The following is a 115,343-nucleotide window of genomic DNA, read 5'->3' as shown; positions in this document are numbered from 1 at the left end:
TGCCGCCGTGGTCCTCGGCCCCGGCCTCGGCAACGTCGAGGTCGCCGGGGCACTGCTCCGCCGAGTGGTCCCCGATCTCGACTGCACGCTCGTCCTCGACGCTCTCGCCCTGGCGTACCTGACCGCGAACCCGGACGGCGTCGCCCACCTCGAGGGTCGCTGTGTTCTCACCCCGAACACCCGGGAACTGGCGAGGACTCTCGACGTCCCCGAGTCCGACGTCGAGGCCGACACCCCCCGGTGCGTCACAGACCTCGCCCGGCGCACCCGGGCAGTGGTGGTCTCCGGGGCGGCCACCTCGTGGATCGCGTCACCAGAGGGCGGTCTCTGGCGTGACGAATCGGGCACCCCCGGGCTCGGGGTGTCCGGCTCGGGTGACGTCAAGGCCGGAGTCATCACCGGGCTGCTCGCTCGTGGGGCGGATCCCGCTCAGGCCGCCGCGTGGGCCACCTTCGCCCACGGTAGGGCCGGTGAACGGCTCGCGGTGCGGGTCGGTCCCACCGGATTTCTGGCCAGAGAGCTGTTGTCGGAGATCCCCCACGTCATGGCTGAGCTCTCCTCCTGAGCATCCGTCCACCGTCGCGCACCGGTCGCGGGCGCGACCGGCTGCGCCCCGGCGCCGGGACTGGCAGGCTCGGGTCATGAGTTCCACCGACAAGTCCCGTGCCGACGAGCCCCGTGCCGAGAAGATCCGTTCCGCCATCGATGACGCCACCGTCCCGGATCCCGGCACCCTGCACCGTGCCCGCATGATCGTCGTGGACAAGCTCGGAGAGTGGGACAGCCTGGGAGTCGACGAGATCGTCGAGTCGGTGTGTGAGGCCTACGAGGCCCCCTCCGGTGAACCGCTGCGGCTCGCGGACATGGACCCCTCCGGCCCCGCCACCGACACCCCCGCCATGCGGCACCTGCGATATGCGAGGGCGGCGCGCACCGCGCTCATCGATCTGGAACGGGAGGGGACGATCGTCGCGGTGGCCGAGCACCCCGGCGACTCCGAGGCCGACACACTGACGGGCGAGCAGACCGCGGACGACGCGATCCCCGGCGCCGAGGAGGTCACCGCCACCACGGAGACCACCGGTCCCGCCGGCCGGGAGTCGGGCGCCGACGAGCTGGTCCTCAGTACCGGGCCGCAACCGCGGGGTCGGCGGTTCGCCCTGGCCGCCGGCTGAGCCCCGCGATAAGAGCCGGTTCAGGGCAGCGGCACGGTCTTGGCGGGGTCAGATCAGAGCGACGTCGTGGACTCCGGGTGGTCGGTCTCCCTGAGCGGCTTCTGCGCGCCCCCGGAGAGGGTGGACTCGCCCAGCCTGGCCTCGCGGTAGCGGTCGGCCTGTGCCTGGGTGATGGTCTCGCGGGCACCGTCCTTGGCGTAACAGACCGGCACCCACGCGCCCTGGGAGTCGAGACGCGCCACGATTCGCTGACGCAGCCGGAACGGCTGGATGGAATCCGACCAGGCGACCAGCAGGTCCAGGTCGGTCCCGCGGGCGTCGGGGAGCGAATCGGTGGCGCAGAAGTGCTGCACGCTGCGCCACACGGCGAACTGGGCCCCGGTCACCGAGAGCGGATCCACGGTCGCCGGCCGTGAGGACCGTGCCGAACGGCTCCGGGTCGGCGGGCCGGGGGCCGGGCGCGGGGGCGGCGGCGAGGTGTTCTCCCCCGACTCCACGCGCCGGCGGGCCTCCGCCATCCGCTGCTGCCGGCGTTCCGCCGGCGTGCTCTTCTCGCTCGTGTCCCAGAAGCCCGTCATGACAACGAACTTTACGCGGGTCCCGGCGGTCGCCACCGCACCAGAACGGCCGGGTGGGGCGGACCTCACATATCCAGACCGACGTCCAGTACCGCCACGGAGTGGGTGAGTCCGCCGACGGCGAGGAAGTCGACACCGCAACGCGCGTAGTCGGCGGCGACGTCCAGACCCAGACCGCCGCTCGATTCCAGCCGGGTCCGGGGTGAGATCGCGTTGCGACGCTGGACCGCCATCTGCGTCTGCCAGACGGGGAAGTTGTCCAGCAGGACCAGGTCCACCCCCGAGGCGAGCATCTGGTCGAGCTGCTCCAGGGAATCCACCTCGACCTCGCAGGGCAGGTCCGGGAACCGCTCGCGGACGGCCGCCAGGGCGGGCAGGATCCCACCGGCGGCCACCACGTGGTTGTCCTTGACCAGGACGGCGTCCCCGAGGCCGAGCCTGTGGTTGACCCCACCACCGCACCGCACCGCGTACTTCTGCAGCAGCCGCATACCGGGCAGGGTCTTGCGGGTGTCGCGGACGGCGCATCCGGTGCCCTCGAGCCGGTCGACCCAGGCACGGGTCGCGGTCGCCACCCCGGAGAGGTGGCACACGAGGTTGAGAATGGTCCGTTCGGCGGTCAGCAGACCGCGGGTCGGCGCACTGATCTCGGCCACCACGTCGCCGGCCGACACGCGGTCCCCGTCCCGGGCTTGGAGCGTCACCGAGAAGTCGGCGCCGCCTCCGACGGAGCCGTCACTATGAGGCCCGAGCACCTCGGTGAGGACCAGTTCGATCAGCGGCAACCCCGCCACCACCCCGTCGGACCGGGTCACCAGACGGGCCGTGGCCCGGGCATCCGCGGGAACGGTGGCCAGCGAGGTGGCATCCGGGCCGTACCGGAGGTCCTCCTCGAGGGCGCGCCGGATCGCCAGGAGAGCATCGGCCCGGGTATCGGGGTCGAACAGGTCGTCGTCGTCGCCACCGGAGGCCTGCGAGGTCGCGCCGGCGGCTACCCCGCCCTCTCCCCCGCCGGTCACTCCCCGGATCCCGGATTGCCGATCGCGATCATCCGCTCCACCGACCCCCGCGCGGCCTCGGCCGTGGCGGGGTCGACGTGGACCTCGTCCGCGCCCTCGACGAGCGCGCGCAGCAGCGCGGCCGGGGTGATCATCTTCATGTAGGGGCAGCTCGCCTGCTCGTTGACCGGCAGGAAATCGATCTCCGGGGCGGCCTTGCGCAACTGGTGGATCATCCCGATCTCGGTGGCCACCAGGACCTCGCGGGAACCCGAGGCGCGGGCAGCGTCGACCATCCCGCCCGTGGACAGGATCTTGACCTGATCGGCCGGGACCGCGCCCTCGGTGGCCAGGTGCAGCGCGCTCGTCGCGCAACCGCACTCGGGGTGGACGAAGAGCTCGGCGCCCGGGTGCGCCCGGGACTTGGTGGTGAGCTGGTCGCCGTTGATCGCGGCGTGGACGTGACACTCTCCGGCCCACACGAGAACGTTGTCGCGGCCCGTCTTACGCCGCACGTGCGCGCCGAGGAACTGATCGGGCAGGAACAGGACTTCCCGATCCGGGTCGATCGACTCGACCACGTCGACGGCGTTGGAGCTGGTGCAGCAGATGTCGGTGAGCGCCTTGACCGCGGCGGTGGTGTTGACGTAGGAGACCACCACGGCGTCGGGGTGCTCGGCCTTCCACTCCGCCAGCTGCTCGGCGGTGATGGAGTCGGCCAGCGAGCAACCCGCGGCCTCGTCGGGGATGAGGACCGTCTTGTCCGGCGAGAGGATCTTGGCGGTCTCCGCCATGAAGTGGACCCCGCAGAAGACGATGGTCGACTGTTCGGCCTCCGCGGCGATCCGCGACAGGGCCAGAGAATCCCCGACGTGGTGCGCGATGTCCTGGATGGCGGGGACCTCGTAGTTGTGCGCGAGGATCACCGCGTCGCGCTCGGCGGCGAGACGGCGGATCTCCGACGCCCACCGGGCGTCGGGCTCGACGCCGGTGTACACCGCGCCGTCGTGACGGATCCTGACGGCCAGCGGCGACTCCAGCCTGCCGACGGTGCTCTCCGGCCGCGGTGCGACCGTGGTGCCGTGTCCTGTGGCAGTACTCATCGCTGCCCCCTCCCGGGTCGGTTCTGCAGACCGGTACGTCACCGGCCTTGTTTTCGACTTACAATCGAAAACATGCCCAAGTGTAACACCGGTCACGAGGTGCTCGTCGTCGTGGGTCAGGTCCGCCGGATCGCGCACCCCCCCTCCCACGCCCTGCACGTGTTGCTGTGGCAACACACGCTGGGCCCGGCGGCCGGTCGGTGGGCGCTGCCCGGCGGCGAGGTCGGCGACGACGAGGACCTGGCCACCTCCGCCACCCGCCAGCTCGCGGAGAAGGTGGACGTGCGCTCGCTCAGCCACCTGGAATCCGTGGCGGAGTTCTCCGACCCCTCGCGGATTCCCGGTCGGCGGGTCTTCGCCTCAGGATTCCTCGGTGTCCTGCCCAGTGACGCCGACCCGGACATCCCCGACGACACCGCGTGGTTCCGGGTGGACGATCTTCCCGACACCGTCTTCGATCACGCGGAGATCGTCGCCCGCGCCCGGGCCCGCCTCGCCGCCAAGCTCTCCTACTCCACTCTGGGTTTCGCGCTCGCTCCGGAGGAGTTCACCCTCTCCACCCTGGCCCAGCACTACGCCGCCGCCCTCGGCCACCCGGTCGATCCCACGAACCTCCAGAGGATCCTCACCAGGCGGGGCGAGTTGGTGCGCTGCGGACGAAGCGCGCCGCCGGGCCCCTCGGGCGGTCGGCCCGCCGCCCTGTACCGATTCGCCGAGCGCAGACTGCGGATCACCGACCAGTTCGCGACTCTCCGGCCGCCGGTCGAGGTCCTCACCGGGGCTCGCGGATGAGACTCAGTCCGGGCGGTTCGGGGACACCGACTCCGGGGGCACCCCGTCCAGGGACACCGACTCCGGGCGCACCCGGTCCAGACCGTCCACGTCCTCCACGCCGTCCCGCAACTCCGAGGAGTGGCTGACGTGGGCCAGCGCCGCCACGGTGAACGCGGCGATCATCGCGCCGAAGGCCAGCCACCCCGCGCCGGGCGGAAACCAGTCCCACGACGGCCCCGTGGTCCCGTAGATCATGCGGTCGAAGAACAGTGCCCCCGCCGTGGGCGGCTGTGCCACCACCGTTCCGTACGGGGCGTTCTCCGCGGTCGGGGCCAGGAGCGCGGCCACCGGTGAGGCCGCGGCCGCGGTGACCGAGCACGTCAGCCCGGGCAGCAGCACGAGGACGGGGACGCCCCCTGGGCGACGCAACCCCGGGTGGCGGTGCCACAGGGACAGGACCGCGCACACCACCGCAGCCCCCAACAGGACGATGAGCATCAGGAGTTGACTTCCGCCGTCGGCTCCGGACTCCGGGAGCCGCAGTCCCCTCCCCCCGCCGACCGAGAGCAACTCCGAGCGGGGGCGGCCACGACCCACACCAGCAGCGCGACGACGGCCGGTCCGACGACTCCCGCGAGGGTCCCCACGGCGCGCCACGGCGGTGAGCTCAGCATGCGCCGGACTGTACCAACGCGGGCGGGGTGAACCGTCTGTGGTGTAATCGGACCCGGTTCCACCATGCTCTGACGCGGCGCCACCACGCTTTTCGGTGTGCGCGCTCGCAGGGCCGGGGCGCCAGCACAGCCCGGACGACTCGTCAGGAAGTATCCGCCAGTGGCCACCAGCACTCCGAACCCGCCGGCTCGCCGCCGGCGCGGGAAGATGGCCTACCGGCACGACATCGACGGTCTCCGCGGCCTGGCCATCGCACTGGTCGTGGTGTTCCACATCTGGATGGGGCGCGTCTCCGGCGGCGTCGATGTGTTCCTCACCCTGTCCGGGTTCTTCTTCCTGGGATCGCTCCTGCGCGGCGCCGGCCTCCCGGGTACGCCCCTCAATCCACTTCCCCACCTGAAGCGTCTGGTCCGGCGCCTGTATCCGGCGCTCGTGGTCACCGTGGCGGCGACCGTGGTGGGGACCATCCTCATCAAACCCCCCACCCAGTGGTCGGCGATCTTCGAGCAGACCATCGCCTCGCTGTTCTACTACCAGAACTGGGAACTCGCGCTCACCTCCCAGGACTACGCGGCGGCCGACGCGACCATCTCGCCGCTGCAGCACCTGTGGTCGATGTCGGTCCAGGGCCAGTTCTACCTGGTGGCCCTGGCCGTAGTCCTGGGTCTGACCGCGGTGTGGCGGCTCGTCGTGAAGCGCGGGACGCCCACGCTAATGTTGCTCGGAGTGGTGCTTGCGGGCACCGTCGCCTCGGTCTGGTGGTCCGCGTACGGGCAGACGGTCAACCAGCCCTGGAACTACTACGACACCGGTGCCCGGATGTGGGAGCTGCTCGTCGGCGGTCTGGTGGCCATCGTGTTGGCCGGGGTGGTCCTCCCGTGGCCGCTCCGCATGCTCACCACGGCCGCCGGCCTGTTCATGGTCGTGAGCACGGGCTTCTTCTTCGACGGTGCCGCCTACTTCCCCGGCCCCCTGGCCTGGTATCCGATCGGTGGCGCGCTGCTGATCATCCTCGGCGGCAACCTCCCCGACGGTGAGCGTGCGACGCCGCGCAGGGACCCGGTCACCTGGCTGCTGTCCGGGCGGGTGTTCCGCCGGCTGGGCGACATCTCGTACTCCCTGTACCTCTGGCACTGGCCGATACTCATCCTCTGGCTGTCCTACGACCGCCAGGCCGAGATCACGCTGGTGTCGGGGCTGGTGATCACCGCCGCCTCGGTGGTGTTGGCCCTGCTGACCGAGAAGTACGTCGAGCGACCCCTGCGGATGGCCAGCCGGGCGCGGAGCCGGACCACGCCCGCGGCCCAGAAGCGCGACTCGCTCCGCAAGGGGTCCGGTCGCTCCGAGCGGGAGCAGCGGCGCTTCGTCCGGGCCACCGCCCTCGTCGTGGTGTCCGCCGTGGCCAGCCTCGGCGTCGTCGGGTGGTGGACGGCCACCTCGGCCTCCCGCTCGGCGGTGCCGTACGTCGATTCACTCACCGACCCGGACCACCCCGGGGCCCGTGCGTTCTTCGACGGCGTCCCGGTCCCCGAGAACGTCGGTTACGTCCCCTCCTTGCTGCAGGTGGGCAACGACCTGCCCATGAGCACCCTCGACGGCTGCATCTCCAACTTCGAGTCCTCGGAAGTCGAGATGTGCGTGTACGGCGACGTGACCGCACCCCGCACCATCGCGCTGGTCGGCGGCTCGCATGCCGAACACTGGATCAGCGGCCTCGACGAGGTCGGCCGCCACTACGGCTTCCGGGTGGTGACGCTGCTCAAGATGGGGTGTCCGTTGACCCTCGACGCATCGGTCTCCGACAGCGACGAGTTGCTGTACGAGAGCTGCGCCGAATGGACTCCCGCCGCGCTGGCCGCCCTCGTCGGCCTGGCACCGGACTTCGTGTTCACCACCGCCACCCGGCCGGTGGGGGTCGTGGGCCCGGATGTCACGCCACGCCAGTACGTCGACCTGTGGCGGGCACTCGACCAGCAGGGCATCGGCGTGATCGCCATCCGCGACACCCCGTGGCTCAATCAGGGGCGTGGCCCGATCCGGGCCGGGGACTGCCTGGGAGACGGCGGCACCCCCGAGGAGTGCGGAATGCCCCGGGAGCGGTCCGTCGCGCCCATCAACCCGGCGGCGCTCGCCGGGGCCGGGATCGACTCGGTCCGACTCATCGACCTGACCGACGGTCTGTGCGATGCGGGGAACTGCCCCGTCGTGGTGGGCAACGTCATCGTCTACCACGACTCCCACCATCTCTCGGGGTCCTGGGTACGGTCCGCGTCGGGCGAGCTCGCCCGGCAGATGGGGCCCGCGACCGGCTGGTGGTGAGCGTCGGGGGCCCGGTACACCGGCTCGAGTCCCGATAACCACTACTGTTGGGCCTTGTGACCAACGACGACACGCAGCAGTCCGCCCCAGAGCTCATTCGTGCCTGGCCTGGTAGCGCCTTCCCCCTCGGCGCCACGTACGACGGGACCGGAACCAACTTCTCTCTGTTCTCCGAGGTGGCCGAGCGTGTCGATCTCTGCCTGATCGACAGGGACGGTCGTGAGACCTGCGTCGAACTGACCGAGGTCGACGGCCACATCTGGCACTGCTACCTCTTCGGCGTCACCCCGGGTCAGCGCTACGGCTTCCGCGTCCACGGACCGTACGAGCCGGAGCACGGGTTGCGGTGCGACCCCTCGAAACTGCTGTTGGACCCGTACGGCAAGGCCTTCGACGGCGAGTTCGACGGCCACCCGAGCCTGCACAGCTACGACCTGGACGATCCGACCAGGCGCAACACCGAGAACTCCCTCGGCCACACCATGACCACCGTCGTGATCAACCCCTACTTCGACTGGGGTAACGACCGCGCTCCCCGGCACGAATACCACAACACGGTGATCTACGAGGCCCACGTCAAGGGCATGACCGCCACCCACCCGGACATCCCTGCCGAGATGCGCGGAACCTATGCCGGCATGACCCACCCCGCGATCATCGACTACCTCACCGACCTCGGGGTCACGGCGATCGAGCTGATGCCGGTCCATCAGTTCATGCAGGATCAGCGGCTCATCGACATGGGGCTCCGCAACTACTGGGGGTACAACAGCTTCGGGTTCCTGGCCCCGCACAACGAGTACGCGTTCGCCGAGAAGCCCGGAGACGCGGTGAGCGAGTTCAAGGCGATGGTCAAGGCGTTCCACGACGCCAACATCGAGGTGATCCTCGACGTGGTCTACAACCACACCGCCGAGGGCAACCACATGGGGCCCACGATCGGGTTCCGCGGTATCGACAACCAGGCCTACTACCGGCTCGTCGAGGGCGACGAGCAGCACTACATGGACTACACCGGTACCGGTAACACGCTCAACGTCCGGCACCCCCACTCCCTGCAGCTGATCATGGATTCGCTGCGGTACTGGGTCCTGGACATGCATGTCGACGGTTTCCGGTTCGACCTCGCCTCCGCCCTGGCCAGAGGGCTGCACGACGTGGACCGGCTGTCGTCGTTCTTCGATCTGGTCCAACAGGACCCGGTGGTCAGTCAGGTCAAGCTCATCGCGGAACCGTGGGACGTGGGCGAGGGCGGCTACCAGGTGGGCAACTTCCCGCCACTGTGGACCGAGTGGAACGGCCAGTTCCGCGACACCGTCCGCGACTTCTGGCGCGGAGAGCCCGCCACTCTCGGAGAGTTCGCCTCCCGACTGACCGGCTCCTCGGACCTGTACGAGAACACCGGCCGCCGCCCCACCGCGTCGATCAACTTCGTCACCGCCCACGACGGCTTCACCCTCAACGACCTCGTCTCCTACAACGAGAAGCACAACGACGCCAACGGCGAGGACGGCAACGACGGCGAGAGCCACAACCGCTCCTGGAACTGCGGGGTCGAGGGCCCCACCGACGACCCGGACGTCCTGAGTCTTCGGCACAGGCAGCGACGCAACATGCTGACCACCCTCATCCTGTCGCAGGGAACGCCGATGATCGCGCACGGGGACGAGATCGCCCGCACGCAGGGCGGCAACAACAACGTCTACTGCCAGGACAACGAGATCGCCTGGATGAACTGGGAGCTCGACGAGGAGAAGGAGACCCTCCTCGAGTTCACCCGCACCCTCGTCCGACTGCGGAAGGACCATCCCGTCTTCCGTCGGCGGAGGTTCTTCGGCACAGTGCTGCGGGACGATGAGGACCCCCAGGACATCGGCTGGTTCAGTCCCGACGGCTCGGAGATGACCCACAAGGACTGGGATTCCGGCTTCGGCAAATCCCTGGCCGTCTATCTCAACGGCGAGGGCATCCACGAACCCGACGAGCGCGGCCAGCGCATCGTGGACGACTCGTTCCTGTTGCTGTTCAACGCCCACCACGAGCCCATCGAGTTCTCGTTGCTGGGGCCCGAGTACGCGCAGTCCTGGGAGGTCGTCCTGGACACGGCGGACCACCTCGAGGAGCGCAGCGGCGAGTTGGGCTCGGACGAGACGATCACGGTGGCCGATCGCGGCACGATCGTCCTGCGCAAGGTCTCCTGATCGTGGCCCACGAGGACCGGGCCGGGGCCGGAGCGCTGAGCAGGGGGGCCGCCCTGGCCAGCACCTACCGTCTCCAACTGCGGACGCCCGCCTCCGATCCGAATGGCCGGGGATTCGTCCTGGCCGACGTCGAAGACCTGGTCCCCTACCTCGCCGATCTCGGCGTGGGCTCTGTGTACCTGTCGCCGATACTCGAGGCCACCCCGGGATCGACCCACGGGTACGACGTGGTGGACCCGACCAGGGTGGCGGCGGAACTCGGCGGCATCGACGCCCTGCGGTCGCTCCGGGCCACCTGCCGGGAGCACGGCCTGGGCGTGGTGGTGGACATCGTCCCCAATCACCTGGGCGTCGACCGGCCGACGGCCAACAGATGGTGGTGGGATGCGCTGCGCCGCGGCCCCGAATCGCCGTACTTCTCGTACTTCGACTTCGACACCGAGCCCGCCAACGGAGCGGATGGCCGGATAGCGATCCCGGTGTTGGGGTCACCGGAGGACGTCGGCGAGCTCGTCGTCGTCACCCCCACCGACACCGACACCTCCGACTCGGACGCGGCGGAAGCCGAGCTGCGCTTCTACGACCATCGCTTCCCCGTCGCCCCCGGCACCGGGGGCGGGACCGCACAGGAGGTACACGACCGGCAGCACTACCGACTGGTGCACTGGCGGGAGCCGCTCCTGGGCTACCGGCGGTTCTTCACCGTGACCGGGCTGGCCGGGCTGCGCCAGGAGGACCCCGCGGTCTTCGACGCCACCCACGCCGAGGTGCGCCGCTGGTGCGAGGAGGACCTGGTCGACGGCATCCGGGTCGACCATCCTGACGGGCTCGCCGACCCGGTGGGGTACGCGCGGCGTCTCCGCGGGCTGGCCGGCGAGGACCGGTGGCTGCTGGTGGAGAAGATTCTCGCCCCCGCCGAAGTGCTCGACCCCGCGATGCCCGTCGACGGGACGACCGGTTACGACGCCCTCCGCCTGATCGACCAGATACTGGTGGATCCCGGCGGTCAGGCGCGGTTGACGGAGCAGGCCGCCCGGTACTGCGGTGGCCCCGGTGACGAGGAGCAGGTCCACGAGCAGTCCGCCCGTCTCAAGCGGCAGATCGTCCTCGAGGACCTCGCCCCCGAGCTGGGACGGCTGACCCGGGCGGTGCGGCGTGACGCCGCTGTCGGCCGGGACGCGAGCGAGGTGACGAGTGGCGACGACGACGAGGAGGCGCAGCTCCGCGAGACGCTGGTCTCGGTGATCGCGCACACGCCCGTCTACCGCGCCGACTACCCGGTCCTGCGAGGGACCCTCCCCGGGATCCTGGAGGGCCTTCACCGCGATCGCCCCGAGCTGGGCCCGGCCCTGGGGCTCGTCGCCGGGGCCCTGGCCCGGGCCGCGGAGGCCTCGGTCCGGTTGGCGCAGGTGACCGGAGCGGCCACCGCCAAGGCCGAGGAGGACCGGCTGTTCTACCGACTCGGACGGCTGGTCTCCCTCAACGAGGTCGGCGGCTCGCCAGGCCGGATGGGTCTGCCGGTCGACGCGTTCCATCTGGCGATGGCCGAGCGTGCCCGCGCGACCCCGCTGGCCATGACGGCGCTGAGCACCCATGACACCAAGCGCGGAGAGGACGTCCGCGCCCGGATCTCGGTGCTCTCGCAGCTGCCGGATGAATGGGCGCACCTGGTCTCCGAGGTCTTCCGGAGCTTCCCCCTCCCGCCGAGGACGCAGGGTACTTCCTCCTCCAGGTGATCGTGGGGGTGTGGCCGGCCGGCGACGACCTGGATGGTCACGAGCTCCCCGATGACCTGCGGCCCCGCCTACACGACTACGCCGAGAAGGCCTTACGTGAGGCGGCCGTGCACACCACCTGGACCAGTCAGGACGGCGATTTCGAGTCCGCCGCCCACGGGTGGATCGACACACTGCTCGACTCGGGTGGGGCGCTGCTCACCCCGTTCGTCGAGCGGATCGCCCCCGCGGGACGGGACAACTCGCTGATCGCCAAGACGACACAGCTGCTGTCGCCCGGTGTTCCCGACGTCTACCAGGGCACGGAGGTGTGGGAGGACTCGCTCGTCGACCCGGATAACCGCCGGTTCGTGGACTATGAGCCCCTACGGTCCGGCGCGGTGGCCCGCGGCGGGCACCCCAAGTTCGCGCTGGTGCGTGAGGTGCTGCGGTTCCGGCGCTCGCACCCGGCGAGCATGGCTACCGGCCCGCACCTCGCGTTGCCGGTACAGGGCCCCTCCTCCGGGGACGTGGTGGCGTTCGCCAGGATCGTTGACGGGCACGCGGCGATCGGCATGATCGCCAGACGGCGGACCGCGGTGCTCGGGGCCGACGACTTCCGCGGCACCGAGGTCGTGCTCCCGGCGGGCACCTGGGTGGTGCGCCCGGGCGGCCCGGTGATCTCGAGCCGGGTGGACGTCGGCGACCTACTGGTCGGGTCACCGGTCGTGCTGCTCGTCCGCGAAGACGACTGACCACGCAGGGGTCTACCCACGGCCCTGGAGGCGGTCGGTCTACCCACGGCCCTGGAGGCGGTCGGTCTCGCGACGCTCTCGCTTGGTCGGTCGCCCCGTTCCCCTGTCGCGCCGCGGCTGTGACGCCAGCACCTCTCTCGGCGGCGGCGGGGGCGAGTGGTCGATATAGCAGGTCGCGGCGACCGGCGCGCCCACCCTCTTGTTGACCGTCCGCACGACCTCGAGGACGCGGATCCGGCCGAGCGTCCCCGTCACCTGGACACGATCCCCGGGCACGACCGCCTTCGACGGCTGCACCGCCTCGCCGTTGACCTTGACGTGCCCGCCCCGGCAGGCGGCCGCCGCCTTCGTCCGCGACGGGAAGAGCCGCACCGACCACGTCCACGCGTCCACCCGCACTGCCATACGAGGAGGATAGCGATACAGCGGCGGCCAGCGGTTCGCACCCGGTCCGCCCCTCGGACCGCGATCCACCCTCGTAGCTCGGGGGGCGACTCGTGAGTGGATGGGCGGATCATCCACAGCGGTGAGGTGTGGCGTCAGGGGAGGTCGGCTACCGGGTTCATCCTCATGCTGCCGCCGCGAGCAGCACGCGCCGGATCCGTTCGGCCAGCAACCACGGCCTCTCCAGATCTGCCCACCGCCAGTGGATGACCCGATATCCGAGGGCGACGAGCTCGGCGTCGCGATCCTTCTCCCGCGCGAGTCGACGTCTCACCTCCCTGAGATCGTGTCCGTCGAAGTACTTCCCGAACCCATCGCACTCGCCGATCACCCCGTGTTCGCGCCAGAAGAAGTCGACGCGGGCGACACGATTTCCGTGTGTGTCGATGATGTCCTCCTGGGTCACCGGCGTCGGCAGGCAGTGATCGGAGAAGGTCAACCTGCTCAGTGTCTCGGCAACGCTCTCGCTCCGACCGTCCATCAGCGTCATCGCCACCCGAGCCTTCTTGAGCCCGCTTCTGCCCGCCGCCCGGTCCAGGGCGACGTGCAGTGACTCCGCAGTGGCCAACTCGCCGTAGACAGCTGCATCGGCCACCGCGACACTTGTATCCCGCCCACAGGCTCTTCCGATGTCGACCACCGTCCGATCTGGCGAAGTGACCTGAAGTCCGCCGACGGTCACGATCTCGTCTGCCTCGACCGGAGACACGTCGTGTCTCGTCAGCCTCGTGTTGCGCGATCGCTGGGCGTGGCCGTAGCGGGACACCGACACCTGCCGAAGCGGCAGTCCCCATGAGGGGAGCCCCAGCACAAGTGCAGCAGACCAGTGGGTGAACACCGGCGCCACAAGACATCTGTCCGCCGCGAGGACCATGAGGAGGTGTCGATCGTCCCGGCTGAGTTCTCGGGCGGCCGCGTCGACGTAGAACCCCGGTCTCAGACGGATCATCGCGCCGGTGGACACCGCTCTGCTGAGAGCCTGGGCGCTGGCACCCCGAGCTATCAGGTCGTGGGTGGTCAAGAGGCGTGAACGCAGTTCTTCGATTCCGGTCATGCATTGATGCTGTGCCACGGTTCTGCGTCGACCCGTCGAATCCGGTAGGCGCCCGATGACGGTGTGGACGGACACAGCGGGCTGGAATCGCCGCCGTTCGCCCCTTTCTGTGCGCTCACCACCAGGTTTCGCCTGCGGGACGGGGCGCCGCCTCGGAGCAATGGACGATCACGTGCCGCACGACCCCGTGGTTACACGATGCACCCCGAGCGTTGCATTCTGCCCCCGGAACTACGGGGGCGAATCACACCCAGAGGGGCGGATCGCGGCGAGGGGCGGCGTGAGGGCGGCGTAGGAGCGGCGAGGGGCGGCGTGAGGGCGGCGTGAGGGCGGCGTGAGGGCGGCGTGAGGGCGCGGCGGGCGGTGGCGGGCGCGGGTCGCGAGGTGCCCCGTGCGAGACTGGCATCACAGTTCCGCGCCATCACCTGGAGGGTCCATGACCGACGCCGCCGACACGCTCGAGCAGATCCTCGACGACCGCTACAGCTGCCGAGGGTTCACGTCCCAGCCCGTCCCCGACGAGACGATCGACCGGATCCTGCAGATGGCCCAGCGCACGGCCTCGTGGTGCAACTCCCAGGCATGGCAGGTCGACCTGGTGAGCGGGTCGGCGACCTCCGGGTTCGCCGCGCACCTCACCGAGTACGTGCTGAACAACGGCATGCGATCGGATCTGCCGGCACCTGAGCGCTACGACGGCGTGTACGGCGAGCGCCGGCGGGAGAGCGGGTACGGCCTCTACACCGCGCTGGGCATCGAGCGCTCCGACAAGGAGGCGCGCCTGACGCAGATGTTGGAGAACTACCGGTTCTTCGGCGCCCCACACGTCGCGGTGATCACCTCGGACGCGGGCCTGGGCACCTATGGCGCGGTGGACTGTGGGGGCTACGTGGCGACGTTCCTGGCGGCGGCGTCCTCACTCGGCGTGGCCACGTGCGCCCAGGCCGCCCTCGCGCTGTACTCCGACGGGGTCCGCGAGTACCTGAGAATCAGCGACGACCGGATGATCGTGTGCGGCATCTCCTTCGGGTACGCCGACCCGGAGCACCCGGCGAACATCTTCCGGGCCGGCCGCGCGGACCTCACCGACGTGGTCCGCCGCCACGGCTGAGCGGGTTCCGGGCGGGCCCGGTGGTCCGCCGCCACGGGTGAGCGGGGCCGGTGGTCCGCCGCCACGGCTGACCAGGTTCCGGGCGGACCCGGTCCGTCAGTAGAGTTCGCGGTTCTTGGGCTTGCCCGAGATGGCCTGGCGCACCTGGTTCCCCTTGTAGATCGCGACTATCCCCGCGAGTATCGCCACCACGGTGAAGAACGAACTGGCGAACAACGCGATCGGCAACGCCACCACGGTCACGCCCAGCGCGATCGCCGTGGTGCGGGCATCCTTGCGCACCTGCTGCTTCTGGGCCTCGATCGAGTTCGGTTGGTAGGGCTGCATGCTCATGATGTCAGGATTCCACATCTCGCAGCCGCGCCGCGTTCTCGGTGGTCGCCACCCCGGCGGGCTCCCATTCGACGCCACCGGACGTCCGGGTAGCCAGGATCGGACCCAGCACCTCGAGGTCACCGGCCACCGTCAGTTCGACCCGCCCGCCGTAGTCCACGCCGAGCACCTGCGCCCCCGCTGCGCGAACGGCTCCCTCGAGGCCCCCCGCCAGTGAGTGGTCGACCTCGGCCCGCCACGCGGGGGTTCGTGTCACCTCCACGATCCGACCCGCCCGCCACGCCTCGTCGACCGCGGACGACACCGCGGAGCCGTACGCCCGGACCAGCCCGCCCGTACCGAGTCGCGTTCCGCCGAACCACCGCACGACCACCGCCCCGACCCCTGTCACCCGACTTCCGCGGAGTACCTCCAACATGGGGGTGCCGGCGGTTCCGGAGGGCTCGCCGTCGTCGTTCGAGCGCTCGATCCGGCTGGACCCGGGGACGTCCACCAGGAACGCGCTGCAGTGATGGCGCGCGTCCGGGTGGGCACGACGGAGGTCGGAGATCAGGTCACGGGCGGCGGCCTCGTCGTCACACCTCCTCAACACCGCGAGAAACCTCGAGCGCCTCTCCTCGTACGTGCCCGTGACGTCCGGGCCGGCGGACAGCCTGAGCACACGAGTCGCGGAGTCGGTCATCGGACCAGTATCGCCGCGCCGCCCCCGCTCGCCCACATTCCCTACCCTGGGGGTGTGACCTCCGCGAGCAGTGACACCTTCTCCGTCTGGGCGCCGACAGCCGAAGCCGTCGGTCTGGTCCTGGACTCCGCCGACGCCGATCCTTTTCCCATGACCCGCGCCGCCGACGGCTGGTGGTCCTCGACCGTCGTGCGGGAGCAGGGCAGGGACTACGGGTTCGTGGTGACGGGCGACGACGGCCAGACGAGCGATCCGCGTCCCGACCCGCGGTCGCCGCGCCAGCCGCACGGCGTGCACGGACTCTCACGGGTGCACCGGGTGGACGCCACCCGCTGGTCGGACGCGCACTGGACCGGTCGCCAACTGGCGGGGTCGGTCCTGTACGAGATGCACGTGGGCACCTTCTCCCCCGTCGGCACTCTGACCAGCGCGATAGATCACCTCGACGACCTGGTGGAGCTGGGCGTCGACATGGTCGAGGTGATGCCCGTGGGTGCGTTCAACGGGGAGTACGGCTGGGGTTACGACGGGGTGGCGTGGTTCGCCGTGCACGAGCCGTACGGCGGCCCGGACGCGTTCCAGCAGTTCGTGGACGCCTGCCACGCCCGCGGGCTCGGCGTCTGCCTGGACGTGGTCTACAACCACCTGGGCCCGTCCGGGAACTACCTCCCGGAGTTCGGCCCGTACCTGTCCGCGGCCGACGGACCGTGGGGGTCGGGGCTCAATCTCGACGGACCGCACTCGGGCGAGGTGCGTCGGTACATCATCGACAACGCCCTGCGCTGGTTCGACGAGTTCCACGTGGACGCCCTGCGGTTGGACGCGGTCCACGCCCTGCACGACGGCTCGGCCGTGCACCTGCTCGAGCAGTTGGCGGTGGAGGTGGAGTCCCTCTCCGCCCACCTCGGACGACCGTTGTCCCTGATCGCGGAGTCGGACCAGAACGACCCGCGGCTGGTCACCGCGCGCGAGGGCGGCGGGCTGGGCCTCACCGGGCAGTGGGACGACGACGTGCACCACGCCGTCCACGCCGCGGTCTCCGGGGAACGCCAGGGCTACTACGCGGATTTCGGCTCCCTCGAGGCGTTACGTCAGGTGCTCACCGGGGCCTTCCTGCACGCGGGGACATGGTCGGCGTTCCGGGGCCGGGTCCACGGCCGCCCGCTGGACGTCGAACGGGTGCCGGGCAGCCGCTTCGTCGCCTACACCCTGACCCACGACCAGGTGGGCAACCGCGCCGCGGGCGACCGGCCGTCGGTGAACCTCACCCCGGCCCAGCAGCTGGCCAAGGCCGCGATCATCCTGTGCTCCCCCTTCACCCCGATGTTGTTCCAGGGCGAGGAGTGGGGCGCCCGGACCCCGTTCTGCTTCTTCACCTCGCACCCCGAACCCGACCTCGCCGAGGCCGTGCGCCGGGGACGGACCCGCGAGTTCGCCGAGATGGGATGGGACCCGGCCACCGTGGCCGACCCCCAGGACCCGGAGACGTTCCGGCGGTCGGTGCTGGACCGGTCCGAGCAGTCCGAGGACCAGCACGCCGGGATCCTGCGCGGGTACCGTGCGCTCATCGCGCTACGGCGGGCCGAACCCGAGCTCAGCGATCCGTGGCTCGGTGCGGTGCGCGTGCGGTGCGGGGTCGAAGCCGACGACGGCCGCTGGTTGATCGTCCACCGCGGCTCTCTGGCGTTGGTGGTGAACCTCGGAACCGAACCGAGCAGGGTCCCGGTCACCGGCGACGAGGTGCTCACTTCGGGAGCGGTGGTCGACCATGACTCGGTCTTCTGTCAGGCCTTCGGATTCGCGGTGGTGCGCACCCACACGGTGACGGGGTAGACCGGGCTCAAGTCAGGTACTCGTACGCCGCGGTTCCGGGCTCGAGCCGCTCGCAGTCGATACGCGAGGCGTCCATGCGTTCGAGCAGTGAATGCAGACCGGTGGCCGAGCCGAGTTCGATGCCCACGAGGGCGGCCCCGTACTCGCGGTTGTTCCTCTTGAGGTATTCGAACTGCGTGATGTCGTCCTCCGGCCCCAGCACCTCGTCGAGGAACCGACGCAGCTGACCGGGTTCCTGGGGGAACTTGACCAGGAAGTAGTGCTTGAGGCCCTGGTGGACCAACGACCGTTCGATGATCTCGCTGTACCGCGAGACGTCGTTGTTGCCTCCCGAGATGATGCAGACGACCGTCGCACCCTCCTCGATGTCGAGCTGGTCCAGCGCGGTGACCGCCAACGCGCCGGCGGGCTCGGCGATGATCCCCTCGTTCTGGTACAGCTCCAGCATCGCGGTGCACACCGCGCCCTCGTCCACCGTGAGGACCTGGATCCGCTCGGTCATCGAGGAGATCACCCCGAACGGGAAATCGCCGAGCCGGGCCACCGACGCGCCGTCGACGAAGGTGTCGACGGTGTCCAGGGTCACCGGTTCCCCCGCTTCCAGGGCCCTGGTCAGCGACGGGGCCCCCGCGGGTTCCACCGCGATGACCTTGCAGTCAGGGGCGTACTCCGCCAGGTAGGTCGCGAGCCCGCCCACCAGTCCGCCACCGCCGACGGGCACGACCACCGCGTCGGGGACGCTGTCGAGTTGCGCCAGTATCTCCGCCGCGATGGTCCCCTGGCCGGCCATGGTGTCCGGATGGTCGAACGGCGGGACCATCGTCGCGCCCGTCCGCTCGGCGTCCGCGCGGGCGGCGGCCTGAGCCGCGTCGAAATTGACGCCGGTGACCACCAGCTCCACCCAGTTGCGTCCGTGGGCGAGGATCCGGTCGCGCTTTTGTTTGGGGGTGTTGGTGGGAACGTAGATGCGGCCGTTGATCCCCAGGCTCCGGCAGGCGAAGGCGACGCCCTGGGCGTGGTTACCCGCACTCGCGGTCACCACTCCGGCGCTTCGCTCGTCACCGGTCAGCTGCGACATCAGGTTGTACGCACCACGGATCTTGTACGACCGGACCGCCTGCTGGTCCTCGCGCTTGAGCAGGATCGTCGCACCGGTCTGCTCACTCAACCGCTCGCTCTGGTGCAGCTCGCTGGCGAGGATCACATCGCCGATGCGGCGGGCAGCGGTGTCGATGTCGTCGGGGGTCACGACCTGGGTCGCGGCGGAGTCGGTCACGGTCACGACGACCAGTGTCCCACCGCGCGGTCTGTCACCGCCAACTGGTCATCCGGTGAGGCAGCCCGGCCCGAGGAGCGCCTTGAGATCCCCCATGAGCGAAGACGATGTCTCGACCCGCAGATGGTCGTCCAACCGCAACACCGTGGACGACGTCCCGTTGACCAACCGCAGGTGGACGTCCGAGGGACCGGGGTGCCGCCCGAGGACCTGCTTGAGGGCGGTGACCGTCTCGATGGTGCACATCTTCGTGGGCAACGTCAGCGCCAGCGGGGCGCCGTTGCCACCCACGACCAGGTCCGGCACCTCGAGGGTGTCGCCGAACACCGAGACCCGGTCCTCGCGGATGTTGATGCGAGCCTTGACCAGGACGACAGCGTCCTCGGCGATGTCGAGGGCGGCGAGGCGATAGGTCTTGGGGAAGAAGAGCACCTCGACGCTGCCGTTGAAGTCCTCGATCGTCACGATCGCCCACGGTTCGCCGTTCTTGTTGACCCGCCGGTCCACGCCGGAGATGATCCCGCCGATCGTCACCGCGGTGCCGTGCGGGAGCTCGCCCTCGTGGATGGTGGCGATAGACGTGTCGGTCTTGGCGGCGAGCGCGGACTCCAGCCCGTCGAGCGGGTGGCCCGAGACGTATAGTCCCAGCATCTCCCGCTCGAGCGCCAGCTTCTGCTTGATGTCCCACTCCTCGTCGGGGACCCGGACCGCGAAGACGTCACTGAACGCCGAGGCTCCCCCGGCGTCCTCCGCATCCCCGCCGCCGAACAGGTCGAACTGACCCACCGCCTCGGCCTTCTTGGTGGACATCACCGACTCGACCGCGTCGGCGTGGACCAGGAACAAGCCCTTGCGCGGGTGTCCCAGGGAGTCGAACGCTCCGGCCTTGATCAGCGATTCGGTGACCTTCTTGGTGCACGCGGTCTGGTCGATCTTCGCCAGGTAGTCGGAGAAGTCGGTGAACTCCCCCTTCTCCTTGCGCGCGGACACGACGGAGTCCACCACGTGCGTACCGACATTGCGGACCGCACCCATCCCGAAGCGGATGTCCTCGCCCACCGAGACGAAGTTGGTGAGCGACTCGTTGACCGACGGCGGCAGCACCCGGATCCCCATCTGCCGGCAGTTGGACAGGTACAGCGCGGCCTTGTCCTTGTCGTCGCCCACGGAGGTGAGCAGGGCGGCCATGTACTCCGCCGGGTAATTGGCCTTGAGGTAACCGGTCCAGAACGACACCAGCCCGTAGCCGGCCGCGTGGGACTTGTTGAATGCGTAGGAGGCGAACGGCTCGATGGTGCCCCAGAGCGCGTCCACGGCCTCCTTGGAGAACCCGCGCTCACCCATGCCGCCGGAGAACTTCTCGTACTCGGCCGCGAGGACCTCTGCCTTCTTCTTACCCATGGCCTTGCGGAACCCGTCGGCCTCACCGGCCGTGTAGCCCGCGAGTTCGCGGGAGATCGCCATGATCTGCTCCTGGTACACGATCAACCCGTGGGTCTCGCCCAGGATCTCCTTGAGCGGCTCCTCCAGCTCCGGGTGGATCGGGGTGAGCTCCTGTTTGCCGTTCTTGCGGTCGGCGTAGTTCCAGTGCGTGCCCATCCCCATCGGCCCGGGTCGGTACAGGGCGAGAGCGGCCACGATGTCGTTGAAGCCGGTGGGCTTCATCCGCTTGAGGAGCTCGCGCATGCCACCGGAGTCCAGCTGGAACACCCCCAGCGTGTCGCCGCTGGCCAGCAGGTCGTAGGTCGCCTGATCGTCGGTGCTGAGCGTGTCGAGGTCGATCTCCTCGCCGCGGTTGGACTTGATGTTCTCCAGGCAGTCGCCGATCACAGTGAGGTTGCGCAGGCCCAAGAAATCCATCTTGAGCAGGCCGATGTCCTCGCACGAGGGGTAGTCCCAGCCGGTGATGAGGGCGCCGTCCTGGGCACGCTTCCACATGGGGATCACGTCGAGCAGCGGCTCGGAGGACATGATCACCGCACACGCGTGGACGCCCGCCTGGCGGACCATGCCCTCCAGCCCGCGGGCGGTGTCGTAGATCCGCTTGACGTCCGGGTCCGTCTCGATGAGCTGGCGGACCTCCGAGGCCTCGCCGTAGCGCTCGTGCGTGGGGTCGGTGATGCCCGACAGGGGGATGTCCTTGGCCATGATCGCCGGCGGCAGGGCCTTGGTGATCCGGTCGGCGATCGCGTAGCCGGGCTGGCCGAAGTTCACGCGGGCGGCGTCCTTGATGGCGGCCTTGGTCTTGATGGTGCCGAACGTAATGACCTGGGCGATCTTGTCCGAACCCCATTTCTCGCTGGCATAGCGGATCATCTCGCCGCGGCGGCGGTCGTCGAAGTCGATATCGATATCCGGCGCGGACGGGCGCTCCGGGTTGAGGAATCTCTCGAACAGCAGGCCGTGCTCGATCGGGTCGATGTTGGTGATCTTGAGTGCGTAGGCCACGAGCGCACCCGCCGCGGAGCCCCGGCCCGGACCGACCTTGATCCCGATGGAACGGGCGTACTCGATGAGGTCACCGACCACGAGGAAGTACCCGGGGTACCCCTTGCCCTTGATCACCTCGAGTTCGAACTGCGCGCGGTCCAGGTACTCCTGCGGTACCCCCGCGGGAAAGCGCCACTCCAGACCCTTGTGGACCTCACGGGCCAGCCACGTGTCCTCCGTCTCGCCCTCGGGCACCGGGAACTTGGGCATCCGGTCCCTCGGGGCCCAGATCTCGTCGTACGGCTGGACGCGTTCGGCGATCCACAGCGTGTTGTCGCACCCACCGGGGACCTCGGGATCCCACTGGGCCCGCATCTCGTCGGCGGACTTGAGGAAGTACCCGTCGCCGTCGAACTTGAAACGGTTCTCGTCGGCGAGGGTCTTGCCCGTCTGCACGCACAGCATCGCCTCGTGGGCGTGGGCCTGTTCGCGGGTGACATAGTGGCAGTCGTTGGTCACCAGCGGCGGCATACCCAGGTCCCTGCCCAGCGCGACCAGGTCCTCCCGGACCCGTCGCTCGATGTCGATTCCGTGGTCCATGAGCTCCAGGAAGAAGTTGTCCTTCCCGAAGATCGACTGCCACTTCTCGGCCGCCTCGTAGGCCTCCTTGCGCTGACCCAGGCGCAGGCGGGTCTGGATCTCTCCGGAGGGGCATCCGGAGGTGGCGATGATCCCCTCGGAGTGCTCGGCGAGGATCTCGGCGTCCATGCGGGCCCACTTACCCAGTTGTCCCTCGTACGAGGCCAGGGAGGACAGCAGGAACAGATTGCGCAGACCGGTGGCGTTCTCCGCGAGCATGGTCATGTGGGTGTAGGCGCCCGACCCCGCGACGTCGTCACCCTTCTGGTGCTTCTCGCCCCACAGCACACGCTTCTTGTTGAACCTGGACTCGGGGGCGACGTACGCCTCGATGCCGATGATCGGTGTGATCCCGGTCTTGACGGCCTGCTTGTAGAAGTCCGAGGAGCCGTACATGTTCCCGTGGTCGGTCATTCCCACCGCCGGCATCCCCAGCCTGGAGGCCTCGGCGAACAACGGGGTGATCTGCGCCATCCCGTCGAGCATCGAGAACTCGGTGTGATTGTGCAGATGCACGAACTGGGATCCGCCCACGCAGCATTCCTCCTACGGCTTGTCCGGCCCAGTGTAGGTCGCCGCTCCGACACGACCCGAAACCCCAGCACGCGCCGAGCGTGGCGACCGCCCCGCCAGCGTGAACACGATCACCGCGGTCCAGATCAGCGCGAAACCGGCCCACTGGACCGCGTCCAGCCGCTCGCCCACCACGAGCAGTCCCCAGGCCATCTGCAGGATCGGGATGATGTACTGCAGCATTCCCACGGTGGCCAGGGGGATGCGCTGGGCGGCCGTCGCGAACAGGAGCAGGGGCACCACGGTCACCACTCCGCTGGCGGCGAGCAGCGCCGAGTGCCCCACCCCGTGCCCGGTGAACGTGCCCGCGCCGGTCACACCCAGCCACACCAGCACGGACAGGGCGAGGGGGGCGATGACCAGCACCTCCCCGGTCATCCCGACCACCGGGTCCGCACGGAGCTTCTTCTTGACGACCCCGTAGAAGCCGAAACTCGTCGCGAGCAGAAGCGAGAGGTACGGGACGTGTCCGTATCCCGCGGTGAGAACGCCCACCGCGACCACGGCGAGGGCCACCGCGCCCACCTGTGGCCGGTTCAGCCGCTCGCGGAAGATCAGGACCCCGAGCAGGACGCTCACCAGGGGGTTGATCGTGTACCCGAGCGCGGCCTCGGTGACCCGTTCGGAGTTGACCGTGTAGACGTAGACCCCCCAGTTCACGGTGATGAACCCGGCGGCCCCGGCGATCCGCGCCCACGAGAGACGGTCGAGGGACCACAGCTGCCGCCATCGCCGGGTGACGGAGAGCACCAGCGCCATGATCACCAGCGACCACACGACGCGGTGGCCCACGATCTCGACCGCACCCGCGGGTTCGAGCAACGGGAAGAACGCGGGGAAGAACCCCCACAGGGTGTAGGCACAGGCACCGGCGAGCATCCCGATCGCCACGGACCGGTCGGTGGGGTCCCGCTTCCCGATCACCACGCCACGGTCACGCATCCGTGCCATCCCGGCTCCCTGACGTTCACGCCGACGGGACGGGCGCGTCGTCCGGCAGCGGGAGCGCGGCGTCCACCTGCTGTGGTTGGAGGGGCCGGACGGCGAACCGCTGCCACACCGCGTCGGCCGGCAGCGCCTCGACGGCCCGCACCCACGGCCGGCCCGCCGCCTCCCTCAGCTGCGCCGGGGTACCCCGGGCGAGCAGACCGATGATCGCCGGCTCCCCCGATCGGATCCGCGCGGCGGTGAGCGCGGCGGTCGCGGCCGCGCGGTCGGCGTCGGGCGGGGCCTGCCCCCCGGGTCCGGTGGGGACCTCGCCACCCGACCGGTGCACCACCTCCGCGAGGCCTCGGTCCAGCACCGGCTCACGGCCCGACTCCCCTGCTGCCGGCTCGGCCAACGTCACCCCGGTCACGGGCATCGCCACGCCGTCGACCGGCACCTGGACATAGAGTCCGGAGACCCTGGGCAGGCCCCGGACCACGGCGGCCGCCTCCGCGGCGGACCACGGCCGGGCGGCGGTCACGAGTGCCCAGCGGGGGGCGTCCGCTCCGGTGGCGGGGTCCTCGCCGTCGTCACCCGGCTCGCCGTCGTCGACCAGGGAGCCCGCGGCACGCGCCAGGTAGTCGTCGACCAGTTCGCCGTTCTCGGGTCCCAGCGCATCGCTCATCACCCCGGGATTGCGCGGCAACTCGGTGCGCAGCGCGGTGAGGACGGCGACCAGCGCCAGGACGATCACCACGCCCACGCCCACGCTCGAAAGAGCCCTCAGCGCGACCGACCGGGGCGTGGAGCGGTCGGCTGCCGGGGCAGGGCCGGTCACGCGGCGCGGAGGGCGTCCAGCGCGTGCTGGAGATCGTCAGGGTACGGGCTGGTGAAGTCCACGCGTTCACCCGTGCCGGGGTGATCGAACCCGAGCCCCACCGCGTGCAGCCACTGCCGTTCCAGCCCCAACCGCCTCGCCAGCACCGGGTCCGCGCCGTAGGTGAGGTCGCCCGCGCACGGGTGGTGGAGGGCCGAGAAGTGGACGCGGATCTGATGGGTTCGACCGGTCTCGAGCTTGACCTCGACGAGCGTTGCCGCCTGGTGCGCCTCGAGCGTGTCGTAATGCGTGATGGAGTGCTTGCCGTCCGAGGTGACCGCGAACCGCCAGTCGTTGGACGTGTGGCGGCCGATGGGCGCGTCGATCGTCCCGGACAGCGGATCGGGGTGGCCCTGGACGAGCGCGTGGTAGGTCTTGTCCACGGTGCGGTCGCGGAACGCCCGTTTGAGCAGCGTGTACGCCCGCTCGGAGGCCGCCACCACCATCAGTCCGGACGTGCCCACGTCGAGTCGGTGGACGATCCCCTTGCGCTCCGGCGGCCCCGAGGTGGAGATGCGGTATCCGGCGGCCGCCAGCCCACCGATCACGGTGGGGCCGGTCCAGCCCACCGAGGCGTGCGCCGCCACGCCGACGGGTTTGTCGACGACGACGAGGTCGGCATCCGAGTAGACGACGGCCATCCCCTCGACCGGCTCTGCGACCACCGCGGGCTCGGCCCGCGGATCGGGCATCTCGACCTCGATCCACGACATCCCGGTGAGCTTGTCCGACTTCCCCACCGCCCGGCCGTCGACCAACACCTTGCCCTGCCCGGCGAGATCGGCGACCGCGGTCCGGGACAGCCCGAGGAGGCGGGAGACACCGGCGTCCACCCTCATCCCGTCGAGACCGTCCGGGACGGGGAATGTGCGCAGCTCACCCATCCGCCCCGCCCTTCTCCACTGGCCCCCGCGAGCCGTCGAACTCCACTCCCTTGACCACGGCGACGGCCACCACGATCACACCGATGACCAGACTCGAATCGGCGACGTTGAACACCGGCCACCACCCCACCGAGACGAAGTCCACCACGTGGCCCTCCAGGAAGCCGGGGGCCCGGACGTACCGGTCCACGAGGTTGCCCGCGGCGCCACCCAGGATCAACCCGAGCCCCCACGCCCACCACCTCGAGTGGACCCGCCGCGAGAACCACAGCAGTCCCACCACGACCACGGTGGCCACGATGCTCAGCACGACTGTCGACCCCGTGCCCATCGAGAAGGCCGCGCCGGGGTTGCGGAGCAGGAGGAGCCGCACGGAATCACCGACGATCCGGATCGGGTCCTGCCCCTCGAGACCCCACACCGCCAGCGCCTTGGTCACCTGATCCACCGCCACGATCACCGCCGCGATCATCAGCATGGCGACCGGCCCCGCCCTGAAGTATCGGGCACCGGTCCCACCGGGCGTCGTCCCCGCCGCATCGGACCGCGTCCCGTTGGTCTCCGTCATGCGCTCCAGTATCCCTGATCCCCCGGCGGGGCCGCCGGGCCCGGTGGGCGGACCCTCTAGGCTCGGGGGTCGTGAACCTCCGAACGCCCTCCGCCTCCGGCCGTCCCCGACCCGTGCGGGCCGGTCAGCGACTGCTCGTCGCCGCACTGGCCACCGCGCTCGTGGCCTCCAGCGCCGCGTGCGCGGACGAGGGCGACCCCCCCGGGGACGACGCCGTCGCCGCTCAGGAGGATCGGGCTCTGGAGCCCGCGGTGGAGGTCGACCCCGGACCCGCCCCCACGGTCGAGCTCCTCGACGAGGGCTCGGGGGAGCTGCGGGTGATGGCCTACTCCCCGTCCCGAGACGCCGTGACCGTCGCCATCACCAGATCCGCGTCGGCTCGCACGACCGTCCCGGGCGCGGAGCCGAGGCTCGACGAGACCCCCGAGCAGACGCTGACCGTCGAGGGCCTGTCGGAGCCGGACGTGGACGGCGCCCAGCGGGCCACCGTCACGGCCCGCGATTTCACCTCCGTGGACGAGCTCCGTTCCGCCCAGTTCGCCACCGCACCCGGGTTCGCGGTCACCTGGACCCGCAGTGCCGACGGCATCGTGCGCGGCCTGACGTTGGAGGCGCCGGCCACCGCGACGGATGCCGCACGGGCGGGGGTCGAGATCACGGCGAACGCCGTGTCCGACGCGACCGTCGCGTGGCCGACCGAGGCGATCGGGGTGGGGGCCCGGTGGACCGTCACCCGGAGCGTCGACGACGCGGTGGCGCCGGAGCGGTCCGTCACGTACGAGCTGGCCGCCCTCGACGGCGACGTGGCCACCGTGACGATGGAGCTGGACGCCCCCGAGGCCGCCGCGACCCTGGACGCACCGGCCCCGGATGGCGGCCCGGGCGTCACGCTGGAGGTCGAGGCGTACGAGGTGACGGGCTCGGGTGAACTCACCGTGGACCTCCGCGCGCCACTGCCCGTCGACGGGACCACAGAGTCCTCGACGCGGGCCGTGTACGTGGACCCGGGTTCGGGCCGACGCACGACCTACGTCGAGGACTCGGTGCTGCGGTTCCGCACCGCCGGGTGAGGACCGGCGAGGGGCGGGACCCGGAGGGCTCCTCTGGAGATCAGGCGACCTGGCAGGTCGCCGGCGGCTCGAGCCCCGCGTTGGTGATGAGCGCACAGGCGAAGGACTGCTGCAGCTGCCACTGACCGCCCTGCTGGATGAACTGGGCCTGGACGTTGATGTCCTCCTGGCCGGGCTGGATGATCACCGCGTTGGCGATGAGCGTGCCGGGGATGTCGCCCTCGGCGGCGCCGGTGATGATCACGTCGGCGCCCTGCTCGGCCTTCAGCGCGGCGATCTGATCGAAGAGCTCCGGCGCCTCGGCCCCGCCCTCGACCAGGTCGACCTTCTCCTCCACCGGCACCGCCGGGTCGGAGGCCCGGGCGAGCAGCTGGGTCAGCTCTTCGGCGGTGGGCACGGGGGCGGCCGTCTGCTCGGTCGCCGTGGGGGCCGGAGCCGTCTCGCGCCCTCCGTCGTCATCCCCGCCGCATGCGGCGAGCCCGCCCAGGGCGAAGGCGGAGAGGGAGACTGCGGCGATGGTCCGTCGAAGACTCACGCTTGGTCCTTTCGTCGTGATGTGCAACTGTCGGGCCGTTCAGCAGCCCAACGGATACCGACGCTCCATTGTTCCACCGTCCACGGCCCGGGTGGTTGACGACGGGCCCGGAGCCCACCACTGTGGACCGGGTGACCAGCGTCCAGACCAGCACCGATACCCCCCACGTCGTGATCTGCACCACCGGCGGGACGATCACCGCCTCCACGGTGCCGGGAGGGGCGGTGATGGCGGGCGACTCGGCCGCGGCGACGCAGGCCATGCTCGACGGGCTGCGCTCGGCGCTGCCGGCTTCGATCCGGGTGAGCGCGCGGGCCGTGCTGGACGCCGACTCGTCGACGTTCGGCCCCGCGGAGTGGGACGACCTCGTCGACGCGGTCGCGGACGTCCTCGCCGATCCGGAGGTGGCCGGGGTCGTGGTGGCCCACGGGACGGACACGCTGGAGGAGACGGTCATGGCGCTGGACCTCCACCACAGCGACCCCCGGCCGGTGGCGGTCACCGGTGCCCAGCTGCCCGCGGATCACCCCGAGTCCGACGGGCCCGCGAACCTCCTCGACGCGGTGCTGCTCGCGGCCGACCCGGTCTCACGTGGTCTCGGCGTCCTCGTGGTGCTGGGACGGGCGATCCTCCAGGCCCGAGGGGTCCGCAAGTGGCACACCACAGAGCCCGTCGCCTTTGCCCGCAACGCCCCGGACCAGCCGGTCGAGGGTCTGCCGCCGGAGCTCGAGCGACCCACCCTGCCCGGCCGGGCCCGGTTCTCCGGGACCCGGGTGGACGTGGTGTCCTGCCCGCCCGGCTCGGACGCCGTGGCGCTGCGGGCCTGCGTGGACGCCGGGGCCCGCGGGCTGGTCCTCGAGGGGACCGGGTCCGGCAACCTGCCCCCACTTGTGGCCGAGGCCGTCGCGGACCTGTCCGTGGAGCGCCCGGACATCGTGGTGGCGACCTCGACCCGTGTTCCGAGAGGCGAGGCGACGCCCACGTACTCGGGCCCCGGCGGCGGGGCGGATCTCGCGAGGCGAGGCGTTCTGAGCTGCGGTTACCTGCGCTCCTCCCAGGCGCGGGTCCTGCTCACCGCGCTGCTCGCGCGCGCCGACGCCGCCGAGGTCCGCTCACAGTGGTCCCGGTACCACCTCTACAGCTGAGGTGCAGACGCTTCGGCCCGCGCGTCACCACCCCAGGGAGTCCAGCGGGTCGGCGAGCTCCAGGTCGGGATCGTCCTCGGCGAAGGTCCGCATCCGACCGGGGCCGGTGACCGCCGTCTCGAACCGTACCGACACCCGACCGTGGCCGGAGCCCTGGACCCAGCCGTGCCCGAACGCGGGATGGCGGACGTCCGAACCGGTGCGGAACCTCTCCTGCAGTCCCTGACGCCACGCGCCGATCGCCGGTGGGGCGGGGAGCGGGTCGTCCACGGCCTCCGCACCCGGGCCCGGGGCCTCGTCATCGGTCGTGACCGTGGTGCCGACCCCGATGATGTCGGGGAGCTCGTCGAGGTCGACGTGCCCGGGGCCCTGCCGCGTCCCGGGCAGGAACTCCTGCTCGAACAGCGCGTCCTGGTGGATCTCGGTCAGTCCCGACAGGCCCACGCCCAGCAGCCGGATCGCGCCGAAGTCCACGGGGTCGGGGGCCAGGGACCGCGCGACGGCGATGATCGTCTCCAGCGAGGTCGTGCCCACCGGCAACGTGAACGACCGCGTCATCGAGGTGAAGTCCGCGCGCTTGATCTTGACCGTCACGGTCCGGGCCGCCCGCCCGTCGCCCAGCAGCCGCCGGTGTGCGCCCTCCGCCGCTCTGCGCACCGCCGCCGCCACCTGCCCGGCGGTGGTGAGATCGGCCGCGAACGTGCTCTCGGCGCTGATCTGTTTGGCCTCGGCCCGTTCGTGAACGGGCCTGTCGTCATATCCCCGTGCGATCCGGGCGATCGCCGGCCCCACGGTCCTGCCGAGCGCGTGGACCACGTCGTCGTCGTCCATCGCGGCCAGATCGCCGATGGTGGAGATCCCGAATTGCGAGAGTCTCTCCCCCGCCACCGGCCCCACGCCCCACAGACTCCGCACCGGGAGCGGATACAGCACGTCCGAATGATCGCGTCGGGGCACCACCGCGATCCCGTCGGGCTTGGCGAGCTCGGAGGCGATCTTGGCGTACTGCTTCCCCGCCCCCGCCCCCACCGAGGCCGGCAGTCCGGTGGCCTCGCGTATCGCCGCTCGTAGGTCCTCCGCCCACCGCCGGGTCCGCTCGACGTCGGCACCACGGAGCTCGGGGGGTTCGAGGAAGGCCTCGTCCACCGAGACCTTCTCGACCACCGGAGCGTGCGCGGAGAAGACCTCGAACACCCGGCGGCTCAACGCGCGGTACACCGCCATCCGGGGGAACACGAAGACGGCCGAGGGGCCCACGAGCCGCCTGGCCTGGTGCGAGGGCATGGCGGAACGCGCGCCGCGGGCGCGCGCCTCGTAGGAGCACCCCGCCACCACTCCGCGACCCCCCACGCCTCCCACGAGCACCGGCCGACCGCGCAGCGTCGGCCGCGTGAGCTGCTCGCAGGAGGCGAAGAAGGCGTCCATGTCCACGTGCAGGACCCAGCGGTCCTGCCCGTCAGCCACGCCGGTTCCCGTCTCGGCTCAGGACCGGTCCGTGTCAGACCCGGGCCAGGGTCATCCTGACACCGTCACCGAGCTCCTCGGCCTCGCCGTCCGCCGGGTCGAGCGCGTCGAGGACCTCGAAGTCCGTGGCCAGGACCTCGTCGGCGATCAGGCGGGCGTGACGGTCGGCCCACTCGCGACGGTCCGCCGGGACCTCCAGGCGTACCCGGATGCGGTCGGAGATGTCGAAACCGGCGGCGCGCCGGGCCTCCTGGATCTCGCGGATCCGGTCCTTGGCCCAGCCCTCGGCCTCCAGCTCCTCCGTGACGGTCAGATCCAACACCACCAGACCGGCCCCGCCCGCGAGCGCCGCCGTGGACTCCGGATCCGCGGCCACGAGGCGGTGCTCGTACTCGCCCTCCTGCAGCTCGACGCCACCGGCCACCACCACGCCGTCGACCTCGGACCAGTCGCCCGTCTTGGCGGCCTTGATGCACGCCTGCACCTGCTTGCCCAGCCGCGGCCCCGCCGCCCGCGCGTTGACCGCCAGCTCCATCCGCCCGTGGGCGGCCACGTCGCTGGTCAGGCGCACCTCTCGTACGTTCACCTCGTCGGCGATGATGCCGGTGAACGGCTCAAGCCGCTCGGCGTCGGGCATCGCCACGGTGAGCACGTTCAAGGGCAGGCGCACGCGCAGGTGCTTTGCCTTCCGGATCGAGGACACCGTGGAACACACGTCGCGGACGGCCTCCATCGCCTCGACCAGCCCGGCGTCGTGCGGGAGCTCGTCATCGGCCGGCCAGTCCGCCAGGTGAACGGACTCCCGTCCGGTCAGCCCGGTCCACACGACCTCCGTCATGAGGGGCAGGAGCGGCGCGGCGAGCCGCATGGTCGTCTCGAGGACCGTGTAGAGCGTGTCGAAGGCGTCGCGCGAATCCTGGCCCGACGCCTCCCCTGCCCAGAACCGCGACCGGGACCGGCGCACGTACCAGTTGGTCAGCGCGTCGGCGAACTGGCGCAGCTCGTCGCACGCGGCGGCGATGTCCGTGCTGTCCAGGGCCCGGGTCATCGCATCCCGGGTCGTGGCCAGCCGCGACAGGATGTACCGGTCCAGCACGTGGGGTGAATCCGTCCGCCAGGTGGCGCGCTCGGCGGCGTACAGCTGCAGGAAGCTGTAGGAGTTCCACAGCGGGAGCATGGCCTGGCGCACGCCCTCCCGGATGCCCTGTTCGGTCACCACGAGATTGCCGCCACGGAGGATGGGGGAACTCATGAGGAACCAGCGCATGGCATCGGAGCCGTCGCGGGCGAACACCTCGTTGACGTCCGGGTAGTTGCCCTTGGACTTGCTCATCTTGAGGCCGTCGTTGCCCAGCACGATGCCGTGCGCGGCGACGTGCGTGAACGCGGGCCGGTCGAAGAGAGCCGTGGCCAGGACGTGCAGGGTGTAGAACCAGCCCCGGGTCTGGCCGTTGTACTCCACGATGAAGTCGCCCGGGTTGTGGGTCTCGAACCACTCCTTGTTCTCGAAGGGATAGTGGACCTGGGCGAACGGCATGGACCCGGACTCGAACCAGCAGTCGAACACGTCGGCCACACGCCGCATGGTGGACCTGCCGGTCGGGTCGTCGGGGTTGGGCCGGGTCAGCTCGTCGATGTACGGACGGTGCAGATCAGTGGGCCGCACGCCGAAGTCGGCCTCGAGCTCGTCGAGAGACCCGTAGACGTCCACGCGCGGGTAGGCGGGGTCATCGGACTCCCAGACGGGGATCGGCGCGCCCCAGTACCGGTTCCGGTTGATGTTCCAGTCCCGCGCGCCCTCGAGCCACGTGCCGAACTGCCCGTCGCGCACGTGTTCGGGCATCCAGGTGATCTGCTCGCGATTGAGTTCGACCATCCGGTCGCGGAACGCGGTGACCTTGACGAACCAGGCCGGCAGGGCCATGTAGATCAACGGCTGGCCGGACCTCCAGGAGTGGGGGTAGGAGTGTTCGATGGTCTCGTGGCGGATCAGTCGCCCCGCCGCGCGCAGGTCGCGTGAGATCGGCGCGTTGGCGTCGAAGACCAGCTGGCCCGCGTACGGCGGCACCTCGGCGGTGAACTTCCCGTCGGCTCCGACGGGGATGACCAGCTCGATGCCGGCCGCGTCGCAGGCGTCCTTGTCCTCCTCGCCGAAGGCCGGCGCGAGGTGGACGATGCCCGTACCCGAGTCGGTGGTGACGTAGTCGGCCGCCAGCACCACGTGCGCGTTCGGGTGGCCGGCGAAGAAGTCGAACGGCGGGACGTACGGCAGCCCCACCAGTTCGGAGCCCTTCGCGGTGGCCACCACCTCCGCGTCCTCACCGAACTCGGGCGCGTACACCCCCCGGCGCGCCTCGGCCACGACGAAGCGTCGGCCGGCGAGATCACCCGTGTTCACCTGCACCACGCAGTAGTCGATGTCGGGGTGGACGGCGGCGGCCAGGTTGGACGGCAGGGTCCAGGGGGTGGTGGTCCACACCAGCGCCTCGGCACCGTGGAACGGGCTGGACTGCGGGGCCTCGAGCGGCAGTCCGACCGTGACCGCGGGGTCCTGTCGCATCTTGTACGCGTCGTCCAACCGCGTCTCCTGGTTGGACAGGGGCGTCTGCTCGTACCAGGAGTACGGCAGCACACGGAAACCCTTGTAGACCAGACCCTTGTCATAGAGGCGTTTGAACGCCCACAGGACGGACTCGGTGAAGTCGATGTCCAAGGTCTTGTAGTCGTTCTCGAAGTCCACCCAGCGGGCCTGGCGGTGGACGTAGTCCTCCCACTCATCGGTGTAGCGCAGCACCGACTTCTCGCACGCCGCGTTGAACTCGGCAAGACCCATCTCGAGAATCTGCGACTTCTCGGTGATCCCCAGCTGCTTCTCCGCCTCGAGCTCGGCGGGCAGACCGTGGCAGTCCCAGCCGAACCGGCGTTCGACCAGGTAACCGCGCATGGTGCGATAGCGCGGGATCACGTCCTTGACGTACCCGGTGAGCAGATGTCCGTAGTGGGGTAGGCCGTTGGCGAACGGGGGGCCGTCGTAGAAGACGTACTCGTCGGCATCCGCTCGCCTGCGGACGGACTCACGGAAGGTGTCGCGCTCGTCCCACCGGGCCAGGACGGTCTGCTCGAGCGCGGGGAACGACGGCGACTGCGCGGTGGTGCCGCCGGTGAGGTCGAGAATCGGGTACGCGCTACCCGTTGCGGTGGGCTCGGTGCTCATGTGGGCGGACTCCTCGAGGTACGGGCCCACACGAGTTGGTACCCGTGGGGCCGACAGGCCTGCGCTCGGGGACGAACCGGACGCGACTGGCGCATCCGTCCGCGGTACCACCCCGTTTGGCGTCGACGGTGCGACGCCCACTCGTGGATCGGGGACCCTGACGGGCTCCCCCGTTCGGTTCTACTGAGCCGCTCCCACCTCGGGACCGACCGTTCTTCCGAGCGCTCCCCGGTGATGGCCGGATCTCAGCGCATCCGGCTCATCGCCGGACATCGGGTGATGCTACCTGTCGCTGTGGGCGCCCGTCTCCTCCGCCTCGTCACTCGCGTCCGGTGGATTCTCTCCGGAGCCGTCGCGGGCCGTCCTCCCGCGGAGAAGATCCATGAGCAGCAAGAGCAGTCCGAGGGCGCCGGCCACGATGCAGGCCCACGCCCACCCGATCTGTCCGGTCGCCACGGCCGCGACGAGGAAGGCGAAGCCGAGCAGCGTCAGTCCGAGTGCGACGACGAGCATGCGTTCCTCCTGCCGTGGTGCGAGTCGTGGAATACACCGGCTCCGGGGCGGACCCACCCCCCGAATATACGTCGGTCCCCGCACCCTGGGCAGGGGCGGGGACCGGACGCGACGACTCGGATGGGCTACTCGGCGCGGTGGCCGCCGTCCTTCTTGCCACCCTGGTCCGGCGCGCCGGCGTTCTCGGCCGGTGCGGCGGGGGCGGCGGAGCCGGACTTGCCGAGTTCTGTCAGCTGGTTCTCGAGGTAGCTGGTGAGGCGGCTGCGGTAGTCCTTCTCGAAGGTCCGAAGCTGCTCGATGCGACCCTCCAGCACCCCGCGCTGCTGGTTGATGGTGGCCATGATCTCGGTGTGCTTGCGTTCCGCGTCGGCCTGCAGGGCGTCGGCCTTGGCCTGTGCTTCCTTGATCTGCTGCTCGGAGCGCGCCTGCGCGTCCTTGACGATCCCGTCGGACTTGGCCTTGGCCTCGCCGAGGATCTTGTCGGCCTCCCTGCGGGCGTCCCCGACCATCTTCTCCGACTGGTTCTTGGCGTCGCCGACGAGGCGATCGGACTCACCGCGGGCCTTGGCCATGAGCCCGTCGGACTCCTTCTTGGCCTCGCCCGTGAGGCGGTCCGCCATCTCCTGCGCCATCGCCAGGACGCGGGCCGCGCGCAGATGGGTGTCCGAGTTGGCGGAACCGCTGTCCTCTCCGGCGAGTGACGGCGCGGCCGCGGGCGGCGCCGGAGTCGGTGCCGGGGTCGGCGCCGGGGCGGGCGGGGTGGCGGCCCGCGGCTCCTCGACGCGGCCGGCACCCGAACCGCTAGCGGAGTCAGCGGAGGCCTTGTCGGACTTCTCCGCCGCCTTCCGGGCCTTCTCGAGGTCCTTGGTCAACTCGTCGACACGCTGACGGAGGTCGTCGTTGTCCTCCACGAGGGTTCCGAGCTCCTCCTCTACCAGGTCGAGGAACTGGTCGACCTCGTCCTCGTTGTAGCCCCGTTTACCGATCGGCGGCTTTGAGAACGCGACGTTGTGCACATCGGCTGGAGTCAAGCGCATGGGATACCCCTCGTGGTCGTCTCGGGTGCCGGTCCGGCGTTCTCGAACCGGACCCACGACTTCATTACTACCTTAACGCGTGCCAATCTAGTCACATTCGGCCCGCGCGTCACCTGCGGCCCGGGTGACCGCATCACTTGTGTCCCGCCACGCCCCTCACGCGACGCTGGTGATCATGATCCGCAGGACCAGCTGGATCACGATGATGATGACGAAGAGCACCAACACCGACAGGTCGAGGGAGACCTGCCCGATCCGGACCGGCTTGATGACCTTGCGCAGCGCCTTGACCGGAGGATCGGTGATGGTGAACAGCCACTCCAGAACCACCGCCAGGACACCGCGGGGGCTCCAGCCACGGGAGAACGACGCGATCATCTCCACGACGATCCTGGCGAGGAGCAGATACCAGAAGACCTGGGTGATGATGTAAAGGACCAGCAGGATTTCACGCACGGGACAAGACTACTGGCAGCGATCGACGCCGCGCCGCGGGCACCCGGTCAGACGGGGTGGCCGCCCGGGATCAGCGACGGAACGCGCCGTTGACCGCGTCCCGGACCTCGGCTTCGGTGAGATCCATTCCGGCGGGCTGCAGCAGGAAGGTGCGCTCGCGATCGGTGACCTTCTCCATGCGGCCGTCGAGACCGAAGACCAGGCCGGCGGCGAAGTCGACCATGCGGCGCGCGTCCCCGGAGGCCATCGTGGACAGATCCAACACCACGGCTCGGCCCGCGCGGAAGTGCTCCCCGAGGCTCTTGCCGTCACCGAATCCCCGCGGACGCTCGACCACGGTCTCGGGGAGGGTCACCAGCCCGTCCTCGACGAAGTCCTCTTCCGGAGCCAGGGCGACGGCGCCGCGGGTGACGGGGACGCCGCGGAGCGAGGCCCGGGCCCCGGCCTCCGCCGCGTGGTAGCGCCTCGGGCGCGGGGCGGGGTCATCGAGACCGCGGTGCCGACGCTCCGGGGCGGGCTCGTCGACGGGATCGAGATCTCCCAAGCGGGGCCGGGGGGTCGCCTCGTCGTCGTACCGGTCGGCGGCGTACCCGTAGTCCGCTCGGCGATCGCGGGAGACGCCGCCGAGGTCGTCGGCCTCGTGCGGCGCACGGGAACCGCGGAGGTCGTGGTGGATCGGGCGGTCGTAGTCGTCCAGGTACTCGTCCTCGTACGCCGCGACGGGCGACATTCCGAAGTACTCCTTGAACCGGGCGATTGCGCTCATCTTCCGGGGACCTTCCTGATACGGGTCGTCGCGGGCCGTTCGTCGCGGGAGAGGCCCCGCGATGCTGGACCTCAAACTACTGGCCGTGGTCCCAGGATCGCCGTTCCGACACGCACGCAGGTCGAACCGGCGGCGATCGCGGATTCCAGGTCGCCGGACATCCCGGCGGAGAACTCACGGGCCCCCGGGTGAGCGCGACGCAACTCCTCCGCCACCCGGGCGGCCTCGGCGAAGTGAGCGGCGGGCGGTCCGGTCAACGGCGGCACCACCATGAGCCCGGCCAGCCGCAGGTGGTCCAGCCCCGCGACGTGATCGGCGAGCGCGAGGAGGTCGTCGCGGGTCACCCCGCCACGTGAGGTGTCCCCGTCGAGACTCAGCTGGAGCAGCACCGGAAGCACCCCGGGTCGCTCGCCGTCCGCCGCGGCCCGGCCCCTGCCCTTCTGCAGCCCGCCTGCGACCTTGACCGAGTCGACCGAGTGCACGCGATCCGCCCACCCGGCCACCGCGGCGGCCTTGTTGGACTGGATGTGGCCGATCATGTTCCAGCGCACCGCCGCCGCCAGATCCGGCTCGGTGGCGGCCAGATCGGCCACCTTCGCGGCCGCCTCCTGCACGCGGTTCTCGCCGAGGTCCCGGACCCCCAGGCGGGCGAGCCGCGCGACGTCCCCGACGGGGTGGAACTTGGTGACGACGACGAGGTCGACACCGTCCTGACGGCCCGCCGCCGCCAGCGCCGCGTCCAGCCGCTCCCTGGTCTCGGTGAGCCGCGCGGCCAACTCCTCTGATCGCGGATCAGACACGGCGGGTGGGCTCCGGGCGGGGACATCGCTGCATGTCCTCAACCTATCGGAGCGGCCCGGCCGGTCGCCAGCAGGTCAGAGCTGCCGCAGGATCACGCTGGCCTGGCGTCCGGTGCGTCCCTGCCTGCGGTAGGAGAAGAGGGAGTCGTCGGCGATGGTGCACCGCGGGTCGGTGTCCACGCGGACCACGCCGAGTCCGGCGAGCTGTCGGGCCAGGCCCGCGCGCAGGTCCACCCCGGCCGTCCCGTCGACGGTCCGGGTGCCGCTGCCCGGCAGGGCCGCCTCCACCTCGTCCGCGAGGTCGTCGGGCAGCTCGTAGTGTCGTCCCGCCGCCGCCGGACCGAGCAGGACGGAGATCCTCTCGGGGCGGGCTCCCAACGACGTCATGGCCCCGATCAGCGAGGGGACGATCCCGCCGACGGCACCCTTCCGGCCGGCGTGGGCCGCGCCGATGACCCCGGCCTCCTCGTCCGCGGCGAGGACGGGCACGCAATCGGCACTCAACACGGCCAGGGCCAGGCCGGGCCGGTCCGTCACCAGTCCGTCGGTCGCCGGGACGGCCCCGCCGGTGGGGCGGGTGACCCGGGCGATCCGGCTGCCGTGCACCTGGTCCATCCACACCACGTCCGACGCCGCCACTCCCAGCCTGCGCGCGAGCCGGGCCCGGTTGGCCGCCACCGCGGCCGGGGCGTCGCCGACGTGGTCACCGAGGTTGAACGAGTCGAAGTCCCCGGTGGAGACGCCTCCGCGGCGGGTGGTGATGATCCGGCGGACGCGCCCGGGGCCGTGGGTGGCCACGCCGGTCAGTGCCGCATGAAGGGGGGGACGTCGATGTCGTCGTCCTCGTCCCGGCGGCGCGATCCCTGGGTACCGGCGCCGGCCTGAGCCGACTCACGGCGCTCCTCGCGACGCCCGCCGTCGAGAGGGGTCGATCCGAGCCCGGAGGCACCGCCGGTGTCGCCGGAGGCGCCGGGGACCTCGTCGTCGTCGAGGTGGTGGCGGCCGCGCCGCGACTGACCCGCACCGGAGGACTGCCGGGAGCCGCCCTCGAACCCGGCGGCGATGACGGTCACCCGCACCTCGTCGCCGAGCGAGTCGTCGACGACGGTGCCGAAGATGATGTTGGCGTCGGGGTGCGCCTCCTCCTGGACGAGGGTCGCGGCTTCGTTGATCTCGAACAGGCCCAGGTCGCTGCCGCCGGCGATCGACATGAGTACGCCCTTGGCGCCCTCCATCGTGGTCTCCAGGAGCGGCGAGTTGATGGCGGCCTCCGCGGCCTTGTACGCCCGACCCTCGCCCCGCGAGGAGCCGATCCCCATGAGCGCGCTGCCGGCCCCGGACATGACGCCCTTGACGTCGGCGAAGTCGACGTTGATCACGCCGGGGGTGGTGATGAGGTCGGTGATCCCCTGGACGCCGTTGAGGAGGACCTCGTCGGCGGTCTTGAAGGCCTCCATCATGGACACGCCGGCGTCCCCGAGCTGGAGCAGGCGGTCGTTGGGGATCACGATCAGGGTGTCGCAGGCCTCGCGCAGGCCCTCGATCCCCGCCTCGGCCTGTCCCCCGCGACGCTTGCCCTCGAAGGAGAACGGGCGGGTCACGACGCCGACGGTGAGCGCGCCGAGCTTACGCGCGATGGCCGCGACGACCGGCGCGCCACCGGTGCCGGTACCGCCGCCCTCCCCGGCCGTGACGAAGACCATGTCCGCGCCCTTGAGGACCTCCTCGATCTCGTCCTTGTGGTCCTCCGCCGCCTTGCGCCCGACCTCCGGGTCGGCGCCGGCACCGAGGCCGCGGGTGAGTTCGCGACCGACGTCGAGCTTGACGTCGGCGTCGGACATGAGCAGAGCCTGCGCATCGGTGTTCACCGCGATGAACTCGACGCCCTTGAGGCCCTCGTCGATCATCCTGTTCACGGCGTTGACACCGCCGCCCCCGATTCCGACGACCTTGATGACTGCGAGGTAGTTGTGCGGTGAGCTCATCGAGGCCCGGCCTTCCTTTGGGGGTGTCGTGCTCGGTTGCATGCTGTCTCGACGAAAGACTCTCGCCTAACTCTCACCCTCTACTTGAGGGTTAAAGTTGCTGGTCAGAGGCGGTTTCCGCCGTCGGATCACACGGTAGGGGCACCGGCCCCGCACGTCCACGAGGCTCGCGGGCGTGTCGGTCTACCGTGAGGCCGGCAACGCCGGATTGGAGACGTTCCAGACCTGCCCGGGTTGCTCGAGGACCATCTGCAGGGCGACCGCCTTCTCGTGGTCGCGACCCGCGGCCCCCCACTCCACGGTGCGCCCGTCGACGAGGGTGAGGACGATCGACGCCGGACTCTCCACCTCGACGGACGCGATCTCCTGCCCCGCGGTCCCCCGGACCTCGGCGAAGACCGTCGACAGGTCCCGGACGATCCCGGGCAGGTCGGAGCGTGCGCCGTCCCCCACGGTGAGCTCGGGGGTTCCGGGAGGCGGGTCCCCCTGCCCGAAGTCGATGCCCTGCCCGTCCACCAGGTGCCGGGCGCCGTCGACCTCGACCACGACCAGGGCGGTGCGCTCGATCAGCTCGATCCGCAGGTTCGACGGGTAGTCCCGCGTGACCGTGACCTGGTCCACCCTCGGGATCCCCGCGACACGCCGCGCCACCGCGTGGGTGTCCACCTGGAGCAGCGGGGTCCCGGGGGACACCGCCGCCCGCTCGGTCACCGCCTCCACCGGGATCGTGCTGGTCCCGGTCACCTGGACCTGCCGGACGGAGAACACCGGCAGGAAGTATATCGCGATGTACCCGACCAGCAGGACGACCAGGGCCACACCGAGCCCGATGTAGATGCGGTTGGTACGGCGACGCCGCCTGCGCAGGGTGGCCCGGACCGCGGGGTCCGAGTGGCGCACCCGCTCGTCGGAGCGACGGACGGCGGCCGCGGCGAGCCGTCGGTCGGGATCATCCGACGTCGTCGGATCCACCGCGTCCTCGCGTGGCTCATCGGTCACCGCGGTGTCCCCCTCACGAGGTGGCCCTCGTCATGACCCCGTCCCGCTCCCCGTGGGCCCGGCCACGATCCTCGGGCCGAGCGTCGTGATGTCCCCGGCCCCGAGGGTGAACACCACGTCGTCGGGCCGGACGACCTCGAAGACCGTGGCCAGGGCCGTGTCGAGGTCGGGCACGTGGTGGGCGGGGGAGCTGACGTGGCGGGCGACGAGTCCGCCGTCGACACCCGGCTCGGGCTGCTCACGCGCGCCGTACACATCGAGCACCACCACCTCGTCGGCGAGGGACAGGGCCCGCCCGAACTCCTCGGCGAAGATCCGGGTCCGGGAGTACAGGTGCGGCTGGAACACGGCGATCAGACGGCCGCCGTCCGCGGAGACGATCTCCCGCCCCGCGCTCAACACCGCCCTGACCTCGGTGGGATGGTGCGCGTAGTCGTCGAAGACCCTCGCCCGACCACCGCGGACGGTCGCCGTGCCCTTGGGCTCGAAGCGTCGGCCCACTCCCCCGAAGCCGGACAGGCCGGCCAGGAAGTCCTCGACGTCTATCCCGGCGTCCCCCGCGACCTCCCGGGCGGCGAGCAGGGCCGCGAGGGCGTTGAGCGCCATGTGGCGGCCCGGGGTACCCACGTGGAGGTCCCCGCGCGGGCGGCCGTCGAGCGTGAGAACGGCCCGGGTCCCGCCCGAGTCGACGTCGATCCCGGCGAGCTCCCCCGTGACCGGCAGGTCGGTCTCCGGGCCGCCCGCGGTGCGGTACCCCACCACCCGGACACCCGCGGACGCCGCGCGGCGGGCGCGCTCGACCGCTCCCTCGTCGTCCAGACACACGACCAGGGCGCCGGTCTCCGGGATCCGGGCGAGGAACGTGTCGAAGACCTCGAAGTACGCCTCCGCCGTACCGAAGTGATCGAGGTGGTCGGGCTCCGCGTTGGTCAGGATCACCACGTCCGGCTCGTAGTGGACGAGCGAGCCGTCGGACTCGTCGGCCTCGGCCACGAACACCGGATCCGCGCCGCCGTGGGCGTTGGTGCCGAACTGCAGCACCGTGCCCCCCACCGCGAAGGACGGGTCCGCGCCGGCGGCGAGCATCCCGGCGATCAGCATCGAGGTCGTGGATGTCTTCCCGTGCGTGCCGCACACCATGATCGAGCGACCCGCCCGCGCGAGGTGGCCGAGGACCTGGGACCGGGTGACCACCGGGATCCCGGCCGCCCGCGCCGCGACCAGCTCGGGGTTGTCCGCGGGGATCGCGGCCTTGGAGACCACCACGATCTGCGGCGGGGAGTCGAGCGCGTGCAGCGCGGCCGCGTCGTGGCCGACCCGGACCACGGCGCCGAGGGACTCGAGGGAACGGAGGTCCGCAGAGTCCCGCGCGTCACTGCCCGAGACCGCCACCCCGTGGTCGAGCAGGATCCGCGCGACGGCGGACATCCCCGCGCCGCCGATGCCGATCATGTGGACCCGACCCAGTGTGTCGGGAACGGACCCCGTCGTGATGCCGTCCCCGGTGGAGCGGGCCTCAGGTGCGGTGCTCTCGGTCAACGCCGTGCCTTTCCGGCGGCCTCGATCGCGATCCGCGCCACGACCTCCGCCGCATCTCGTGAGCCGCCGCTGACGGCGGCCGCGGACATGGAGTCCAGCCGGTCGCGGTCCAGTGCGAGGGGCAGGACCGTGGACCGGAGGTGGTCCGGGGTGAGCGCCACGTCCTCGACGAGCAGCGCCGCGCCGCCCGCCACCAGGTCCCGGGCGTTGAGCGCCTGCTCCCCGTTGCCGTGCGGGAGCGGGACGAACACGGCGGGGAGCCCCACCGCGGAGACCTCGGCCACCGTGATCGCCCCGGAACGGCACAGGATCAGATCGGCTGCCGCGTACGCCAGGTCCATCCGGTCCAGATAGGGCACCGTCACGTAGGCGGGCCCGTCCCCCGTCACGACCGGCGCGTCACCGAGGTTCCTGGGCCCCACGGCGTGCAGTACGCCGACGCCGGCGTCGGAGAACTCCTGCGCCACCGCGGCCATCGCCGAGTTCAGGGTTCGAGCTCCCTGGGATCCACCCACCACCAGCACGGTCGGCGCGTCGGGGTCCAGCCCGAAGGTCGCCCGCGCCTCGGCCCGCAACGCGGCCCGGTCGAGACCGGCCACCGCCCGCCTCACCGGGTTGCCCACCACCCGGGCGTCCAGTCCGGATCCACTGACCGCGGCCAGCGTGGCCTCAGCGAACCGTGCGCCGAGCTTGTTGGCGATCCCCGCGCGGGCGTTGGCCTCGTGGACCACGATCGGGACCCGGCCCCTGGTGAGGGCGGCCGCCAGGTACACGGGGACGCACGCGTAACCGCCGAACCCCACCACCACGTCGGCGTCCGTCCGGCGCAACACGGCGCGCGCGCCCCGCACGGCGCGCACCAACCGGGTGGGCAGGCGGAGCAGGTCCCCCCCGACGCTCCGGGGCAGGGGAACCGGGTCGACCAACTCGAGCGGGACACCGCGGCGCGGGACCAACTCGGTCTCGAGACCCTTCGGGGTGCCGACGGCGGTCACACGGGCGTTCGGGTCCAGCTCGGCCACGGCCTCACCGACGGCCAGGGCGGGTTCGATGTGGCCAGCGGTACCGCCCCCCACGACCAGAACTGACAGGCCCTCGGTGCGCGGCGCGCTCATCGCTCCCGTCCCCGGTGGATAGGACTGGGTCCGCCGCCGCCCGGGGACTGCCGGGTACCGGGGTCGACCGCCGGTCGCCGCGGCTGGCGACGGTCGTCCTCCCGGGCGCGGACGGGCTTGGCGTTGCGCCCGGTCATGGCGGTCGCCCCACGACGACGGTCCCGGGCGGTGTCGGGCGGGATCGGCATCGTCTCGTACAGCGGACCCGCGGGTGCCCCGCGCGCCGGCCGCGGCGCCGGTGCCGGCTGGGCGGCCCTACGTCCGGCCTGCGACCGGTCGCGGGCCGGTGTCCCGGACGGTCGCGTACCGGCCGTCCGCGCGGCCGAGGTGCCCGACGCGGTGGACCGGGAACCGGACGATCGGGGTGCCTGTTGGCGGGTCACGGGCTCGCCGTAGCGCCGGGCGCCGGCGCTCGAGCGGCCGGGGGCGTCCGAGGCGGGAACCGGCCGCTCGGGGGTGTAGGGGCGCGGATCCGGGAGGGTGAACCACCGTCGCCGGCGACGCTCCGGGGAACTGAGGATCGCGGAGATGGCCTCGGGCTCGTGTCGTGCGCAGTTGGCGAGGAGTCCGAGGGACACCAGGGTGACGACCGCCGAGGTGCCACCGTTGGAGATCAGCGGTAGCTGGAGGCCGGTGACCGGCAGCAGGCCCACCACGTACCCGATGTTGATGAACGCCTGGAGGACGATCGTCGTGGTGATCGTGCCCGCGAGCAGTCGCCGGAACGGGTCGGCCGAGCGCAGCGCGATGCGCATACCCGCCCATCCCAACGCCAGGTACAGCGAGACGACGACCGCTGCCCCGAACCAGCCCAGTTCCTCTCCGATGATCGCGAAGATGAAATCGTTGGTCGCCTCGGGGAGGTAGAACCACTTGGCACTGGACTGTCCCAGGCCGACCCCGAACAGGCCTCCCTCGGCCAGCGAGAGCATCCCCTGATACGACTGGTACGCCGACCCCTGCGGGTTGGAGAAGTCCCCGACGAAGGTGTTGGCGAATGTTCTGACCCGTTCGAACCGATAGGCGAACGTCACCGCGAGCACCCCGAACACGACGGTGCCGAAGGCGATCACCCACACGAAGTGTCGGGTCGGATACCCGGCGAACCACAGCACGCACAGGAAGGCGAGGGTCACCGCCGTGGCCATCCCGAGGTCGGGGGCGACGACGACGAGGGCGGCGACCACCCCGTACCCGACGATGGCCGGGAAGAGCAGATCGAGCCAGTACCCGGTGCGTATCCGCTTGGCCACCACCGACGAGGCCCAGACGATGAACGTGAACTTGGCGATCTCCGCGGGCTGGATCGCGAAGAACCCGAGGTCGATCCATCCGCGCGAGCCGTTGATCTCCATGCCGACGCCCGGGATCAGGACGGCGATGAGCAGCCCGATGGACACCAGCAGCATCGGTAGCGCGGCGGCCCGGAGGAGCTCGAACCGCATACGCAGGGCGACCAGGAACCCCACCCAGCCGATCGTCACGAAGACCGCCTGGCGGAGGAAGATGTCGAAGGGTGTACCGCCACCGGAGAACGCGAGGACGTTGGAGCTCGAGAGCACCATGCCCAGGCCGATCACCGTGAGCAGTGCGGTGACCACCATGACCACGTGGAAGGAGGTCAGCGGTGCACGGTTGATCGCCGCCAGCGGCGCGGCGATACGGCCCAACAGGTCGGGCCGGGCCACGGCGACCTGATCCTCGACGTCGTGGCCACTGTCGGTGCCGCCCCGGCGAGCGGATTCGTGAAGTGCCATGCCCTACCTCCCGGCGACCCGGCCCACGGCGAGCGCGAAGCTGCGCCCGCGGTGACCGTAGTCGGTGAACATGTCCATCGACGCGGCGGCGGGGGCGAGCAGCACGGTGTCGCCTCCGGTGGCCATCCGCGCGGCCTCGGCGACCGCCCGGTCCATCGTCTGCTGCGGCTCGTCGGGAGCCGCCGCACCGTCATCGTCCCCCGAGGCCAGCTCCACGACGGGCACCCCCGGCGCGTGTCGGGACAATGCCTCCGCGATCCGCGCCCGGTCGCGGCCGATCAGTACCACCCCGCGCAGGACGTCCGCCACCTCCGCCACCAGGGGGTCGACATCGGCGCCCTTGAGCAGTCCGCCGGCGAGCCACACCATCATCCCGCCCGCGAGCAGCGACGTGCGGGCCGCATGCGGATTGGTCGCCTTGGAGTCGTCCACATAGCGGACCCCGTCCACCATGTCGACCAGCTCCGCGCGGTGCGCGGCGACCGTGAACCCCCGGAGTCCGGCGGCGACGTGCTCCGCCTCAGCCCCCACCGACATCGCCACCGCCGCGGCGGCGAGAGCGTCGAGTACGCCCGCGGGTCCCGGCGGTCGGACGTCCACGGCCGGCAGCAGTGGCACCATGTCGTCGGCCCCGCGGTCACCGATCCGCGCGGTGAGGACACCGTCGACCACCCCCAGCTCACCGTCACGGGGTGCGCCGAGGCGCACCCCGATCCGCGTGGGCGCGGGCGCCTCCTCCAGTAGTCGGGAGGCGATCGGGTCGTCGTTCCCGGCCACCGCCACCCGCCCGGTGAGGACGCGGGCCTTGGCCGCGGCGTAGGCCTCCATCGACCCGTGCCAGTCCAGGTGGTCCTCCGCGACGTTGAGGACCACCCCCACGTCGGGTCGGCAGCTCGGCGCCCAGTGGAGCTGGAAACTCGACAGTTCAGCCGCGAGCACCTCGACCCTCGGCTCGGCGAGCAGGACCTCCGTCACGGGCAGGCCGATGTTGCCGCACGCCCGCACGGCCATGCCCGCCTCCCGGCAGATCGACTCGAGCATCGAGGTGGTGGTGGTCTTACCGTTGGTACCCGTCACCGCGAGCCAGGTCCGCGGCGGCCCGAACACCCCGGCCGCATCGGCCCGCCAGGCCAGTTCCACGTCCCCCCACAGCTCGAGGCCGGCCTCGGTGGCGGACAGTAACAGCGGGGAGTCGGGCCGCCACCCCGGGCTCGTCACCACCAGGTCGATCCGCCCGGAGCCGGTGTCGGCAATCATCTCGGCCGCGCGATCGAGGCCGACGCCGGTACAGCCCACCCCCTCCGGGAGCGAGGCCTGAAGCAGCGCGACGGCGTCCGGTCGCGAGTCCGCCACCACGGGCTCGGCGCCGAGCGCGTGGAGTATCCGGACCGCCCCCGGGCCGGACACCCCGGCGCCGAGGACCAGGACGCGGGCTCCGGTGAGATCGCGGATGCCGAGACCCCGCGCGGTCGCTCCGGTCCCTGTCGTGCGGCGTGCTGTCGCCTCGTGCTCTCTCATCTCCCGCTCTGTCACGTCCGTCACCCCGATGTGCTCGCGAGCCAGTCACCGTAGAACAGCGCGATCGCCAGGCCGCAGGAGATGGCCACGAGGAGCCAGAACCTGATGGTGACGGTCGTCTCGGCCCACCCGCCGTTCTCGAAGTGGTGGTGGATGGGAGTCATGCGGAACGGACGACGGCCGGTGGTGCGGAACGCCGCGACCTGGATGAGGACCGAGACGAACTCGATCACGAAGACCGCGCCGACGACGACCATGAGCAGCTCGGTGCGCGAGACCACCGAGACGCCTGCGACGATGCCACCCAGGAACATCGACCCCGTGTCGCCCATGAAGATCTTGGCCGGGGCGGCGTTCCACCACAGGAAGCCCAGACACGCCCCGAGCGAGGCGGAACACACCACCGCGATGTCGAGTGGGTCACGCACCTGGTAACACCCGGACAGATCCACCCCCTCCGCGGTGGAGAAGCACGAATACCGGAACTGCCAGAAGCTGAACACGACGTAGGTGCCCATAACCATGGCCATCGACCCGGCGGCCAGCCCGTCCAGGCCGTCGGTGAAGTTGACCGCGTTGGACCAGCCGTAGACCAGGATCACGATGAAGATCAGGAAGACGACCACCGGGAAGGTCACGGCGACGAAGTCGCGCATGTAGCTCAACGAGCGGCTGGCGGGGGTCAGCCCGTCGTCGTTCCGGAAACCCAGGACCAGGATGCCGAACGCGAGAGCCGCGAGCACCTGGCCGACGGTCTTGGACAGGATGCCCAGACCCTTGTTGTGCCGCTTGAACACCTTGAGGCCGTCATCGATCATCCCGACCGCCGCCAACGCGGTCGCCAGCCCGAGAATGAGCAGACCGGAGGCCGTGAATCCCCCGCCGCCCACCGTCACCTGTCCCACCAGCCCGGCCACGATGTAGCCGAGCCACACCGCGGCGAGGATCGCGATCCCGCCCATGTTGGGGGTCCCGCGCTTGCTCATGTGGGACTGCGGGCCCTCCAGCCGGATCTCCTGCCCGAAGCCGTGTCGACGGAAGTAGATGATGAGCACCGGGGTGAGGAAGATGCTCACGACGAAGGCGACGATGCCCGCGACCATGATCTGGGTCATTCGGACATCTCCTCACCACGCGTCGCGAGCACATGCTCCGCCACGCTCCACAACCCCACTGCCGCAGAGGCCTTGACCAGCACGATGTCCCCCGGCTGCAGCTGTTCGTCCACGAGGGCGCACGCCTCCTCGGCGGTCTCGACGTGCACCGCCTCCGACCCCCACGACCCCTCCTGCACCGCACCCTGGTACAGCGCGCGCTGCGGTCGACCCCGGCCGACCACCACCAGCTGGGACACGTCGAGGCGCACGAGGAACCGACCGATGAGATCGTGCTCCCTCACCGATTCCTCGCCCAGTTCGGCCATCTCGCCCAGGATCGCCCAGGTCCGACGGTGGCCCCCGCCCGCCCGCGCCATCACGGCGAGCGACCTGAGCGCCGCCCGCACCGAATCGGGGTTCGCGTTGTAGGAATCGTTGATCACGGTGACGCCGTCGGCGGTCACCCGCACGTCCATGCGGCGCGCGGACGCGGCCCGCGCGGTGCCGAGGGCGCCGGCGATCGTCGAGACATCCATCCCGCAGGCCAGGCCCACCGCGGCGGCCGAGAGGGCGTTGCCCACCTGGTGTTCACCGTGGACCCGGAGGGCCACGTCGGCCTCGCCGTCCGGGGTCACCAGGCGGAAGGAGGCCCGGACCTCGTCGTCCACCCGCACGCCCTCGGCGCGGAGGTCTGCGGACGGGCCGGATCCCACCGTCACGACCTCGGCGGAGGTCCGCCCGGCCATGCCCAGGACCCGTTCGTCGTCGGCGTTGAGCACCGCGACCCCTCCATGGGCCGCATCCGGCAGGGCCTCGACCAACTCACCTTTCGTGGCGGCGATGACGTCGCGCGACCCGAACTCACCGAGGTGCGCGGTCCCCACGTTGAGCACCACCCCGATCCTCGGGGGCGCGATCTCCGCGAGCTCCCGGATGTTGCCCGGCGCTCGCGCACTCAGCTCGAGCACCAGGAAGTCGGTGGACTCATCGGCGCGGAGGGCGGTCCAGGGGTGGCCGATCTCGTTGTTGAACGATCCGGGCGGCGCGATGACCGTCCCGGCGGCGGAGAGGACAGCCCCGATGAGGTCCTTGGTGCTGGTCTTGCCCGAGGAGCCGGTGATCCCGACCACGACGAGCCCGTGGTCGGCGACCAGCCTGTCGACGCTGGCTCGTGCCAGGGCTCCAAGTGCCGCGAGCACCGCCGCCCCGGACCCGTCGGAATCCGCGGCCAGGGCCATGGCGTTGGTGACGCGCCGGTCGACGGGGGGCACCACGATCTGGGCACCCCCCGCCCCGGGGACGTCGGTGACCTCGCGCGCGACCAGAGCGGCCGCCGCCCCGGCCTGCAGAGCGCGGCCGACGAACTCGTGGCCGTCGACCCGCTCGCCGGGCAGGGCGAGGAACAACCCGCCGGGGTCGATACGACGGGAGTCGAACTCGACGGAACCGGTGACCGCGGTCGAGGGGTCACCTCCGACCAACCGCCCGCCGACGATCTCGGCGATCTCGCCGAGGGTGAGGTCGATCATGAGGTGTTGTCCTCCGTCCGGACCGATGGGTCGGTGTATTCCATGCGTCTGATGAGCTCCTCGGCCGCGCGGGTCCGGTCGTCGAAGGGGAAGACCACTCCCTCGATCTCCTGCCCGGTCTCGTGGCCCTTGCCCGCGATCACCACCGCGTCGCCGGAGCGGGCCCAGTCGATCGCCGCGGCGATCGCGGCTCCCCGGTCCGCTATCTCCTCGATGCCGGTCCCCTCGCCGGCAGCGGCCTCGGCACCCGCACGAACCGACGCGCGGATCGCGGCGGGGTCCTCGCTGCGCGGGTTGTCGTCGGTCACCACCACGAGGTCCGCGACCTCCGCGGCCGCCGCACCCATGAGAGGTCGCTTGCCCGGATCCCTGTCCCCGCCCGCGCCCAGGACCACTGCGACCCGTCCCCGGGTCTGCGCACGCACGGACCTCAGGACCGCGGCGACCGCGGCCGGTTTGTGGGCGTAGTCCACGAGGACGCGGAAATCCTGCCCACGGACGACCGGCTCGAGGCGCCCCGGCACCCGCACGCTGCTCAGTCCGGCGGCCGCGGCCCGAACATCGAGACCGAGGGCGTCGACGATCGCGAGTGCGACGAGCGCATTGGTCACGTTGAACCGGCCGAGGAGCGGTAGATCGACCTCCACGGTCACCCCGTGCGGCCCCCACGCGGCGAACGCCTGCCGATCGTCGTCGGTGGTCAACGCCTCGCCCGCCGTCCAGTCGGCGGACCCGCGGGGATCGGCCGAGACGGTCACCGCGTCCGGTCGGGCCGCCAGCAGTCGTCTCCCCCAGTCGTCGTCGACGACGATCACGGCCCGCTCGGCGGGCCGCACCGCGGAACCCGGGTCGGCGTCGGAGTCGAACAACCGGGCTTTGGCCCGGAAGTAGTCCTCCATGCTCGGGTGGAAGTCGAGATGATCCTGGGAGAGATTGAGGAAGGCGCCGACGGCGAACCGTGTCCCGTCCACCCGACCGAGCCGCAACGCATGGCTGGAGACCTCTGCGGCGACGGCGCGGGCACCCCCGGCTCGCATCTCACTCAGCAGCGACTGGAATTCGGGCGCTTCAGGAGTCGTGAGACTGCTCGGCAGGTGCCGTCCGCCCACCCTGCTGCCAGTGGTGCCGATGAGTCCCGCCACGAGGCCACAGCCCTCGAGCGCCGCCTCCACGAGATAGGTCGTCGTCGTCTTGCCGGACGTCCCGGTGATCCCCACGACGTCCAGGTCAGCAGAGGGGTCACCGACGACGGCCGCCGCCACCTCGCCCAGAACGGACCGGGGTCGCGGGTGCACCAGCACCGGGACGCGGTCGGCCACGGGACCCATCAACTCCAGGCCCTCGGTGTCGGTGAGTACGGCCGACGCGCCCGCCTCGACCGCCGTCGCGCAGAAGGAGGCGCCGTGGATCCTCGACCCGGGCAGCGCGGCGAAGAGCGTGCCGGTTCCCGCGTCTTGGGCCCGGATGGTGGCGCCGGTCAGCTCCGCGTCGGCTGCCGCCCTGTCACCGAGGAGGCTCGCCTGCACCGCGTCAGCCAGCTGTGCTGCTGTCGTCATCGCCTGTCCTCGACCCGCCTCTCGTTCTCCGTGACCCCTCGTGAACCCGCTACACGCTACCTTGCCGGTCGCGCGTCACTGCGCCTGCAGGATCAGGTCCGCCGCGGGGGCGGACGGCGGGATGTTGTCCCGGTTGACCAGCCACGAGGCGATGTCGTGGAAGAGGGGCGCGGCGGATGCGCCGAGAGTGCCGCGCTGTGGAGCGTCGAGCATGATCGAGATCACGTACCTCGGATCGTCGGCGGGCAGGATGCCCGAGAAGGTGATCCAGTACCGCGAGTTGGAGTAGCAGGCGCACGAGGGGTCGATCTGCTGGGCGGTGCCGGTCTTCCCGCTGATCTGGTACCCCGCCACCGCGGCCTGGGGGCCGGTTCCCGCCTGTGCCCCCGGGCCGGACTGGACGACCGAGCGGAACATGTCACGCACTGTGCGAGCGGTCTGCTCGCTGACCACCCGCTCTCCTTCCGGTCGATCGGCCTCGTGGACCTCACCGTCCGGGTCCACCCGCTCGGCGACGATCCGTGGCGGCACCCGGACCCCGTCGTTGGCGATGGCCTGGTAGATGCCCGCCATCTGAAGGGTGGTCATCGACAACCCCTGCCCGATGGGCAGATTGGCAAAGGTTCCACCCTGCCAGTTCTGCAGGTCGGGTACCAGACCGTCAGACTCGCCGGCGAGTTCGATGCCCGACCGCTGACCCAGCCCGAATTTCCGCAGGTACTCAGAATACGATTCCTTGCCGACGCGCTGCGCCAGCATGAGAGTCCCGACGTTCGAGGACTTCCCGAAGATTCCCGTGGTCGTGTAGGGCGTCGGCCCGTGCTGCCACGCATCGGAGACGGTCACCCCCTCCATGCTGATGCTCCCGTCCACCGAATGGACCTCGCCCGGGTCGGTCAGTCCGGCCTCGATCGCCGCGGCGGCGGTGATGATCTTCTGCACCGAGCCGGGCTCGAAGGGCGAGGTGATCGCCGGGTTGCCGAGGTCCGCCCCGCGCTCGAGCTCGGCGCCGATGCCCACCGCGGGGTTGAAGGTGTTGTCGTTGGCCATCGCGCGGACCTCTCCGGTCTCGGAGTCCAGCACGACCGCCGACGCGCTCTGCGCACCCGAGGAGTCCTTGGCGGACTGCACGGCCTTCTGGACGTGCCACTGCAGGTCCGCGTCGAGCGTCAGACGGATCGTGTCACCGTCTCGTGGGGCCGAGACGTTCCGCAGGGTCCCCGGGATCACCGTGTCGTCCTGGGCACGGTCGAAGGTCTGGCGGCCGTCCTCACCGTCGAGCTCGTCGTTGAAGGACGCCTCGATGCCCTGTAGACCGATGAGCTTCCCGTCGTCGCTCTTCGACGTGGCTCCCACCACGTTTGCCGCGAGGGCTCCGCCCGGGTACTCGCGGATGTCCACCCGTTCCGCACCGATCATCGGAAACTTCCTGGTGATGGCATTGGCCTGGGTCACGTCCACGTTGCGGACGAGGTAGGTGAAACCACCCTCGGAGGTGAGTTTGGCCTCGATCTCCGACCGGTCGATCTTCTCCCCCAGCACGGACTCGAACTCGTCAGCGATCTGCTCGACCAGCTCGCCCCAGGTGGGGTTGGTGCGGTTCAGTTCCCTGCGCGCTTCGGCGTTGCGTTGCTCGACCAGCGGCTGGATGGACAGGTCCCGGGCCTCGCGGGTGAACGCGATCGGGTCGCCGTGGACATCGACGATCGCGCCGCGGGTGGCGGGGAGCACCTGGTGGACCTGTCGTTGGCTCTCCGCGCGTGCCGCGAGCTCGGTGCCGCCGATCGTCTGGACCCACAGCAGCTTGACCAGCGCTATCACCATGATGACGGCGAAAGCTGAGCGCATCCACGTGAACCGCCGGTCCGTCGAGTCGGCGGTGAGGACCCTGCCGGACCGGGTGGGCGGCCGACCGTCGTCCGAGCGGCCGCCGCGAGATGCCCCCGAAGGGACCCGCGGGCCCTGTCCCGGATTGCGTCGATCGGTCATCGAGGGGCCTTTCGCAGGTCGTGTCGTCAGTAGAGCGGGCCGGGGACCGGCGCGAGTGTCGCGACCTCGCCACCCGGGGCCGGCACGGGGGCCGGGGGATCGGGGGCCACAGCGGGAGCCGGGCCGGAGGGCTCTTCCATCGGGGCCGGCGGTGCGGCCGGGACCGGGCGACCCGCGAGAGGTGGATACGGGACGGGAGCGACCCCGCGGGGAGTCCTGTCCTGCGGCACCTGCGCGGGAGGTGCGTCGAATCCGCCCCGCTCGGGCGACGTCGACGGTTCGGACCCTACCGGAGCCGGCTGCAGCGGCCTGACCGGCGCGCCGAGCGTCGCCTCGGGCTCGCCGACCACCTCGATCACACCGTCCGACCCCCTGGTGAGGATGGGGGCACTGGCGACCCCGACCATTCCGAGCTTCTCGGCGCGCTGCGCCAGTACCTCCGCCGACCGGGCGCGCTCGTTGGACGCCCGGAGCGCCTCCATGCGCTCGACGAGCTCCACGTTGGCGTCGCGCGCGTTCTTGAGGTCGTAGGTGTCCTGCGTCGTCTGCGCCGACAGCAGGAGAGTCCCGCCGACGCCCGTTCCGATGAGGAGGAGCATGACCACCACGAAGGGGATCCGACCCGCCAACTCGGCAGGACTCAGTCGTTCCGCGGGGACGACCACCGTCCTGCGCCCCCGCACCGAGCGGGTGACCGGCTTACGGCGCAGGCCCACCGCCCCGACGCCCGGGGGCCGCCCGGTCGGGGCGGTGGGCGCGCGCCGGGTATCTGAGCTGTCGGCGGGATCCGCCGTGTCGATGGTGCTCGTCATGGGGTTCTCCCGTCGATACGCCGGACGCATCGCACCCGGACCGAGGCCGAGCGCGGGTTGTGGTCGATCTCGGACTGTGACGCCTTCTCCGCCCCGCGGGTCACGGACTCGAACTCGGGGCCGTGCCCCGGCAGTTCCACCGGCAGTCCGGCCGGGGTGCGCGAGGCGGTCCGGAGGGTGAGTTCCCGCTTGACGATCTTGTCCTCGAGCGAGTGGTACGCCATGAACAGCGCCCGCCCGCCACGCCTCAGGAGGTCGAGGTACCCCGGTACCGCGTTCTCCACCGCCTCGAGCTCGGCATTGACCTCGATACGCAGGGCCTGGAAGACGCGCTTCCCGGGATGCCCGCCGGTGCGTCGTGCGCCCTGGGGAATGGTGTCGTAGAGGAGTTCGACGAGCTGGGCGCTGGACGAGATGGGATCGGTCTCCCGGCGACGCACTATGGCGGAGGCGATCTGTCGCGCGAACCGCTCCTCGCCGTAGACCCTGAAGATCCTCGCGAGATCGTCGCGCGGGTAGTCCGCCAGGATGTCGGCGGCGGTCGGCCCCGTGGTGGGGTCCATCCGCATGTCCAGCGGCGAGTCGACCGAGTACGCGAATCCCCGCTCTGCCACGTCGAGCTGCATGGATGAGACACCGAAATCGAGCAGCACCCCGTCGATCGCGGGCCCGGCGTCGTCCCTCGACTCCGCGGGAAGACTGCTCACGATCAGGTCGAGATCGTCGAACCGGGCGTGCACGGGAGTGAACCGGTCCCGGAACGCGGTGAGCCTCCGGGTGGCGATCTCGAGGGCGTCCGGGTCGCGGTCGACCCCGACGACCCGCAGGTCGTCGAATGCGGCGAGGAGGTGCGAGGTGTGTCCGCCCAAGCCCAACGTGCCGTCCACGATCACCGGCCTGCGGCCCGCTGTGGCGGCGGCGTCGACGACTGGCCGGAAGAGTTCGAGGGTGCGGTCGAGGAAGACGGGGACGTGGCCGAACCGGGCCGCGGCGCGGTCGGAGCCGGGCTCTTCCGCCATGTCGCCTCCCTCCCGTCCGGATGCCATCGGCTCTCCGGTTGTGGTGGAGCCCCCTGGTCCCCGTCCGGTACCCACCTGGCGTTGGGGAAGTACGCCAGGGTGGTGCCGGGCAGGGGCCGGGGGGCTCCGTCCGTCGTGCTCTCGTGCTGTCCACATGCCGTGCTGTCGAAATGCGCTCTCGACAGTGCGTTCTCGACCCCGGCGATCAGAATTCGATCCCCAGGGATGTGCCCTCCATCTCGGAGAACACGGGGAGGTTCTCCGCGCTGTAGCGGTCCCAGGCGTCTGCATCCCAGACCTCGAGGCGTTCCCCCAGGCCGTTGACCACGCAGTCCTTGCCGAGGCCCGCGTAATTTCGCTGACTCACCGGGATGGAGATCCGCCCCTGTGAATCGAGTTGTTGAACCTCCGCGCCACTCACCAGGAGCCGGAAGAACGCCATGTGCCTCTCGCTGAGGTTGGCGGTCGGCCGCACCTTTCTGACCAGCGCGTCGAACTCGCGCTCCGGGAAGACCGAGAGCGTGTTGGTGAACCACCCACACACCACCACCCCGTCCGACAGGCCTGGCCTGAACCTGGCGGGGATCGTCAGCCGTCCCTTGTCGTCGAGCTTGGGACGGTGCGTCCCGTACCCGACGAAGGCTCGTTCGCGCTCGGAGTCGTTGGGGTCGGTGTCGGTCACCCGCCACCTCCTGGGATCAGGCCCCTTCGAGCTCCTCGCATCCCCCACTGTACCCCACAATGCCCCACAAACAAGGCCTGCGCCCCACTTCTCCCCACCTTGGGAAGTCTTTGCAGTTCAGACCGCGCAAGAGCGGGACAACTCCGCTACCGGAACCTAACGTGGCGCACCCACACGGACGCATTTCCGGTGGTTGTCTGTGGTTTATGTGACTCGAGCGCATCCGTGGGATTACCGGACGGATGCTGGTGGGGCAAAGTGGAGAGCAGGGGCGCGAGTGGTGGGGACGGTCGTCGCCAACTCGCCCGCCGGACTCTCGGATGACATCGAGTAGGACGGTCGCCGAGACACGTGCGGAGCCACAGGAGTGGTTCGTCGCCAGAGAGGCGGAGCGGAGCGGGCCGGCGCTCGGAAGCGGGCCGATACCTCGGACACCGCTACCTCAGGAGCGGGCCCGAACCTCGCAAATAGGAGGGAGGGGCGAGCGCCGATGCGCTCGCCCCTCCCCGGAGCTCGTCAGACGTCGTGGTTACTGCTCGAACCGACGGCGGAAGCGGTCTTCCATGCGAGAAGAGTAACTCTGGCCTTCCGCCCCCTTGGAGGACGACTTCCCCGCACCCGGTACCCGGGTTCCACCGGAGGCCGCGGTCGACGACCCCGTGGAGGGCGCCGAACGAAGAGCCATCACACCGGCCGCGAACATCACGAGGAAACCCACCAGACTGAGGACGGGAAAACCGCCGGGCTTGAAGTCGAGCGCCAGCCCGCCCACTAGGAGCGCGACCCCCACGAGACCGAGGACCACTACTACACCGGCGGGTCGCCGACCACCGGCCCCACCGGTCTTTCGAACAGACGACGCGAACTTGGGGTCGTCGGCGTAGAGCGCATTCTCGATCTCGTCGAGCATGCGCTGCTCGTGCTCGGACAGGGGCACTGCGACCTCCTCAGAACGCTCGTGCTTACGAGCTCGGCCGGCTCGGCCGTGTGACGTGGACAGTCTACGGGGATCGGCCGGTCGAGGGTTCCTCCCATCATACGAGCGCAACGCGGTGGTGACCACCGCGATTCCGCGTGACGACGGGAAGCCTGCCCCACCCGTCGTCCACGGCGTCACGCCGCCGGCCCCAGAACCCCCAACCGCTCGTCCACCAGGTCCAGGAATCGGCCGACCGCCCAGAGGAAATCGTCCGCCATACGGTGTGAGACGTCGCGGGGCAGACCGTCCTCCACGGCGGCGGCGAGGGTCGAGTAACCGCCGAACGCGGAGGCCCATTCCGCCAATTCGGGCACTTCCGCGGCGAGTCTGTGCCAAACATCGGAAGGTCCACGACGACGCGGCCCCGGGGACACGAGCGCCGCCGCCGCCGACCTCGCCGCGCGGTACGACTCGAGAAACCGGTCGGCGGGGGACGTCGCGGCCACGGCCCGGCCCCGGTGGATCTCGGCGCGCTCCGCTCGACCGAGGAACCCGACGGCACCCCCGGCTGGCGTACGGACCGGCGTTCTCGAACCCATCTGCCCTGCACCTCCCCTTCTGCGGCTCACGGTATCGGCGGGGTACGACACAATCCCGGTCGCGAACGCGCGCACGTGATGAGATGGGGTGGATGGACACCGTGATCACCAGCCTGGACGCCGGCGAGTTCCGAGACCGACTGCCCGAGGCGCTCGGTGTCTACGTCGACGCCATGGGTTACCCGCCCCAGGTGATCCGATCCCGGGCCCCCGCGTGGATGGAGCACAGTCACCGAGACGGGTGGTCCGGGGTCGCGGCCTTCGAGTCGCCGCGTCGACGGTTTCTCGGTCACGCCCGTGGGCCGCTGGTGGCCATTTGTTATGGCTACCGGGGCGCCCCTGGTCAGTGGTGGTACGAGCAGGTCGCCCGGGGCCTGAGTGATCAGGGTCGACAGCTGCCGACGGATTATGTCGAACTGACGGAACTCCACGTATCCCCCCGTTATCAGGGGCGCGGGATAGGGACGGAGCTGCTCCGCCGCTTCCTGGCGGACCGTACGGAGCGATCCGTGCTGCTCTCGACCCCCGAGGTCCCCGAGGAGGCCAACGGGGCGTGGCGGCTGTACCGGTCGCTGGGCTTCTCGGATGTACTCAGGGCCTACAGGTTCGAAGGCGACGCCCGGCCCTTCGCCGTACTGTCGCGTCCGCTCCCCCTCACCCAGCACGGAGGCTCGCGTGAACAACCGTCATGACGTCGTGGTGATCGGATCCGGTCACAACGGACTCATCTGCGCCGCGTATCTCGCGCGGTCCGGCCTCGACGTCCACGTGGTGGAGAAGGACACGGTCCTGGGCGGTGCCACCTCCACGGTCGAGCGCTATCCCGGCCACCGCACGGATCGTGGGTCGTCAGCGCACCTGATGATCCGACACACGGGTATCCCGGAAGAGTTGGACCTCGCCGCTCACGGCCTCAGGTATGTGGACTGTGACCCGTGGGGATTCGCCCCCGCCCCGCCGGGCAGCGACGACCCCCCGATCGTCTTCCATCGCGACCTCGACCTGACCTGCGCGAGTATCGCCGCCGCCTGCGGCGAGACGGATGCGCGCGCGTACCGCGGATTCGTCCGCCGGTGGGGGGTCCTGGCCGGACGGATGATGAAGGGGTTCGGCGTCCGTCCCACGGCGTCCCGACTGGGAGCGGCGTTCCTCGGTCGGGACGATCTCCGGGATCCCTTCGGCGCGGTCCAGACCTTCCTGTCCTCCGGCGACGCCCTGCTCGACCAGACCTTCACGTCCGAGCGGCTGAAGGCCGCCCTGTCCTGGTTCGGCGCGCAGTCCGGGCCACCGATGTCCCATGCCGGCACCGCGCCGATGATCGGCTTCGCGGCGCTCATGCACCAGACCCCTCCCGGCCGTGCGATCGGCGGGTCGGGCGCGCTCGCCGACGCGCTCGTGTCCGCCGTCCGTGCCGCTGGTGGATCGGTCACCGCGGGTGCAGGAGCGACGGCGATCCGCCGCGCGGGGTCCGGGTGGCGGGTGGAGACCGCGGGGGGCCGGTCACTGCACTGTTCGGCCGTCGTCGCGGCCTGTCACGTCCACACCACGCTCGACCTCCTCTCCCACGAACTCCCCGCGGCGAGACTCGACGCCTGGCGCCGGAGGATCCGCCCCGGGTTCGGGCTGGGGATGGTCGTCCGGCTGGGCACGACGGATCTGCCGCGTTACCCGGGAGTGCCCACGACGACCAGTTCGCACGGGCTGCAACTGCTCGTGACGGACCGTCGCCGACTCGACCACCGGTACGGGGTCGCCGCGGCCGGACGGCTCGACGCGGATCCCGCCGTCCTCGCGATGAGCTTCAGCTCGCTCGACCCCTCGCTCGCGCCGGCGGGCCGGCACGAGCTCACACTGTGGTCGCAATGGCACCCACGGCATCTCGCGGACGGGCGCTCCTGGTCGCAGGCGGGTCCCGGGGAGGCGGACCGGATCATCGCGGCCGCGGAGCGCTTCGCGCCCGGGCTCACCGACTCCATCGTCCACCGCCATGTCCAGACCCCTCAGGACCTGGAGACCGAGCTCGGCCTGATCGGGGGCAACGTGATGCACGTGGAGATGTCCCTCGACCAGATGCTCCCCATGCGACCCCACCCGGATCTGGCCGGACACACCGTCCCCGGCGCCGACGGCGTGTTCCTCGCGGGCGCCTCCACCCATCCCGGCGGCGGCGTCATCGGCACGAGCGGCAGGACGGTGGCACGTCTCGTCGGTCGCCGACTCGGCACGTCGACGCGGCGTCGGCTCCGCACGCGGGCACAATGACGACCGTGATCGAACCGAGCGGCACAGCGACCAACCCCGTGACGGCCCCGCGCTCCCCCGCGGGCCGCCGGATCGTGGGCGTCACCGCCCTGGTGACGATGCTGTTCGTCCTCACCGGGTGTCTCCAGCTGAACGCGCAGATGAGTGTGCGGAAGGACGACACCGTCTCGGGTCGCATACTGGTGGCCGGTGACCAGCCGGCGCAGACGGCGGCGCTGGACCGGCTGTCGACTCCGTCCGGCCTGGAGCAGAAGGTGCGGATCACCGCCTACTCCGCGGACGGCTTCACCGGCAGGGAGATCTACTTCACCCAGCTGACCTTCGCGGAGGTCGACGCGTTGTCCCTGGCCATCGAGGTCGAGGGCGCCCGTCCCTACACCCTGGGGTTCCGGCGGAGCGGCGACACGGTGTCATTCACGGGCTCGGTGGACCTCTCGGGGATCCCCGCGGACCGCGCGGAGTCCGCGACCACGCGTGTGGACCTCACCTTCCCCAACCGTATCGGCGAGACTAACGGCACGCTCGGTGGGGGCAACTCCGTGAGCTGGACGCCGGCGCCGGGCTCCATCACCCGGATGCAGGCGTCCTCGTCCTACCCGGATCCCGCCACCCGCGGGTTCGCGGTATGGATGATCGTCGGGATCGGCGCGGCCCTGCTGGTGTCGATCGGGACGATCCTCGCCGCCCGGACCTCCCGCGCCCGCTCGGACCGCCTCGTGCGCTGACCCGCCCGGGCCCCCGCGACAGCGCGGGCACCCGCGACAGAACGGAGCGGGCGGTGTCAGACCCCGCTCGCCACCACGTCCGGCGACGGGACCATCGAGAGATTGGCCAGCACCTCGTGGGTGGCGCGGGAGAAGTTCAGGGTGTTGAAGTGCAGGCACGGCACGCCCTCGGCGATCAGGCGCTCGCAGAGTTCCGTGGCGAACTCGATCCCCACCTCACGCACCGCGGCACGGTTCTCCTCGGGGCCGTCCCCCGCCGCCGTACGCAGCCTGTCGGACAGTCCGTCCGGCAGTGCGCACCCGGACAGCTCCACCATGCGGCGGACCTGACGCAGGCTCGTCACCGGCATGAGCCCGGGGATGACCGGTTTGACGGCCTGCTCCGGGTCCGCGGACTCCAGTCGATCCCGCAGGCGCAGATAGTGCTCGACATCCCAGAACATCTGAGTGATCGAGTACTCGGCGCCGGCGCGGAGCTTGTTGAGCAGGATCTCGGTGTCGTGATCGAGGTCGCGCGCCCGGTAGTGACCCTCGGGGAAGGAGGCGACGCCCACGTGGAGGTCACCGACCTCGTGGATCAGTCGGACGAGCTCCTCCGCGTAGTGCAGACCCTCGGGATGCGGCGTCCAGTCCCCGAGCGGGTCACCGGGGGGATCGCCCCGGAGCGCGAGGATGTTGGTGACCCCCACGTCGGCGTACATCTGGATCATCTCGCGTAGTTCGGCGATCGAATGGCCCACTGCCGTCAGGTGCGCGATGGGGACCAGGTCGGTCTCCCGGACCACCCTCTCCACCACCTTGACGGTCCGGTCGCGGGTGGAGCCGCCCGCACCGTAGGTGACGGACACGAACGCCGCCCCCAGTTCGGAGAACACCGAGGCAGCGCGCCACAGACGGGCCTCCGCGGCCTCGTCCCGGGGTGGGTAGAACTCCACGGAGAACGGCACCCTGGGGGTGCGCGACGAGGCGATGCGGTCCACGATGCTCGGGTGTCGGTCGCCGCCCGCCGGTACGAGGTGGGGTAGCTGGGTCACCGGACCAGGGTAGCCCGACACGCGCCGGTCCCGACCCCCGCCCGGCGACTAGGATCACGGTCACGAGGGCTGCCGGGCGGCGGCGCCCCGAAGGGATGGTGACCGTGGTCACGGCGACTCGTCCGGACGACGCGCAACGGGTGCTCGGCGCCCTCCGCCGCCATCTCGACGAGCGGCGGCGGGTGGTGTCAGGGGTCGACGACCGTGTCGACGCCCTCGCGGGACGGTTGTCGGACTTCGTCCTCAACGGCGGCAAACGGATCCGACCCCGTTTCGGCCTGGCCGGGTGGTCGGCCGCGAGCCCGGCGGACGCGACGGTCCCGGATGAGATCCTCACGGCCTGCGCCGCACTCGAGTTGATCCAGGCCTGCGCCCTCATCCACGACGACATCGTGGACGCCTCGGACACCCGTCGCGGCCGACCGACGGTCCATCGTTCGATCGAGGCGACACACCGCGACCTGGGATGGTCCGGAGACCCCGCCCGGTACGGCGTGTCGCAGGCGATTCTCGTCGGGGACCTCGCACTGGCCTGGGCGGACGAGATGTTCGTGACCTCGGGCGTCGACCCCACCGCGCTCGGCCGCGCACTGGAGCCGTGGTACGCCATGAAGACCGAGGTGCTCTCGGGGCAGATGCTGGACATCCTCGCCGAGTCCTCCGGTGCGACCGACGAGGAGACGCCGGCCCGGGTCAACCGCTTCAAGACGGCCGCATACACGGTCGAACGGCCCCTGCACATCGGTGCCGCGCTCGCCGGGGCGGAGCCGGGCACCGTCACGGCGCTGCGCGAGTTCGGGGTGGCCGTGGGGCAGGCGTTCCAACTCCGTGACGACATGCTCGGCGTCTTCGGTGATCCGGAGGTGACCGGCAAGCCGTCCGGGGACGACCTCCGAGAGGGCAAGCGGACCCTCCTGCTCGCCCGCGGTACGGCGCTGGCGCCGACCGGGGAGGCGGAATTCCTGCTCTCGGTCCTGGGCACCGATCTCGACCCCGCCGATCTCGAGCGCGCGCGCCGGATACTGGTGGACTGCGGTGCGGTGGCCTCCGTCGAGGCGGAGATCGACACCTTCACGGTCCGGGCCCTGGACGCGATCGGTTCCGACGCGGTGAGCGAGCACGGTCGGGTCACACTCCGCGCCCTGGCCGAGGCCGCCACCCGTCGACGGTCGTGACGGTGGCGCCTGATCCCACCCCGGGGGCCGTCACGTCCCACGAGTCGGATCCGTCGGTGCCGACGCGCGCCGCCCGCTCGCTCACCTCTTCTGCGCGCTCGGCCCTCACCGGGCCCTCCGGTCCCGCGCTGTACCGCGGGATGCTCGGGTCCGCACTCCTGACGCTCGGGGGTTTCGGCGCCGGGGCACTGCCGGTGGACGGCGGACCCGCCGTCGCCGTCGGACTGCTCGGGTTCACCTTCGGTCACGGTGAGATCCTGGCGCTGACGCTGTGCTGGATCGGGATCGCGCTGCTCTTCAGCGGCTGGCTCGCGCTGGGACCGCGGGCGCTGTCCGGTCGGCTCCCCACGCGGGACGCGGTGTGGGCCACTGCGCTGTGGTCGCTTCCGACACTGCCCGCGGTGCCGATGTTCAGCCGCGACGCCTGGTCGTACCTCGCCCAGGGGGCGATGACCGCCGCGGGCGTCGATCCCTACGAGTTCGGTCCCGAGGCCAACCCGGGCGCGTTCTCGGACGAGGTCAGCCCCGACTGGCAGTCGACCGCCACTCCGTACGGACCGCTCCACCTGCTGCTCATGAGGGGCGTGGTGGCCGTGTCCGGCGGCCACCCGGCGGTGGGGATCGTCATCCTGCGCGTCGCGGTGTTGTCCGCACTGGCCGCACTGACCGTTCTGCTCGTCATGGCCGCTCGCCGGACCGGCGTCGACGCGGCGGCCGCGGTCTGGTTGGCGTGCGCGTCGCCACTCGCCGTGATCCACCTGGCGGGCGGGCTGCACAATGAGATCTTCCCGCTCGTCGCCTGCCTCGGGGCGGTCGTCCTCACCCTCGACGGTCGCGTGACCTGGGCGGGGGCGGCGATCGGGATCGCAGTGGCCTTCAAGGCGACCGCCGTGATCGTGGCCCCGTTCCTGCTGTGGATCACGCTGTCGCGACGCCGCGACGACCCGGCTGTCGCCAGACCGACGCTCAGGGCGCTCGGCGACACGGCGCTGGCCGCGGCGGTCGCGATGGCCGTGCTCGGGCTGACCACCCTCGGGTCCGGTACCGGAGTCGGATGGTTCGACGCGATCGCCGTGTCCGACAGGGTGATCAACTACCTCAGCGCACCGACGGCGGCAGCGCATCTCATCCACGCGGTCACCGACTCCCCCGGGTTCGAGGACGTGCTGGCGGTGGCACGACAGGTCGGGCGGGTGGTCCTCGCCGTGGCGCTGGTGGCCGTGTGGTGGCTCCATCGCCGGGACCGGAGGACGGCGCTGCGGGGAATCATGCTGGCGCTGCTGGCCTTCGTCGTACTGAACTCGCTCGCCTGGCCCTGGTACTACGTGTGGGTGGCCGCGTTCTGGGTTCTGGCGAGGCCGGGGCCACGAGCCACCACCGCCGCGGTCGGAACGACCGTGTTCCTGGTCATGGCGATAGGACCCAACGGATCGACCAGCCTCTACAGCCCGGTGCTCTCCGGGGTCGCGGTGCTCGCCTCCCTGGCGGTGGCCGGGTGGTGGTGGCGGGCCACCAGCGGGATCAGAACGCCATCGCCTGAGCGCGCCGGATGACCTCCCGGGCGCGGTGACCGTGGAGTGCGTCCGCGGGCCGACCCGGCAGGCTGTCGTCCTCCGTGAAGAGCCACCGCAGGATCTCCTCGTCGCGGTAGCCGCCGTCCCGCAGGACCGAGACGAGACCGGGCAGGAACCGCACCACCTCGTCGTCGTCGTCCAGGAAGACCGCGGGGACCACCACCACGCCGCCACGCTTGACGGCGATCAGTCCCCCCTCACGCAGCAGGTCGTGTACACGGGTGACCGGGATCCCCAGTCGACTCGACACCTCGGGCAGATTGATCGTCTCGATGTCCCCGGGCAGGACGTCATCACAATGCGGAACGGTACTCACGGCGACCACGTTAGTCCCAGCGAGGCCCGGCGGTCACCACCGCGGGGACCCCTGCCGGGCGCGCCGCCCGGTCGCATGCCGATATCGCGACGCCGGCGGGCAGAATGGACTCCATGACCACTCACGACGGGCAGCTTCCAGGGCCGGGCACGGTGCTCGACGGGCGCTACCGGCTCGACGCCGTGATCGCCCGTGGCGGGATGTCGATCGTCCACCTGGCCACTGACGAACGGCTCGACCGTCACGTCGCCGTCAAGTTGTTGGATCCCGCCCTCGCCGGAGATCGGGCCTTCGTCGACCGGTTCACCCTCGAGGCCCGCTCGGCCGCTCGACTGTCCGACCCGGGCATCGTCCAGGTCTTCGACCAGGGGGTCGAGGGGGACACCGCCTTCCTCGTCATGGAACTGGTCCCGGGCGGGACCCTGCGCGAGCTCCTCGACGAGCGCGGACCCATGCCCCCCTACGCGGCCGCCGCCGTACTGCGCCCACTGCTCGGCGCTCTGCGCGAGGCTCACGCGGCCGGGTTGGTGCACCGCGACATCAAGCCCGAGAACGTCCTCATCTCGACGACCGGTGCCGTCAAGCTCGCCGACTTCGGCCTCGTGCGTGCGGTGGCCGAGTCCAGAGCGACCTCCCGGAGTGTCGTGATGGGCACCGCCGCCTACCTCTCCCCCGAGCAGATCTCCGGAACCGACACCGATGGACGCTCCGACCTCTACTCACTCGGCGTCCTCGCCTACGAGATGCTCACCGGGGAGCCCCCGTTCAGCGGGGACAACTCGATCGCCGTGGCCTACCGTCGCCTGGACACCGACGTCCCCGCCCCGTCCGACCAGTCCGATTCCGTGGCAGAGGACCTCGACCACCTGGTCCTCCGGGCGACGCGCCGCAGCCGCGAGGACAGGTACCCGGACGCGGCGGAGATGCTCGACGACCTCGACCGGGCCGCCGAGATCGGACGTTTCCCCACCTACGTCGTCCCCGCACCGCAGCAGTCGTCCTGGTCCAGGGCCCGGGCTGCCGCCGCCCGATCGGCGCCCGACGGCGCGGCGGAGTTCGACGCCGCCGATCGCGAGAGCGGTGAGGCGCTCGGCCGCGGCGACGGACCGGTGCCGACGCGGGTGCACACGAGGGTGGGCCTCGACGCGGCCCCTCCGCCCCCGCCCGCCGGGACCCACCATGCCCGGGGTGAGGTCGAACCGCTCGCCGACCGGGCGCCTGTCCGTCCGCGCCGCAAGCTCGGCCTGCTCTGGCTGCTGGTCGTGCTCGCACTCGCCATCGTGCTGGCCGTGGCCGGATGGTGGCTCGGGTCCGGCCGATTCGTCACCGTCCCGGCGGTGCAGGGGATGTCGGTGGGCCAGGCCACAGACGCCGTGAACGCGGTCGGGTTGGCGGCCACCACCCGTGACGCGTTCAGCAACGACGTGCCCCGGGCGGGACTGGTCGGAACCGACCCCGAGGCGGGGGCCCGCGTCCCCCGCGGTGACCCGGTGGCGGTCCTGGTCTCCGTGGGACGGCCGGTCGTGCCCGAGGTGGGCGCCGGACGCGACGTCGACACCGTCTCGGCCCTGCTGCGGGAGAACTCGCTCGAACCGGTCCGCGGCGGGACCGAGCACTCCGACTCGGTCCCGGTCGGGCAGGTGGTGGCTCTGGAGCCACGGTCCGGGACCACCGTCGACGTGGGGACCAGGGTGTCGATGGTGACCAGTTCGGGACCGGCTCCGGTGAGCGTCCCCGATGTCGCGGGCCTCGAGGAGGACCAGGCCCGGGCCGCGCTGGAGGGATCCGGGCTCACCGTGTCGGAGGTCCGCCGGGTCTACGACGACGAGGTCGACGGCGGGCTCGCCGTGGGCACAGACCCCGACGTCGGATCGGACGTGGCCCGTGGGGACGGCGTGACGCTGCTGGTCTCCAACGCCCTCACCGTCCCCGACATCAGGGACGTACCGGTGGACGAGGCCACCGACGTACTCACCAGGGCCGGTTTCACGATCGTCCGCCAGCCGCCCGTCACCGACCGCCGCATTGCCGACGGTCGGGTGGTCAGCACCGACCCCCCCGCCGGCCGGAGGCTGGATCCCGCCAACGCCGTGCTGCGGATCGTCCCGTCCGACGCGGTGACCGTCCCCGTCGTCCTGGGGGCCCGGGCCTCCGACGCCCGGCAGACCCTCCGCGACGCCGGGCTCGAGCCCGTCCTCGACTCGGGGTCGCCGGGCGGGATCGTCTACGGCCAGAACCCGCTGCCCGGGCGGGTCGTGGCCCGGGGCAGCGAGGTCGAGATCGACGCACTGGGCTGAGTCCTCCGGACCCGAGGCCCCCCGGGCCCCGTCAGGGACCCGGTCCGGACGCGGCTCAGTGGCGGAGCATCTCCGCGACCAGGTAGGCCAGTTCGAGAGACTGCTGGGTGTTGAGTCTCGGGTCGCAGGCGGTCTCGTACCGTCCGGCGAGGTCGAGATCCGAGATGTCCTGGGCGCCTCCCAGACACTCGGTCACGTCCTCGCCCGTGAGCTCGATGTGGATCCCGCCCGGGTGCGAACCGAGCGCGTGGTGGACCTCGAAGAAGCCCTGGACCTCGTCGATGATCCGGTCGAAATGCCGGGTCTTGTAGCCGTTCGACGTGGAATGGGTGTTGCCGTGCATCGGGTCGCACTGCCAGATGACCTTGTGGCCCGACGCCTCGACGGCCTGAACGATCGGTGGGAGGGCGTCCCTGACCTTGTCGTTGCCCATACGGGAGACCAGGGTCAGACGCCCGGGTCGGTTGCGCGGATCGAGTTTCTCCACGTACTCCACCGCGAGTTCCGGGGTCGTGGAGGGGCCGATCTTCAGTCCGATCGGGTTCTCGATGAGCGAGGCGAAGGCCACGTGGGCGTCGTCGATCCCGCGGGTGCGCTCCCCGATCCACAGGAAGTGTGCCGAGAGGTCGTACAGCCCCTGCTGCGCGTCGCCCGTGAGTCCCGTGCCGTCGTCGGCCAGGCGTAGCATCGCGCGCTCATAGTCCAGGACCAGCGCCTCGTGGGAGGAGAAGATGTCCGCCGACCGCAGGTTGTGGTCGGCGACCCCACAGGCGTCCATGAACCGCAGGCCGCGATCGACCTCCGCGGCGAGGGCCTCGTATCGCGCGCCCGCAGGGGAACCGGCGACGAACTCCATGTTCCATTCGTGAACGCGGTGCAGGTCCGCCGTCCCCGACGCCGTCAGCGACCGGACCAGGTTCATGGCCGCGGCGGCGTTGGCGTAGGCCCGGACCAGTCGGGACGGGTCGTGCTCACGAGTGGTCTCGTCGGCGTCGAACCCGTTGACCATGTCCCCGCGGTAGGACAGCAGGCCGGTGGCGTCCCGATCGGCGGAGCGCGGCTTGGCGTACTGGCCGGCGATCCTCCCGACCTTGACCACCGGCATGGAGGCGCCGTAGGTCAGGACCACGGACATCTGGAGGAGCGTGCGGATCACGCCCTTGATGTGCGGCTCGGTGTTGGCCTCGAAGGTCTCCGCGCAGTCCCCGCCCTGGAGGAGGAAGGCGCGGCCGTGCGCGACGTCGGCCAACCGGTCCGAGAGGTGCTCGACCTCCGAGGCCACACAGATGGGGGGCACACTCTCGAGGACCTTGCGCATCGCCGCAGCGTGATCGGGATCCCACGACGGCTGCTGCAGCGCGGGTCGCGACAGTGCGTCCGCCAGCAGTCGATCGAGGTCCGCCGAGAGCGGGGGGAGGTCGGGAAGCTGCGCGATGTCGACGTCGACTGTCCAGTTGCTCACCCGGCGAGGATACGCCACGGGCAGCGTCGCAGACCTCAGAGGCCCAGGTGGGGTGCTGTCGCGGCGATCGCCCGGAACCTCATCGCCGCATGACGCGCATCACCGAGAGCGTCATGGGCTCCGCCCGGGTGTACGGGCAGTTCCGGTTGCCCGGCCAGCTCCCACAGCTGGCGCACATCCCGGGTGAGTCTCGGCATCGCCGCCGGGAGCTCGGTCATGTCACCCCAGAGCTGGCACACGGCGACGTGGTCGTACGCGCCGATCCATGCCCACAGCTCCACCGGGCCGGAGGCCGGCGCGGTGACGAAGTCGTACAACTCGTCGCGGATCGCCGCGCGCGACCTCCACGCCGCCGACGAGGGATTGGGGAGTTTCGGCAGGACGTTGCGTCTGACCCATGGCCCGGCCTTCGCCGGGTCGAACTCCGTGGAGACCGCGTAGAACTCACGTCCGTCCTCGGCCACCACCCCCACCGAGACCAGGTCGATGGTGGTGCCGTCCTCGATGAACTCACAGTCGTAGAAGTAGCGCACCGGCGTCAGCGCTGCCCCTCGACGGGAGTGTCGAGAAGGTTTCGTCCCGACTTCCGGACCGCCTCGTAGCGCTTCTTCATCTCCGCACCGTAGACGTCCGGAACATACTCCTGACCCGTCAGCGCCTGGATACGCCGCATGAACTCGTCGGTGATCTCGCGCTCGGCCACGCGGTCCCCCTCCCGACCGGCCCACGGCGTCAGGTCGAGGGGTTCCCCGATCATCACGCGGACCGGAGTCCGGCGATGCGGTCGGGTGACCTTGCGGATGTAGTCACCCGTCCCGACCACCCCCACCGGGATGATCGGGACCCCGGCGCGCAGCGCGAGCCGGGCCGGCCCCGTCTTGCCCCGGTACAACCGCCCGTCCGGGGTGCGGGTGCCCTCCGGGTAGACGCACAGGATCTGCCCCGAGGACAGGACCTCCATGCCCGCGTCGAGGGCCGCCTGCGCGGCGTCCGCGTTGGTCCGGTCGATCGGGTACTGGCCGGTCCCGGCGAAGAACCACCGGCTGAGGGCTCCGCGTATCCCGCTGCCCGTGAAGTAGTCGCTCTTCGCCAGGAAGGTGACCCGCCGGGGAAGGAGCAGCGGGGTGAACAACCAGTCGCCCACGGACTCGTGATTCCCCACCAGGACCGCTGCCCCGTTCGCCGGGAAGTTCTCCTCGCCGGTGAGGACCGTCCGACTGGTCATTCGCAGGAAAGGCCCGATGATCACGTACTTGAACAACCAGTACAGCACCTGGGGTCACCGGTCTTTCTCATGGTTGGGGAGGTCGACGAAAGCGGATACTACCCGGATCGGCCCGCGAATCCGGACGGGACGAGATTCGGTGGCCAGAGCTCCGGATCCGGGACGAATCCGGCGACCACGGCACCCGCCACCGGATCGTGGTGCGACGCGACGAGGGTGCACCGGGACAGCAACGCGGGAAGGCGCAGCACTGTCCGGAGGCCGTTGAACTCCAGCCGGAGACCGCCGCTCTCGACCGAGGGCGGAGTCGTCGGCGGGGCGGGCACCGGCAACTCCGCCCGGTAGCCACCGTTGCCGTCCGCGGACACGACGGGGGTGACCGCACCGCGGGCGAGTGTCGCCAGAGCCGCCGTGCGGTCCGGAGCACCGCCGGCGACGATCACCTCGACCGGCCCGGCGAGGAACGTCGAGACCTCCCCGGCCAGGAGGGACAACCGGTGCGCCTCGCGGGTCCGGGCGTCGGCACGGTCCCCGGCCGCCATGGACGCGAACCGGACATGCGCGGGCCACCGGGACTCCACGAACCCGGCGAGCTCCCCCGCTGCGGAAAGCCTGCGGACGGCCGCGAGATCACCGTCGAGGTCGACCATCACCACATCCCACACCCCCGCGGCAGCCGCACGCCGGGCGTACTCCCATCCCAGTACTGCCGCGAGGGGGGCGTCGCTACCGGTGGCGAGGGCCGCGAGCACCTCGTCCTCCGGGTCCACGGCCCCCGATGTGTACGCCTCGAGTCTCGCGGTGGCGTCGTCTGCGCGGACCTCCACGGGCCCCTCGTCGGTCGTGTCCAGTCGGGGATCGACCGAACCGGGATCCCCGGTCAGGATGAGAGCGGTTCCGCCGGCGTCCAACAGGAAATCCGCCATCGCCGCGGACCTGTCCGCCGGGTCGCCCCCCAGAACGATCACGACCCTCGACCCGGTCACCTCGACTCGGCCCGGCGCTTGAGTTCACGGAGAGCCTCGGAGAGGATCCGCCGCTCGGCCCGGTCGCGGAGCCGACCGATCACCGGCACCACGAGCTCGATCTCCAACTCGTAGTCGACCCGGGTGCCGCCCTCGACCGGCTCGAGCCGGTAGGAGCCCTTCTGCGCGCGCTGGAGCGTCGAACTCTCGAGGCGCCACTCGACGGCCCTGTCGTCCGCCGACCAGGAGTAGACGAGGACGTAGTCGTCGACGATCGCACCGGCCTCCAGCGCGAACCGGACCCGGTCTGGCCGACCGTCCGCGCCGACCGAGAGGACCTCGGCGACCCGGATCGACGTGGACCATTCCGGATACGAGTCGAAGTCCGAGATGACGGCCATCACGTCCTCGACCGTCGCCTCGATGACCGTGGAGTCGCTGGTCGGCCACACCTCGGGGGCGCCGTTGTCCTCACTCATATCCCCAGCTTCACATATCTCCCGCCGGGATGCGCCCTCCGGCTGACGCCCGGGCGCACGGGTGGCGTGGATGCCGTCCACCCCCGGGGATAGTGTGTCCTCACCGCGATTAGACCATCGATCGTCTCCACCAGGAGGACCCTTTGCGCGAATACGTCGCCGCCCCCGCCACTTTCACCGTCCCCGAAGACTGGTCCTGTGCCCAGGCGGCGTACGACCGGGCGGAGCGGACTCCGGACAACGTGGCCTTCCAACGCCCGGTCGACGGACGGTGGACCGACGTCACCAACCGGGAGTTCGCCGACACGGTCCGCCTGGTTGGTCGGGGCCTGGTCGCCCGCGGGATCGGGGCCGGGGACAGGGTCGCCCTCCTGTGTTCGACGCGATACGAGTGGAACGTGATCGATTTCGCGATCTGGGCGGCGGGCGCGGTCACGGTACCCGTCTACGACAGTTCGTCCGCGGAACAGATCCGCTGGATCATGGAGGACTCGGGCGCCCGGCTCATCATCGTCGAGAAGCAGACCCACGCCGCGACCACCCGCGAGGGGATCGCCGACCTGGAGGGGTCCCCCGACGTCCTGGTGATCGAGGGCGAGAGCCCCGCGTTGGACCTGCTCGTCGCCGGGGCGACCGACGTCGCCGACGCGGTGCTCGACGAACGTCGCGCCGCGGTGAGCGCGGACGCCCCCGCGACGTTGATCTACACCTCCGGCACCACCGGACGACCCAAGGGGTGCATGCTCACCCACCGGAACTTCATGTCCGAGACCCTCGCTGTCCTCGAGACCCCGTTCAACCAGTATCTCCGGCAGGACGCGACCACGGTCATGTTCCTTCCCCTGGCCCACGTGCTGGCCCGCGCCATCACCTACGCGGGGTTCCACGCCGGCGTCCGGATCGCCCACTCGTCGGACCTGACGAATCTCGTGGACACGTTCTCCGAGATGCGGCCCCATTACATCCTGGCCGTCCCGCGCGTGTTCCAGAAGGTCTTCAACAAGGCCCAGGCCACCGCCCAGGACGGCGGTGCCTTCAAGGCGTGGATGTTCGACAAGGCCACCGACACCGCCGTCGCCTACTCCAAGGCCAACCGCGGTGGGCGGGTCGGGCCACTGCTCAGGCTCCGCCACGCGCTGTTCGCCAGACTCGTCTACGCCAAGCTCGTCGCTGCACTGGGTGGACGCTGCGAGATCGCCATCTCGGGTGGCGCGCCGCTCGGCGAACGCCTGACCCACTTCTTCGACGGCATCGGTGTCAACATCTTCGAGGGGTACGGACTCACGGAGACCTGCGCGGCGATCGCGGTCAACACCCCCGGCAAGATGCGTATCGGGACCGTCGGCCAGCCACTGCCCGGATGCGCGGTCCGGATCGCCCCGGACGGCGAGGTCGAGGTGAACGGCCCGGTGGTGACCTCCGGCTACTGGCGCAATGAGCGTGCGACCGCCGAGGCCTTCTCCGACGGCTGGTTCCGGACCGGGGACCTCGGATCGCTGGACGAGGACGGCTACCTGACCATCACCGGCCGCAAGAAGGAGATCATCGTCACCGCGGGCGGCAAGAACGTCGCTCCGAACCAGCTCGAGGACGCGCTCCGGGCGGACCCGCTCGTCGCCGAGGCCGTGTGTGTGGGCGACGGGAAGCCGTTCATCTCGGTGCTGATCACCCTCGACCCCGAGGCACTGGACCGGTGGAAGGCCCACCACCACAAGACCGGGTCCCTGTACGAGCTGCTGCGGGACGCGGACATGATCGAGCATCTCGACCAGGCGCTGTCCCGGGCCAACAGCACCGTCTCCCATTCGGAGGCCATCAAGAAGTACCACGTCCTCCCCGATCAGTTCACCGAGGAGACCGGTGAACTCACCGCGTCGCTCAAGGTCAAGCGGAACGTGGTGCACCAGAAGTTCGCAGCACAGATCGAGGATCTCTACACCTGACGTCCGAGACTCGATCCACGCCCGGATCGGGACTCGATCGGGAAGCTAGTCCCCGGAGAGCACTCGCCGCATGTTGCGGGCGAGGTCTTCCCAGCGCCAGGAGTCGAGAACCCAGGTGCGTCCGCGGACACCCATCGACGACGCGCGTGGCCGGTCCGAGAGCAGACCGGCCACGGCGTCGACGATCTCGCCCGTCGAGGTCCCGTCCACCACGAGCCCGGTGGTCCCGTCCAGGACCGTCTCCGGGGCGCCACCACTCCGGCCGGCCACGACTGGGACGCCGCAGGCCGAGGCCTCCAGATACACGATCCCCAGCCCCTCCACGTCGAGTCCCCCACCCCGCGTGCGGCAGGGCATGGCGAACACGTCCGCCATCCGGTGGTGATCGACGATCTCGTCCGCCCGGATCCGGCCGGTGAAGATCACCCGGTCCGTCACCCCGTGCCTGCGCGCCAGACCCTCCAGCGTCCGCCGGTACGGGCCACCCCCGACGACGACGAGGACCGCTTCCGGGACGCGGCGGGCGATCTCGGGCAGCGAGCGGATGAGCGCGTCCTGTCCCTTTCGCGGGACGAGGCGGGAGAGACACACGATCACCTCACGGTCCGCCACCCCGTAGCGCTCGCGGATCGCCCGCCGCCGCACGGGATCGGGCCGGAACCTGTCCGTGTCGACCCCCCCGGGCTGGTGCACGAGCCTCGCGTGCGGGCCGAACGCCGCCGCGAGGCGTCGCCTCGTGTACTCACTCACGTAGGTGACGGCGTCCGTGGACTCACCGATCATCCTGAGCACCTGGCGCGAACCCGGCAGCATCGACCACCCCACCTCGTGGCCGTGGGTGCTGGCGACGATGCGGGTGACGGGCCCCTCCCGCAGGACGGGTGCCATGGCGGCCAGCGGTGCTGCCGCACCGAACCACACCGTGCTCGCCCCGAAGTCCGAGGCCAGTCGCCGGGCACGCTTCGCGAGATCCGGTGTGGGCAGCAGCATCTCCGTCGGGACCCGCTCGACCAGATAGGGGCGGGAGTCGTCGTACTCGATCGAGTCCCGGCCCCGGAACGTCGAGGCGAGGACCGCCACGTCCTCCGGGTCCAGGTGCGCCAGATAGGTCTCCAGGTACGACTGGATACCACCGGGCCGCGGCGGATAGTCGTTGGTGATCAGCAGGGTCTTCGTCATCACGTCCGAGACTGCCACACCGCCCGGGGATCGCCTGCCCGGCGCCCACGCGTCAGTAGCGACGGACCCCGCTGATCGGCATCGCGTCGACCTTCTCGAGCTTGACCGGCACCCCGTAGGTCGGCGCGTGGAGGACGAGTCCGTCGCCGGCGTACATGCCGACGTGGGTCGCACCCGCGTAGTAGATGACGAGGTCTCCGGGTTGGATGTCCGGCATCGCCACGGGCGCCCCCGCCACCGCCTGCGCCTGACTCGACCGGGGAAGCGTCTTGCCCTCCTGCGCGTACGCCCACACCATGAGGCCGGAGCAGTCGAACTCGGACGGTCCGGTCGCCCCCCAGGAGTACGGGGCACCGATCCGGGTGAGGGCCACGTTCAGGGCGGCCGTGTTGACCCCGTCGATCGCCGGGGCGACGTACCCCGGGGGCACCAGGGGGCCGCCGGCCCAGAGTGCACGCTGCGCGTCGGAGAGAGCGTCCACGCGACGTCTCACCTCGTCGATCCGCACTCTCATCTCGTCCGACCGCTGATCGAGGTCATCCGCGCGTCGCTGGGCGTCACGCGCCGAGGCGCGCGCGGCTTCCGACGCGAGATCCGCCTCCACCCGGAGACGGGCGGCCTCCGCTGAGGCGGCGCGCGAGGCGCCGAGCGCACTGGTGGTGGCGCCGGAGAGCCGCTGCAGAGTACCGATCCGGTCGACCAGGTCTCGGGGGCTCTCGGCGAGGACGGCGGCCCGGGTGGCACCGGTATCGCCCCCGCGGTAGCGGAGAGTCGCGAGTCGATCGACGAGCGACTGGTCGCGCGACGCCCCCAGATCGGCGACGGCGGCGAGTCCGGCGGCAACTCCGGCCTCGCGCTCGCGTCGCTGCCGTTCGGCGTCGGCCCTCTCCAGATCCGCTCGCGCCAGGTGCAGTTCCTCCCCGAGTGCGCCGGCCTCCGCGGACAGCCTCGCCAGCTCGACCAGGTCCTCACCGGTGGCCTGGCCTGACGAGGCGGATCGTTCCGGCGCGGTGTCCTGGGGCGGGCCCGTCGTACCGGTGCTCTCGGCCCCGGCCGGGCCCGCCGTCCCGGGATCCACGGTCTGGGCCGACACCGTCTGCGCCGGCACCATCACTCCGCCGGAGCCCAGGAGGGCGAAGGCGGCAACGGTGAGGGCGATCGACCGGGATCTCTGGGTCATGGGCAGATGCGGCATTCTCGGATCATGGTTCGGAGACGGACGGAGCACGACGGGGGCGGTGGATTGCACCGTGGTCGGGATGGTCGTTGTCGAGATAGTACAGACGACGAACCCCGCCGACACCGGTTACGTGACCGGGGATCGGCGGGGTCCGCTGGAGCGCGTGTGCGGGGCGACTCAGTAGTAGCGGGTCGCACCGTAGAACGGCATGGAATCCAGCGGCGCGTAGCTCACCGAGGTGCCGGAGTACGGGGCGTGCACGACCTGGCCGTTGCCGGCGTAGATTCCCACGTGGCTGGCGCCGCTGTAGAACGCGACGATGTCCCCGGGCTGCAGGTCGGCCTTGGCGACCTGGGTGCCGCCGCCGATCTGGGCCTGGCTGGTACGCGGGATGGAGATCCCCGCCTCCTTGTACGCCCACGAGGTCAGGCCGGAGCAGTCGAACGAATTGGGGCCGGTGGCGCCCCAGGCGTAAGGCGAGCCGACGCGGGTGCTCGCGGCGTCGAGGATGCGCTGGCCGGTGGAGATCTCCGGCGCCGGGGTGGCGAACTCGACGGGGGCGGCCTGGGCTGCCGCGACCGGGACGAGGCCGGCCGGCAGGGCGATGCCCTCTGGGAGATCGACGGTGACCTGTGCGGGCACACCGGGCAGACGCAGTTCGACGGGTACGTCGACGGTCACCGGTGCGGCGGCCGCGGTCCCGGCGCCTGCGACGGCGGCGCCTGCAGCGAGCAGTCCTGCGGTGGCGACACGGCGCCCGGTCGAGCTGGCCTTGATGCTGTGGGCTCCCACGAGAGTGATTTCCTCTTTCTTCCTGGACACCGACCGGGTTAGCTGACGGGTTCGGACACGGAAGTCTGTCCTACGCCCCGGCCTCTCGGCCGTCGGGCGATTCACCCCAGTGGAACGTGGTTCCCCGGTGCGCCGCGGTGGCGCTTTGGTGGCGACCCCGGCCCCCACCGGTGGGCGGGTGATGACTTCCGAGGTCTCGAAAAGGTTACGAAACCATCTCGCCGAAGTCCAGCCCATCCGCTAGGCGGCCGTTTCAGCACCCACGATCTCCAGGGTCGAGACCAGCCCGAGCGCCATGAGCACCTCGATCGCCGAACGCACCTCGGGCTCGAGAACATACCCGCACGACTCCTCGGATAGTGCATCTACCTGCACTTCCTCGGACAGAATCACGGAGACGACACAGTCCTCGCACCCGCTCGGCCGGGCCGGACACCGCGAGCAGTCCATCGAGAACATGATCTACATCACACTCCGTCCTGGGCGTGTTGCCCATTTGTTACCAGGCCGCGATTTGCGGCTCGGGGCAGACCGTAACGGCCGGGTACGACACCCCACCCCTACGACACCCATCCCCTGTGACGACGGACGGCGGACGGCGGGGTGCGTCGGACGTCCGTGTCGGACCGGATCGTTACCGTGTGCGCCATGCCCTGCCCCCCGACTCGAGAACTGGTCCACACCCCGGGGACCACGGGGGTCCAGGCCGCCTTCGACGAGCTCGAGCCGATGCTCTCCGAGGTGACGTTCGTCGTCGTCGACCTGGAGACCACCGGTACCCGGCCGGGAACGGATGAGATCACCGAGATCGGCGCGGTCCGGGTACGGGGTGGGGAGGTCCGGGCCGAGCTGTCCACCTTCGTCTCCATCACCGGCTCGCTGCCGGCCCACATCAGCAGGCTCACCGGGATCGCGCCCGTCGATCTCGTCGGGGCCCCTGCACTCGGTGAGGTGATGGCGACGTTCCTGGAGTTCTCCCGCGGCGCCGTACTGGTCGCCCACAATGCCCGGTTCGACCTCGGATTCCTCCGCGCGGCCGCCGAGTCGACCGGCCACCCGTGGCCCGATCCCCCGTCGGTGTGCACGCTCACGCTGGCCCGGCGCATCCTCCATCGGGGCGAAACCCGTGGGCACCGCCTCGGCGAACTCGCCTCCCATCTGGGATCCACAGTCGAGCCGAACCACCGGGCGCTCCAGGACGCCCGCGCCACCGTCGACGTCCTTCACGCACTGATCTCCAGGGTCGGTGACTGCGGGGTGTCGACGCTCACCGAGCTCCGTTCCTACGACGGACGCCTCGCCCCCGCGGTCCGGCGCCGGGCCAATCTGACCGAGACGCTCACCACCGGCCCCGGGGTCTACCTGTTCCGGGACGCGTCGGGCGGCGCGCTGTACGTGGGGTCGTCCATATCGGTCCGGCGCCGAGCCCGCTCCTACTACTCCGGAGCTGATCCACGCGGCAGGATGCGGACGATGGTCGGCCTCGCCGAGAGCGTCGAGTCGGTGCCGTGCGCACACCTCCTGGAGGCGTGGACCGTCGAGGAGCGGCTCATCGACTCTCTCCAGCCGCCCTACAACCGGCGGTCCAGGTCTCCGCGCCGAGGGTGGTGGCTCTCCCCTCCCTCGGGACGTGCGATCCGGGGGCACGTCACCCGGACCCCGGAACACCCGTTCGCCCTCGGACCCTTTCGGAGAACCGAGGACGCCAGGGCCGCGTGGCTGGATCTGGCGGAGGCCACCGGTTCGCCACCCGGCGCCGAGGAATGGGAGGCGCTGGTCACCGGCCGGGACTCCACGGCCGTCAGGGCGATGATCGACCGGGTCGACTCGCTCGCCGCGGGTGGAGCCTTCGAGCGCGCGGCCCGGCTGCGAGATCGCGCGGCGGCACTGATCCGGACCCTCACCCGGCACCAGGAGCTCTCCTCCACCGCGGGTCTACGCGAACTGGTCCTGGCCCAACCCGGGCCCGGGCGCACCTGGGCGGTGGCGGTCGTGCGTCACGGGCGCCTCGCCGGTTCGGGAACGGTGCCCGCCGGAGCAGCACCACTGCCCGTGATCGACTCGCTCAGGGCGGGCGCCACGACCGTGCAACCCGGCCCCGGGCCGTTCGCCGGAGCCAGCGCCTCGAACATCCGCAACGTGCACAGGTGGATCGATTCCGGACCCACCCGCATCGTGTCGGTCACGGGGTGCTGGACCCTGCCCGTCGGCGGTGCCCACACACTCGCGGAGTGGGCGGATCGAGCCGAGCAGGCGGCGTCGACGAGCGGTCGAGCGGGTGTCAGGACCGGGCGGCACTGAAGGCCGCCCACCTGTCCAGGAGTCGGGCGGCCTCGCCGTCGTCCACCGCCTTCGCGGCGCGCTCCACCGCCGACCTCATCGCCGGCACGAGGTCCGCACCCCGCTCGAGGCCATCGAACGCCACCAACGCCGCCGCGGAGTTGAGCAGCACCGCGTCCCTGACGGGACCTCTCACGCCCGACAAGAGTTCCCGGGCCACCGCCGCGTTATGTCTCCCGTCGCCCCCGCGCAGTTCCTCGATCGCGCAGGTGGCCATCCCGAAGTCCCCGGGAGAGATCACGTCCTCGTCCACGTGGCCGTCGGTGACACGCAGTACACGCGTCGGTCCCGTCATCGTGATCTCGTCGAGACCGTCGGAGCCACGCACCACGAGCGCCGATCTACCCCGAAGCGCGAACACCTCGGCCATCACGGGCATCAGGCTCTCGAACGCGCACCCGATGAGGTTGGCGGCGGGTGCTGCGGGGTTGGTCAGTGGTCCCAGGATGTTGAACACCGTGGGGATCCCGATCTCCCGGCGGGGTGCGGCGGCGAAGCGGAGCGCCGGATGGAACACGGGCGCGAAGCAGAAGGCCACACCCACCTCGTCCACGCTCCGTGCGACGTCATCCGGTCCCAGGTCGATCGCGACGCCGAGAGCCTCGAGGACATCGGCCCCACCGCTCTTCGACGACGCCGCACGGTTGCCGTGCTTGACCACGGGCACCCCGCAGGCACTCACGACGAGAGCGGACATCGTCGAGATGTTGACCGTTCCCTGCCGGTCACCACCGGTCCCGACGATGTCGACGCAGGACCGGGAGGTCGGCACCCTACGGGAGTAGTCGAGCATCGTCGAGGACAGGGCGTCGAGCTCCGCGCCCGTCACACCCTTCATGTCGAGTGCGACTCCGAACGCGGCGATCTGGGCGTCCGTCGCGAGACCTTCCATGATCCGGGACATCGCCCAGCGGGCGTCAGCCGGTTCCAGGTCCCGACCCGACGTGAGCGTGCCGAGTACCCCGGGCCAGGACCGGCCCTCGTCGAACGCTGCAGAACTCCCCACGTGTCCCGACCTCTCTCCCTGGATCCCGGCGGTCCGTCACCCTCGCGACCGCGCACTGACAATCGTGCCACCAGCCACCTCATCGGTGCGGCGCGGACTCCCATCTCCGGGACCCTGAAGTCGACCGCCGGAAAGGCTGAGAAGCCCCTGATACCCCTGCACGGGGTGCGTCGTCGGACGCACTTTCCGGGAGTTCTAGGAACGACCTGCGAAAACACTGTGGGGACACGCCGAAATCGGGGGTCCCTGCAGCCTCCGCCCACCTCAGGGGTCATACTTGGCCTCGTGACGAGCGCAGTGGATAACTCAGGATCGGCGATGGCTCAGCGCGTTCATTCGCTGAACCGTCCGAACATGGTCAGTGTGGGCACCATCATCTGGTTGTCCCAGGAGTTGATGTTCTTCGCGGGGCTGTTCGCGATGTACTTCGTCTCCAAGGCGAACTCGGGAGGTGACTGGCCCTCCTACCCGACGCACCTCAACGTCCCGTTCGCTCTGACCATCACGGCGATCCTCGTGGCGTCCTCGGTCACCTGCCAGATGGGCGTCTTCGCCGCCGAGCAGGGGGATGTCTTCGGCCTCCGTCGCTGGTACATCATCTCGGCCCTGATGGGCACGGTCTTCCTCATCGGCCAGGCCTACGAGTACTACGAGATGTATCTCGAGGGCACCACGATCTCGTCCAGCGTCTACGGTTCGGTCTTCTTCATCACCACCGGTTTCCACGGCCTCCACGTCGCGGCCGGCGTCCTCGCGTTCGTCGTACTCGTCATGCGGACGACGATGTCCCGGTTCACCCCCGCCCAGGCCACCGCGGCCATCGTCGTGTCGTATTACTGGCACTTCGTCGACGTGGTCTGGATCGGCCTCTTCGTCACCATCTACTTCATTCAGTAGTCAGCTGGCCGCAGGACGCTGCGTCCAGCAGGTCCCAACTCCAAAGGGAACTCACAATGAACTCACCTCACCCACCCGCTGCGGACACGCCGTCGCCGGAGCCCGCGGTGAACCCGGCACGTCCGGCCTCGTCGAAGCGTCGCCGTAAGGCGACGGGCGCGCTCGTCATCGCCGCCGGTCTGCTCGGCGCCGGGGCCATCGCCACGGCCGTAGTCCCCGAGCCCCAGGTGGCCACGGCCCAGCAGGACCAGGCCGCGCTCATCGCCGAGGGCAAGTCGATCTATGACGTCGCGTGCATCACCTGCCACGGGCAGAACCTGCAGGGTGTCGAGGACCGCGGCCCGTCGCTGGTCGGCACGGGCGCGGGGGCGACCTACTTCCAGGTCCACTCCGGTCGTATGCCCGCCGCCAACAACGAGGCCCAGGCCGAGCGGAAGAAGCCGCGCTACAGCGAGCACCAGATCATCGCGCTCGCGGCGTACGTCGATCTCTTCGGTGGTGGCCCCGAGATCGTCACCGATCCCGACGGTTCCATCGCCCAGGAGTCGCTGCTGGGGGCCTCGGGCGAGGCCCGGGCCGAGGAGATCGCGCGTGGTTCCGAGCTCTTCCGGCTCAACTGCGCCTCCTGCCACAACTTCACCGGTCGCGGTGGCGCGCTGTCGGCGGGCAAGTACGCCCCGATTCTGGACCCTGCCAACGAGCAGGAGATCTACCAAGCGATGCTCACCGGGCCGCAGAACATGCCCAAGTTCTCGGACCGTCAGCTCACGCCTGACGAGAAAAAGGACATCATCGCCTACATCAGGGACACGGACTCCAAGGTCTCCCCCGGCGGTTACGCGCTCGGCGGACTCGGCCCCGTGACCGAAGGTGTGGCCATCTGGCTAGTCGGCATCGTCGCCCTCATCGGTGCGACCCTCTGGATCGGATCCCGTTCATGAGTGAGACCCCCAAGAACCCGTCCGCCGCGGACCTCGACCGGATGAGCGACTCCGAGCTCGTCCGGCTGGGTACCGAGCTCGACGAGGTCGACGTCCGATTCCGCGAGGGACGGTGGCCGGAGGGTGTCACCTCCCGTGCCGAGAAGCGCGCCGCCCGCGTCGTCACCACATGGTTCGCGCTGTCAGCGGTCCTCGCGCTCGCCTTCGCCGTGATCTATATCGCGTGGCCGTGGGAGTACCGCGGGCAGGGCGAGGACGGCTACTGGCTCTACATGGCGTACACGCCTCTGCTCGGCCTGACGATCGGACTGTCGATCCTGTTCCTGGGATTCGGGGCCGTGCAGTTCACCAAGAAGTTCATCCCGGAGGAGATCTCGGTCCAGACCCGCCACGATGGGCCGTCCGAGGACATCGACCGTCGGACGATCGTCGCCGGTCTCAACGACTCGTGGAAGACCTCGACCCTCGGTCGCCGCAAGGTCATGGGCGGGTTCCTCGGTGCGAGCGTGGCTCTCATCGGGCTGTCCGCGATCCTGCCTCTCGGGGGCATGATCAAGAACCCGTGGCGCCGCGGGGAGATGACCATCGCGGGAGACGGCACGCTGCACACCACGGGGTGGACCCTTGCCTCGGACACCCGGCCGGACGGGCTCCCCGCCGAGAAGGTGTACCTCGGTCGCGACACCGGCAAGGTCTTCCCTGACGGCCATCCGCCCGCGGGTGAGGGTCGCCTCGAACGGATCCACGTCGAGGACCTGGCAGCCGGCGGACTCGAGTCGGTGTTCCCGCTCCCCGCGAGCGCGTTGGGCGACTTCGAGGAGCACATGCACTCGATCCACGGAGCTCGGAACTCGGTCATGCTGATCCGCTTCCGCCCGGCCGACTCGGCCAAGGTGATCAAGCGCAAGGGCCAGGAGAACTTCAACTACGGCGACCTCTACGCCTACTCGAAGATCTGCACGCACCTCGCATGCCCCACCTCACTGTACGAGCAGCAGACGCACCGCTTCCTCTGCCCGTGCCATCAGTCGCAGTTCGACGCGCTCGAGTACGCGAAGCCGATCTTCGGCCCCGCCGCGCGCGCACTGCCGCAGTTGCCCATCGCGGTTGACAGCGAGGGATACCTCGTCGCCAACGGTGACTTCATCGAGCCGGTCGGACCTGCCTTCTGGGAGCGTCGTTCATGAGTAACAACACCAAACTCGCGGAGGTCGGGAACAATCTCGACTCGCGATACACCATGGCCAAGGGCATGCGCCGGCAGATCAACAAGGTCTTCCCCACGCACTGGTCCTTCCTGCTGGGCGAGATCGCCCTGTACAGCTTCATCATCCTGCTGATCTCGGGTGTGTACCTCACGCTCTTCTTCGACCCGTCGATGTCGAAGGTGATCTATCAGGGCGCCTACGCGCCCCTCAACGGCATCGAGATCTCCCGTGCCTACGAGACCGCGCTCAACATCTCTTTCGAGGTCCGTGGCGGGCTCTTCGTCCGTCAGATCCACCACTGGGCGGCGCTGCTCTTCGTCGCCTCGATGGTCGTCCACATGATCCGGATCTTCTTCACCGGCGCGTTCCGTCGCCCGCGTGAGGCGAACTGGGTCATCGGCTGTGTGCTGCTGCTGCTGGGTATCGTCGAGGGCTTCCTCGGCTACGGCCTGCCGGACGACGTCCTGTCGGGTACCGGTATCCGGATCACCTCAGGCATCATCGTCGGACTCCCGGTCATCGGGACCTGGATGCACTGGATGATCTTCGGCGGGGACTTCCCCGGCGATCTCCTGATCCCGCGCTTCTACATCCTGCACGTGCTGATCATCCCCGCCATCATCCTGGCGCTCATCGCCGCGCACCTCGCGTTGGTCTGGTACCAGAAGCACACGCAGTTCCCCGGGCCCGGCCGCACGGAGAACAACGTCGTCGGCGTCCGCATCCTCCCGGTCTTCGCGGTCAAGTCGGTCGCGTTCGGCGCCATCACCGTCGGCATGCTCATGCTCTTCTCGGGCATGTTCACGATCAACGCCATATGGAACCTGGGGCCATACAACCCATCCCACATATCGGCCGGCTCGCAACCCGACTGGTACATGTTGTGGACCGAGGGCGGCGCGCGAGTGATGCCCGCGTGGGAGATCTACCTGGGCAACTACACCATCCCCGCGGTGCTCTGGGTCGCCGTGATGCTCGGCGCGATGGTCGTGATCATGTTCCTGTACCCGTGGATCGAGGCCAAGCTCACCGGCGACACCGCGCATCACAACCTGCTCCAGCGTCCGCGCGACGTGCCGGTTCGTACCGCGGCCGGTGTCATGGCCATCACGTTCTACGTGATCCTTGTGTTGATGGGATCCAACGACCTCATCGCCTATCACTTCAACATCTCACTGAACGCCACCACATGGGCGGGACGGATCGGCCTCATCCTTCTGCCGCCGCTCATGTACTTCTTCACCTACCGGCTCTGCCTGGGCCTCCAACGGGCCGACCGGGAGGTTCTGGAGCACGGAATCGAGACCGGCATCATCATGCGGATGCCGCAGGGCGAGTTCGTCGAGGTCCACCAGCCGCTCGCGGGGGTCGACGAGCACGGACACGCGGTGCCGCTCGAGTACGCCGGTGCCAAGGTGCCCACGAAGATGAACCAGCTCGGTGCCGCCGGTCGCCCCCCGCGTGGTGCACTGACGGCGGACCCGGCCGACGAGGTCCACATGCTCGACGAGTCCGAGCACGGCAAGCACGACCGGGAGCACTCGATGCTCACCACGTTGCAGGAGGAGAACCGTACTCGTCGCCACGAGTACTGATCCTCCGACGACATACGACAGCGGGCCGGGCCTCCGACAGGAGGATCCGGCCCGCTGTCGTTTCCTCTCGTCGCCGTTTCCGGGGAGCTCGGCTGAAGGGAGCTCGGCTCAGGGGGCGACGGCGAACGGATCCACCGGGATCGACTCGCCGGCCATGTCGGCGACAGCCCGGAAGGCCATCGTCATGCCCGACCCCAGGGGTACGCCGGGGCCGGGGTACGCCTCACCTGACACCGACGCCGAGGAGTTGCCCGCGGCGTACAGGCCCGGGATCGGGGCGCCGTCGGTATCCAGCACGGCGCCGTGGTGGTCGGTCACCGCGCCCCCCTTGGTGCCCAGATCCCCGAGGACGAGCCGTACGGCGTGGAAGCGCTCGCCCTCGAGTGGCCGCAGGCACTCCTCAGGTGACGACGCACCGAGGAAGAAGCGGCCGTAGGGATCCTCACCCCGACCGAAGTCATCGTCCTGTCCACGGGCGGCGAAGCCGTTGTACCGTGCGACGCTCTCCCCCAGGACGACCTCGTCGACGCCGATGGCCTCCGCCAGTTCCCCGATCGATCCGGCGGTGCGCCAGAGACCGGCCTCGCGATGCTGATCGGGATCGGGGCCGGGGACGCAGATCGCCGGGTACCCGCCCGCCTCGACGTCGTCGAAGACGAACCAGAACTCCTCGCCGGCACCGTCGTCCATCCGAGCGCGCATGCGCCGGCCCATCTGGTCGTACGGCAGGAGTTCGTCGGCGAATCGCCGGCCGGTGCCGTCGACGATGATCCCGGAACGGAAACCGAGCGTGAACGCGGCGCGACCGTTCGGGAACAGCGTTGCCGGGCACCACCACGACTGGTCCAGCAGGTCCAGTAGGGCTCCGGCCTCGTCGAGCATCCGGACGGCGTCACCGGTGCCGGTATCCGGGTGGGATGCCGACCACGCGGCGGTCGGCATCCGCTGCCACCGACGTCGCAGCTCCGTCGACCGCTCGAAGCCGCCGGCGGCCACGAGTACACCGCGCCGTGCCCCGATCGACCGCGACCCCGAGCCGTCGCGCACCTCGACCCCCACGACCCGCCCCTCGTCGTCGCGGAGGAGATGCTCTGCCGCCGTCGACAGCCGGAGCTCCGCGGCCTCCATGTCGTCCAGCGCCAGGACGAGCCGGGCCACCCAGGCGCGGCCACCCTCCACTCTGGTGGGGTGCTCCGGGATACCGAACTGGTCCGACGGGACCGAGGCGCGGATGTCACCGGCGCGCCCGCCGAGCTCGTCGACGGGGATCGGCTTGGGGTAGATGCTCCGGCCCATCTGCTGGCGACCGGGTGCGTCGAAGTAGTCCGGGAACGCCTGGAACCGCATGGGGATTTCCAGAGAGTCCAACAGATGGTCGACGACCATCGGGCCGGTGTTGAGGTACGCGTCCTGGAGGTCCGGGGCGGTCCGGTCGCCCACCACGGCGCGGAAGTAGGTCCGGCCCGCCTCCACCGAGTCCTCCACCCCGTCGCGCGCGAGCACCCGGTTGCCGGGCTACCACACCGCGCCTCCGGAGTACGCGGACGTCCCGCCGAAACGATCCGTCTTCTCGACCAGGCACGTCGCCATGCCGCGGGAGGCCGCCACGGCCGCCCCGAAGAGGGCCGCGACGCCCGAACCCACCACGACGACATCGAACTCCGTCTCGACCGTACTGTCCTGCTCCGCCACGGGCTCTCCTCGTCTCGTCGTCACCGGGACCTCCGACCGGCGATCGGCATTTCTAGAACACGTTCTACGATAGCGCGACGACCCCGCCCGCGCGGCGAACGACCGGACCCGTGACACCCCGACGACGGGCGGGCATGATCGCGGTGTGACGGACAACCAGGTCGACCACACCGATGACGGCCGCTATATCGTGGTCAAGGGACGACGGTGGCGGGCCACCGATCCCTCGATCCCGGACGCGCTGAGGACAGAGTTGGTCTCCGCGCTCATGACCGGCCGCCGACTCGTGAAGTCCGACGGCGACGCCGCCCGGGTGATGGTGCAGGATGCCAAGGTAGCCCTGGGCGAGCGGGGCGACCCCTGGTGGGAGCCCACCGAGCAGGGCACGCGGGACCGGTTGGCCGCGACGATCCGGACACTTCTGCGCTCCCGGGGCGAGAGCTCGATCTGTCCCAGCGACGCCGCCCGCGCCGTCGGCGGCGACGACTGGCGAGAACTCATGGGGACGGCGCGAGAGGTCGCTCTGGACCTGCGCGCGGACGGCGTGGTCGCCGTGACCCAGCGGGGCGAGGTCGTCTCCGGCACCGATCTACGTGGACCCATCCGCATCGTCGCCGGGGACGCACTCGGCTTCCGGCCACGCCCGGGCGGCACCTCCCCGGCGCCGTGAAGCTACCAGCGGGTAACCCTCGCCGTGCCGCCGTCCACGGCCTTGTACGATCAGGTTCGGTAGGAGACATTCACCTCATCGGCCCGTCCCCCTCTCATGGCGGGTCGTCCAATGGAAAGGCACACCCTTGCGCCGCACAGTGTTCAACGAAGACCACGAGGCCTTCCGCCAGACAATTCGCGCCTTCATCGAAGCGGAGGTGTCCCCGCACTTCCAGGAGTGGTTCGACGCGGGCATGGTGCCGCGTGAGTTCTACTACAAGCTCGCCGACCTCGGCGTCTTCGGCATCAACGTCGACGAGGAGTACGGCGGAGCCGGGATCAACTCGCACAAGTTCGAGGCCATCCAGTCCGAGGAGACCGCCCGCGCCGGCGTGAACTTCGGCGGGTCGGGCGTTCACGTCCTGCTGGGCCTGCCCTACATCAAGGCACTGGCGACCGACGAGCAGAAGCAGCGGTATCTGCCCAAGTTCGTCTCCGGTGAGGAGATGTGGGCCCTGGCCATGACCGAACCGGGGACCGGCTCGGATCTCGCGGGCATGAAGAGCACCGCGAAGCTCTCCGAGGACGGCACGCACTACGTACTCAACGGCGCCAAGACCTTCATCACCGGAGGTGTCCACGCCGACCGCGTGATCGTCTGCGCCCGGACCGCTCCCCCCCGGGAGGACGACCGTCGCTTCGGGATCTCTCTCCTGGCCGTCGACACCTCGCTCGAGGGTTACTCCGTGGGACGCAAGCTGGACAAGGTCGGCCTGAGGACCTCCGACACCGCAGAACTGGCCTTCAGCGACGTCAAGGTCCCTGTGGAGGATCTGCTCGGCGAGGAGAACCGTGGCTTCTACTACCTCGGGCAGAACCTGCCGTCCGAGCGCTGGGGAATCGCCTACGGGGCGTACGCCCAGGCCGCCGCCGCGGTCCGCTTCGCAAAGGAGTACACCCAGCAGCGCACGGTCTTCGGCAAGGAGGTCGCCTCGTTCCAGAACACCAAGTTCGAGCTGGCCGCATGCCAGGCCAAGGTCGACGCCGCGCAGGCCGTCGCCGACCGGGCGCTCGAGGCGCTCGACGAGGGAGAGCTCACCGCGGCCGAGGCCGCATCGGCCAAGCTGTTCTGCACCGAGATCGCGGCCGAGGTCATCGACCGTTGCCTCCAGCTGCACGGAGGCTACGGGTTCATCAACGAGTATCCGATCGCACGCCTGTACACCGACAACCGGGTCAACCGGATCTACGGCGGGACCAACGAGGTCATGAAGACCATCATCGCCAAGGACATGGGTCTGTAGCTCCTGACGCGAAGGCACCCACCGGGACGACGAGGCCCCCACCGCGACCGCGGTGGGGGCCTCTGACCGGTTGGCGGCCGACGTCGGATCAGTGCTTCTCGCGACCCCAGTGGTACTCGAACACCAGGGCACAAGCGGTGATGATCAACGCGGTCGCACCGGCGAGCAGCACCCACCAGTTCCAGAACGCCGCGCCGAAGCCGGTGATCATGACCGAGGCCGCGACGAAGAACGGCCAGAAGCTGTGCGGGCTGAAGAATCCGAGTTCGCCGGCGCCGTCCGAGATCTCCGCCTCTTCGTAGTCCTCGGGGAGCGTGCTGATGCGTCGCGCCACGAACCGGAGGTACCCGCCGATCAACAGACACAGTCCGGCGGAGAGCACGAGCGCGGTCGCGCCCACCCATTCGATACCGGTACGCGAGGTGCCCGTGAGGTAGGTGTACGCGACAGCCAGGATGGCGAGGAAGACCACCAGTCCGTCGAAGATTCTTACTGTTGCGTTCATCGTGCAGGAGCCCTTCGCGTGATACCGGGAGAGACGTCAGTTAGCGGATGCGTTCTCGATGATGTTGTTCTGGTCGCGGGTATCGCTGCGGCCGGTCTTGAACGGTGCCGTGGAGGTGGAATAGGGCGCCTCACCGATCGCCGCGAGCGCCTCGGCGTTGGACGCGATCGGGTTGTCCTGGCGGAACTGGATGTACTCCGCGAAGGCCTCCGGCGAGACCGCCCTGAGTTCGAAGTTCATCATCGCGTGGTACGCGCCGCACATCTCGGCGCATCGACCGACGAACGCACCCTCACGCTCGATCTCGGCGATCTGGAACATGCTCAGCTGCTGGTTCTGGCCCGGGTGCGGCATGACGTCGAGCTTGTAGATGAACTCGGGAATCCAGAACGAGTGGATCACGTCGGCAGCAGCGAGGCGGAACTCGATACGGGTTCCCGTCGGGAGGACGAGCACCGGGACCTCTTCCGAGGTTCCGACGGTCTCGATGTCGTTGAAGTGCAGGTACGACTTGTCCTCCGCCAGGCGACCGTGGATCGGACCGCCTGCGGCGGGCTCACCGTGGTGACCGCGGGCCATGCGCTCCTCTTCGGAGAGAACGCCGGCCTCCTCGGCAGCACGCTGGGCCTCCTCGTTGGTGCCGTCCTCGATGGACACGCCGGCGACATCGACCTTGTTGTACCCGAACTTCCAGTTCCACTGGAAGGCGGTGACGTCCACCTTGACGCCGACCTCCTCCTCCGGACGGAGGTCGAGGACCTTGTTCTGCGTGATGACGGTGAAGTAGAAGAGCACCGAGATGATCACGAACGGCACGGCGGTGTAGACCAACTCGAGCGGGACGTTGTAGGCGGTCTGACGCGGGAACTCGCCGTCGTCGTTCTTCCTCTTGCGGTGGAAGGCCATCGTCCAGAAGATCAGGCCCCACACGAAGAACCCGACGATCAGAGACGTGATGACGGTGCCCGTCCAGAACTCCCTGATCGCGATGCCCTCGGGCGTGATCCCGTTCGGGAACCCGAAGTTCACGGTCTGGTTCCACCACTTGTTGTCGGTGTGGAGGCTGCAACCGGACAACACCAAGCCCACTGTGGCGAGCGACACCGCGAGTGCAGCCCTGCGCGTCCGACGACGCCCGTCACGCTGTTCCACCATCACGCCTTCCTGATCAGCGGCACCGACCACGTGGCCGGGACACTTAGGAATCGTAGACCACGGCTCTCAGTTTGGAGGCCGCGGGTCCCGGCATTTCACCCATCCCACCCCTCCACCCTCCGGTGCCGTGGGCCCGAACCCCGGGACCAGTAGTATTCGAGTCCATCGTGGCCCGCGGACGCGGGATCTGCCCCACCCCCGACGACGATCGACGAGGTACCCGACGAATGTGTGGCCTGCTTGGTCTGCTCACCCCCGACGGCTCCGCCCGCACCCACGAGTCGAGGGTCCTGGACGCGATGGGGTGCCAGCGGCACCGTGGCCCGGACGAAGTGGGGACCTGGGTCGACGACGACCTGGCGTTCGGCTTCAACCGACTGTCGATCATCGACATCGCCCATTCACACCAACCGCTGCGCTGGGGACCTCCCGAGAGCCCCGATCGCTACGTCCTGACCTTCAACGGCGAGATCTACAACTATGTCGAACTCCGTGCGGAGCTCCGGGCGGAGTTCGACGCCGAGTTCCGCACCGAGGGTGACGGCGAGCCGATCATCGTCGCCTTCCACCACTGGGGCCCCGCGGCGGTCCGCCGACTCCGCGGGATGTTCGCCTTCGCGATCTGGGACACCGTCGAGCGCACGCTCTTCGTCGCGCGCGACCCCTTCGGCATCAAACCGCTCTACATGGCCAGCGGGCCCGGGGGCACCGCGTTCGCGAGTGAGAAGAAGTCGATCACCGAGCTCGCGGGGGTGCTGGACGTCGACACGTCTCTCGACGCCCGCGCCCTGCAGCACTACGTCACCCTCCAGTACGTCCCGGAGGACGAGACGCTGACGCGCGGTGTCCGGCGGCTGGAGTCCGGATGCCACGCCACCGTCTCCCCCGGCACCGTCCCCGTGATCGAGCGGTACTTCGAGCCGACGTTCCCCGTGGCACCCATCGCCGACGGTGACGCCGAGCGCCGCTACGAGGAGATCGCGGTGGCTCTGGAGGACTCCGTCGCCAAGCACATGCGGGCCGACGTCACCGTGGGGTCCTTCCTGTCCGGCGGCATCGACTCGACCGCCATCGCCGCCCTTGCGCGGCGTCACAACGAGAACCTCCTCACCTTCACCACCGGCTTCGAGCGGGAGGGTTATTCCGAAGTGGACGTGGCCGCGGAGTCCGCGGCGGCGATCGGTGTGGAGCACATCGTCAAGGTGGTCTCACCGGAGGAGTTCGCCGCCGCGATCCCGGAGATCATCTGGTACCTCGACGAACCGGTCGCCGATCCGGCGCTGGTGCCGCTGTACTTCGTCGCCCGAGAGGCCCGCAAGCACGTCAAGGTGGTGCTGTCCGGCGAGGGGGCCGATGAACTCTTCGGCGGGTACACCATCTACAAGGAGCCACTGTCCCTGGCGCCGTTCGAGAAGGTCCCGGGCGGCCTTCGCCGGGCCCTCGGGCGGGTGAGCACGCGGATCCCCGAGGGCACCCGCGGCAAGAGCCTGTTGCACCGGGGATCCATGACCCTCGAGGACCGCTACTACGGCAACGCGCGCTCGTTCTCGGAAGACCAGGTCCGCTCGGTCCTCACCGACTACCGGGCCGAATGGGGCCACCAGGACGTCACGGGCCCCATCTACGAGCGTTCGCGCGGCTGGGACCCCGTCGCCCGCATGCAGCACCTGGACCTGTTCACGTGGCTGCGCGGCGACATCCTGGTCAAGGCCGACCGGATGACCATGGCCAACTCGCTCGAGCTGCGCGTGCCGTTCCTCGACAGAGAGGTCTACGAGGTGGCCTCGCGCCTGCCGTACACGGAGAAGGTGGCGCACGGGACCACCAAGTACGCGCTCCGTCAGGCCCTCGAACGGATCGTCCCCGCGCACGTCCTGCACCGGAAGAAGCTCGGCTTCCCGGTTCCGACCCGGCACTGGCTGGCCGGACCCGAGCTCCACGACTGGGCTCGCGGGCAGGTCCTGGCCTCGGGCACCGACGAGTTCGTGGACAAGGCCGCCGTCCTGCGGATGCTCGACGAGCACCGCCGTGGCGAGTCCGACCACAGCCGCCGGATCTGGACCATGCTGTGCTTCATGATCTGGCACGGCATCTTCGTCGAGGGGCGCATCGTCCCCGACATCGAACAACGGGACTACCCCGTCCGCCTCTAGCCGGGCGGGCCGGGTCTCTCAGGTCCTCAGGCGGGTCACGCCGGGAGGAGCACCGCGAGCTCCTCCGCGGCCTCGTCCCCGTAGGCCGCGGCGAGACGCCGGCGCGCGGCCGCCGGGTCGATGCTCCACTCCTGCGTGCCGGTCGTCTCCAGCACGTGGGTGGCGATGAGAGCACCGAACTGGGCTGAACGCTCCAGCGAGAGGCCGTCGACGACCCCGGTGAGGAAGCCGGCGCGGAACGCGTCGCCGACGCCCGTGGGGTCGAGCAAGTTGTCAGAGGGCACGATGCCCACCTCGAGGGGCTCGGCGCCCTTCTCCACGATGATCACGCTCTTGCCGCCGCGGGTGGTGATGCGGGTGCCGACCTTGTCGTCCAGTTCCCCGGCCGTCCACCCGGTCTTGTTCAGCAGCAGTTCGTACTCGTACTCGTTGGTGAACAGGTACCGGGCGCCGTCGACCAGCGCTGCGGCCGCCTCACCGTCGAGGAACGCCAGCTGCTGGGAGGGGTCTGCGGCGAAGTCGAGTCCGAGCTCGCGGCACTCCGCCGTGTGCGAGTTCATCGCGGTCGGGTCGTTGGCGCCGATGAGGACGATCTCGGGCCGGCCGATGCGGTCGAACAGGCGGGCCAGCGAGATGGTGGCCGCCTCCCCCATCGCTCCCGGATAGAACGACGCCAGCTGGGCCATGTCCGAGTCGGTGGTGCACACGAACCGCGCGGTGTGCAGGGCGGAGCTGATGTGGACCGCCGAGGTGTCGACGCCGTGCCTCTCCAACCAGTCGCGGTACTCGGCGAAGTCCTCACCGGCGGCCCCCACCAGATGGGGACGACGGCCGAGCACGCCGAGCGCGAACGCGATGTTGCCACCCACTCCGCCGCGGCGGATCTGGAGGGAGTCCACCAGGAAGCTCAGCGACACGTGGGCGAGCTGCTCCGGCAGGAGTTGCTCGGAGAACCGACCCGAGAAGGTCATGAGGTGGTCGGTGGCGATGGAACCGGTGATGACTACTGACATGCTCCAGACAGTAGACGACCCGGGCCGACACGCTGTCGGTCCGGGTCGTCGGTGCCCCGGGCTCGCCCCGGGAACTACCCTGGTGAACTCAGTTGAACGAGTCTCCGCAGGCACACGAGCCGGTGGCCTGGGGGTTGTCGATGGTGAAGCCCTGCTTCTCGATGGTGTCGACGAAGTCGATCGACGCACCCGTCAGGTAGGGGACGCTCATCCGGTCGACGGCGAGCTTGATGCCGCCGAAGTCGTCCACGACGTCGCCGTCGAGCGAGCGGTCGTCGAAGAAGAGCTGGTAGCGCAGGCCGGCACAACCACCGGGCTGGACGGCGATGCGCAGCGCCAGATCGTCGCGGCCTTCCTGGTCGAGGAGCGCCTTGGCCTTCGAGGCGGCGGCGTCGGTGAGCAGCACACCGGTGGCGGTGGTCTCCGTGGCGGTGTTCTCCGCAGTGGTCATGTCGGTTCTCCTTGCGATCCGAGAGGGTCTTCGGTGGCGTCCTACGGTGGTGCAACGTCCACCGGGGAGCTCTCTATTCCCCGGACGCCGCGTCGACTGACACGATACGCCTGCAGGGAGCGGCGGGTGAATAACCTCGGTGCGGCACGATCGCCTAGCCTGGGTGCGTGAAGTTGCGTGCATTCGGCTCCAGTAAAGACGACCCCGGCAAGGGCTCGACGGGTTCCGACTCCGGGCCGGAGTCCTCCCCCGGAGCGGCTGCGGCCGGTGCTGGGGCTGATTCCGCGGCTCCGGCAGGGGACGCCCGGCGACCCGCGGGCAAGGGCAAGCCCACCCCCAGGCGGAGGGACCAGGAGCGCGCGCGAGGTCTGCGGACCGGGCCCGTCACGGCGCCCGTCACCCGCAAGGAGGCCAAGGAGCGGCGGAAGGCCGCCCGGGCGAACATGTCCAAAGACGAGCGCAGAGCCTCCAAGGCCGAGGAGCGGGCCGCCCGTGAGGAGCGCCGTCAGCTCATGATGGCCGGCGACGACCGTTACGTCCTCTCGCGCGACCGCGGCGAGGTCCGTCGCTTCGCCCGCGACTGGGTGGACACCCACCGGCGCCTGATCAACTTCTTCATGCCGCTCGCGCTGTTCGTGATCATCTTCCAGCTGATCCCCAACCCCGCCTTGATGTTCTACAGCCAGAACCTGTTCCTCATCCTCATCGTGGTCGTGGTGGTGGACGGCATCCTGCTCGGGCGCAAGGTCAACAGTGTCGTCCGCGAGCGGTTCCCGGACACCGAGGACACCGGGTTCGGCATGGGGTGGTACGCGGTGATGCGGGCGACCCAGCCGCGGATGCTCCGCACCCCGCGCCCCCGGGTGCGCCCGGGCGACCCCATCTGACCTGATCACCAGCTGACCTGCTCGGCAGCTGCCCTGACCGACGATCCACGGAAAGGCCCCGAACGCCATGCGCCTGCTCGTCCTCGGCGGCACCCGCTCGGGCAAGTCCGCCCACGCCGAATCGGTGGCCGTGGCCACCGGCGGGAACGTGGTGTACGTCGCCACCGCGCGATCGGACCACGACGACGCGGAGATGACCGCCCGGATCGCCGTGCACAAGGACCGGAGGCCGGCCGAGTGGTCCACCGAGGAGACCGACGAGATCACACGGGTACTCGCCGATCACCCCGACGACACGGTCCTCGTCGACGACCTCGGAGGCTGGCTGACCCGCAGGATGGACGCCACCCTCGGATGGTCCGACGGCGGGGCGGCCGTGGCCGGTGAGGTCGACTCGTTGGTCTCGGCGGTCACCGCCCACACCGGTTCGCTGATCCTCGTGTCCCCCGAGGTCGGCCTCGGGGTCGTGCCCGACTCGCTCTCCGGGCGCCTCTTCTCGGATCTGCTCGGTGGGCTCAACCGGCGGCTGGCCGACGTGTGCGACTCGGCCGTCCTCGTCGTCGCCGGGCGGGTCCTGACACTCTCTGACACCGCGGTCCCCGCCGCGCAGCGAGCGATCGAGCCGCCACCCGCTCCGGAGACCCGGCCCGGGGTCGAGAAGGTGGTCGCGGTGGCGGTCGCGCCGGGGCCCGAGGACTTCCCCGGTCTCGGGGACGTCGAGTACTACGACGACCCCGTGACTTTCCCCCCGGTCCACCCGCCCTCTTACACCGTGGCCGACGAGGCCCGAGCCCGGCAGCTGGAGCTGACCAAGCCGTCGGGCTCGCTCGGTCGGCTCGAGGAGATCGGGGTGTGGATCTCGGCGTGCCAGGAGACCTGCCCGCCCCGTCCTCTCGACCGAGCGCGGGTCGTGGTGTTCGCCGGCGACCACGGTGTGGCCACGAACGGGGTCTCCGCCTTCCCGCAGGAGGTCACCCTGCAGATGGCCGACAACATCGTGGGCGGTGGTGCGGCCGTGTCCGTTCTCGCCCGCGCGGCGCGGGCGACGGTCCGGGTGGCCGACATGTCCATGGCCGCGGAACGCCCCGGAGGGTTGGACGACCACAAGATCCGACGCTCCAGCGGGTCGATCGATCGTGAGGACGCGCTGAGCCACGACGAGGTCCGGGCCGCGGTCGCGGCCGGCCGCAGGATCGCCGACGAGGAGGTCGACTCGGGTGCGGATCTGCTCATCGCGGGCGACCTCGGCATCGGCAACACCACGCCGGCGACGGTGATCACCTGCCTCGTCACCGGTCGCGAGCCGGTCGAATTGGTCGGCCGTGGCACCGGGATCGACGACGGCGGATGGATGCGCAAGACCGCGGCGATCCGTGACGCGATGTTCCGGGCCTCCGGTGACCTCCGCGACCCGGTGGGCATGCTCCGCCGGGTCGCGGGCGCCGACCTCGCCGCCATGGCGGGATTCCTCGCCCAGGCCGCGGTCCGCAAGACCCCCTGCATCCTCGACGGGTCGGTGGTCACGGCGGCGGCACTACTCGCCGAGGCCCTGGCACCCGGGGCTCGCCAGTGGTGGGTCGCCGGCCACCGGAGCGCCGAGCCGGCCCATTCCGCCGCGCTGACCTACCTCTCGCTCGAGCCGATCCTCGAACACTCCATGCGTCTTGGCGAGGGCAGCGGGGCCGTCGCCGCGCTGCCCACCGTCCACGCCGCGATCGCGGTCCTCACGGAGATGGCGACCTTCGCCGACGCCGGGGTCAGCGGCAAGGCCTGACGTGCTCGACCCGGTCCGCCTCGCACTGTCCTGGATGACGGTGCTCCCCGTGAGTGGTCCGGGTCGGCCCGTGGGGCCGGGTCCGTCCGAGGCCGGTCGGGCGATGACCGCCCTGCCGGTGGTCGGGCTCGTCTGCGGGGTGGTCGCCACCGCGACCGCTCACGGGGCGCACGTGCTCGGGGCGGGCCCCGTCCTCTCCGGGGTGGCGGGGGTCGCCGCGGTGCTGGCGTTGACCCGCGCGATGCACGTGGACGCGCTGGCGGACACCGCGGACGGCCTGGGGTCGTATGCCGGGCCCGAGCGGGCGCTGGAGATCATGCGCTCCGGGACGATGGGGCCGATGGGCGGCGCGGTCCTGGTCCTCGTCCTGCTCGCCGAGGTCGCCGCTCTCGGCGCGCTGGTCGCCTCGGGCGCGTGGTTGGCCCCGATCGCGGCCTTCGTCCTGTCCCGTTGCCTTCCGGTGGTACAGCTGCGACGGGGCGTCCCCGCGGCGACCACGTCGGGTTTCGGCGCCCTGGTGGCCGGGTCGCAGTCCCGGCCGGCGGTGGTGGCCGTCGGCCTGATCTGCGTCGCGGCCGGCGCCGGTCTGGCCGGGACGGGAGGGTCGGGGACCTGGTGGGCACCGCTCATCGGGGCGACGATCGGCCTGGCCCTCTACGCTGCCGCGGCGGGCTTCGCACGCCATGCCGTCCGTCGGCTCGGCGGCGTCAACGGGGACATCCTGGGGGCGGGGATCGAGGCGGGCACGGCGGCGGCCCTCGTCGTCGCCGTCATGCTGACCTGACCCCCGCGCCCCAACGCCGGCCCGGTGCGCCGATCCGGTCAGGCGAGAGTGGTCATCCACCCGAAGGTGTCGTCCACCGAACCGCGCTGGATCCCGGTGAGGGTCTCACGCAGACGCATGGTGATCTCACCGGGGCCGCCGTCGCCGACGGTGTAGCCGCCCCCGCTGTGCCGGACGGACCCGACGGGGGTGATCACCGCCGCGGTCCCGCAGGCGAACACCTCGGTGATCTCCCCGGAGGCCACCCCGGTCTCCCACTCCTCCACCGAGACCTTCCGCTCGGTGACGGGATAACCGAGGTGCCGCGCGAGGCGGATGAGGCTGTCGCGTGTCACGCCGGGCAAGAGCGAACCGGACAGCTCCGGGGTGACGATCTCCGCCGAATCGCCGGTGCCGAGGATGAAGAACAGGTTCATCCCGCCCATCTCCTCGACGTACCTGCGCTCGATGGCGTCCAGCCACACCACCTGGTCGCACCCCTCGCCGGCGGCCTGCTCCTGCGCCCGCAACGATGCCGCGTAGTTCCCCCCGAACTTCGCCGCACCGGTTCCGCCCGGGCTGGCCCTCACGTATTCGGTGCTCAGCCACACGCTCACGGGGGCCACTCCACGCGAGAAGTAGGCGCCGGCGGGAGAGGCGATGACCGAGTAGAGGTACTCGTCGGCAGGCCGCACGCCCAGGCCCGTCTCCGTCGCGATCATGAACGGGCGCAGGTAGAGCGCCTCCTCCCCGCCGGCGGCGGGGACCCAGTCGCGGTCGATCGCCACGATCTGCCGCAGGGACTCCATGAAGAGCTCCTCGGGCAGCGTCGGCATGGCCAGACGCTGCGCGGACCGGTTGAAACGCGCCGCGTTCTGCTCCGGGCGGAAGGAGGCGATGGAGTCGTCGGCCTGCCGGTACGCCTTGAGGCCCTCGAAGATCGTCTGGGCGTAGTGCAGGACCACGGCGGAGGGATCGATCGACAGCGGAGCGTAGGCCTCGACCGTCGGGGTACCCCAGGACCCGTCGGAGTACGGAAGGGTGACCATGTGGTCGGTGAAGTGCTTGCCGAAGCCGGGAGCCGCGAGGATGGCTTCGCGCTCGGCGGCCGTCCTCGGGTTGGCCGAGGGGCGGATGTCGAACTGGGACATGTCGTCTCGCTTAGGTGAGAAGGGGCGGGTCAGCGGGTGCGGATCTCGACGAGCGGCGGTACCGCGAGGCGGCACGGTACCTCACGCCCCCGTACGTCGACGACGACCTCGTCGCCCTTCTTGAGCCCGGCGTCCAGCTCGACGAATGCGAGCCCGATCCCCGTCTTCAGGGTCGGCGAGAACGTGCCGGAGCTGGTGACGCCCACGTCGCGTCCGCCGGCCCGCACGGTCTGGCCTGCGCGCAGCACCCCCCGGCCCGTGACCTCGAGTGCGTACATGCGCCGAGCGGGCCCGGCCTCCTTCTGACGCATCAGCTCGTCGCGCCCCCAGAAGGACGGCTTGTCCCAACCGATGGCCCATGCGCAGCGGGCTTCGAGCGGGCTGAGGTCGAGGGACAGCTCGTGTCCGTGCAACGGGTAACCGGCCTCGGTGCGCAACGAGTCGCGGGCACCCAGACCACACAGGGCACCCTCGCGCGCGAGGACCTGCTCGGCGAGCGCGTCCCAGACGGGACCGGCCTGGTCCCAGGCGGGCAGGACCTCGAAGCCGTACTCGCCGGTGTACCCGGTGCGGCAGACCCGGACGGGCTGCCCGTCCCAGTCGGCGTCGACGAAGGCCATGTAGTCCAGGTCGACGGGCAGGCCGACCGCGGTGAGGACCTCACCGGCGAGCGGGCCCTGCACGGCGATCACGGCGCGGGAGCGGTGCTCATCGGTGACGTCGACCTCGGGCGCCCGCTCCGCCGCCGCGGCCTGCATCCGTCGCACCACCTCGGCGGTGTTGGCGGCGTTGGGGATGAGGAAGACCTCTTGGTCGGAGACGCGGTAGGCGATGAGGTCGTCGACGACTCCCCCGGACTCGTCGCAGCACAGCGTGTACTGCGCACTGCCCGCCGAGATGCGGTCGAGGTCGTTGGTGACGCACGTGTTGACGAACTCGGCGGCTCCGGGACCGGTCACGAGTGCCTTCCCGAGGTGGCTGACGTCGAACAGTCCGACCGTGGTGCGGGTGGCGGTGTGCTCGGCCACCGTCCCCGTGTACTGCACGGGCATCGACCAGCCACCGAACGGGGCGAACGTGGCACCGGCCTCCACGTGACGGGAGTGCAGCGGCCCCTCGAAGAGGTCCCCGGTGTCTGTCATGTCGCCACTCCTCGCGCTCCTTGGTACGGCTGTGCTCCCACGGTAGTCGATAGACTATGGTGCCCCGGCCGTGGCGGTCCCGCCACGTCGTCAGGGCACCCGACACGTCCCGTACGTCCACGCCGAACGCCAGGAGTGCTTCATGCCCACCGCGCAGTCGATCCTCACCCACAGCCCGGACCTCGCCGTGATCGAGGCCGTCACGACACCTGTCGAGTCCGAGGTGGTCGTGGTCGGTATCGCCGCGGACGCGGGATCCGGGAACGGCGGCGGAGAGACGACAGCGGCCCCCGTCGTCGTCGCCCCGGGTCTCGACGGCGACTCGACCGCGGCGCTCGCGGACCTGGCCCACTCCGTCGGCGCCTCCACCAAGGTCGGGTCCACCACCCGCGTCCCGGCACCGGAGGGCGTCCCGGGACGGTCCGTGGTGCTCGTCGGCCTCGGATCCGCTGACGACGAAGTCGGCGACGAGACCCTCCGCCGGGCGGCCGGCGCCGCCGCGCGCGCGTGCCGCGGCCTGGGCGCCGCGCTGGTCCTGCTCGACGCCGAGCGCGCCGAGGCCGTCGCGTTGGGGGCGGCGCTGGGATCGTTCCGGCCGGCCAAGGTCACCGCGAAGGATGACGGCGACGAGAAGGCGGACTCCGTGAAGGTGCTGGTCGCGGAGGGCGGCGGGGACGCGGTGGCCCGCGCGGCCACGATCGCGGAGTGCGTCAGCCTGGCTCGCGACCTGGTCAACACCCCGCCCAACCTGCTCTTCCCCGGCTCCTTCGCGGACCGTGCGGCCGAACTCGCCGCCGGCGCGGGCCTCGACGTGGAGGTCCTGGACGAGCCCGCTCTCGCGGAGGGCGGCTTCGGCGGCATCCTGGCGGTGGGCGGAGGGTCGTCCCGCGGGCCGCGACTGGTCCGTCTCACCCACCGCGGGGCCGAGGGTCGACCCACCGTCGCGTTGGTCGGAAAAGGCGTCACGTTCGACACCGGCGGCATCTCCATCAAGCCGGCCGCGGGGATGGAGCAGATGACCATGGACATGGGCGGAGCGGCCGCCGTCGTCGCGACCGTCATCCTCGCCGCCCGGCTCGGGCTGGACCTCACCGTGGTGGCCACCGTCCCGATGGCCGAGAACATGCCGTCGTCCACGGCGTACCGCCCCGGTGACGTGCTCACCATGTACGGCGGGACGACGGTGGAGGTGCAGAACACCGACGCCGAGGGCCGACTCATCCTCGCCGACGCCATCGTCAGGGCCTGCGAGGACTCCCCCTCACACCTCATCGACACCGCGACGCTCACCGGCGCACAGATGGTGGCCCTGGGCAAGAAGACCCCCGGCGTCATGGGCACCGAGGACTTCCGGGACCGGGTGGCCGAACTCAGCCGCGAGGTCGGCGAGGGCGGCTGGCCGATGCCGCTGCCGGAGGAACTGCGTGACGGATTGGACTCCGAGGTCGCCGACCTCACCAACGTGACCCCGCATCGCTGGGGTGGCATGCTCTCCGCTGGCCTGTTCCTCTCCGAATTCGTCGCCGAGGGCGTCGAGTGGGTCCACATCGATGTGGCCGGCCCGGCCTATAACGACGGTGGCGCCGAGGGGTACCTGCCCAAGGGGGGGACCGGGGTGCCCGTACGGACGATGCTCGCGGTCCTGGAGGACATCGCCTCTCGGTGAGTGGTGTTCGACGATTCTCCACTGCAGGGCGCTGACATCGTCCGCACGGGTCACTCTGGACGGGGTGCGATCACGCAGGGTGGGGTGCGATCACGCGACCTGCTCGAGCACCCCGTCAGGGACCGACTGCACGTCCACGGCAGCCGATGCGTTGCCGAACCCGGGATTGCCGGCCGTGGCGAACCAGTCCCGGGCGACGGTGATGTCGTCTGTGAAGGCGCGGCTCAGGATGAGCAACAGCCGGGCCTTCTGCGGAAGCAACTCGTTGCCGGAGATCATCCCCGCAGCACTGGTGGGGCCGACCGTCCCGGAGCCGGTGCGGCTGGTGGAGACGAACCACACCCCTTGAGTGATGGCATCGCGGCGAGCCTGGCCTGCCGCCGAGGAGATGCCGCCCGCACCGGTACCGGCGGTGACGATTCCGGTCGCCCCACCGGCGACCATTCCCCGGATCGCATCCCCGGAGGCCTCCTGGTAGTTGTAGAAGATCTCCACCTTGGGCAGATCGCCTGCTGAGATCTCCGACAGGTCGAAGGGCGTGAACCACCGGTCGGACTGGCAGTCAAGCACTCTGGACGGTCCACGCGGGAGACTGATCCGATCGCCGTCGATCCACCCGAGAACGCCGACTCTCCGGGATTCGAACGTGTCGGTCCGCATGGTGTTGCCCTTGGTGACGTCGCGTGCCGCGTGAATCTCGTCGTTGAGCATCAGCACGGTGCCGAAGCAGTAGGTCTGCTGAGATGCCGCGAGCCGGATCGACTGGAGCAGGTTGGCGGGGCCGTCACTGCCGAACACCGGGTCGACATCCGGGGTTGGGCCGGCAGCCCACGGACGCATCGCGCCTGTGATGACTACCGGCTTCTTGCTCTGGACAGTGACGTCGAGCCAGTACCCGAACTCCTCCATGGTGTCGGTCCCCGTGGTCACCACGACGGCGTCCGAGCTCGCGAGTGCTCGTTCGACCGCCAGGGTCAGCTCGCGATACTGCGCGATGGTGTAACCGCCTGAACCGGCGTTGCCGAACTGCACGATGTCCACGTTGGCCATCTGGTCGATGGCCGGGGCGATTTCGGGGATGAGCTCGGCCATCGGATACGTTCCGGCGCGGTAGTTCGAGTACGAGTCCTGCGTGGTCGCCCGGCCGGCGAGGGTGCCGCCGGTCGCCACGACCGTCACGGTGGGCAGGGTGGGATCCCCGTCATCTATCGGCTCAGTCGGATCGGGCTCGACCGGATCGGGCTCGACCGGAGTCTCGGGTGCGCCTGGCGCTGTCGTGCCCGTACTCGATCCGAGACTGCCGGCGGCGAGGCTGTCAAGCGGAGAGCCCGCCGCTGTGCTGGGCAGCCCTGTGGCCAGGAGTCCGGCGCAGGACAGAGCGGCCACGAACGCTCGTGCCCTGCGGCGGGTTGTCATCTGGAGCATGTGCGCTCATTTCTCTGAGTGGGAAGGGAAACCCGGTCGCTGTGGGAGTGATCCACAAGTGGTTCGAGCGACCAGAGACACACTGTCGCCTTGCTGTTACGGCAGCATTTCCGGTGCATCTTCTTAGGTTTCAAAAGCATCAAGGATGAGTTACGCGGTGATCTCGAACTCTCGGGGGCCGTCGGCGGCGATGGTGCGCCCCTTCGAGAGTCACGACTCAGCGATGGGAGCGGTCGGGGGCGATCGTCGTCGGATGGACGCCAGACTCAGCGGTGCTCACCACACGAACACCGTCGCCCACGGGACTCCGTGGGATACGGCCCCGGCGGAGTGGGCATCGTTCGATCGGCACCTCTCGGCACCACGGTGGTCATCTAGTCCGGCGGGAGTCCCTCGCCTTGGCGCTACGGATGTGCGGTCGGACCGCCCGGCACTGCTAGTGGTCATTCCCGCGCATCTGCTCGCGGAGCCGGCGGGCCCTCTCCTTGCGCTCGCGCGAGATGCGGACCTCCTCGAAGAGCCGCATCCGATCCGGGTACCCGGTCTCCATCGCGTCGTACAGGGGGATCTCCAGCTCGTCGGCGAGCTTGCGCGCGGTGGCGACATCCCCCACCGGGCGGCGCGTCCACTCGCCGTCGAAGGCGACCAGGAGCAGCCCCGGCACCGACACGAGCGTCTCGGGCTCGAGGTACGCCTCGATCCCCACCCTGGTCTCACACCACGACCGGAAGTGGGCGAGGTCAGCGGGATCCGCCGGGATCCGTGACCGCCGCCGCCGGAATAGATCGCGGATCGCCACCGTCGGACTCCTCCCGTCGGCCCCCCGTCCGGGGTGGGGCCGTCTGTGACATTCGATCGTACCGAGCGCCAGCACCGGTGATGGCGTGGCCGCCGGCCGGTTCAGGCGGCCGCTGGCGCCGGGATCGGGGCGTCCGACGACACCGGCAGGTGGTACAGGGCACAATGGTGGGCGATCGTCCGGGCGGACCGCCACAGCGGTCCGGTCCCGGGTCGTCGCAGAACTGACAGCTCACCACCATGTCGCCGCTCACGCGGGCGCGGATCGCGCCGGCGGGCAGCGCCCACAACTCTTGAGGAGTCACGACACCATGGCCTTCTCCGTACAGATGCCGGCTCTCGGTGAATCCGTGAGCGAGGGCACCGTCACCCGCTGGCTCAAGAAGGAGGGGGACACTGTCGAGGTCGACGAACCGTTGCTCGAGGTCTCCACCGACAAGGTCGACACCGAGATCCCGTCGCCCGCCGCGGGCACCCTGTCCAAGATCGTCGCCGACGAGGACGAGACCATCGAGATCGGCGGAGAGCTCGCGGTCATCGACGACGGTTCCGGTGGATCCGACGACGATTCGGATGACGACGCCTCCGACGCTGACGACTCCGCCGACGAGGCCTCCGACACCGCCGATCAGGACAGCGACGAGGCAGACGAGCCCGCGCCCAGCTCGTCCTCCGCCACCAAGGGCTCCGGCTCGAAGGGCTCCGGCGGCAAGGGCACCGAGGTCACCATGCCCGAACTCGGCGAATCCGTCACCGAGGGCACCATCACCAACTGGCTCAAGGCCGTCGGCGACACCGTCGAGGTCGACGAGCCCCTGCTCGAGGTCTCCACCGACAAGGTCGACACCGAGATCCCCTCCCCCGTCGCCGGCACCATCCAGAAGATCGTCGCCGACGAGGACGACACCGTCGAGGTCGGCGCGGTCCTCGCCGTCATCGGAGACGCAGACGCCTCCGACCAGGACGACCAACCCGAGGACGGCGACGAGACGGCGGAGGACGCCTCCGACGCTGACGACTCCGCCGACGAGGCCTCCGACACCGCCGATCAGGACAGCGACGAGGCAGACGAGCCCGCGCCCAGCTCGTCCTCCGCCACCAAGGGCTCCGGCTCGAAGGGCTCCGGCGGCAAGGGCACCGAGGTCACCATGCCCGAACTCGGCGAATCCGTCACCGAGGGCACCATCACCAACTGGCTCAAGGCCGTCGGCGACACCGTCGAGGTCGACGAGCCCCTGCTCGAGGTCTCCACCGACAAGGTCGACACCGAGATCCCCTCCCCCGTCGCCGGCACCATCCAGAAGATCGTCGCCGACGAGGACGACACCGTCGAGGTCGGCGCGGTCCTCGCCGTCATCGGAGACGCAGACGCCTCCGACCAGGACGACCAACCCGAGGACGAGGGCACCTCCGACGCCGCGGAGTCCGCCCGGCCGGACGACGCCCCCGCTCAGGCGGAAGGTGACGCCACCGATGCGGCCGGTGCCGCCGAGCAGGACGACGCGGCGGGCGACACCCCGGAGACCGAGAAGAAGGCCGCGGACAAGGCGGCGGCGAAGGCCGAGAAGTCCACGGGGTCCGATGGCGGCGAGAAGGCGTCGGGTGGCCACCGTGAGCGGGCCGAACCGGCGGAAGCCGCCAAGTCCGGCACCTCGCCGTCCGCCACGCCGTTGGTACGCGCGCTCGCCGAGGAGAAGGGTGTCGACCTCGACACCGTCGAGGGTTCCGGGGCGAGTGGGCGCATCCGTAAACAGGACGTCCTCGCGGCGGCCGGGGACAAGGGCGGCGACAGCGGCGCCGACGCGGCCGGGGGCACGGCCGACGCCGCCGACTCGTCCACCGGATCCTCCCCGTACGTCACGCCGCTCGTGCGCAAGCTCGCGCAGGAGCACGGCGTGGATCTTGATTCCGTCAAGGGCACCGGGATCGGTGGCCGCATCCGCAAGCAGGACGTCCTCGCCGCGGCCGAGGGGGGTGCCGAGGGCGGCGCGGACGCTCCCGCGGAGAAGAAGGCCCCGGCGGGCGGCCCGTCCACGGCCGGGGTCCGGCCCGAACTCGCGGAGCTGCGCGGGACCACCAAGAAGGCCAACCGGATCCGCAAGATCACCGCCAAGAAGACCCGCGAGTCGCTCCAGACCAGCGCGCAGCTCACCCAGGTCTTCGAGGTGGACATGAGCCGCGTCGCGCAGCTGAGGGCACGGACGAAGAGCCAGTTCGCCGACACGCACGGCGTCAAGCTCACCTACCTGCCGTTCTACGCCAAGGCTGTGGTCGAGGCGCTGGTCTCCCACCCGAACGTCAACGCGTCGTACGACGAGGACAGCAACGAGATCACATACCACGGGTCCGTGAACCTCGGTATCGCCGTGGACACCGAGGCCGGGCTGCTCTCACCGGTCATCCGCGACGCCCAGGACCTGGACATCCCCGGGCTCGCCAAGGCGATCATCGACCTGGCGGAGCGGGCGCGGGCCTCCAAGCTGACCCCGGACGACCTCCAGGGCGGGACGTTCACCATCACCAACATCGGGAGCGAGGGTGCGTTGTTCGACACCCCGATCCTCGTGCCGCCGCAGGCGGCGATGCTGGGGACCGGTGCGATCGTGCGGCGCCCCGTGGTGGATGTCGACGACGACGGCGAGTCGATCGCCATCAGGTCGATGGGGTACCTCCCCTTGACCTACGATCACCGCCTCATCGACGGCGCCGACGCCGGCCGGTTCCTCACCACGGTCAAGGACCGTCTCCAGAGGGCCGAGTTCGAGGGGGACCTCGCGCTGTAGGTCTCGACGACGGAACGACGGGCGCCCTCCCCCGGAAGGCGCCCGTCGTCGTCGTCGGGGTCGTCCCGCCTAGAGTGGTCGCCATGTCGCACACCGGTCAGTCCCTGCGCCGCGATCCGGTCGAGCCGGAGATCCGCCGACTCGGGACCGTCGAGTACACCCCCACCTGGGATCTGCAGCGGACACTGGCAGAGGAGAGGGCCGAGGGCACCCGCGGGGACACGATCCTGCTCCTGGAGCACCCGGCCACGTACACCGCCGGCAAGCGCACGGAGCCAGCGGATCGCCCGGTCGACGGGACCCCCGTCGTCGATGTGGACCGGGGTGGCCGGATCACCTGGCACGGGCCCGGGCAACTGGTCGGGTACCCCATCATCGCGTTGTCGGATCCCATCGACGTGGTCGAGTACGTACGCCGGGTGGAGCAGGCCCTCATCACCACCTGCGCCCGGATGGGGGTGGAGGTCGACCGGGTGGACGGCCGGTCCGGGGTGTGGTGTCCGGCCGGGGACGGCCGGCCGGAGCGCAAGATCGCCGCCATCGGGATCCGTGTCCAGCGCGGGGTGACGATGCACGGTTTCGCGCTCAACTGCGACTGTGATCTCGACGCCTACTCGCGGATCGTCCCCTGCGGGATCGTCGACGCCGGGGTCACGTCCCTCTCGGCCGAACTCGGACGGGACGTCCCCGTCTCGGAGGTCCTCGACCAGGTCACCTCCGACGTGGTGGAGGCGCTCGACGGACGACTGCCCGTGCAGTGAATCGAGAGTAGGCTTGCGGCCGTGACTGTGACTCCTGAAGGCCGCAAGCTGCTCCGCATCGAGGCCCGTAACGCCGAGACGCCGATCGAGCGGAAGCCGTCGTGGATCCGGACCCGGGCCACCATGGGTCCGGAGTACAAGGAACTCAAGAGCCTCGTCAAGACCGGTGGTCTGCACACGGTGTGCGAGGAGGCCGGGTGTCCCAACATCTACGAATGTTGGGAGGACCGCGAGGCCACGTTCCTCATCGGCGGCGAACAGTGCACGAGACGCTGCGACTTCTGCCAGATCGACACCGGTAAGCCGAGCGCCCTGGATCGCGACGAGCCGCGACGGGTGGCGGAGTCGGTGCGCGAGATGGGTCTGCGCTACTCCACCATCACCGGTGTCGCCCGTGACGACCTGCCGGACGGCGGCGCGTGGCTGTACGCGGAGACGGTCCGCAAGATCCACGAACTCAACCCCAACACCGGGGTGGAGAACCTGATCCCCGACTTCAACGGGGACCCGGACCAGCTCGCGGAGGTCTTCGAGTCGCGGCCCGAGGTGCTCGCACACAACCTGGAGACGGTCCCCCGGATCTTCAAGCGCATCAGGCCGGCGTTCCGGTTCGACCGGTCCCTCGGAGTGATCCGCGCCGCCCGTGACTTCGGGCTGGTCACCAAGTCCAACCTCATCCTGGGGATGGGCGAGACCACGGAGGAGATCGTCGACGCGATGGTCGACCTGCATTCCGCGGGGTGCGACATCCTCACCATCACCCAGTACCTCCGGCCGAGCCCGCTGCACCACCCGATCGACCGCTGGGTCAAGCCGGAGGAGTTCGTGGAGCTGTCCGAACAGGCGCGCGAGATCGGTTTCGCCGGGGTCATGGCCGGCCCACTGGTGCGGTCCTCGTACCGGGCCGGTCGCCTCTACGTCCAGGCTCTCGAACACCGCGGCCAGGAGGTACCCGAGCATCTCGCGCACCTGACCTCCGGCGGCGCCGCCTCTCAGGAGGCCTCCTCCGTGCTGGCACGCAGCCTGGCCTGAGCCCCGCACGGGCGACCGCGTCTCCGCCCCGGTCGCCCGGCGCGTCTCACTCGGCCCCCCTGCGGTGAACCGCGGTTCCCGGGTGGTGGTGCCCGCCACGTATCCTGAACGGTATGGCGAAGAGCGAGGTCAGCAAGGCGGACAAGAAGGCGGCCCGGGCTGCCCGGCGGCAGGCGAGCAAGGCACAGCGCGGCCAGATGTGGCAGGCACTGAAGATCCAGTCCAAGCAGGACAAACTGCTGTGGCCGCTGATGATCGGCGCGTTGATCCTGTCCGCCGTCGCGTTCTTCCTCCTGGGTTCGCTGTGGGGTGGCCAGTGGTGGATGCTTCCACTGGGTGTGCTCACGGGTCTGATGCTGGCGATGGTCATCTTCTCCCGCCGCGTCCAGAACACGGTGTTCGCCAAGGCCGAGGGCCAGCCCGGTGCGGCGGCGTGGGCACTGGACCAGCTCCGATCCGGGTGGCGCGTCAACCAGGCCGTCGCCGCGACCACCAGCTTCGACGCGGTCCACCGCGTGGTCGGACGGTGTGGGATCGTCCTCGTGGGCGAGGGGCAGCCGCACAGGCTCAAGCCGCTCATGACGCAGGAGAAGAAGAAGGTCGCCCGCGTCGTCGGCGACACCCCGATCTACGAGTTGATCGTGGGTGACGAGGAGGGGACGACCCCCGAGCAGGTCCCCCTGCGCAAGCTCAACCGCCGCCTGACCAGGTACCCGATGAACATCAACCGCGCGAAGGTCGACGCCCTGGACACCAGGTTGCGGGCGCTCGGGACCAAGACCGGAATCCAGAACCAGATGCCCAAGGGCCCGCTCCCCCAGGGCGCGAAGGTCCGCAACATGCAGCGCAGCGCCCGCCGTCGGGGCTGATCCCGCACGAAGCCGATCGGTCGGGGTTACCCGGCGACCACGGGGACGGCGCACGGGCTCGCGGTTCCGGCTCAGCGCGTCCGGCTCACCGCGTCCGGATCAGGGCCGTGCCCGTGGCCCTGTCGTGCAGACCGCGACCGTCCTCATCCTGAACGAGGGGCGGGATCAGGAAGAACACGAAGAAGACGCGGACGATGGCGCGGATGAGCCCGACCCGGTCCTCGGCGTCGATCCGGGCGGTTCCTATCCCGAAGAGCGCCTGCCCGGGAGTCTGCGCGAAGAGCCAGACGCACACCACCCCGGAGACCCCCCAGAGCAGCGGGGTCGCCCAGCTGGCGACAGCGGAGAACGTCTCCCCGCCGAGAAGTCCCGCCCCTCCGAGTGAGACCACGAGTCCGACGAACCCGTAGGCGAGGAACCAGTCGACCAGGAGCGCACCGAGTCGTACCCCCAGCGGCGCGAGGGACCCCTCGCCGTGCTCGGGCAACCCGAGACGCTCACCCTTGTACGCCTGCTCCGGCTCGGTGCCGGACGACGTGGGGCCTGACAGCCATGATCCCGCAATTTCCCGCATGCTCCCAGGGTAACCGGGGACCGGACGAGCCCAGTATCGGTATTCCCTCACCATGGTTGACTAGGCTGACCCCAGTGGGAGGGACCGTCACCCGGCAGGCCTCTGTAACACCGCCGAAACATTCGGTTGACGGCCGGGCAACACCCCGCCCATATCGTGAGGTCACCGCACGACGGGCGGCACCGGTTGCCTGTCGCACAGAGAGACGAGGAGCGACATCGTGGCATTCTCCACTCCGGACGAGGTCATCAAGTTCATCAAGGACGAGGGCGTCGAGTACGTCGACATCCGGTTCACCGACTTGCCGGGCAACGAGCAGCACTTCACGATCGCCGCCGCGGCGTTCGACGAGGACCTGTTCGAGGACGGCCTGGCGTTCGACGGCTCCTCGATCCGGGGTTTCCAGTCGATCCACGAGTCGGACATGATGCTCCTCCCGGACGTCGCCACGGCGCGGCTCGACCCCTTCCGTAGGGCCAAGACGCTCAACATCAGCTGCTTCGTCCACGATCCGTTCACCCGTGAGGCCTACAGCCGCGACCCCCGCAACGTCGCCCGCAAGGCCGAGGAGTACCTGGTCTCCACGGGTATCGCGGACACCTGCTTCTTCGGCGCCGAGGCCGAGTTCTTCGTCTTCGACTCGGTCCGGTACGGCTCGGGCACCAACCACGGCTTCTACGAGGTCGACTCCAGCGCCGGCAACTGGAACACCGGCTCCGGCCAGGAGGCCGACGGGTCGCCCAACCTCGGTTACAAGGTCCGCGAGAAGGGCGGGTACTTCCCCGTCGCCCCGTACGACCACTTCGTCGACCTCCGCGACGAGATGTCGACCAACCTCACCAACGCCGGCTTCGAGCTCGAGCGCTTCCACCACGAGGTGGCCGGTGCGCAGCAGGAGATCAACTACAAGTTCAACACCCTGCTCCGCGCCGCCGACGACGTCCAGCTCTTCAAGTACATCGTCAAGAACACCGCGTGGAAGAACGGTAAGTCCGCCACCTTCATGCCGAAGCCGCTCTTCGGTGACAACGGCTCGGGAATGCACGCCCACCAGTCGCTGTGGAAGGACGGCAAGCCGCTGTTCCACGACGAGTCCGGGTACGCCGGCCTGTCCGATATCGCCCGCTACTACATCGGTGGCATCCTGCACCACGCTCCGTCGCTGCTGGCGTTCACCAACCCCACGATCAACTCGTATCACCGCCTGGTGCCGGGTTACGAGGCGCCGATCAACCTCGTGTACTCGCAGCGCAACCGGTCCGCCTGCGTGCGCATCCCGATCACGGGCAACAACCCCAAGGCCAAGCGCATCGAGTTCCGCTGCCCCGACTCCTCCGGCAACCCGTACTTCGCGTTCGCCGCCATGATGATGGCCGGTATCGACGGGGTCAAGAACAAGATCGAGCCGATGGCGCCGGTGGACAAGGATCTCTACGAGCTCCCGCCGGAGGAGGCCGCCGACATCCCCCAGGCGCCGACCTCGCTGCCCGCGGTCATCGACCGTCTCGAGCAGGATCACGAGTACCTCACCGAGGGCGGTGTGTTCACCGAGGACCTCATCGAGAACTGGATCACGTACAAGCGTGAGAAGGAGATCGCCCCGGTCAACCTCCGCCCGCACCCGCACGAGTTCGAGCTCTACTACGACTGCTGATCCGAGGGTGTCCACCCACGATCTCTGATCACCGAAGCGGCGGCTGAGCTGCGGAGACGGTGTCCACCGTCTTCCGGCATCAGCCGGAGACGGTGTCCACCGTCTTCCGGCATCAGCCGCCGTTCGTCGTTCACACCTGGTGATCCGGGGTGTCGGCGAGACGGATCAGCGTCTGGCGGCCGGTCGCGACATGAACACGCCTGCCGGCCTCGAGGGTGAAGGCCTCCAGTCGGCACACCGTGAGAGTGCGGCCACTTCTGATCACCGTGGCTTCGGCGATGAGGGACTCGCCCACGGCCGGCGCCAGCAGATTCACTGAGAAATCAACTGTCAGGATTGAATCCGCGCGTGTGTACGTCGACAGGCCCGCATAGCCGCCCGCGGTGTCGGAGAGCGAGCTGGTGACTCCGGCGTGAAAGTAACCGTGCTGCTGTGTGAGGTCGGGACTGAAGGGTGCGCAGAGCTGGCAGAATCCGCGGCGCAGCTCGGTGATACGGGCGCCGAGATGGCGCATCAGTCCCTGACGCGAAAAGCTGGCCGCGACGTGGTCGGCGAGTTCGGCGGGGATGTTCTCGGAGGCGTCCACTGTCTTCCTTCGGTCAGCGCTAGAGCATCGGGTGCGGCGGGGTCTGCGTCCCCGGTGTGGGCACAGGGTCAAGGGATTCCCACGCCTCGCGAAGAATGCAGACTCCGCGTTCTAGGTGGTCGGCCCCCGCGGTGAAGGGCACACGGATGAATCGCTCGCGCGCGCCATCGATTCCGAACCGAGGCCCGGCGGTGATGCGGACTCCTCGGGGTTGGCAGGCAGATGCCAGCGCTGAGCTGAGGGGTGCGCCGAGCTCGACCCACAACGCCAGTCCGCCATGCACGTCGGGGATGCGCCAGTCGGGGAGACTGGTTCGCAGGAGTGAGACCAGGAGGTCCCGGCCAGCTCTCAGTTGATCAGCGCGGCGGGTCAGGAGCAGGTCGTAGCATTCCAGTACCCGGGTGGCGATGAGCTGTTCGATGACGGGTGTGCCGAGGTCGTCCGCAGGCCTCCGGGTGATCAGGCGGCTGATCATGGCGGGTTCCGCGCGAATCCAGCCGACTCGCAGGCCACCCCAGATGGTCTTGCTGAGCGACCCCACGCTCACCAGCGTGTCGGCGTCTCGCGTGGTGGTCAGCGAGGGGAACGTCGGCGGGCTGTCGGGTCGGTCGATGTCGAGGTCGGCCGTTGTCTCGTCGATCAACACCAGGGCACCGTTGCGACGGGCACTCGCGATGACCCGCTCGCGTTGTTCGGCGTTCATCGACGAGCCGGTGGGATTGTGGAAGTCGGGGATGAGGTAGATCAGTTCGGGACGCACTCGCTCGATGGCGCTGACCAGGTGGTCGATGTCCCACCCGGTCGTCGTCACCGGGGTACTGACGAGCCGCCCGCCGGCGTTGCGGAGCGCCTCGTAGGCGTGCGGGTACGTCGGCGTCTCGATCAGGACTCGATCGCCGTGCCGTAGCACTGTCCTCGCGGTCAGAGCGATGGCGTTCTGGGCGCCGAGGGTGATCAGAATCTGATCGGGTCCGGTCTGGGCACCGTGCTCGGTGTAGCGGGCGGCGATCGATTCACGCAGGCGTTGCTGGCCGACGAGGTCGAACCCCGAGTGCTCGAGCACGGTGGGCGCCCGGTCGGCCACCGCGCGGACGATCTCGTCGAGGCCGGCCACCGGGGCCGGGACTGATCGTGCGAAGTCGACCTCGAGGTCGCTCCGGCCGGGGAGCGCCCGCGGAAGGACCAGGACACTTCCCGACCCTCTCATGCTGATGAGGTGTCCGCTCTCGCGCAGCGCCCGGTAGGCCGCGACGATCGTGGTGCGACTGCGGCCCAGCTCCTCGGCCAGTTCACGCTCGGCGGGCAGCCGCGTGTGAGTGGCGAGTCGACCGTCGCTCAGCAGCAATGTGATTCGGTCACTGAGGGCCGCGTAGACCGGTTCGGCAGAGTCCCACTCACCCAGTAGCGTCGCGAGTTGTCTGGCGCCGATGCGGGAGCGGGCCAGCGGTCGTCTCGTCGCCTGCCGGCGACGGGGTGTCGACGTCATCGGGCTCGACCGCCATCCATCCGAGCACCCCGCTGGGATGGCCGGCTGGCCCAGGCTGCAGCGTCGCCGCCCCACCGGCCGGCGGCCGCGGGGTATCGCCCCGGGGCGTCCGGGACACTGATCGCGGGCGCAGCGAAGGTCACCCTCCCCGCATCGGAGGTCACGGTCTGGGTGGTCGGCGGCGCCACCGGTTCCGCAGCACCGGCGTCACGTGGCCCGGGGACGGTGTTCCCGGTGGTCTCGAGCAGCTCGTGGGCCAGCCGGCAGAGCGACACCGAGACGTGCACTGTCGCGCCGTCGGAAGCCTGGTCGACAAGACTTCGGGCAATCGCGGCGGCGAGGAAGTGCCCCGCGCTGTGGTCGAGGGCCTGCGCCGGTAACGCTCCCGGGCGTGCCCCATCGGGGCTCTCGACCATCGCGATGCCGGTCGCGGCCTGGACGATGCTGTCAAACCCGCGCCGGGAACGCCACGGCCCCTCGCGTCCCCACGCGCTGACCGAACCGATCACCAGGCCCGGGTAGTCCTCGGCGAGTTGATCGGGAGACAGCCCATAGCGGTCCAACGCGCCCGGGCGGTAACCGGTGACCACCACTTCAGCGGTCGCGAGCAGGTCGGTGAGCACCCGCCGATCGACCCGCGACGCCAGGTCGAGGGTGGTCGAACGTTTGCCCTGGCCCGTGTCGAGGTGTTGCCAGTCGATCTCGGGAAGACGCGGTGAGTCGACTCGGAGCACGTCGGCACCTGCATAGGCGAGATCGCGGGTGGCCACGGGCCCGGCGATCACCCGGGTCATGTCGAGAACCCGCAACCCCGACAAGGGCAGCGAGCACCCGCCGGGCCAGCGCCGCGCTCGGGCCGCTCCCACTGTCTCACGACGGATCAGCGGCGTATCGGCCACGGCGGCCGCGTGCGGATGACGCGCCCACGCCTGACGATCACGGACCGCAACCACAATCGCGCCCTTCTCGGCCGCGATGTCCTCGAGTTCGACAGCACTGCGTTCGGCGACGGCCGCTGCGAACGTCTCGACGCCGGCTGCGTCATCGAGCCCGAGCAGGAGGCGCAGCCGCTGTTCATGGTGTGGATAGTTCGCATGTGTGCGAACCCAGCCGTCGCGGGCCGGCCAGAACCCGGACAACGGTGCCCACGCCCGCGGGAGCTGGTCGTCGAGTCGGAAGTGCCTCTCGCTGGTCACCGACGTGGTGATGAAATCGCCCCGAAGACGCAGCGGACGTGGCTCTCGCCGACCCCGCATGGCAGCGACCTGTTCGATCGCCGCAGAAGCCATGCCGATGCTGTCGGTGACCAGCTCGGCGACATCGAGCCGGGAATCAAGCCTCACCGGTGGGTTCTCGCACCCGATGTCCCCCGGGTCCCCTGCGGACGCACCGAGATCGTTCCACGCCCGTTCCGCGAAACGACCCACCGTCATGAGTCGGCCCGCCCGAGGTCGGACATCCACTCGTGGCGGTCGTGTCGATCGCCGTGGTGGAGCGACGACAGCTCAGCACGCATGAGTGATGCGACAGACCGGGAGCCAGGAGGAGGGGTCTCGATCAGCAGATCCTCGCCGACCAGCCCGGCGACGGGAGTGATGACCGCGGCGGTGCCGACGGCGAAGACCTCTCTCAGTTCACCACTGGCGGCGGCGGCGCGCCATTCCTCTACGCTGATCGGCCGCTCGATCGCGCGGTATCCCATATCCCGCGCGAGGCACAGGACACTGTCGCGGGTCACACCCGCGAGAATCGCTCCGCTCAGAGGAGGCGTCACAAGTGTCCGATCGGCAAAGACGAAGAAGATGTTCATGTTACCGGCTTCCTCAACCCACGTCCGGGTGCTCGCATCGGTGAAGAGAACCTGAGCGCATCCGTTGGCCCGCGCCTGGTGCAGCGCGGGCAGTGATGCCGCGTAGTTGCCGCCGCACTTGGCCTCTCCCGTTCCGCTGGGTCCGGCCCGTGAGTAGTCACGCGACAGCCACAACCTGATGCCGTTGTCCGCGTCGGCGAAGTAGGGACCGGCCGGGGAGGCGATCACTCCGTACGTCGCCTCGCGCGACGGACGAACTCCGAGAAAGGCCTCGGTGGCGATGAGGAACGGTCGCACATACAAGCTCGCGCCCCTCTGGTGCGGGACCCATCCGGCGTCGGCTCGCGCCAGTTGCCGAATCGACTCGATGAACAGGCTCTCCGGTAGTTCCGGCATCGCGAGGCGAGCTGCCGACGACGCGAATCGGCGCGCATGAGCATGTGCGCGGAACGCCCGCAGGTGACCGTCGGCGTGGCGATACACCTTGAGCCCTTCGAAAACCCCCTGGCCATAGTGGAGGACCGCTGATCCCGGATTCAGCGACAGCGGACCGAACGGCACCACGCGCGCGTCGCGCCATCCGCCTGTCTCGGAGTAGTCGATGAGGACCATGTGGTCGGTGAAGTGGTGCCCGAACTCCGGATCGCCCAGGGCGCCTGAGAGTCGCCCGTCCCCCGGTGGTCTGGTGCTCCGTCGGACGATGAAGGCGTCACCGGCTCTCTCGGCGTGGCCCAGCGGGGCGTCTGTGGTCATCAGCGAGCTCCTTCTTCACGACCCGACGCTCTTGAGTGAACCCCGTGCGCCGTACGGCGTCGCCATCCAATCCGGCACGGCTGGACTGGTCCACGCTCCTCACGACCACCCGGGGAGTCCACCCGGTGCGAGGTGGCAGTGGCCAGATGCCCCGCGATCAGGACAGCATGGCGTCATGTCCCCCACCGACAGGGTCCACAGCGGCGAACGACGACTGTGGCGTGCCTACGAGCCCATCCACGCGATCTGCTACTTCCACCCGCAGTTCGCTTCGACCATGAGCGAAACCGGGTTGACAGGGTGGTGGAACGGCTACTTCGCGGGTCGCGCCGCCCCTCTTGGGCCGACGCCACCCCAGGTCGTGACCTCCCTGTTCTACGGCTTCTCACCCGCGATGGTCGCCCGCGCGGTCCCCAAGATCTGGACCCGGATCACTCCCGAGGCCGCCATCGAGGCACGGCTCGATGCCGCTGAGTGGGTTCTGGCCGAGCACGCCGACGCCGGTTCACGCGACGAGTTGCGCCGCGTGACGGACGACCTCGAACGCGTCATCGACACCCTGTCCTTCGACGGGCGGGCCCTCGCGAGCGCCTGGTACTCGGTCCCGCGACCGACGTCGGTGCTGCAGCGCCTCTGGTTGGCCACCACGGTCCTGCGCGAGCACCGCGGCGACGGCCACGTCATCGCCGCCACCGCCACCGGCTTCACGGGCCTGGAGGCGGCCATGACCCACATCGCCACGGGGCAGGTGAGCCGACGCATCATCCAGGAGAACCGCGGCTGGACCGACGCGCAGTGGGCGTCGGCGCGTCGCGCGCTCCTCGACCGCGGAATCCTCTCGGACGAGCAGACGCTCACCCCTCGAGGCACCGCGCTGCGCGACCGGATCGAAGACCTCACCGACCAGCTCGCCGCATCGTCGCTGCTGCTGTCGGACACCCCCGGCGGAACCATCCACGTCCTGACCTCACTGGCCCGGGCGCTTATCGACCGCGGGGCGGTCCCCGCCTCCAACCCCATCGGGGTTCCCCGCCCGTGACAGTCGACGCCACCGCGGCGTTTTCGCACTTCAGGGCATGTGAAGCACATTCTCTTCTCGCGTCCGATCCAGCAGGTCGGAAATCGTTCAAACGCCCCGGCCCCCGTGGCCGGGGCGTTTACCGTTGACCCGAGGACCGTGGAACGCCGTGAGGCGGGGACGAGAAGGGGTCAGGCGCTCGTGGACGCAGACGACGTGGATTTCCGGAGTGCGTCCCCGAGGGCCAGGCCACTCAAGGTGGTCGCGGCCGCCCTCGACCCGGACCACGAACCGGGGGCCGACCCGAAAGGCGAGAGCTACCCGGTCCTGCTCAAACTGTCTCGGGTGCTGGACCCCGAGGAGGCGAGGTTGCTCCTCGAACGCAACCCCTTCCTCCACGCCAGCGCGGGTTCGCGCAAGCTCATCGCCATGGACACCTCGGTGGAGACACTGCGGGAGCAGAAGGACCGGCTCCAACTCCTCCTCGCCGAGGTCGAGGCGGACGCTCTCGCCGAGCAGGCGCGGCGACGCTCGGAGGAACACCGCGCGGCCGAACAGCGGGTGGCCGAGCTCCGGCGCCGCAACGACGTGCTCGGCGAGATCGAGTGGTGAGCCGCTGAGGTCGTGGGGGGCCCGCTCTCGTGGGAGAGTGCTGTGATGAAGACCCCTCGCCCGCCCCGCTCAGTGCGGGGTGCCGCCCGCTCGGCCGTCGACCATCCCGCACTCGAGTGGCTGGCCCGTGCCGGTTTCGTCATGAACGGGATCCTCCACCTGCTCGTCGGGTGGATCGCGATCCGGATCGCGACGGGGTCGGGCGGCGAGGAGGCGTCCCACTCGGGTGCCCTCGCAGAGA

The 115,343-nt window shown here is 70.1% G+C and carries 101 protein-coding genes, 1 pseudogene and 1 riboswitch (2 of these 103 only partly in view); of the genes and pseudogenes, 38 read left to right on the top strand and 64 right to left on the bottom strand.

Annotated elements, in window-relative coordinates; genetic code table 11:
- Together CT688_RS06635 and CT688_RS06630 are read left to right on the top strand one after the other, a co-directional pair.
- Nucleotides 1-565, top strand: partial view of an NAD(P)H-hydrate dehydratase gene (locus CT688_RS06635; protein WP_107756246.1) — the 3' portion only. The gene continues 329 nt to the left of window position 1, outside the view; 565 of the gene's 894 nt are visible here — the last part of the coding sequence; its start codon lies off the left edge, out of view; it ends in the stop codon at nt 563-565.
- Between the two features lie 76 nt (nt 566-641).
- Nucleotides 642-1,175, top strand: coding sequence for a hypothetical protein (locus CT688_RS06630; RefSeq protein WP_107756245.1), 534 nt, complete (start codon nt 642-644; stop codon nt 1,173-1,175).
- A 53-nt stretch (nt 1,176-1,228) separates the two neighbouring features.
- Here the strand turns inward: CT688_RS06630 and CT688_RS06625 are convergent, their stop codons facing one another.
- From CT688_RS06625 to nadA, 3 genes are all read right to left on the bottom strand, one after another.
- A complete protein-coding gene (locus CT688_RS06625; RefSeq protein WP_197431480.1) occupies nt 1,229-1,753 on the bottom strand; it encodes a hypothetical protein in 525 nt (174 codons plus the stop codon).
- A 65-nt stretch (nt 1,754-1,818) separates the two neighbouring features.
- A complete protein-coding gene (nadC, locus tag CT688_RS06620; RefSeq protein ID WP_107758059.1) occupies nt 1,819-2,700 on the bottom strand; it encodes a carboxylating nicotinate-nucleotide diphosphorylase in 882 nt (293 codons plus the stop codon).
- Nucleotides 2,701-2,768: 68 nt separating this feature from the next.
- Nucleotides 2,769-3,854, bottom strand: a complete 1,086-nt coding sequence (gene nadA, locus CT688_RS06615; protein WP_107756243.1) for a quinolinate synthase NadA — start codon at nt 3,852-3,854, stop codon at nt 2,769-2,771.
- Between the two features lie 72 nt (nt 3,855-3,926).
- Here nadA and CT688_RS06610 point away from each other — a divergent pair, with 72 nt between their 5' ends.
- On the top strand, nt 3,927-4,646 hold the full coding sequence (locus CT688_RS06610; RefSeq protein ID WP_107756242.1) for an NUDIX domain-containing protein: 720 nt from the start codon (nt 3,927-3,929) through the stop codon (nt 4,644-4,646).
- Nucleotides 4,647-4,649: 3 nt separating this feature from the next.
- Here the strand turns inward: CT688_RS06610 and CT688_RS06605 are convergent, their stop codons facing one another.
- Nucleotides 4,650-5,225 (bottom strand): hypothetical protein, encoded by a 576-nt coding sequence (locus CT688_RS06605; RefSeq protein WP_234414852.1) that lies wholly within the window; start codon nt 5,223-5,225, stop codon nt 4,650-4,652.
- A 237-nt stretch (nt 5,226-5,462) separates the two neighbouring features.
- Here CT688_RS06605 and CT688_RS06600 point away from each other — a divergent pair, with 237 nt between their 5' ends.
- The 4 genes from CT688_RS06600 to CT688_RS17680 are packed head-to-tail and all read left to right on the top strand — an operon-like array spanning nt 5,463 to nt 12,293.
- Nucleotides 5,463-7,622 carry an acyltransferase family protein gene (locus tag CT688_RS06600; RefSeq protein WP_107756241.1) on the top strand — a complete coding sequence of 720 codons (2,160 nt, stop codon included), beginning with the start codon at nt 5,463-5,465 and terminating at the stop codon, nt 7,620-7,622.
- A 56-nt stretch (nt 7,623-7,678) separates the two neighbouring features.
- Nucleotides 7,679-9,823, top strand: coding sequence for a glycogen debranching protein GlgX (gene glgX, locus CT688_RS06595; protein ID WP_107756240.1), 2,145 nt, complete (start codon nt 7,679-7,681; stop codon nt 9,821-9,823).
- Nucleotides 9,824-9,825: 2 nt separating this feature from the next.
- Complete coding sequence (gene treY, locus CT688_RS06590; protein ID WP_234414851.1) at nt 9,826-11,559, top strand: malto-oligosyltrehalose synthase; 1,734 nt, start codon at nt 9,826-9,828, stop codon at nt 11,557-11,559.
- A 2-nt stretch (nt 11,560-11,561) separates the two neighbouring features.
- Nucleotides 11,562-12,293, top strand: coding sequence for a hypothetical protein (locus CT688_RS17680; protein WP_234414850.1), 732 nt, complete (start codon nt 11,562-11,564; stop codon nt 12,291-12,293).
- A 39-nt stretch (nt 12,294-12,332) separates the two neighbouring features.
- On the opposite strand, the gene CT688_RS06585 is transcribed toward CT688_RS17680, so the two are convergent.
- Together CT688_RS06585 and CT688_RS06580 are read right to left on the bottom strand one after the other, a co-directional pair.
- Nucleotides 12,333-12,698, bottom strand: coding sequence for an RNA-binding S4 domain-containing protein (locus CT688_RS06585; protein WP_107756239.1), 366 nt, complete (start codon nt 12,696-12,698; stop codon nt 12,333-12,335).
- A gap of 163 nt (nt 12,699-12,861) precedes the next feature.
- A complete protein-coding gene (locus tag CT688_RS06580) occupies nt 12,862-13,866 on the bottom strand; it encodes a type IV toxin-antitoxin system AbiEi family antitoxin domain-containing protein (RefSeq protein WP_234414849.1) in 1,005 nt (334 codons plus the stop codon).
- 361 nt (nt 13,867-14,227) lie between these two features.
- Here CT688_RS06580 and CT688_RS06575 point away from each other — a divergent pair, with 361 nt between their 5' ends.
- Nucleotides 14,228-14,902 (top strand): nitroreductase, encoded by a 675-nt coding sequence (locus tag CT688_RS06575; protein ID WP_107756237.1) that lies wholly within the window; start codon nt 14,228-14,230, stop codon nt 14,900-14,902.
- 96 nt (nt 14,903-14,998) lie between these two features.
- Here CT688_RS06575 and CT688_RS06570 read toward each other — a convergent pair whose 3' ends face one another.
- Together CT688_RS06570 and CT688_RS06565 are read right to left on the bottom strand one after the other, a co-directional pair.
- On the bottom strand, nt 14,999-15,235 hold the full coding sequence (locus tag CT688_RS06570; protein ID WP_095717309.1) for a hypothetical protein: 237 nt from the start codon (nt 15,233-15,235) through the stop codon (nt 14,999-15,001).
- Nucleotides 15,236-15,239: 4 nt separating this feature from the next.
- Nucleotides 15,240-15,917: a YigZ family protein gene (locus CT688_RS06565; protein WP_107756236.1), complete on the bottom strand. Its 678-nt coding sequence runs from the start codon at nt 15,915-15,917 to the stop codon at nt 15,240-15,242.
- 54 nt (nt 15,918-15,971) lie between these two features.
- On the opposite strand from CT688_RS06565, the gene treZ reads away from it, so the two are divergent.
- Nucleotides 15,972-17,750: a malto-oligosyltrehalose trehalohydrolase gene (treZ, locus tag CT688_RS06560; RefSeq protein WP_107756235.1), complete on the top strand. Its 1,779-nt coding sequence runs from the start codon at nt 15,972-15,974 to the stop codon at nt 17,748-17,750.
- A gap of 7 nt (nt 17,751-17,757) precedes the next feature.
- On the opposite strand, the gene ilvA is transcribed toward treZ, so the two are convergent.
- Genes ilvA through lspA form a run of 6 tightly spaced genes read right to left on the bottom strand, consistent with a single transcriptional unit; the run spans nt 17,758 to nt 25,924 of the window.
- The gene (gene ilvA, locus CT688_RS06555; protein ID WP_107756234.1) at nt 17,758-19,032 is read right to left on the bottom strand and encodes a threonine ammonia-lyase IlvA; all 1,275 of its coding nucleotides are present in this window, start codon (nt 19,030-19,032) and stop codon (nt 17,758-17,760) included.
- A gap of 42 nt (nt 19,033-19,074) precedes the next feature.
- Entirely contained in the window at nt 19,075-22,629 is a 3,555-nt protein-coding gene (dnaE, locus tag CT688_RS06550) for a DNA polymerase III subunit alpha (RefSeq protein WP_107756233.1), read from the bottom strand.
- Between the two features lie 12 nt (nt 22,630-22,641).
- Nucleotides 22,642-23,619, bottom strand: coding sequence for an EamA family transporter RarD (gene rarD, locus CT688_RS06545; protein WP_231750534.1), 978 nt, complete (start codon nt 23,617-23,619; stop codon nt 22,642-22,644).
- Between the two features lie 16 nt (nt 23,620-23,635).
- Nucleotides 23,636-24,433 (bottom strand): hypothetical protein, encoded by a 798-nt coding sequence (locus CT688_RS06540; RefSeq protein ID WP_231750533.1) that lies wholly within the window; start codon nt 24,431-24,433, stop codon nt 23,636-23,638.
- Entirely contained in the window at nt 24,430-25,356 is a 927-nt protein-coding gene (locus CT688_RS06535) for an RluA family pseudouridine synthase (RefSeq protein WP_107756231.1), read from the bottom strand. Before CT688_RS06535 ends, CT688_RS06540 begins: the two co-directional genes overlap by 4 nt.
- Nucleotides 25,349-25,924 carry a signal peptidase II gene (lspA, locus tag CT688_RS06530; RefSeq protein WP_107756230.1) on the bottom strand — a complete coding sequence of 192 codons (576 nt, stop codon included), beginning with the start codon at nt 25,922-25,924 and terminating at the stop codon, nt 25,349-25,351. The genes CT688_RS06535 and lspA overlap by 8 nt, the downstream gene beginning before the upstream one ends.
- Nucleotides 25,925-25,995: 71 nt before the next feature.
- Between lspA and CT688_RS06525 the strand changes: the two genes are divergently transcribed.
- Nucleotides 25,996-26,994: a hypothetical protein gene (locus tag CT688_RS06525; protein WP_107756229.1), complete on the top strand. Its 999-nt coding sequence runs from the start codon at nt 25,996-25,998 to the stop codon at nt 26,992-26,994.
- A 40-nt stretch (nt 26,995-27,034) separates the two neighbouring features.
- On the opposite strand, the gene CT688_RS06520 is transcribed toward CT688_RS06525, so the two are convergent.
- Entirely contained in the window at nt 27,035-27,529 is a 495-nt protein-coding gene (locus tag CT688_RS06520; protein WP_095717318.1) for a hypothetical protein, read from the bottom strand.
- Nucleotides 27,530-27,660: 131 nt separating this feature from the next.
- Between CT688_RS06520 and CT688_RS06515 the strand changes: the two genes are divergently transcribed.
- Nucleotides 27,661-28,674, top strand: coding sequence for an asparaginase (locus CT688_RS06515; protein WP_231750532.1), 1,014 nt, complete (start codon nt 27,661-27,663; stop codon nt 28,672-28,674).
- A gap of 24 nt (nt 28,675-28,698) precedes the next feature.
- Here the strand turns inward: CT688_RS06515 and CT688_RS06510 are convergent, their stop codons facing one another.
- The 23 genes from CT688_RS06510 to CT688_RS06400 all read right to left on the bottom strand — a co-directional run bounded on the left by CT688_RS06510 (nt 28,699) and on the right by CT688_RS06400 (nt 56,039).
- The gene (locus tag CT688_RS06510; protein WP_107756227.1) at nt 28,699-30,138 is read right to left on the bottom strand and encodes a DNA polymerase IV; all 1,440 of its coding nucleotides are present in this window, start codon (nt 30,136-30,138) and stop codon (nt 28,699-28,701) included.
- Nucleotides 30,139-30,172: 34 nt separating this feature from the next.
- A complete protein-coding gene (gene ileS, locus CT688_RS06505) occupies nt 30,173-33,352 on the bottom strand; it encodes an isoleucine--tRNA ligase (RefSeq protein WP_107756226.1) in 3,180 nt (1,059 codons plus the stop codon).
- Nucleotides 33,353-33,634: 282 nt separating this feature from the next.
- A complete protein-coding gene (locus CT688_RS06500; RefSeq protein WP_107756225.1) occupies nt 33,635-33,865 on the bottom strand; it encodes a hypothetical protein in 231 nt (76 codons plus the stop codon).
- Nucleotides 33,866-33,990: 125 nt separating this feature from the next.
- Nucleotides 33,991-34,902 (bottom strand): DivIVA domain-containing protein, encoded by a 912-nt coding sequence (locus CT688_RS06495; RefSeq protein ID WP_107758057.1) that lies wholly within the window; start codon nt 34,900-34,902, stop codon nt 33,991-33,993.
- 156 nt (nt 34,903-35,058) lie between these two features.
- On the bottom strand, nt 35,059-35,358 hold the full coding sequence (locus tag CT688_RS06490) for a YggT family protein (RefSeq protein WP_107756224.1): 300 nt from the start codon (nt 35,356-35,358) through the stop codon (nt 35,059-35,061).
- A 70-nt stretch (nt 35,359-35,428) separates the two neighbouring features.
- Nucleotides 35,429-36,124: a cell division protein SepF gene (locus CT688_RS06485; protein WP_107756223.1), complete on the bottom strand. Its 696-nt coding sequence runs from the start codon at nt 36,122-36,124 to the stop codon at nt 35,429-35,431.
- A 71-nt stretch (nt 36,125-36,195) separates the two neighbouring features.
- Nucleotides 36,196-36,924: a YggS family pyridoxal phosphate-dependent enzyme gene (locus tag CT688_RS06480; protein ID WP_107756222.1), complete on the bottom strand. Its 729-nt coding sequence runs from the start codon at nt 36,922-36,924 to the stop codon at nt 36,196-36,198.
- Nucleotides 36,925-36,999: 75 nt separating this feature from the next.
- Complete coding sequence (pgeF, locus tag CT688_RS06475) at nt 37,000-37,722, bottom strand: peptidoglycan editing factor PgeF (RefSeq protein ID WP_107756221.1); 723 nt, start codon at nt 37,720-37,722, stop codon at nt 37,000-37,002.
- 5 nt (nt 37,723-37,727) lie between these two features.
- Complete coding sequence (ftsZ, locus tag CT688_RS06470; RefSeq protein ID WP_107756220.1) at nt 37,728-38,909, bottom strand: cell division protein FtsZ; 1,182 nt, start codon at nt 38,907-38,909, stop codon at nt 37,728-37,730.
- Between the two features lie 183 nt (nt 38,910-39,092).
- Complete coding sequence (locus CT688_RS06465; protein WP_107756219.1) at nt 39,093-39,908, bottom strand: cell division protein FtsQ/DivIB; 816 nt, start codon at nt 39,906-39,908, stop codon at nt 39,093-39,095.
- A gap of 30 nt (nt 39,909-39,938) precedes the next feature.
- Complete coding sequence (murC, locus tag CT688_RS06460) at nt 39,939-41,447, bottom strand: UDP-N-acetylmuramate--L-alanine ligase (RefSeq protein ID WP_107756218.1); 1,509 nt, start codon at nt 41,445-41,447, stop codon at nt 39,939-39,941.
- Complete coding sequence (gene murG, locus CT688_RS06455; protein ID WP_107756217.1) at nt 41,444-42,562, bottom strand: undecaprenyldiphospho-muramoylpentapeptide beta-N-acetylglucosaminyltransferase; 1,119 nt, start codon at nt 42,560-42,562, stop codon at nt 41,444-41,446. The genes murC and murG overlap by 4 nt, the downstream gene beginning before the upstream one ends.
- Nucleotides 42,559-44,319, bottom strand: coding sequence for a putative lipid II flippase FtsW (gene ftsW, locus CT688_RS06450; protein WP_107756216.1), 1,761 nt, complete (start codon nt 44,317-44,319; stop codon nt 42,559-42,561). The genes murG and ftsW overlap by 4 nt, the downstream gene beginning before the upstream one ends.
- Before the next feature lie 3 nt (nt 44,320-44,322).
- On the bottom strand, nt 44,323-45,861 hold the full coding sequence (murD, locus tag CT688_RS06445; protein ID WP_107756215.1) for a UDP-N-acetylmuramoyl-L-alanine--D-glutamate ligase: 1,539 nt from the start codon (nt 45,859-45,861) through the stop codon (nt 44,323-44,325).
- Nucleotides 45,858-46,952: a phospho-N-acetylmuramoyl-pentapeptide-transferase gene (gene mraY, locus CT688_RS06440; protein WP_107756214.1), complete on the bottom strand. Its 1,095-nt coding sequence runs from the start codon at nt 46,950-46,952 to the stop codon at nt 45,858-45,860. The genes murD and mraY overlap by 4 nt, the downstream gene beginning before the upstream one ends.
- Nucleotides 46,949-48,463, bottom strand: a complete 1,515-nt coding sequence (gene murF / locus CT688_RS06435; protein ID WP_107756213.1) for a UDP-N-acetylmuramoyl-tripeptide--D-alanyl-D-alanine ligase — start codon at nt 48,461-48,463, stop codon at nt 46,949-46,951. Before murF ends, mraY begins: the two co-directional genes overlap by 4 nt.
- Nucleotides 48,460-50,019 (bottom strand): UDP-N-acetylmuramoyl-L-alanyl-D-glutamate--2,6-diaminopimelate ligase, encoded by a 1,560-nt coding sequence (locus CT688_RS06430; protein ID WP_107756212.1) that lies wholly within the window; start codon nt 50,017-50,019, stop codon nt 48,460-48,462. Before CT688_RS06430 ends, murF begins: the two co-directional genes overlap by 4 nt.
- Before the next feature lie 75 nt (nt 50,020-50,094).
- A complete protein-coding gene (locus tag CT688_RS06425) occupies nt 50,095-52,008 on the bottom strand; it encodes a penicillin-binding protein 2 (RefSeq protein ID WP_156607151.1) in 1,914 nt (637 codons plus the stop codon).
- A gap of 26 nt (nt 52,009-52,034) precedes the next feature.
- On the bottom strand, nt 52,035-52,820 hold the full coding sequence (locus CT688_RS06420) for a hypothetical protein (protein WP_107756211.1): 786 nt from the start codon (nt 52,818-52,820) through the stop codon (nt 52,035-52,037).
- The gene (gene rsmH / locus CT688_RS06415; RefSeq protein WP_107758055.1) at nt 52,817-53,839 is read right to left on the bottom strand and encodes a 16S rRNA (cytosine(1402)-N(4))-methyltransferase RsmH; all 1,023 of its coding nucleotides are present in this window, start codon (nt 53,837-53,839) and stop codon (nt 52,817-52,819) included. The genes CT688_RS06420 and rsmH overlap by 4 nt, the downstream gene beginning before the upstream one ends.
- 205 nt (nt 53,840-54,044) lie before the next feature.
- Entirely contained in the window at nt 54,045-54,521 is a 477-nt protein-coding gene (locus tag CT688_RS06410; protein ID WP_107756210.1) for a division/cell wall cluster transcriptional repressor MraZ, read from the bottom strand.
- Between the two features lie 529 nt (nt 54,522-55,050).
- A complete protein-coding gene (locus CT688_RS06405) occupies nt 55,051-55,458 on the bottom strand; it encodes a DUF3040 domain-containing protein (protein ID WP_107756209.1) in 408 nt (135 codons plus the stop codon).
- A 176-nt stretch (nt 55,459-55,634) separates the two neighbouring features.
- Complete coding sequence (locus tag CT688_RS06400; RefSeq protein WP_107756208.1) at nt 55,635-56,039, bottom strand: SAV_6107 family HEPN domain-containing protein; 405 nt, start codon at nt 56,037-56,039, stop codon at nt 55,635-55,637.
- A 92-nt stretch (nt 56,040-56,131) separates the two neighbouring features.
- Here CT688_RS06400 and CT688_RS06395 point away from each other — a divergent pair, with 92 nt between their 5' ends.
- From CT688_RS06395 to CT688_RS06385, 3 genes are read left to right on the top strand one after another with little or no spacing between them, the layout of a single operon-like run.
- Nucleotides 56,132-56,731: an N-acetyltransferase gene (locus tag CT688_RS06395; protein ID WP_107758054.1), complete on the top strand. Its 600-nt coding sequence runs from the start codon at nt 56,132-56,134 to the stop codon at nt 56,729-56,731.
- Entirely contained in the window at nt 56,715-58,301 is a 1,587-nt protein-coding gene (locus tag CT688_RS06390) for an NAD(P)/FAD-dependent oxidoreductase (RefSeq protein ID WP_107756207.1), read from the top strand. The genes CT688_RS06395 and CT688_RS06390 overlap by 17 nt, the downstream gene beginning before the upstream one ends.
- Nucleotides 58,298-59,026 (top strand): DUF3153 domain-containing protein, encoded by a 729-nt coding sequence (locus CT688_RS06385; protein ID WP_107756206.1) that lies wholly within the window; start codon nt 58,298-58,300, stop codon nt 59,024-59,026. The genes CT688_RS06390 and CT688_RS06385 overlap by 4 nt, the downstream gene beginning before the upstream one ends.
- Before the next feature lie 56 nt (nt 59,027-59,082).
- Here the strand turns inward: CT688_RS06385 and metF are convergent, their stop codons facing one another.
- Complete coding sequence (gene metF / locus CT688_RS06380) at nt 59,083-60,060, bottom strand: methylenetetrahydrofolate reductase [NAD(P)H] (protein ID WP_197431479.1); 978 nt, start codon at nt 60,058-60,060, stop codon at nt 59,083-59,085.
- A gap of 95 nt (nt 60,061-60,155) precedes the next feature.
- Here metF and CT688_RS06375 point away from each other — a divergent pair, with 95 nt between their 5' ends.
- Together CT688_RS06375 and mptB are read left to right on the top strand one after the other, a co-directional pair.
- On the top strand, nt 60,156-61,235 hold the full coding sequence (locus tag CT688_RS06375) for a polyprenyl synthetase family protein (RefSeq protein WP_107756205.1): 1,080 nt from the start codon (nt 60,156-60,158) through the stop codon (nt 61,233-61,235).
- Nucleotides 61,236-61,237: 2 nt separating this feature from the next.
- On the top strand, nt 61,238-62,788 hold the full coding sequence (mptB, locus tag CT688_RS06370; protein ID WP_231750531.1) for a polyprenol phosphomannose-dependent alpha 1,6 mannosyltransferase MptB: 1,551 nt from the start codon (nt 61,238-61,240) through the stop codon (nt 62,786-62,788).
- Here the strand turns inward: mptB and CT688_RS06365 are convergent.
- Entirely contained in the window at nt 62,757-63,125 is a 369-nt protein-coding gene (locus tag CT688_RS06365) for an Rv2175c family DNA-binding protein (protein ID WP_182613127.1), read from the bottom strand. The genes mptB and CT688_RS06365 overlap by 32 nt on opposite strands.
- A gap of 104 nt (nt 63,126-63,229) precedes the next feature.
- Between CT688_RS06365 and pknB the strand changes: the two genes are divergently transcribed.
- Nucleotides 63,230-65,422, top strand: a complete 2,193-nt coding sequence (gene pknB / locus CT688_RS06360) for a Stk1 family PASTA domain-containing Ser/Thr kinase (protein ID WP_107756203.1) — start codon at nt 63,230-63,232, stop codon at nt 65,420-65,422.
- A 55-nt stretch (nt 65,423-65,477) separates the two neighbouring features.
- Here the strand turns inward: pknB and CT688_RS06355 are convergent, their stop codons facing one another.
- The 5 genes from CT688_RS06355 to CT688_RS06335 are packed head-to-tail and all read right to left on the bottom strand — an operon-like array spanning nt 65,478 to nt 69,553.
- Entirely contained in the window at nt 65,478-66,884 is a 1,407-nt protein-coding gene (locus tag CT688_RS06355) for a class II 3-deoxy-7-phosphoheptulonate synthase (protein ID WP_107756202.1), read from the bottom strand.
- A 35-nt stretch (nt 66,885-66,919) separates the two neighbouring features.
- Complete coding sequence (locus tag CT688_RS06350) at nt 66,920-67,417, bottom strand: polyadenylate-specific 3'-exoribonuclease AS (RefSeq protein ID WP_107756201.1); 498 nt, start codon at nt 67,415-67,417, stop codon at nt 66,920-66,922.
- A gap of 5 nt (nt 67,418-67,422) precedes the next feature.
- Complete coding sequence (locus tag CT688_RS06345) at nt 67,423-68,157, bottom strand: 1-acyl-sn-glycerol-3-phosphate acyltransferase (RefSeq protein WP_231750529.1); 735 nt, start codon at nt 68,155-68,157, stop codon at nt 67,423-67,425.
- A 50-nt stretch (nt 68,158-68,207) separates the two neighbouring features.
- A complete protein-coding gene (locus CT688_RS06340; protein ID WP_231750528.1) occupies nt 68,208-69,077 on the bottom strand; it encodes a hypothetical protein in 870 nt (289 codons plus the stop codon).
- Between the two features lie 14 nt (nt 69,078-69,091).
- Nucleotides 69,092-69,553: an SRPBCC family protein gene (locus CT688_RS06335; RefSeq protein WP_107756199.1), complete on the bottom strand. Its 462-nt coding sequence runs from the start codon at nt 69,551-69,553 to the stop codon at nt 69,092-69,094.
- Nucleotides 69,554-69,696: 143 nt separating this feature from the next.
- Here CT688_RS06335 and CT688_RS06330 point away from each other — a divergent pair, with 143 nt between their 5' ends.
- Nucleotides 69,697-71,496, top strand: a complete 1,800-nt coding sequence (locus CT688_RS06330; protein WP_107756198.1) for a long-chain fatty acid--CoA ligase — start codon at nt 69,697-69,699, stop codon at nt 71,494-71,496.
- A gap of 45 nt (nt 71,497-71,541) precedes the next feature.
- On the opposite strand, the gene CT688_RS06325 is transcribed toward CT688_RS06330, so the two are convergent.
- The 4 genes from CT688_RS06325 to CT688_RS17935 all read right to left on the bottom strand — a co-directional run bounded on the left by CT688_RS06325 (nt 71,542) and on the right by CT688_RS17935 (nt 75,022).
- A complete protein-coding gene (locus CT688_RS06325) occupies nt 71,542-72,675 on the bottom strand; it encodes a glycosyltransferase family 4 protein (RefSeq protein ID WP_107758050.1) in 1,134 nt (377 codons plus the stop codon).
- Nucleotides 72,676-72,727: 52 nt separating this feature from the next.
- Nucleotides 72,728-73,855 (bottom strand): NlpC/P60 family protein, encoded by a 1,128-nt coding sequence (locus CT688_RS06320; protein WP_107758049.1) that lies wholly within the window; start codon nt 73,853-73,855, stop codon nt 72,728-72,730.
- A 177-nt stretch (nt 73,856-74,032) separates the two neighbouring features.
- Entirely contained in the window at nt 74,033-74,647 is a 615-nt protein-coding gene (locus tag CT688_RS06315) for a C40 family peptidase (RefSeq protein ID WP_107756197.1), read from the bottom strand.
- 13 nt (nt 74,648-74,660) lie between these two features.
- Nucleotides 74,661-74,808, bottom strand: a riboswitch (cyclic di-AMP (ydaO/yuaA leader).
- 79 nt (nt 74,809-74,887) lie between these two features.
- The gene (locus CT688_RS17935) at nt 74,888-75,022 is read right to left on the bottom strand and encodes a hypothetical protein (RefSeq protein ID WP_255412667.1); all 135 of its coding nucleotides are present in this window, start codon (nt 75,020-75,022) and stop codon (nt 74,888-74,890) included.
- Between the two features lie 273 nt (nt 75,023-75,295).
- Between CT688_RS17935 and CT688_RS06305 the strand changes: the two genes are divergently transcribed.
- Complete coding sequence (locus CT688_RS06305) at nt 75,296-76,948, top strand: DEDD exonuclease domain-containing protein (protein ID WP_107758048.1); 1,653 nt, start codon at nt 75,296-75,298, stop codon at nt 76,946-76,948.
- On the opposite strand, the gene trpD is transcribed toward CT688_RS06305, so the two are convergent.
- The gene (trpD, locus tag CT688_RS06300; RefSeq protein WP_107756195.1) at nt 76,929-77,993 is read right to left on the bottom strand and encodes an anthranilate phosphoribosyltransferase; all 1,065 of its coding nucleotides are present in this window, start codon (nt 77,991-77,993) and stop codon (nt 76,929-76,931) included. The genes CT688_RS06305 and trpD overlap by 20 nt on opposite strands.
- 285 nt (nt 77,994-78,278) lie before the next feature.
- Between trpD and CT688_RS06295 the strand changes: the two genes are divergently transcribed.
- The 4 genes from CT688_RS06295 to CT688_RS06280 are packed head-to-tail and all read left to right on the top strand — an operon-like array spanning nt 78,279 to nt 82,634.
- Nucleotides 78,279-78,890: a heme-copper oxidase subunit III gene (locus CT688_RS06295; RefSeq protein ID WP_031264477.1), complete on the top strand. Its 612-nt coding sequence runs from the start codon at nt 78,279-78,281 to the stop codon at nt 78,888-78,890.
- A 56-nt stretch (nt 78,891-78,946) separates the two neighbouring features.
- Complete coding sequence (locus tag CT688_RS06290; protein WP_031264478.1) at nt 78,947-79,831, top strand: c-type cytochrome; 885 nt, start codon at nt 78,947-78,949, stop codon at nt 79,829-79,831.
- Entirely contained in the window at nt 79,828-81,018 is a 1,191-nt protein-coding gene (locus CT688_RS06285) for a ubiquinol-cytochrome c reductase iron-sulfur subunit (RefSeq protein ID WP_107756194.1), read from the top strand. The genes CT688_RS06290 and CT688_RS06285 overlap by 4 nt, the downstream gene beginning before the upstream one ends.
- Nucleotides 81,015-82,634, top strand: a complete 1,620-nt coding sequence (locus CT688_RS06280) for a cytochrome bc complex cytochrome b subunit (RefSeq protein WP_107756193.1) — start codon at nt 81,015-81,017, stop codon at nt 82,632-82,634. The genes CT688_RS06285 and CT688_RS06280 overlap by 4 nt, the downstream gene beginning before the upstream one ends.
- Nucleotides 82,635-82,742: 108 nt before the next feature.
- Here CT688_RS06280 and CT688_RS06275 read toward each other — a convergent pair.
- Nucleotides 82,743-84,278: pseudogene (locus CT688_RS06275) on the bottom strand (FAD-binding protein).
- Between the two features lie 193 nt (nt 84,279-84,471).
- On the opposite strand from CT688_RS06275, the gene CT688_RS06270 reads away from it, so the two are divergent.
- Entirely contained in the window at nt 84,472-84,996 is a 525-nt protein-coding gene (locus CT688_RS06270; protein ID WP_107756192.1) for a DUF3253 domain-containing protein, read from the top strand.
- Nucleotides 84,997-85,123: 127 nt separating this feature from the next.
- The gene (locus CT688_RS06265) at nt 85,124-86,281 is read left to right on the top strand and encodes an acyl-CoA dehydrogenase family protein (protein WP_107756191.1); all 1,158 of its coding nucleotides are present in this window, start codon (nt 85,124-85,126) and stop codon (nt 86,279-86,281) included.
- 88 nt (nt 86,282-86,369) lie between these two features.
- Here CT688_RS06265 and CT688_RS06260 read toward each other — a convergent pair whose 3' ends face one another.
- Together CT688_RS06260 and CT688_RS06255 are read right to left on the bottom strand one after the other, a co-directional pair.
- Nucleotides 86,370-86,786 (bottom strand): cytochrome c oxidase subunit 4, encoded by a 417-nt coding sequence (locus CT688_RS06260; protein ID WP_107756190.1) that lies wholly within the window; start codon nt 86,784-86,786, stop codon nt 86,370-86,372.
- A gap of 36 nt (nt 86,787-86,822) precedes the next feature.
- On the bottom strand, nt 86,823-87,941 hold the full coding sequence (locus CT688_RS06255) for a cytochrome c oxidase subunit II (protein WP_107756189.1): 1,119 nt from the start codon (nt 87,939-87,941) through the stop codon (nt 86,823-86,825).
- Between the two features lie 227 nt (nt 87,942-88,168).
- Here CT688_RS06255 and asnB point away from each other — a divergent pair, with 227 nt between their 5' ends.
- Nucleotides 88,169-90,094 carry an asparagine synthase (glutamine-hydrolyzing) gene (gene asnB, locus CT688_RS06250; RefSeq protein ID WP_107756188.1) on the top strand — a complete coding sequence of 642 codons (1,926 nt, stop codon included), beginning with the start codon at nt 88,169-88,171 and terminating at the stop codon, nt 90,092-90,094.
- Between the two features lie 35 nt (nt 90,095-90,129).
- On the opposite strand, the gene CT688_RS06245 is transcribed toward asnB, so the two are convergent.
- Both CT688_RS06245 and CT688_RS06240 read right to left on the bottom strand, forming a co-directional pair.
- A complete protein-coding gene (locus CT688_RS06245; protein ID WP_107756187.1) occupies nt 90,130-91,107 on the bottom strand; it encodes a carbohydrate kinase family protein in 978 nt (325 codons plus the stop codon).
- Between the two features lie 88 nt (nt 91,108-91,195).
- Nucleotides 91,196-91,558: an iron-sulfur cluster assembly accessory protein gene (locus CT688_RS06240; RefSeq protein WP_107756186.1), complete on the bottom strand. Its 363-nt coding sequence runs from the start codon at nt 91,556-91,558 to the stop codon at nt 91,196-91,198.
- A gap of 167 nt (nt 91,559-91,725) precedes the next feature.
- Here CT688_RS06240 and CT688_RS06235 point away from each other — a divergent pair, with 167 nt between their 5' ends.
- From CT688_RS06235 to CT688_RS06225, 3 genes are all read left to right on the top strand, one after another.
- Nucleotides 91,726-92,445, top strand: coding sequence for a DUF3043 domain-containing protein (locus tag CT688_RS06235; RefSeq protein ID WP_107756185.1), 720 nt, complete (start codon nt 91,726-91,728; stop codon nt 92,443-92,445).
- 67 nt (nt 92,446-92,512) lie between these two features.
- The gene (cobT, locus tag CT688_RS06230; protein WP_107756184.1) at nt 92,513-94,219 is read left to right on the top strand and encodes a nicotinate-nucleotide--dimethylbenzimidazole phosphoribosyltransferase; all 1,707 of its coding nucleotides are present in this window, start codon (nt 92,513-92,515) and stop codon (nt 94,217-94,219) included.
- 1 nt (nt 94,220) lies between these two features.
- Nucleotides 94,221-95,003, top strand: coding sequence for an adenosylcobinamide-GDP ribazoletransferase (locus CT688_RS06225; RefSeq protein ID WP_107756183.1), 783 nt, complete (start codon nt 94,221-94,223; stop codon nt 95,001-95,003).
- Between the two features lie 38 nt (nt 95,004-95,041).
- Here the strand turns inward: CT688_RS06225 and CT688_RS06220 are convergent, their stop codons facing one another.
- The gene (locus CT688_RS06220; RefSeq protein ID WP_107756182.1) at nt 95,042-96,133 is read right to left on the bottom strand and encodes a branched-chain amino acid aminotransferase; all 1,092 of its coding nucleotides are present in this window, start codon (nt 96,131-96,133) and stop codon (nt 95,042-95,044) included.
- Nucleotides 96,134-96,162: 29 nt separating this feature from the next.
- Nucleotides 96,163-97,275 (bottom strand): glycine cleavage system aminomethyltransferase GcvT, encoded by a 1,113-nt coding sequence (gene gcvT / locus CT688_RS06215; RefSeq protein ID WP_107756181.1) that lies wholly within the window; start codon nt 97,273-97,275, stop codon nt 96,163-96,165.
- 142 nt (nt 97,276-97,417) lie between these two features.
- On the opposite strand from gcvT, the gene CT688_RS06210 reads away from it, so the two are divergent.
- Complete coding sequence (locus CT688_RS06210) at nt 97,418-98,941, top strand: leucyl aminopeptidase (protein WP_107756180.1); 1,524 nt, start codon at nt 97,418-97,420, stop codon at nt 98,939-98,941.
- A gap of 90 nt (nt 98,942-99,031) precedes the next feature.
- Here CT688_RS06210 and CT688_RS06205 read toward each other — a convergent pair whose 3' ends face one another.
- Together CT688_RS06205 and CT688_RS06200 are read right to left on the bottom strand one after the other, a co-directional pair.
- A complete protein-coding gene (locus CT688_RS06205; protein ID WP_231750527.1) occupies nt 99,032-100,366 on the bottom strand; it encodes an asparaginase in 1,335 nt (444 codons plus the stop codon).
- 436 nt (nt 100,367-100,802) lie between these two features.
- Nucleotides 100,803-101,165, bottom strand: a complete 363-nt coding sequence (locus tag CT688_RS06200; RefSeq protein ID WP_107756178.1) for an oxidoreductase — start codon at nt 101,163-101,165, stop codon at nt 100,803-100,805.
- A 310-nt stretch (nt 101,166-101,475) separates the two neighbouring features.
- Between CT688_RS06200 and sucB the strand changes: the two genes are divergently transcribed.
- The 4 genes from sucB (at nt 101,476) to CT688_RS06180 (ending at nt 106,609) form a co-directional block, all read left to right on the top strand.
- Nucleotides 101,476-103,947: a 2-oxoglutarate dehydrogenase, E2 component, dihydrolipoamide succinyltransferase gene (sucB, locus tag CT688_RS06195; RefSeq protein WP_107756177.1), complete on the top strand. Its 2,472-nt coding sequence runs from the start codon at nt 101,476-101,478 to the stop codon at nt 103,945-103,947.
- A gap of 83 nt (nt 103,948-104,030) precedes the next feature.
- The gene (lipB, locus tag CT688_RS06190) at nt 104,031-104,708 is read left to right on the top strand and encodes a lipoyl(octanoyl) transferase LipB (protein ID WP_107756176.1); all 678 of its coding nucleotides are present in this window, start codon (nt 104,031-104,033) and stop codon (nt 104,706-104,708) included.
- Between the two features lie 21 nt (nt 104,709-104,729).
- Complete coding sequence (lipA, locus tag CT688_RS06185; protein ID WP_107756175.1) at nt 104,730-105,740, top strand: lipoyl synthase; 1,011 nt, start codon at nt 104,730-104,732, stop codon at nt 105,738-105,740.
- Between the two features lie 113 nt (nt 105,741-105,853).
- On the top strand, nt 105,854-106,609 hold the full coding sequence (locus tag CT688_RS06180; RefSeq protein ID WP_107756174.1) for a DUF4191 domain-containing protein: 756 nt from the start codon (nt 105,854-105,856) through the stop codon (nt 106,607-106,609).
- 85 nt (nt 106,610-106,694) lie between these two features.
- Here CT688_RS06180 and CT688_RS06175 read toward each other — a convergent pair whose 3' ends face one another.
- Nucleotides 106,695-107,183, bottom strand: a complete 489-nt coding sequence (locus tag CT688_RS06175; protein ID WP_095719131.1) for an RDD family protein — start codon at nt 107,181-107,183, stop codon at nt 106,695-106,697.
- Nucleotides 107,184-107,403: 220 nt separating this feature from the next.
- Between CT688_RS06175 and glnA the strand changes: the two genes are divergently transcribed.
- Nucleotides 107,404-108,837, top strand: coding sequence for a type I glutamate--ammonia ligase (glnA, locus tag CT688_RS06170; RefSeq protein ID WP_095719132.1), 1,434 nt, complete (start codon nt 107,404-107,406; stop codon nt 108,835-108,837).
- Between the two features lie 130 nt (nt 108,838-108,967).
- On the opposite strand, the gene CT688_RS06165 is transcribed toward glnA, so the two are convergent.
- From CT688_RS06165 to CT688_RS06150, 4 genes are all read right to left on the bottom strand, one after another.
- Complete coding sequence (locus CT688_RS06165) at nt 108,968-109,423, bottom strand: PaaI family thioesterase (RefSeq protein WP_231750526.1); 456 nt, start codon at nt 109,421-109,423, stop codon at nt 108,968-108,970.
- Nucleotides 109,424-109,442: 19 nt separating this feature from the next.
- Nucleotides 109,443-110,909, bottom strand: coding sequence for a PLP-dependent aminotransferase family protein (locus CT688_RS06160; RefSeq protein WP_107756173.1), 1,467 nt, complete (start codon nt 110,907-110,909; stop codon nt 109,443-109,445).
- Nucleotides 110,906-112,252 carry a CoA transferase gene (locus tag CT688_RS06155; RefSeq protein ID WP_159077993.1) on the bottom strand — a complete coding sequence of 449 codons (1,347 nt, stop codon included), beginning with the start codon at nt 112,250-112,252 and terminating at the stop codon, nt 110,906-110,908. The genes CT688_RS06160 and CT688_RS06155 overlap by 4 nt, the downstream gene beginning before the upstream one ends.
- Nucleotides 112,253-112,338: 86 nt before the next feature.
- Nucleotides 112,339-113,472, bottom strand: a complete 1,134-nt coding sequence (locus CT688_RS06150; RefSeq protein WP_231750525.1) for a branched-chain amino acid aminotransferase — start codon at nt 113,470-113,472, stop codon at nt 112,339-112,341.
- A gap of 175 nt (nt 113,473-113,647) precedes the next feature.
- On the opposite strand from CT688_RS06150, the gene CT688_RS06145 reads away from it, so the two are divergent.
- The 3 genes from CT688_RS06145 to CT688_RS06135 form a co-directional block, all read left to right on the top strand.
- Complete coding sequence (locus CT688_RS06145) at nt 113,648-114,511, top strand: hypothetical protein (protein ID WP_107756171.1); 864 nt, start codon at nt 113,648-113,650, stop codon at nt 114,509-114,511.
- A 138-nt stretch (nt 114,512-114,649) separates the two neighbouring features.
- Nucleotides 114,650-115,102, top strand: coding sequence for a hypothetical protein (locus CT688_RS06140; RefSeq protein ID WP_231750524.1), 453 nt, complete (start codon nt 114,650-114,652; stop codon nt 115,100-115,102).
- A 45-nt stretch (nt 115,103-115,147) separates the two neighbouring features.
- Nucleotides 115,148-115,343: the 5' end (the start) of a DUF1206 domain-containing protein gene (locus tag CT688_RS06135; protein ID WP_017835590.1), read on the top strand. The gene runs 614 nt beyond the window's last position; the window shows 196 of its 810 coding nt (coding positions 1-196); the start codon lies at nt 115,148-115,150; the stop codon falls past the right edge of the window.

The organism is Dietzia sp. JS16-p6b, from assembly GCF_003052165.1.
GTDB lineage: Bacteria > Actinomycetota > Actinomycetes > Mycobacteriales > Mycobacteriaceae > Dietzia.
The sequence above is the reverse complement of the archived record's forward strand: the minus strand, read 5'-3'. Positions and strand labels throughout refer to the sequence as shown.

Coding starts and splice junctions, on each gene's coding strand:
- CT688_RS06630 (WP_107756245.1), top strand. CDS start 642: ATGAGTTCCACCGACAAGTCCCGTGCCGACGAGCCCCGTGCCGAGAAG.
- CT688_RS06625 (WP_197431480.1), bottom strand. CDS start 1,753: ATGACGGGCTTCTGGGACACGAGCGAGAAGAGCACGCCGGCGGAACGC.
- nadA (WP_107756243.1), bottom strand. CDS start 3,854: ATGAGTACTGCCACAGGACACGGCACCACGGTCGCACCGCGGCCGGAG.
- CT688_RS06610 (WP_107756242.1), top strand. CDS start 3,927: ATGCCCAAGTGTAACACCGGTCACGAGGTGCTCGTCGTCGTGGGTCAG.
- CT688_RS06585 (WP_107756239.1), bottom strand. CDS start 12,698: ATGGCAGTGCGGGTGGACGCGTGGACGTGGTCGGTGCGGCTCTTCCCG.
- CT688_RS06575 (WP_107756237.1), top strand. CDS start 14,228: ATGACCGACGCCGCCGACACGCTCGAGCAGATCCTCGACGACCGCTAC.
- CT688_RS06570 (WP_095717309.1), bottom strand. CDS start 15,235: ATGAGCATGCAGCCCTACCAACCGAACTCGATCGAGGCCCAGAAGCAG.
- CT688_RS06565 (WP_107756236.1), bottom strand. CDS start 15,917: ATGACCGACTCCGCGACTCGTGTGCTCAGGCTGTCCGCCGGCCCGGAC.
- rarD (WP_231750534.1), bottom strand. CDS start 23,619: ATGGCACGGATGCGTGACCGTGGCGTGGTGATCGGGAAGCGGGACCCC.
- CT688_RS06535 (WP_107756231.1), bottom strand. CDS start 25,356: ATGGGTGAGCTGCGCACATTCCCCGTCCCGGACGGTCTCGACGGGATG.
- lspA (WP_107756230.1), bottom strand. CDS start 25,924: ATGACGGAGACCAACGGGACGCGGTCCGATGCGGCGGGGACGACGCCC.
- ileS (WP_107756226.1), bottom strand. CDS start 33,352: ATGAGCACCGAGCCCACCGCAACGGGTAGCGCGTACCCGATTCTCGAC.
- CT688_RS06500 (WP_107756225.1), bottom strand. CDS start 33,865: ATGCTCGTCGTCGCACTCGGACTGACGCTGCTCGGCTTCGCCTTCCTC.
- CT688_RS06495 (WP_107758057.1), bottom strand. CDS start 34,902: ATGCGCTTGACTCCAGCCGATGTGCACAACGTCGCGTTCTCAAAGCCG.
- CT688_RS06485 (WP_107756223.1), bottom strand. CDS start 36,124: ATGAGCGCAATCGCCCGGTTCAAGGAGTACTTCGGAATGTCGCCCGTC.
- ftsZ (WP_107756220.1), bottom strand. CDS start 38,909: ATGAGCTCACCGCACAACTACCTCGCAGTCATCAAGGTCGTCGGAATC.
- murG (WP_107756217.1), bottom strand. CDS start 42,562: ATGAGCGCGCCGCGCACCGAGGGCCTGTCAGTTCTGGTCGTGGGGGGC.
- ftsW (WP_107756216.1), bottom strand. CDS start 44,319: ATGGCACTTCACGAATCCGCTCGCCGGGGCGGCACCGACAGTGGCCAC.
- mraY (WP_107756214.1), bottom strand. CDS start 46,952: ATGACCCAGATCATGGTCGCGGGCATCGTCGCCTTCGTCGTGAGCATC.
- murF (WP_107756213.1), bottom strand. CDS start 48,463: ATGATCGACCTCACCCTCGGCGAGATCGCCGAGATCGTCGGCGGGCGG.
- CT688_RS06430 (WP_107756212.1), bottom strand. CDS start 50,019: ATGACGACAGCAGCACAGCTGGCTGACGCGGTGCAGGCGAGCCTCCTC.
- CT688_RS06425 (WP_156607151.1), bottom strand. CDS start 52,008: ATGACCGATCGACGCAATCCGGGACAGGGCCCGCGGGTCCCTTCGGGG.
- CT688_RS06420 (WP_107756211.1), bottom strand. CDS start 52,820: ATGACGAGCACCATCGACACGGCGGATCCCGCCGACAGCTCAGATACC.
- rsmH (WP_107758055.1), bottom strand. CDS start 53,839: ATGGCGGAAGAGCCCGGCTCCGACCGCGCCGCGGCCCGGTTCGGCCAC.
- CT688_RS06400 (WP_107756208.1), bottom strand. CDS start 56,039: ATGGGTTCGAGAACGCCGGTCCGTACGCCAGCCGGGGGTGCCGTCGGG.
- CT688_RS06395 (WP_107758054.1), top strand. CDS start 56,132: ATGGACACCGTGATCACCAGCCTGGACGCCGGCGAGTTCCGAGACCGA.
- CT688_RS06385 (WP_107756206.1), top strand. CDS start 58,298: ATGACGACCGTGATCGAACCGAGCGGCACAGCGACCAACCCCGTGACG.
- CT688_RS06375 (WP_107756205.1), top strand. CDS start 60,156: ATGGTGACCGTGGTCACGGCGACTCGTCCGGACGACGCGCAACGGGTG.
- pknB (WP_107756203.1), top strand. CDS start 63,230: ATGGACTCCATGACCACTCACGACGGGCAGCTTCCAGGGCCGGGCACG.
- CT688_RS06335 (WP_107756199.1), bottom strand. CDS start 69,553: ATGAGTGAGGACAACGGCGCCCCCGAGGTGTGGCCGACCAGCGACTCC.
- CT688_RS06325 (WP_107758050.1), bottom strand. CDS start 72,675: ATGACGAAGACCCTGCTGATCACCAACGACTATCCGCCGCGGCCCGGT.
- CT688_RS06320 (WP_107758049.1), bottom strand. CDS start 73,855: ATGACCCAGAGATCCCGGTCGATCGCCCTCACCGTTGCCGCCTTCGCC.
- CT688_RS06305 (WP_107758048.1), top strand. CDS start 75,296: ATGCCCTGCCCCCCGACTCGAGAACTGGTCCACACCCCGGGGACCACG.
- CT688_RS06290 (WP_031264478.1), top strand. CDS start 78,947: ATGAACTCACCTCACCCACCCGCTGCGGACACGCCGTCGCCGGAGCCC.
- CT688_RS06285 (WP_107756194.1), top strand. CDS start 79,828: ATGAGTGAGACCCCCAAGAACCCGTCCGCCGCGGACCTCGACCGGATG.
- CT688_RS06280 (WP_107756193.1), top strand. CDS start 81,015: ATGAGTAACAACACCAAACTCGCGGAGGTCGGGAACAATCTCGACTCG.
- CT688_RS06260 (WP_107756190.1), bottom strand. CDS start 86,786: ATGAACGCAACAGTAAGAATCTTCGACGGACTGGTGGTCTTCCTCGCC.
- CT688_RS06255 (WP_107756189.1), bottom strand. CDS start 87,941: ATGGTGGAACAGCGTGACGGGCGTCGTCGGACGCGCAGGGCTGCACTC.
- asnB (WP_107756188.1), top strand. CDS start 88,169: ATGTGTGGCCTGCTTGGTCTGCTCACCCCCGACGGCTCCGCCCGCACC.
- CT688_RS06245 (WP_107756187.1), bottom strand. CDS start 91,107: ATGTCAGTAGTCATCACCGGTTCCATCGCCACCGACCACCTCATGACC.
- CT688_RS06240 (WP_107756186.1), bottom strand. CDS start 91,558: ATGACCACTGCGGAGAACACCGCCACGGAGACCACCGCCACCGGTGTG.
- cobT (WP_107756184.1), top strand. CDS start 92,513: ATGCGCCTGCTCGTCCTCGGCGGCACCCGCTCGGGCAAGTCCGCCCAC.
- CT688_RS06220 (WP_107756182.1), bottom strand. CDS start 96,133: ATGTCCCAGTTCGACATCCGCCCCTCGGCCAACCCGAGGACGGCCGCC.
- gcvT (WP_107756181.1), bottom strand. CDS start 97,275: ATGACAGACACCGGGGACCTCTTCGAGGGGCCGCTGCACTCCCGTCAC.
- CT688_RS06210 (WP_107756180.1), top strand. CDS start 97,418: ATGCCCACCGCGCAGTCGATCCTCACCCACAGCCCGGACCTCGCCGTG.
- CT688_RS06205 (WP_231750527.1), bottom strand. CDS start 100,366: ATGCTCCAGATGACAACCCGCCGCAGGGCACGAGCGTTCGTGGCCGCT.
- sucB (WP_107756177.1), top strand. CDS start 101,476: ATGGCCTTCTCCGTACAGATGCCGGCTCTCGGTGAATCCGTGAGCGAG.
- lipB (WP_107756176.1), top strand. CDS start 104,031: ATGTCGCACACCGGTCAGTCCCTGCGCCGCGATCCGGTCGAGCCGGAG.
- CT688_RS06180 (WP_107756174.1), top strand. CDS start 105,854: ATGGCGAAGAGCGAGGTCAGCAAGGCGGACAAGAAGGCGGCCCGGGCT.
- CT688_RS06175 (WP_095719131.1), bottom strand. CDS start 107,183: ATGCGGGAAATTGCGGGATCATGGCTGTCAGGCCCCACGTCGTCCGGC.
- CT688_RS06160 (WP_107756173.1), bottom strand. CDS start 110,909: ATGACGTCGACACCCCGTCGCCGGCAGGCGACGAGACGACCGCTGGCC.
- CT688_RS06150 (WP_231750525.1), bottom strand. CDS start 113,472: ATGACCACAGACGCCCCGCTGGGCCACGCCGAGAGAGCCGGTGACGCC.
- CT688_RS06145 (WP_107756171.1), top strand. CDS start 113,648: ATGTCCCCCACCGACAGGGTCCACAGCGGCGAACGACGACTGTGGCGT.